This window comes from Leisingera sp. ABM4_103, from assembly GCF_056158685.1.
Window position 1 is genome coordinate 961297 of sequence record NZ_JBSWTU010000005.1, and the last position, 112353, is coordinate 1073649.

Genomic DNA, 112353 nt, shown 5'->3' on the forward strand with positions numbered 1-112353 from the left:
GGCCTTCTCGCCGGCTTCGGTGTTGATGTCGAAGACCAGCCGCTTGTCGCGGATTGCCAGCCCCAGGTGGTAGGGGCCGTCCGGCAGATCGCGGTCCTCGCGGGACGGCAGGGTAAAGCTGTTATCTTCGATCAGGTCATAGATCGCCACCTTGCGCTCCTGCTCGATCTCAGGTGTCGGAGGCGGCAGGTTGCGGTCGTCCAGTTCAATGTGGCTGATGCGGCTCATGGGTCTTTGTCTCTATATGCGCTAAGGCGTCCGGCCATGAGTATCGCACCGGCGCGGCTGGGGCAATGCAGCAGCAGGCGTCACGGCACAGGCGGTTTGCGGCAGCGCTTGACAGACAACGCCCTCCTGCCCAGCCTGTCCCGGGCAGGAGGCAGGATGATGACAGGGCTGGAACAGTTTTCCCTCGCAGGACAGCGCGCGCTGGTGACCGGATCCACGGACGGGCTGGGGTTCGCCGCCGCCCGGCTGCTGGCTGAGGCCGGGGCCGAGGTCTGGATCAACGGCCGCAGCGAAGCGCGGGTGACGGAGGCTGTGGCCCGAATGCCGGGAACCGCCCGGCCCTTGGTTCTGGATGTGGCAAATGAAGAGGCTTGCGTTGCGGCGATGGAGGAGATCGCGGCAGCAGGCGGGCTGGACATTCTGGTCAACAACGTTGGGCAGCGCGACCGCCGCAGCCTGCCGGAATTTTCCCGCGCCGATCTGCAGGCGCTGTGGGAGGTCGATCTGGTCTCCCCCTTCCGCCTGAGCCAGCTGGCGGCGGCGCAAATGGCGGCCAAGGGCAATGGCCGCATTATCAATATCTCCTCAATCGCGGGCCTAATCGCGCAGGCGGGCGACGCCGCCTATACCACTGCCAAGGCCGGCATCAACGGCATGACCAGGGCGCTGGCGGCAGAGCTTGGCCCCAAGGGCATTACCGTGAATGCAATCGCCCCAGGGTTCTTCAAGACCGCGCCCAACATGGCTGCTGCCGCGGATCCGGCGATTGCGGAGAAGCTCAAAGCTGCCACCTCCCTCGGCCGCTGGGGCGAGCCTGAGGAGCTGGCACCGGCCATCCTGTTCCTCGCCTCCCCAGCCGCGTCCTACATCACCGGGCAGGTGCTGGCGGTGGATGGCGGCTATACCGCGCACTATTGAGTGCTGCGTCATTTTTCCGGGAAAAATGACTTGCGGCCTCCGGCGGGGATATTTGGAGCCAGATGAAGCAACGGATCATTAACCAAACCTGGCCACCCTCGTCCCGCGGTACAGGCGGGGACGCCGATGACCGCGCCAGGTGAAGCGCCCCGGCAGGCCCGGGGCGCGGATTCCCTTTCATCTGGCTGAAAATATCCCGGGGTGAATGCGCGCCCCGCGCGCAGAGGGGCAGAGCCCCTCCGCCGCTTACTTGTTCAGCGCATCCAGCCGCGCCGTGACGGACAGCCCGTGAGCTTCCAGGCTTTCGCTTTCCGCCAGCACCTCCGCCGCCGGGCCAATGGCGCGCAGCGCATCCGGTGTCATCTGGCTGAGCGTCGTGCGCTTGAGGAAATCCATCACCGACAGGCCGGAGGAGAACCGGGCCGAGCGCGCGGTCGGCAGCACATGGTTCGGGCCGCCGACATAGTCGCCAATGGCTTCGGGCGTGTACTGCCCCAGGAAAATGGCACCCGCGTGAACTGTCTGTTCGCTGAGCGCCGCCGGATCGGCGACACACAGCTCAAGGTGTTCCGGCGCGATGCGGTTGGACAGAGCCGCGGCCTCATCCAGATCGCGCACGGTGATCACGGCGCCGAAATCGCGCCAGGAGGCGCCAGCAATGGCGCGGCGCTCCAGCGTTTCCAGGCGTTTGTCCACCGCCTCCGCCACCGCGCGGCCAAAACCCTCGTCGTCAGTGATCAGGATCGACTGGGCGCTTTCGTCGTGTTCTGCCTGGCTCATCAGGTCCAGCGCGATCCAGTCCGGGTTATTGTCCTTGTCGGCGATCACCAGGATTTCGGACGGGCCCGCAATCATGTCGATGCCGACCTTGCCGAACACCCGCCGCTTGGCTGCGGCGACAAAGGCGTTTCCGGGGCCGGTGATCTTGTCCACCGGCGCGATGGTTTCGGTTCCATAGGCCAGTGCCGCCACCGCCTGCGCGCCGCCGACCCGGTAGATTTCGTCGACCCCGGCAATCCGCGCCGCCAGCAGCACCAGCGGGTTGATCTGCCCGTCCGGCGTCGGAACTGTGACCGCCAGCCGCCCGACCCCTGCAACCTTGGCCGGGATCGCGTTCATCAGCACCGACGAAGGATAAGAGGCCAGGCCGCCCGGCACATAAAGACCGGCAGCCGAGACCGCCGACCAGCGCCAGCCCAGCGTTGCGCCGGCCTCATCCGTCCACTGCGCATCCTCCGGCATCTGGCGGGCGTGGTAGGCGCGGATCCGTTCCGCTGCCAGCTCCAGTGCGGCGCGTTCTTCGGCGGAGACATCGGCGATGGCCGCATCCACCTCCGCATCGTTGATGCGCAGCTGCGCAGGCGTCAGCTCCAGCCGGTCGAATTTGGCAGTCAGCTCCACCAGCGCCGCGTCGCCGCGGGCGCGGACGTCAGCAATGATCCCGGCCACGATGGCGTCCACGTCCGGGCTGTCCTCTCGTTTGGCACCCAAGAGCGCCGTGAAGGATTGCTCGAAATCGGAATCGGCGGTGTTCAGAAACTGCGGCATCGGGATCTCCTTTGGCCTCCGCATAACCGCATGGGGAGACAGCCTCAAGATTTATGCGGCAAGCGGAGCAATTGGACGCAACAGCAGCGGTGTGATTTCAGCCGGCCTGTGCCGCCCCCGTCAGGCCAGCGGCTTGCGCATCGGGATGCAAGGAAAACCGCAGCAGGCCGCTGGAGCCTTTTCCTGCCGCCAGCCGTGTTTCCGGTAGAAGCCCAGCGCGGTGCGGGTTGCGTTCAAACGCCCCTCGCCATGGCCAGCGCTGCGCAGCTCCGTCTCTAGATGCGTCAGCATTGCGGTGCCTGTGCCCTGCCCTGAAGCGCTGGGGGCCGCATAGAGCAATGTCACCGTACCATCCGGATGCAGCCCGCCCACAGCCTCGGCCCGGCCGCTGCGCTCGGCCAGCCAGTAGCGCCCGGCGTCTCCGAACCAGGCCCGGATTTGCCCGGGCGACTTACCGGCGATCCAGGCGGCAATCCGCTGCGGATCGCCGCCGTGATCGGCGTGACACAGATCGCGGATCGAATCCGTGAGAACCCGGCTCATGGCAAATACGTCAAAAACAGACGCGGGACGGATCTCCAGGCGGCCGGATGAGCGGGCAAAAGCCTGAGAGATACCGCGCTTGTTCTGCAAGATCAGGCGCCGTGGTCGGGCGCTTTGCCCGACGGAGCGCGGTACGGGCGGGTCACATCGCGCAAGGACACCTCCAGCGCTTCGACCGACAGGCGGATGGCACCATCGCCCGCCAGGGTCAGCAGCACATGGCCGGTGCCGTCCTCACCGGGCTCGAAATCGACGGCCAGCAGGGACAGCACAAGATCCTTATCCTTGCGGTCCACCCCTTGCGAAGCCACACGCAGCACATTGTCCACCACCAGCAGCGACCGCACCCGCTCGTAATCACGGCCGCGGCGCTCGGCAGCGTCGCGGTCTTCCCAGCGGAAACGGTTCAGCAGCAAGGCAAAGCGGCGCTCGGATGCGCGCCAGCTCATTTCGGTTGCCGGGAACACAGCATCCTGGACCAGGGAGGAGATGACCTTGAGGTCCTCCTCCTCCAGTGCGCCCAGGTTCAGCGGAACCTCGCGGCCATCTTCGAAACTTGCATCCGCCATCACTGCTCCTTGATCCGCTCGATTCTGGCGCCGACACCGGACAGTTTGCGCACCACATGCTCGTAGCCGCGGTCCAGGTGGTAGACCCGGCTCACTTTGGTTTCACCTTCCGCCGCCATACCGGCCAGAATCAGCGAGACCGAGGCACGCAGGTCGGTGGCCATGACGGGGGCGCCTTTCAGCTTTTCGACGCCTGTCACCGTCGCATGGCCGCCGTGCACCTCGATCTGCGCGCCCATCCGCACCAGCTCCGGCGCGTGCATGAAGCGGTTTTCAAAGATCTTCTCTTCCAGCACCGAGGTGCCTTCGGCGGTGCACATCAGCGCCATCATCTGCGCCTGCAGGTCGGTCGGGAAGCCCGGGAAGGGTTCGGTCACCACATCCACAGCCCGCACACGGCCGTTCTTGCGGCTGACGGTCAGGCTGTTTTCGTTTTCGGTAATCTCAATGCCCGCCGCTTCCAGCTTGCCGCAGAAGCTTTCCAGCAGGCTGCGGCGCCCGCCCAGCAGTTCCACTTCGCCGCCGCAGATGGCCGGGGCCAGCATATAGGTGCCAAGTTCGATCCGGTCGGTGACCACCTGGTGAGTCGCGCCATGCAAACGGTCAACGCCCTGGATAGTAATGTCCGGGCTGCCGTCGCCCTCGATCTGGGCGCCCATCTTGCGCAGGCAGTCCGCCAGGTCGACAATCTCAGGCTCGCGCGCGGCGTTCTTGATGACGGTGGTGCCTTTGGCGAGCGTTGCCGCCATCATGATGTTCTCGGTCGCCCCGACCGAAGCAAAGCTCAGCTCCACCACGGCACCTTTCAGGCCCTTGGGGGCCTTGGCGTGAAGATAGCCGTCTTTCAGCTCAATCTCGGCGCCCAGCGCCTCAAGACCATGGATGTGCAGATCCATCGGCCGCGCGCCGATGGCGCAGCCGCCCGGCAGCGACACCACCGCCTGGCCCAGGCGGGCCAGCATCGGACCCAGCACCAGGTTGGAGGCGCGCATCTTGCGCACGATGTCATAGTCGGCAACGTGGCTGGTGAGGTCATGGCTGGACATTGCCAGCACCTGGCCATCCTGCAGGCTGGAGACCTCGGCACCCAGCGACTGCAGCAGCAGCGTCATCGTCTTGATGTCGCTGAGCCGCGGCGCATTGGTGAGCGTTAGCGGCTCTTCGCTCAGGAGCGTCGCCGGCATCAGCGTCAGGCAGGCGTTCTTGGCGCCGGCGATCGGGATCTGCCCGTGCAGCGGGCCATTGCCCGTAACCAGAATCGAATCCATCTGCTCTTACTCTCCGCTTTTGCCCGTATCCTGGTCCTGCTTGTCCGCCCGCGCCTTGGCCTGCGCCTTGCGCCGGGCCATGTTAGCCTTGAGCGCAGCCTTCAGCCGGTCTTCGCGGGAGGCCGCAGATCCGTCGTTTTTCGGTGTTTTCTTCTCTGCCATAGAACTTCTGTAACTTAGTGCGAAAAAACCGTCCAGAATGCTCTTGCGCCCCCCCGCGTTTATGCCTAAAAGCCCCCTCACCGGCGCTGCTGTAGCTCAGAGGTAGAGCACTCCCTTGGTAAGGGAGAGGTCGAGAGTTCAATTCTCTCCAGCAGCACCATCTTCCAAAACATCACTGTTTTCAGAGGCTTGGCTAACTGCGTCGCGCCGTTGGTGCAGCTTTGCGAGGCTGACTGCCGCTGCAGGCAGGCAATATCTGCAAAGAATAAGAGGTTTTCGCGCTGCTATCGGCATTGGCGGCCTGCCGCTCGCTTTCCGGCCGGAACTGTCCCGTCAGCGGAACGGTGCGCCCGCTCCAACAAATTCGCAGGCGCCGGAACGCCTGACGGCGGAAATTGGCTCAGCACCGGCAATTCGCCGCATTCGCGCAGGCCGCATATAACTATAAATCGGTATTTTTGCGGCTTATCACCCGCCAGCCGCCGCAAATCGGGGGCATTGAAGCAGAAGTTAACGCTGCGGAAATGAATCCCCCTGAGTGTTCTTCCATCAAGCGCCACCCGGCTGGCACAGCCCGCCGCCGCACCTAGGCGGCCGGGCAGACCGAAATGTTGATGGGAACCACGCTCAAATGACCCGACTGTCCAAATTCTGGGGCAATATGCGGCTGGGCCGCAAGCTGCCGCTGTCCATCGCCGCTCCAACAATCCTGCTGACCCTCGCCTCAGGCTTCTTTTTTGCCTGGGAGGCCGGGCAGGCGCTGAAGGCCAACCGCGAAGCCGCTTATGCGACGCTGCTGGAGGAACGGAAGGAAGCGCTCGAATCCTGGGTGGCGGATCTGCGCTCGCAGACCCGGACCCTAGTTGCCAGCAAGGCTGTCGAAACTGCGTTGCGGGATTTCTCCAACGGTTTTTATTCGCTTGGCGATGATCCCGCCGGACATCTGCGCGCCGCGTACGCCGACGGCAACCCGAATCCCGCCGGTGAGCGTTACAAATTGCTGGACGCCAAGGACAAGTCCGCCTGGTCCATCCGCCACAAGATGAACCACGCCGGCTTTGTCACCTTTCTGGAGGAGCAGGGTTTCCTGGATGCCTATCTTTTGGATGTGCAGGGCAACATGGTCTACTCGGTCCAGAAGAACGACGATTTCGCGCTGAATTATCTGGACGGACCGTATAAGGACAGCGGGCTGGGCCAGGCATTCCGGACCGCGCTGGAGCTGGAGCAGGGCGATGTGTTCTTGTCGCAGATGGCCGCCTATGACGCGGGCGGCGGGGCCGCGGCCATGTTCATTTCCTCGCCGGTCTTCAAAAAAGGCGCGCTCATGGGGGCGCTGGTCCTGCGCGTGCCCGTGGGGGAGATCGCCGGGATCCTGTCACACTCCGCGCTGCTGGGGGAGACGGGCCAGGCCTATCTGGTACGCGGTGATGGCGTTGCTCTGACCGCATCGAGCCGTGAGGGCGGCCACCGGATCCTGTCGCAGCTGCCGCAACTGCAGCAGATCGATGCCGCGATCAGCGGCGAGGAAAGCACGTTCTCCGGCACCCCGGGCCTGTCGGGTCAGCCGGTTGAGGCGATGGCCGGGCGCGTCGGACTGGACGACCGGACCTGGGGCATCGTGCTGGAAGTCGACAGCGCCGAGGCGCTGGCCGCGCAGAAGAGCCTGGTCAATGCTGCCATGCTGCAGGCGGTTGGCGTTGCGCTTGCGGTGGCGCTGCTGTCCTGGGTGGCCGCCCGCAGCATCGCCCGCAAGGTGTCAGCGCTGTCCGACAGCGTCGAGCATATTGCGGCCAAGGATTACGGCCATCCGGTTGCGGGCAACGGAACCGGCGACGAATTTGGCAACATCGCCGGCATTCTCGAAGGGTTCAAAACCGATCTTCAAAATGCCCAAACCGCCGAGGAGGAACGGGCAGAACTGCAGCGCCAGCAGGACCACGTGGTCAGCGAGCTGCGCAGCGGCCTGAAGCATCTGGCGGCCGGTGACTTCTCCAGCACGATCACCGAGCCTTTCCCCGAAGCCTATCAAGGCCTGCGAACCGACTTCAACCAGACGGTCGACACGCTCAATGCAACGGTGCGCGAAGTGGTTGAAGCCACCACCAGCATCCGCAGCGGCACGCATGAGATCAGCCAGGCATCAGACGACCTGTCGCAGCGCACCGAAAGCCAGGCGGCCACGCTTGAACAGACCGCGGCGGCGCTGGACCAGATGACCGCCAGCGTCAAGGCGGCTGCCGACGGCGCCCGCGGGGTGGAAAACGCGATGAACAACGCCCGGGACGAGGCGGAGACCAGCGGCCAGGTGGTCCAGAACGCGGTGGCCGCTATGACAGAGATCGAGCAGTCCTCGGCCCATATCTCGCAGATCATCACCGTGATCGACGACATCGCCTTTCAGACCAACCTGCTGGCGCTGAACGCCGGTGTCGAGGCCGCGCGGGCGGGCGAAGCCGGGCGCGGGTTCGCGGTTGTCGCCTCCGAAGTGCGGGCGCTGGCGCAGCGGTCTTCGGATGCGGCGATGGAGATCAAGGCGCTGATTTCCAACTCCGGCGAACAGGTGGCCAAGGGCGTCGACCTGGTCGGCAAGGCCGGTGAGGCGCTGAACAGCATCGTCTCGCAGGTCACCCATATTTCAGGGCTGGTGTCCGGCATTGCAGAAGGTGCTGCAGAGCAATCTACCGGTATCGGCGAGATCAACACTGGCGTGATGCAGCTGGATCAGGTGACCCAGCAGAATGCCGCTATGGTGGAGGAGATGACCGCAGCCGGTCAGCTGCTCAACGGCGACGCCTCCAAGCTGGCGGGGCTGGTGGCCAGATTCGATGTCGGGCTTGAAATGCCGCCGCCGCGCCAGCCTGCCGAACCGGCCCTGCCCTCGGCACATGGGTCCGGCTGGGACGATCTGCCGGACAGCCTGGCTTCAGCGCCAGCCGCAGATGGCTCTGCTGCCTTGGCGAAATGGCAGGATTTCTGAAACCGCGGGCTGCGTGCCCGCAAAACCGGAAAGGGTCATCTGCTGCGGACACGGATCGGCGCGCAGCCAGGCTGTTACGGCCTGGCTGCGCGCTGTGCCGCAACACGACCGGCCCGCGCCAGTCAAGGCCGGCGCAGCTTCGCCGCTGCAAGAGCCGGTGTTGTGCAAACCTGATTTTCAGACTTTAAGGAGATGTTGAAGCAGAACCGGACACCTGATGAGCAGAGCCCTGGCGGCTGTCAGAGGAGATTCGCGCAAATGCAAAAGGTGGCTAGATGGCCCTGAAAAAGACGTCCCCAGGCTGGCTGCGCGTGCTCAGCAACCGAACCTATCTTCCTGCCCTGCTGGCCTTGGCGGTTGTTTGCGCCGCCGGGTATTTTGCCGAGCGTCAGAACGATACGATCCACCATCAGTCCGAGCGCGCCAGGATCCAGCAGCAGGCCGGGCTGATCAAGTCCCGACTGGAAGGCCAGCTGAACGGCGACTATCAGCGGCTGCGCGGGCTCGCCGCCATGCTGGCAACAGAGCCGGACATGCCGCAAGAGCGGTTCAGCCAGATTGCAGAGCAGGTTCTGATGGGACAGACCGCGATCCGGCATATCGGCGGCGCCCCGGGTCTCGTGGTCTCGCTGATGCACCCGCTAGAGGGCAACGAATCGGCGATCGGGCTCGATTACACCAAAAATGCTGCCCAGCGGGCGGCGGCGCACCGGGTGCGCGACAGCGGCCAGATGGTGCTGGCCGGGCCGGTGAACCTGGTGCAAGGCGGCACCGGCTTTATCTACCGGCTGCCCATCTTTACAGGCCCGGAAGACCAGCAGCAGTTCTGGGGAATCCTGTCCGCCGTGGTTGAAACCGGGAAACTTTATGCGGAAACCGGCGTTACCGGCGGGGACACGGGGCTGGAAATTGCCCTTGCCGGCAAGGACGGCACCGGCGCAGGCGGCCAGCAGTTCTTCGGCTCTGCAGATGTTCTCGCCGGCGATCCGGTCGTGATGGAAATCAACCTGCCGAACGGCTCCTGGCAGCTGACAGCCCGGCCTGAGGGCGGCTGGCAAAGCCGGCCGGGCAATCTGTGGCAATTGCGGCTGGTGCTGCTGGCGGCCGGGACCCTGATTGTGTTTCCGACTTTCCTGGCCGGCAGGCTGTCTGCCGCGCGGCAAACTGTGATCGGCCAATTGCGGCGCCGGGAAGCAGAGCTGGAAGCGGTTTCACGGCGGCTGGAGATTGCGGTCAAGACCTCCCGGGTTGGCATCTGGGAATGCGATGCCGAAAACAAGCGTGTCAGCTGGGACAGCCGGATGCATGAACTGTACGGTGTTCCCCGGGAAGACGGGCCGCTGGCGGGCAGCGCCTGGAACGCCAGGCTGCACCCGCAGGACAGGGACCGGGTTGTCAGATCCCTGGAGGCGTCCGAGCACGCCAAGACGAACTTTGCGTCAGAGTTCCGCATCGTGCTGGATGATGGCACAGTCAAGCATATCCGCGCCTTGGCCAGCCCGTTCACAGATGCGCAGGGCCGCGACTGGATGATCGGCGTCAACTGGAATGTGTCCGAAGACGTGCGCCTGCGCGAGGAGCTGATTCATGCCAACCAGGCCCTGTCCGAACGGAATACCGAGCTGAAAGAAGGCAAGCGGGCGCTGGAAGACGCCCATGCCGAGCTGCAGAAACAGCAGGCGGAACTGCACCGGCTGTCGCTGGTCGCCAAACACGCCTCCGACAGTATCATCCTGACAGATGCCAGCCGTAATATCCTTTGGGTCAACGACGCCTTTTCGCGGGCCACCGGTTACACCGCTGCCGAAGCGGTTGGCCGGACTCCCTCCGATCTGCTGGACGGGCCCAAAACCGACATAGAAGTGATCCGGGAAATGAACCGCCACAAGGAGCGCGGGGTCCGGTACCACAACGAGATTCTCAACTACACCAAGGACGGCGAGGAGGTTTGGTTCGACACCAACATCGTGCCCGTGACCGGAGCCGATGGCGAGGTTGACCTGATCATCGGCATTGAGCGGGACATCACCCGCAGCAAGCAGCGCGAACGGGAACTGGCCGAAGCAAAGCTGGCAGCCGAGCACGCGGACCGGGCCAAGTCGGAGTTCCTGGCCAACATGAGCCACGAAATCCGCACCCCGATGAATGGGATCATCGGCATGGCAGACCTTTTGGCGGAGGCTGACCTGACGGCCGACGATGAGCAGAACGTGGAGACAATCCGCAGCTCGGCGCAGGCGCTACTGAAAATCATCAACGACATCCTCGACCTGTCGCGGCTGGAAGCCGGGAAATTCGCAATTACCAAAGAGGATTTCAATCTTCGGGACTGCGTCAATGGCGCTGCCGACCTGTTCCGCCCGAAAGCGCTGGAAAAAGGCCTGGCGATGCGGGTCAGCTATGCGGATGGCCTGCCGGAATGGCTGCACGGGGATGACGGGCGGTTGCGCCAGATCCTGGTCAATCTGATTGGCAATGCGGTGAAATTCACATCGGACGGCAAGATCGCGGTGCGGGTCTTTCATGCGGACGGCGATCCCTGCCGCCTTGTGGTTGAGGTTGAGGACAGCGGCATCGGGATCTCCGGCACCCAGGCCAGCCACATCTTTGACCGTTTCACCCAGGCCGATGCCGCGACCACCAAGGTCTTTGGCGGCACTGGGCTGGGGCTGACAATTTCCAGCATGCTGGCCAAGCGGATGGGCGGCGGCATATCGGTGCAATCGAAGCTGGGCAAAGGCTCCTGCTTCCGGCTGGAGCTGCAAATGGCGCCGGCCCGCCAGGCGCTGAGCCCGGCGGCGGCGCCGCTGCCGGACGCACCGCCGCAGCTTGCTCCTTGCCGGGTTCTGCTGGCCGAGGACAATCAGACCAACAGGCTGCTGATCCGCAAATTCCTGCGCGGGCAGCCGGCTGAACTGGCAGAGGCCGGGAACGGCCGCGCTGCGGTTGAGATGTGCAAGGAGCTGCAACCCGACATCATCCTGATGGACATGTCGATGCCGGAACTCGATGGCATCGCCGCCACGCGGGAAATCCGCAGCCTGCCCATTCCGCAGCCGATCATTGTGGCCCTCACGGCCAATGCCTTCTCCAGCGACCGGCAGGCCTGCCTGGACGCCGGCATGGATCACTTTCTGGCCAAGCCGGTGAAAAAGGCGGTGCTGCTGCATACTCTCGCCGCCGCTCTGGCCGAAGCGAAAGATGCTCAGCAACGGCCCCGCGCCAGCGCCTGACGCCCGCAAGGCGGCTCTCGCAGGCAATGCGCGGCCGCGGGGCGCCGGCGCTAGACGGCTGTTCCGATCAGCGACACGCCTGCGGCCATCAGCACCGCTGCTCCCAGGCGCCGGATCCAATTGCCTTCCTTGAGAAAGACAAAGCCGATGAGTGCCGCAAAGATCACCGAGGTTTCCCGCAGCGCGGATACCGCTCCCAGCGGGGCGAAGTTTTTCGCATATAGCACCAGACCGTAGGCTGTCATCGACACCAGCCCGCCAGCGATGCCCAAGGCCCAGGTCCGTACCGGCAGACCCGCCAGGGTGTTGCGCTTGCGCACGGCGACAAAGCCCGCGATGAAGATATGCAGGAACGCCCCCCAAGCCCAATAGCTGAGCGTGTTGCCAGATAGGCGCACCCCTATGCCGTCGACCAGAGAATAGACGGAAATGCAAAAACCGGTCCCCGCGGCAAATCCCAGCGCGGCACGCCCCACGCCGGAGCGCAGCGCTTTCCAGCTGCTGAGCTGGATGCCCAAGGCAATCACACCAATCCCGATCCAGGCCTGCAGCGGCAGCACCTCCCCGGCAAAGATCATCGCCCAGATGCCCACCAGCGCCGGGACGATCCCGCGGGCGATCGGGTAGACAACGCTGAGGTCGCCATGCTGATAGGCCCGCCCCAGCATGTAGTAGTACCCGAAATGCACGGCCGTGGAGAGCAGGATGTAGACAAAGCTTTCTGCCGACGGCAACGGCAGCACCGCGATCATCACGGACGCGGGGATGACATGGCCAAAGGCAACCAGCCCCAGCGTGGTGGTGCGGTCGGCAGCGGTTTTCACGATGGCGTTCCAAACCGCGTGCAGCAGCGCCGCCGACAAAATGATCGCAATAATTACGGGTGTCATGTTGAATACAGGTCTTTAAATCAGGGGCCGGATTATGCCTTAGTCGGCTTCTTCCGGCCTCATTTCCTCAATCAGCCGGGTCTCCAGCAACTGGCCGTTGCGGTAGAGCACTGGATAGGCCACCGCCGCGATGTGGCTGTTGAATTCGCGTAACGCTCTTAACGTCTCCAAGTGGATGTCCGACGTGTCAAAGCTGTCGCGGGCGCCGTTCTGCAACCGCCGCAGGTGGCGTTTACGGCTGTCGCGCTCCATCCGTTTCAGCTCGGTCTTTTCCAGGCTCAACAGCCGCGCGCTTTCCAGATCATCGGAAATCAGCACGTTGGAGGCCAGCTGCATATTGGCCAGGATCGCCTCATGCATACGGGTGATCTCCAGCCAGCCATCGCGGGAGAACCGCAGATCCTTTTTACGCATCTCGCCGGCCAGCACCGTCAGGCGGCGGGCCACCACGTCGCCGGCGGTCTCCAGGCGGATGGCGTATTCCATCAGGCTGCGGGCCGTCTTCAGCTGCTCCTCGCTGAACGCCTCCTCCGGGACCGCGGCCACATACTGGCGGATGCCCGAAAGGCAGGTGTTGACCTCAACGTCCATCTGCTGCACCGCGCGGATCTGCTCCTTGGTGCCTGCCTGATACAGCTCCAGCACCGGGCGGAACATGGCGTTGACCTGGTCGGACATCCGCAACAGTTCACGCGTGAGGTTGGCCACGGCTTGCGCCGGCGAGCCGTAGCTGCCCTGCTCCAGCGCGCTGACCGGCCGGCCCGGCGGCTGCGTCTGAGGCGCCGCCGGATCCGGGAACAGCCGGGTAAAGACGCCGCCAAGCGGCGTGCAGGCCGGCAGCGCCAGCAGCAGCAGTGCCGCGTTGAACAGAAGGTGCGCGCTGACCAGCATCTGGCCGCCCTGCGGATCGCCAAGCCAGCCCTGGCGCAGCGCCAGGTTGGCGCCGAACAGGCAGATCACCGCCCAGGTTCCGCGCAGGGCGAGATTGGCATAGGGAATGCGCCGTGCCTTCAGATCCATACCCCGGCTAAGCCAGACCGGGATGAAGGCGGAGCCGAAATTCGCCCCCAGCACCAGCGACAGCCCCGCGGCAAAGGGGATGGCACCAATCTGCACCAGCGTCACGCACATCAGGATCGCCGCGACGGAGGAATGCATCACAAAGGCCAGCGCGCCACCGACCAGGAAGGCGGTGATATAGTCGCGTGCCAGGTAGCCTGCGATAGCGGGCAAGAAGGCGCTGTCGCGGATCGGATCCATCGCCTCGCGCAGAAACCTGAGCGATATCAGGATGAAAGCCACCCCCATCAGGATCCGTCCCAGCTGGCGGGCCTTCTTGGCCTCAGTCTTGACGAACAGGTAGCCGCCGACAGCCAGCAGCACCGGCACCAGCCAGTCGAGCTTGAACGACAGGATCTGAATGATCAGCGCCGACCCCAGATCACCGCCCAGCACGATCGCGAGCCCGGTCGGAAAGGCCAGATAGCCGCTGGCGGCAAAACCGGACGTGAGCAGCGCCACTGCCGCCGAGCTTTGCAGCACAATTGCCAGGATCAGCCCCATCAGGCCCGCCTGCAGGTGGCTCTGCCGCCCGGTCAGCAGCCGCTGGAATGAGGCGCCATAGCTGCGCTCGATGCCCGTCCGCACCATACGCACCGCATACAGCAGCAGCATCGTGGCGCCCGCGAGGCTCAGAAGGAAGGTCAGTATCGCCATATCAGGCTCCGGTTACCCCTCCCGGCAAGGAGGTGTTGTTCGTATGATAATTGACGCTGTATCAGCACAGCCGGTCAGCAGGGGCAACCGGGGAGAGGCAAAGCCTCGGGATACGGCCTCCGCAGCAGCCAGTTCGCTCACCCGCTTTTTCCGGGCGCGATCTCGGTCTTCACCCCCCAGCCGGACAGCGCAGCAGCCAGCTTCTTGCCCGGCGCCCGGTCGGTGAACAGAAAGTCGATCCGGCGCGGCGACGGGCCGCAATGCGGCGCGGTTTCGTCGAACTTGGGGTGGGCGATGACGACGGCAAGCTGTTCGGTGCACTCCGCGACAACTCGCGCAAGCTGCGCCTCAGCTGCGCTGTGGTAAAGGATCCCCTGCTTTGCGGAGAAGCCGTCCGCCGACAGGATAGCCAGATCCAGCGCGAAGCGGCGCACCTGCTGTTCGGTGACAAAGCCAAAGGTGCCGCGCTCATTGCTTTGCAGTTCGCCGCCCAGAAAATGCACCCGGTTGCCATTGTGGTTTGCCAGCGTCTGCGCCGCCCCGATGGAATTGGTCACAACGGTCAGGCTGGATTTCTGCCGCAGCTCCTCGGCGGCGAAGGCGGTGGTGGACCCAACATCCAGAAACAGCGCCATGCCATCGCGGACATGCGCGGCGACCCGGGCTGCAATCTGTGCCTTTTCCTTCTGGTGTTCGGAGATGCGCCGGGCGAAGCTTGTGGCGCTTTGCGGCCCCGCCAGGAAGGCGCCGCCATGCACACGCTGCACCGCGCCCGACTTGTCCAGCGCCTTTATGGTGCGGCGCACGGTTTCTTCAGAGACATCGAGCATTCTGGCAAGTTCCGCACTGCGGGCTGAACCGCCCAGGCGGCGCAATGCGTCGACAAGCTCCAGTTCGCGGTGGGAAAGGGAAAGAGAGTCCGGCAAGAGGGAACCTGTTTGCAACTGCGATCTTGATGCGATTAGGCATCGCTTGGCGCCGAATTACAACATAAACCCACAGTTTCCCACAAATTTTTGGACTTTCTGGCCATTTCGCTGAGATTTCACCTAAGCAAGTCTGACGCCCGCCCAGCCGTCAGACGCTCCCGCCCCTTCCCGGCCTGCCTGCGGCCGTCCCGAAAGCGTTGGGCCTGGCGCCGTGCTTGCCGCACGGCGCGGGCAGCGCCCCTGCAAGGGGCGCTGCCGGGCCCAAGGCCCGTGCCGGTGCATCCGGGATGCCCGGCAGGGCATCCGGAATGCTCCGGCGGGGCGCGGGAGAACTTCCTTTGATGCCAACAGAAAACCGCCGCGGCTGCCGGGCCGCGGCGGTTCGGTCTGTCAGTCCCCAAAAGGGCTTACAGGTTCGGGTACAGCGGGAACCTGGCGCAGAGGTCCGCGACCTTGGCGCGCACCGAGGCTTCCACATCGGCGTTGCCTTCCTCACCGTTGGCCGCCAGCCCGTCGATCACCTCGATGATCAGGTCGGCGATCTGGCGGAACTCCGCTTCGCCGAAGCCGCGGGTGGTGCCGGCCGGGGTCCCGAGGCGCAGGCCGGAGGTCACAGTGGGTTTCTCGGGGTCGAACGGGATGCCGTTCTTGTTGGTGGTGATGTGGGCGCGCCCCAGCGCCTTGTCGGCGATGTTGCCGGTGACGCCCTTGGGGCGCAGGTCGACCAGCATCACGTGGGTGTCGGTGCCGCCGGTCACGATGTCCAGCCCGCCCTGGATCAGCTGATCCGCCAGCGCCGCCGCGTTGGCGCGCACCTGCTTCTGGTAGGCCTTGAACTCCGGCTTCAGCGCCTCGCCGAAGGCCGCTGCCTTGCCTGCGATCACATGCATCAGCGGGCCGCCCTGGATGCCGGGGAAGATCGCCGAGTTCACCTTCTTGGCGATGGCCTCGTCGTTGGTCACGATCATGCCGCCGCGCGGCCCGCGCAGGGTCTTGTGGGTGGTGGTGGTGGCCACATGCGCGTGCGGGAACGGCGAGGGGTGCTCACCGGCCGCGATCAGGCCCGCGATATGGGCCATGTCGACCATGAAATAGGCGCCGACGCTGTCCGCGATTTCCCGGAATTTGGCAAAGTCGATCTGGCGCGGGATGGCGGAGCCGCCGGCGATGATCAGCTTGGGGCTATGCTCGGTCGCGAGCGCCTGGATCTGGTCGTAGTCGATCAGGTTGTCGCTTTGGCGCACGCCGTAATGCACCGCGTTGAACCACTTGCCCGACTGGTTCGGCGCCGCGCCATGGGTCAGGTGGCCGCCGGAGGCCAGATCCATGCCGAGGATGGTGTCGCCGGGCTTCAGCAGCGCCTGGAACACGCCCTGGTTGGCCTGGGAGCCGGAGTTCGGCTGCACGTTGGCGAACTCACAGCCAAAGAGCTGCTTGGCGCGGTCGATGGCCAGGTTTTCGGCGACGTCGACATACTGGCAGCCGCCGTAGTAGCGGCGCCCCGGGTAGCCTTCCGCGTATTTGTTGGTCAGCACCGAGCCCTGCGCTTCCATCACTGCGGCGGAGACGATGTTCTCCGAGGCGATCAGCTCGATCTCGTCGCGCTGGCGGCCCAGTTCCGCGGTGATCGAGGCAAAAAGCTCAGGATCGCGCTCGGCGAGGGATTGGGTGAAAAAGAGATCTTTGGACATTCCGGGGCTCCTGTCTATCCTGTCCAGCCGAGGCCCGCCGCGACGCAGTTCATCGACTGCATCAGCGGGACCGGCACTGTAGTGGATTTCCGGGCGCGCTCTTCCCGCAGGAGGCGCACCTGGGTTTTGTGGATTTCGCGCAGCATGGTCTCGACCCGGCCGAAGCGGGTGCGCAGGCGCGGAAAACGGCTGGCGAGGCTGCTGTCTCCGGTCAGGAACAGGATGGCCTCGCGGGCCAGCTGGTATTCCTTGCGGATGGCGTCAAAGATGCGCTCGCGGATTTCCGCGTCCTGCACCAGCGTCGCATAGTTGGCAGCGATCTCCATATCGCTTTGCAGCAGGGTCTTTTCCACCTCATCCACCACCAGGCGGAACAGCGGCGAGTTGCTGAACATGTCCTGCAGCACCGCCTCGCCGCGGTCGCCGCGGAACTTGCGGAAGCTGGCGACCGCAGAACCGAAACCGTACCAGCCGGTGATCATGTGGCGGTTCTGCGACCAGGCAAAAACCCAGGGGATCGCGCGCAGATCGTCCAGCGAGCCGGCACCGAAGCGGCGGGCGGGACGCGAGCCGATCTTGAGCATTGCCAGTTCTTCCACTGGGCTGGCCTGCTGGAAATAGTCCAGGAATCCCGGCGCGTTCAGCAAGTTGGAATAGGCCGCCTGGGACATGCCCGCGAGCGCCTCGAAGGCATCGTCGTGCTCCGGATTTACCGGCGGGGTGTCTTCCTGCAGCGAATGGCGCAGCACGGAGGAGGCCATCAGCTCCAGCTGGTGCAGCGCGGTGCCGCGGTTGGCGTATTTGGAGCTGACCACCTCGCCCTGCTCGGTGATCCGCATCCGGCCTGCGATGGTGCCTGCAGGCTGGGCGGCAATGGCGCGCTCAGCCGGGGCGCCGCCGCGGGAGACCGAACCGCCGCGGCCGTGGAAGAACACGGGCTTCATCCGGTGGGCTGCCAAAGTGCGGGTAATCAGGCGCTGCGCTTTCTCCAGTTCCCAGGTGGAGCAGAGGAAGCCGCCGTCCTTGTTGCTGTCGGAATAACCCAGCATCACCTCGATCCGGTTGTCGCCGGATTTCAGCGAGCGGCGGGCAAAGGGCACGTCCAGCAGGCCGTTCAGGATGCTGGGTGCAGCCCGCAGGTCGCCGATGGTTTCAAACAGCGGCACAACTTTCAAAGCCGCTTTTTCTGCGCCGAAGCCTGCGTAGCGCGCCAGCAGGTAGACGCCCAGCAGATCATCGGTTGAGCGTGTCATCGACAGGATGAAGGGGCCCATCGCCTGCGGATCTTCCCCGGCGCCGGCGTCGCGCATCAGACGCAGGAGCTTCAGCAGCTCGCCGCTTTGCGGGCTCAGCTCATCCGGTGTCATATAAGGAAGCGAGGCGCTGCCCAGCTCCTTGCGCAGACGCGCCGACCAGTCCGGGCTGCCGAACTCCGGCACCTCGCCCGAGCGCGCCCAGATTTCGGTCAGCGTTTCGGTGGTCACGGTGGAGTTCTGACGGACGTCCAGCGTCACCGTGCGGAAGCCGAAGACATCGGCCTGCCAGCGGATCGGGCGCACATAGCGGGCCGCCAGCCGGTGCGCGCCGATTTCCTCAAGCGCCTCTTCCACATCTGTCAGGTCGGTGACGAAATCACCCAAGTGCTTATAGGCGCCGGTTTCCTCGGCAGCCGTGGCCTTGATCCGCACCAGGATTGCGGTCAGCGCCTGGCGGAAGACCTCGCCGGGGTTGCGGGCAGACAGCGCCGCAGTACCGGGGGCCGCGGCAATGACCTTTGCCAGCCGGGCAGAGGCACTGTCAGGCAAGGCAAACACCGCTGCCGAAATCGAAATCCGCTCCGCCGCGGTGGTCAGCGCCTTCTGGTAGCGTTTCAGGATCGCCGCACGGTTTGCGGTCAGCGCCGCCGCCGTGGCCTCTACCGTCACATTCGGGTTGCCGTCGCGGTCACCGCCAATCCAGGAATGGAACTTGAGACAGGGCGCATCAGCACTGTTGCCCAGCCGCGGCTCCGCGGCGGCGATGTAGCGTTCAAACAGTTGCGGCACAGCTTCGTACAGGCTGTCGCGGAAGAATTGCAGGCCCCATTGGATTTCGTCCTGCAAGCTGGGACGGTCGCGGCGGAGCTCACCGGTCATCCACAGAAGGTCGATTTCCGAGCGCAGGTCCTCCAGCAGACCCGCACGCTCGCGCGGGGTCCAGCGCTTGGCCTCCAGCGACACCAGTCCGCGGTAGATGCGGCGGTGGATTTCCAGGATAGTGACGCGCTTGGCCTCTGTCGGGTGCGCGGTCAGGGTCGGGCCGATGGAAAACTGGCTGGCGACCTCCTGCAGCCGCTCCGGTGTGGCCAGTTCCCCTGCCAGGTCGAGGGCGCGGGCAAAGCTGCCTTCGACCACTTCCGGGCCATCCTGCGTCTCGGCCATGCGGCGGTCGCGCATGGCAGCGTTTTCCTCGACGATCTTCAGCAGCTGGAACCAGATGTTGAAGGCCTGAAGATAGGGGGTCGCCGGCTGATCGCCGGGCAGGTCCCAGGCGGACTCGCCAATGGCCTTTTCTGCAACTTCCGGCGCGCGCTGGCGCAGAACATCCAGCCAAAGCGCGTGAAGCTCATTGCGAAGTTCAGCGGCATAGCCGGTGTCTTCGACCCCCGCATGGGTGTTTTCGGCAGGGTCCCCCATCACATCACCCGGTCGCGCGGCTCGCGCCCTGCGAAAAAGTCGGTCAGATTGTCGAGCACCCGGAAGCCCATCGCCTCGCGCGCCTCGCGGGTGGCGCTGCCCAGGTGCGGCAGCATCACCAGGTTGTCGCAGTCCATCAGGTCCGGATTGATGCGCGGCTCGCCGTCGAACACATCCAGCCCGGCGCCGCCGATTGTTTCGAACCACAGGGCGCGGGACAGGGCCAGCTCGTCGATCACTTCGCCGCGGGCCGTATTAATAAGGAATGCGTCCGGCTTCATCAGGTTGAGCATCCGGGTGTTGATCAGATGCCGGTTGGCGGCGCCGCCCGGGCAGTGCAGCGAGACGAAGTCGCATTGGGGCATCAGGTCTTCCAGGCTGTCCACCTGCGTGGCGTTGTAACGGGCCAGCAAATCCGGGGACACGCGGGAGCGGTTCTGCACCACGATCTTCATGCCAAAGCCGTGGTGGGCGCGGCGGGCCATTTCCTGGCCAATGCGGCCAAAGCCGACAATGCCCAGCGTCTTGCCGGAGACCTTGGTGCCGACCAGATGGGTCGGCCGCCAGCCGGTCCACTCACCGGCGCGCAGCTCGCGCTCTCCCTCGCTGGCGCGGCGGGCCACCATCAGAAGCAGCGTCATGGCAATGTCAGCGGTGCATTCGCTCAGCACATCCGGGGTGTTGGTCACCGTCATGCCGTGACCTGCGGCGCTGTGCATATCAATATGGGAGTAGCCGACACCGTAGTTAGCAAGGATGCGGGCCTGGGGTTTGGCAATGTCGAATGCCTCAGCCGAAATCTTGTCGGTCACAGTCGGCAGCACCGCATCAAAGGACTTCATCGCCTCGCGCAGCTCGCACTCGCTCAGCGGTTTGTCACCTGTGTTCAGCACGGCATCGAAGGCTTCGGAAAGCTGCGCCTCAACTGCGGCCGGCCAGCGGCGGGTCACCAGAACCTTGGGCTTTGCCATGATTTCATCTCCCTGACGTGCTTCTTAGTAATGCGCTCCACCCCCTGCCATTGCCCCGGGCCAAGGGTGGAGCGTTGCGCCTGTTTCGTTACCGGATCAGGCGGCGTTCTTTTTCATCACGCTTGCGATGGTTTCGCCGATCACGGCGGGGTTTTCGGCAACGGTCACGCCGGCCGCCGACAGGATCTCAACCTTCTCGGAGGCGCTCTCGCCGAAGGCCGAGATGATCGCGCCCGCGTGGCCCATGGTGCGGCCCTTGGGGGCGGTCAGACCCGCGACATAGGCTACAACCGGCTTGGTCACGTGGTTCTTGATGTAATCCGCCGCTTCCGCTTCCTGCGGGCCGCCGATTTCACCGATCATCGCGATGACCTCGGTTTCCGGATCCTTCTCGAACCACTCCAGGATGTCCTTGAAGGAGGAACCGTTGATCGGGTCGCCGCCGATGCCGACCGAGGTCGAGACACCAAGGCCCAGCTCTTTCAGCTGTGCCGCAGCCTCATAGCCGAGGGTGCCCGAACGGCCGATGATGCCCACGGTGCCCGGCAGGTAGATGTGCCCCGGCATGATGCCCAAGAGCGCCTTGCCCGGCGAGATGGTGCCTGCACAGTTCGGGCCTGTCAGGATCATCCGCTTATCCTTGGGGTAGCGGTACATGTAGCGCTTCACGCGGATCATGTCCTGGGCCGGGATGCCGTCGGTGATGCAGACGCAGTAGTGGATGCCCGCATCCGCCGCTTCCATAATGGAGTCGGCAGCAAACGGCGGCGGAACGAACACCAGCGAGGCATTGGCGCCGGTGGCCTCAACCGCTTCTTTCACGGTGTTGAAGACCGGCACGCCCTCGACGGTCTCGCCGCCCTTGCCCGGCACCACGCCGCCGACGACGTTGGTTCCGTATTCGATCATGTCCTTGGTGTGGAACCGGGCGATCTTGCCGGTGATGCCCTGGACGATGACACGGCTTTCGCGATCAAGAAGGATGCTCATTTGACGGCCCTCACACGAGTGTTTTGATCAAGGTCGTTTTTCCACGCGCCGACGGCCCGTTCAGCGGCTTCCATCAGCGAGGTTGCACGGATCAGCGGCAGGCCGGACTGGGCCAGGATCTTCTGGCCTTCCTCGACGTTGGTGCCGGCAAGACGGACCACCACGGGCACGTCGACCTGCACTTCCTTCAGCGCCTGCACCACGCCTTCGGCAACCCAGTCGCAACGGTTGATGCCGGCAAAGATGTTGACCAGAACCGCCTGCACATTGCTGTCGGACATCACCAGGCGGAACGCCTTGGCGACCCGTTCCGGGGTTGCGCCGCCGCCGATGTCCAGGAAGTTGGCGGGCTCGCCCCCGGCCAGCTTGATGGTGTCCATGGTGGCCATCGCCAGGCCTGCGCCGTTCACGATGCAGCCGATGTTGCCCTCAAGCCCGACATAAGACAGGCCGCGGTCGGCGGCGCGGGCTTCGCGCGGGTCTTCCTGGCTCTTGTCGCGCAGCTCAGCGATCTGCGGATGCCGGAACAGGGCGTTGTCGTCAAAGGTCATCTTGGCGTCCAGCGCGATGACCCGGTTGTCCGAAGTGACCACCAGCGGGTTGATCTCAACCATGGTGGCGTCCAGTTCCGAGAACGCCTGGTAGCAGCCCTTGAGCGTGCGCACCATTTGCTGCGTCATCGCCGGTTCGATGCCCAGGGCAAAGGCGATCTCGCGCGCCTGGAAGTCCTGCAGGCCGACGGCCGGCTCAACGGTCGAGCGCACGATCGACTCGGGCCGCTCGGCAGAGATCTCCTCAATCTCCATGCCGCCTTCGGACGAGGCAACGATCATCACCCTCTGGCTGGAGCGGTCCAGCACAAAGCCCAGGTAGATCTCGCGGGCAATCGGCACCGCACCTTCGACGTAGACACGGTAAATGCCTTTGCCCTCAGGGCCTGTCTGGTGGGTCACCAGCTTCTTGCCGAACAGGTTCTCGGTCGCCTCATAAATCTCGGCTTCGGAATTGCACAGCTTGACGCCGCCCGCCTTGCCGCGGCCGCCTGCGTGAACCTGGGCCTTCACGATCCATTTGTCGCCTCCCAGTTCCCGCGCGCGGTAGGCCGCCTGCTCGGGGCTGTAGGCCAGCGCGCCCGGGGGAACGGTCACGCCGAAGTTGCTCAGAACTTCCTTGGCCTGATACTCGTGGATATCCATGGTCCTCTCCTTCTCATGGATGCCGGAATTCTATTACTCAGCCGGTTCCAGTTCCGGTGCGTAATGCTTGTCGAGCAGAGCGTTGATCGCCCCCATGTCGACCTTGGCGCCCATGTCGTTCATCGCTTTGCCGAAGCGGTTTACGATGTCGGTGATGGCCGCCGGTGTGATCTGGTTCAGGATGCCGATGCGGACCTGGACCGGCTCCGACAGGGTCGGCCAGATGCCGAAACCAACCGCGCGGCAGTTGCCCACCAATTCCTTTTCGCGGCCAGCCAGATCGCCGGGCAGGTTCAGAACCACCAGGCTGGTCATGTTGCTGGTCACGTCGCAGCCCATTGCGGTCACGGCATCGCGCAGCGCTTTCTCGTGGAAGGCATAATCGCGGGCCTTCTGGGCACGGCCGTGCTGTAGGGTGATGCGCAGCGCTTCGTGGAAGGCAGCAACGGCATAGCCGGAATGGGTGCGGTGGTAGGTGCCGGCAGCCACGTCCTGGCCGTCCACGATGCCCCAGTGGCGGGCTTCCAGGATCGGGTTGTGGACATATGAATGGCAGCCGTTTTCACGCACGGTCTGGATGTAGGTGTCGGTGAACGAGACCGGCGCGTAGGTCAACGGCAGGCACAGCACGCCTTTCTGCGGACAGGACGCCCACCCGGCAACGCCCGGGTAATCGTCGATCGAGAAATCCTCGATGCCCAGCGACGACACCGCGTCGATCAGGCCCATCACGCCGTGCTTTTCACACGCGTCGGAAAAGCCCTTGAGGTCGTTGATGCGGCCCGATCCGGTTTCCCAATGCGCCATGAACGCCCACTTGGGCTTCTTCTCGGCCAGCACCTGCTCCACCAGTTTACCTGACACCGACTCGCCGTGCGGCACATCGACCACGGTTACGGAGGCGGGCTGCGGGTTCATCGCGTCGGCGGCCAGCTCCTCACGGGTGGCGGCTTTCATGCGGATGGTCATCGCGTCGATACCCGAGAAGGTGCCGTTCTGGAAGGCCACCACGGTGTCGCCCGGCAGGATTGCGTTCAGCATGCAGTCAAGGCCGGAGAAGCCGGTGCCGCCAACGCCGTAGGTGTAGGTGTTGGTGGTGCCCCACAGGTCGCGCAGCATCTGCTTGCACTCGATCATGCCGCGCAGCACGTCCGCCTGCATGTGGTCGGCCAGACCGGTGTTGGCAAAGGCCTGCAGCACGCGGGGGTCGGTGTTGCCCGGGCCTGGGCCGGCGGCCAGGGTTTCCGGGATTTCCAGGCTGGGGAAGATCGTGGGTTCTGTCATCGGGTCAAACCTCTTTGGTGTCCGTTGCCGATGCGCCGGAGGTCACGGGCCTTCTTCGCTGCGGGAAGGTTTGTTTCCTGTCGGTCAACATCTGTTAACCTAAGGAAAACCCAGGTCGACAAAACCCGCAACATTCCTATATCCTGCTTTTGGGTATCTATATGGATGGCAAAAAACCTACCCAAAGCGGTAAAAATACCGTTGTATACCAAATACGAGCCTACCTATTAGGGTGGTTTTTAACAAAAGGGCACCAAATGGCTCCGATAAGCGACAAAGTTTCCCCGATTTCGGTCATGCTTGCTGACGCAAATCCGCTGGTGCTGTCAGCCATGTCCGAGATCTTCGAGAAGGACCCGCGATTCTCGCTGGTCGCCACCTCCGCCACCGCCGAAGGCTTCCTCGGAACGGTGATGCGGGTGCCGGTTCAGGTCGGGATCATCGACTGGAACCTGCCCGCGCTCGGCGGCGCCAAGCTGATCGAGGTGCTGCGCGACCAGGCCAACGCGCCGCGGCTGGTGGTCTATGCCGACGACAGCGGCGACGTTCCGCGCAAGGCGATGAGCGTAGGCGCGGCCGGCTTTGCGCCGCGCTCCAGCGCCGTCGATGGGCTGCTGGACACTTGCCTGGCCGTGGCGGCGGGCAAGATGGTTTTCCCCTTCCTCGACGTCCGCGGCCTGCAGACCGATCCGATCGAGCAGCTGTCGCGCCGTGAGCGCACGATGCTCGAGGCGCTGTCCAAGGGGCTCACCAACAAGGAGCTCAGCAAGGAGCTGGAGATTTCGACCAACACGGTGAAATTCCACCTGTCGAACCTCTACGAAAAACTCTCGGTCAAGAACCGCGCCCAGGCGATTGCGTTCTACTACGCCAACCGTGCCGCCAAGGGCGATTTCAGCCTGGAGGAATGACCCCGGTTTGCCGCCCCGCGCCTCGCGTGCGTGCGCGTGTACGCGCACGCACGCGGGAGCGCGACGCGCAGGCGCGCACCCGCGCAAATGTATTTAAATGAAAACTTTTTTCTTGACAGGAAACACCCTCATGGGGAATGCCTAGGAAGGAGAGGACGAAACCCCATTGCGAATGAGGAGCGCACCCATGTCGTTTCATACCGTCGAACAGGCCCCCGGCCGCCTGAACCGCAGCGAGCTGGCAATCCCCGGCTCTCAACCCCAAATGTTTGAAAAAGCAGCGAAATCTGATGTTGACGTGATCTTCTTGGATCTCGAAGACGCGGTTGCGCCGGACGAAAAAGACCAGGCCCGCAAGAACATCATCAAGGCCCTGAACGAAATCGATTGGGGCAACAAATCCATGTCGGTGCAAATCAACGGCCTCGACACCCACTACATGTACCGCGATGTCGTCGATGTGGTTGAACAGGCAGGCGAACGCCTCGACCTGATCATGGTCCCCAAGGTGGGCACTGCGGCCGACGTATACGCCGTCGACATGCTGGTCACCCAGATCGAAGACGCGAAGGGTCTGAAGAAGCGGATCGGCTTTGAGCACATCATCGAGACCGCGCTTGGCATGCAGAACGTGAGTGAAATTGCCGCAGCCTCCAAGCGCAATGAATCGCTGCATTTCGGCGTCGCCGACTACGCCGCCTCGACCCGCGCCCGCACCACCATCATCGGTGGTGTGAACCCGGATTACTCGGTGCTGACCGACCCGGCCGCGGACGGATCGCGCGACGTGCACTGGGGCGACATGTGGCACTACGCCCTGGCCCGCATGGTGGTTGCCGCCCGCGCCAACGGCCTGCGTCCGATCGACGGCCCGTTCGGCGATTTCCAGGACAAGGAAGGCTACAAGGCTGCCGCCAAACGTGCCGCGGTTCTGGGCTGTGAGGGCAAATGGGCCATCCACCCCAGCCAGATCGAACTGGCCAACGAGGTGATGTCGCCGTCGGACGCGGAAATTACCAAGGCGCACCGCATCCTGGAAGCCATGGCCGAGGCTGAAGCGGCCGGCAAGGGCGCGGTGTCGCTGGACGGCCGCCTGATTGACTACGCCTCGATCCGTCAGGCAGAAGTGCTGGTGGAAAAAGCCAAGCAGATCGCCGGCAACTAAGCCGCCGTTCGGTTTCAAGACCTTACGCCGTCCCGGTTTCGGCTGGGGCGGCTAAGCGCCGCTATGCCAGGGAGATGCAGATGACCGGATTGCTGACCACCGCCAAGGCCCTGTTTAAGGCCGCTGTCGACCGGGCAGACCCTGCCAAGGCCCTGCGTGCACAGCTGGCGTCCGCCCCGCTCTCCCCGCTGCCCGAAGGCGGCAAAAACGTGCTGCTGGCCGTGGGTAAAGCAGCCGTCCCGATGATGCGGGAGGCACTAACACTGATCCCGGACGCTTCCCAAGCGCTGGTCATCACAAACCCCGAGAACTATGCGGAAATTCCCGGCGCCACGGTGATCTGCGGCGCCCATCCGGTGCCGGATGAGACCAGTGCCGCCGCGGGCCGGGCAGCCATTGAACTGGCGCGCTCCCTTGGCCCGGATGACCGGCTGATCGCGCTGATTTCCGGCGGCGGCTCTGCCCTGATGGTGGCCCCTGCCCCCAGCCTGACACTGGCGGACAAGGCCGCGGTGAACAAGCTGCTGCTCGCCTCAGGGCTTGAGATCAACGAAATGAACCTGATCCGTCAGCAGCTATCGGACATCAAGGGCGGCGGATTGCTGCGCCATGCCGCCCCCGCTCAGGTTCAGGCCTTCATCCTTTCAGACGTAATCGGCGACGACCTGCGCGCCATTGCCTCCGGCCCCACCGTGACGCCCATCGGCACCCGTGCTCAGGCGCGGGAGATCCTGCAGCGTGCAGGTATCTGGGAAAGTGCCCCGGAAGCGGTCAAGACCCTTCTCAACACCACTGAAGACGTCCGGGAAATCCAGCACCCGGCCACCAACACTTTGATCGGTTCAAATCGCCACAGCCTCAAGGCGATGATGGCCGCAGCGGCAGAGGACTGGACCTGTAAGCTGGTCTCCCACCGGCTGGTTGGCGACGTGTCAAAGGCCGCGGAAACTGTTGTTTCGGCCGCGTCAGCCGCCCCGCAAGACAAACCCGTCGCGCTGATTTTCGGCGGCGAGACCACGGTCCAGCTTACCGGCACCGGCCTTGGCGGCCGCAATCAGGAACTGGCCCTGCGTGTCGCCAAACTGGGTGCGGAACGCCTTAGCGGCGACTGGCTGTTTCTCTCCGGCGGCACTGACGGGCGCGATGGCCCCACGGATGCAGCAGGCGGCATCGCCACCCCCGCAACCTGGGAGGCTATCAAGGCTGCGGGCCACGACCCGGATGCACTGCTCGCCAACAATGACAGTTATGCAGCTCTCAAGGCCGCAGACGCGCTGCTGATCACCGGTGGCACTGGCACCAACGTGGCCGACGTGCAGGTCCTCCTCAGGCGCCCCAGCTAACACCCAGGCCGCTCCAGCTTTTCATCTTTCCTGAAATACTCCCGCCGGAGGCGACCTCGGCCGCCACGGTCGCCGCGCTCAGGCAGGCACGCGCTTCTCGCCCCATTCGGCCAGGTCGTTCACCAGCATCAACGCCACCCGCCGGAACACCTGGCGCAACCGCTCCACATGCGGCCCCTCCAGCTTGAGCTCGGCCAGCGCCTGGTCCATGCACTTGAGCCAGTTCTCGGCATCTTCTTCGGTGATTGGCACATGGGCGTGCATCAATTTCACGTCCATATGCCCGTGCTTTTCCTCGTAGTAGCGGCGCCCGCCCATGAAGCCGGACAGGAAGTTAAACTGTTCAATCCGGGCATGGTCCATGCCATGCCCCCGCTTGTGCAGCTTGACAATCTGCGCGCCGGTCTCTGTTTCCTCGACTATGTCGTAGAACCGTTCGACCAGCGCACGCAGCGCGTCTTCGCCGCCGATCTGCTCTATCAGCTTCTGAACCATTTAACCTCCCTGCCCCAGAGCGGCCGGCCTCAGGATTGAGGCCGGGTCTTCTTGGGGTCGTAATGCGCAAAGGGTACAATCTTGGCCGGCAGCCGTTTTTGATGCCCGTCAAGTTTGCCGATTTCCACTTCGGTCCCAACTTCCGCACAGGACACATCCACACGTGCCAGAGCAATGTTCTTGCCCAGAAGCGGCGAACGCATCGACGAGGTCACCTCGCCGATCTGCGCGCGCCCAATGTGCACGCAGTCGCCGTGGCCCACGTCGATGGCCGAGTCGATATCCAGCCCCACCAGATTGCGCGCAGGCGTCGTCTTGCGCCGGATCAGCGCGTCGCGGCCGATGAAATCATCCTCTTTGGACTTCAGCGGAACGGTGAACCCGATGCCGGCTTCAAACGGGTCGGTCTGGTCAGAGAAGTCATAGCCCGCGAAGATCAGCCCGGCCTCGATCCGCACCATATCCAGCGCCTCCAGCCCCATCGGTCGGATGCCGTGATCCTGACCAGCCTCCCAGACCGCATCAAAGACTTCGCTGGCATGTTTCGGGTGGCAGAAAATTTCATACCCCAGTTCGCCGGTATAGCCAGTGCGCGATACCACCACGGGCACACCATGTTCGCCGCCGATCCGCGCAGGGGTGAAGCGGAACCACCCCAGTTCCTCCAGCTCGGGGTTATGCGGCATCGTCCAGACGATCTTCTTCAGCTGATCCCGGCTTTCGGGACCTTGCACCGCGATATTGTGCTGCATGTCGGTGGAAGACCGGATCAGCACGTTCAGCCCCAGCTTCTCGGCCTGCTCGCGGATCCATTCCCCGCCGTAATCCGAGCCGCCGATCCAGCGGAAGTTGTCCTTGCCCAGGCGGAACACGGTGCCGTCGTCGATCATGCCGCCATGCGGGTAGCACATCGCGGTGTAGACCACCTGCCCCACTGCCAGTTTTTTGATATTGCGGGTAAAGATATACTGGCACAGCGCCTCGGCATCCGGCCCGGTGATCTCGAACTTGCGCAAGGCGGACAGGTCCAGCACCACGCATTTCTCGCGGCAGGCCCAGTATTCCTCCAGCGGGCCGGACTCGGCATAGCAGTTAGCCAGCCAAAACCCGTTATATTCGACGAAATTGCGGGTCAGCTTGCTGAGGCGGTCGTGGAAACCGGTTTCCTTGGTCATCTTGGGCTCCAATTCAGGGGTCGCGCGGAACGCGATCGCCCGCTTGAAGGTCTCTTGCCCGCTGTAGGTGCGGACGTGAATGTCAGTGGGGTTCCAGCCATTGGCGGCGCTGGTGTCATCCGGGCAGGCCGAGCTGACGCACACCAGATCGGTCAGCGCCCGCAGCAGCACGTAATCGCCGGGCCGGGTCCAGGGCTCATCGGCGTACATCACGCCGTGATCATCGAGCCCGGTGTTGAAGAAGAAGTTGATCGCCATCCAGCCCGCACGCGGTGTCACCCCATGCTGGGCCAGTGTCGCATTGAAGTTGTCCGAGCAGTTCACATGGCCAGGATAGCCGATGTCGTCGTAGTATTTCGCCGCACAGGCCAAGGCAAAGGCATCATGCCGGCCCACGGTGTCCTGCACCACCTCGACCAGCGGCAGCATGTCCTGATCATAGTACTTCGCATGCAGCCCCGGCATCGGATAGGCATGGCCCATCAGCGTCCGCGTGGTTGTCACGTCCAGGGCGTGCTCGATCCCCTTGTCCAGCTTGCGGGCGGCAAAACACTGGAAATCGGTGCACTGGCGCCCGTCCACGTCAATGATCTGGATGTAGTCGCCCGCCTTCACGAAATAGCTCTCCGCAGTGGCGCTGTGCACCCGCACTTCGCTGACAGGATCGGCCAGGGGATCCGGCAGCTCGAACCGCGCCACCTGCTTGATCACTGCCCGCTTGACCATGACGGTCAGGGACGTTGCAGTGTCCTGCTTCTCAAAATCCATGATCCCGCCTGGCGCCGCGATGATCACCACCCCGTCGCGCTGCGCGGTAAAGCTTTCTTCCGTCTTGGCAGGCGTTGTGCCGTCAAAGAACCGCACCGCCCCCCCCTGCGCCAGATCGATGCCGCGCGCCTCCATCCCCATGCGCAACCCGCGCAAGGACTGGTCGGCGGAGGTCAGCAGCGCCTTCAGCCCGCTTGCATCGCTATTGGGGGCCGCGCCAATGATGCCGGGATCAATGCGGCCCTTGTCCTCTGCCGCAACGATCTCGCAGGGCTGCCCGCCCTCGTCATTGATCACCGTCACCCGGTCGCCTGTTTCCACGCGGATCAGGATCGCGCCGCAGCCCTCGACCACGTATCGCTCAGTTCCCTTGGGCAGCGAAAACACCGACGGCTGATACAGCCCAGAGGGCTTTGGCGGCCCTTTGACAACCTCAGGGAAGCTCATGTCATTCATCGCGCATCTCCTGTTGGACTCCGGCCGAAAATTGCATGGTCGGAATATTTATTTATTGAAAAGAATATTGCCTTCCTCCACTCTAATCAACAAACATGTTGATTTTCTGCGGAAAAACGGCAAATGCCCGGGATGCGGCATTTTCCTGGGGGTGAATGCCGCAAACGAAAGGATAACCGCCATGCACTCGCTGCTTCTTGGCCTCGCGGCAGCCCTTGCCTGGGGGATCCACGACCTGTGCGTCCGGTTTGTCTCGCAGCGGACCGGCATTCTGCCGGCCATGCTGACAGTGTTTGCAACGGGTGCGATTCTGATGGCTGCTGCAGGCCTGGCACTGGCGGACTGGCCGGCGATGACCTTGCCGGCAGCCAAACTCGCCGGGCTCTCCGGCGCCATCTATGCGCTTGGGTCTTACGCGCTGTACCGTGCTTTTGCACTTGGACCGGTCAAGCTGGCAGCGCCGCTGATCGGCGCCTATCCGGTGCTGTCGCTTGGCTTGGCAATGCTGCATGGGCAGCCGGTCGGGCCAGGTCACTGGCTGGCAGTTGCCGCCGTGGTTGGCGGTGTGGGATGCATAGCGGTCTTTTCAGCAGAAGACGAGGGCGGCACGTTCAATCCGAAGACTGCAGGATGGGGCCTGATGGCGGCAATCGGCTTTGCGCTGACCTTTGCAACAGGCCAGGCCGCGACCCAGGCCGGAGCAGAGCTGCCGGTCCTGATCGTCACCCGCGCGGCCGCAATCCTGCTGGCGGCGGCCCTCGCAATCCTGTTGCGCACGCTGCAGCTCCCGCCCCGCCAGGTCCTCCCGCTCCTCTGCGTGATGGGCGTGCTGGATGCCGCAGCACTTGGCTTGGTGATCTATTCAGGCACCCTTCCCCGGCCCGAGTTCGCCTCCGTCAGCGCCTCGCTGTTCGGCCTTGTCACCGTGGTTCTGGCCTGGCTGGTGCTGCGCGAAAGCATGACCCGCGCACAATGGATCAGCGTCGCTGTCACCTTCGGCGGCATCGCCTACCTGGGTGTCTGAGGCCCCTTCGCGGGCGACACGCTGCTTACTCATCTTTCCCCAAAATACTCCCGCCGGAGGCGTCCGGCGGGAGCATCACTTTCAGTGCTGTTCTGCGCTTCAGGCGGTCAGGCCTTCCGGCTCGGCCAGGTTGTTGGCGCGGCAGGCGGCGGTCACGGTGTTCGCCAGCAAACACGCGATGGTCATCGGGCCGACGCCGCCCGGCACCGGCGTGATCGCGCCTGCGCGCTCAGCCGCCGAGGCGTAGTCCACATCGCCCACCAGACGGGTCTTACCCTCGCCCTTCTCCGGCGCGTCGATGCGGTTGATGCCGACGTCGATCACCGTGGCGCCTTCCTTGATCCAGTCGCCCGGCACCATCTCCGGACGGCCCACCGCCGCCACCACGATGTCGGCGCGGCGCACCACGTCAGGCAGATCCTTGGTGCGCGAATGCGCGATGGTCACGGTGCAGCTGTCGCCCAGCAGCAATTGCGCCATCGGCTTGCCGACGATGTTGGAGCGGCCGATCACCACCGCGTCCAGGCCCGAGAGGCTCCCATGGTGCTCGCGCAGCATCATCAGGCAGCCCAGCGGCGTGCAGGGCACCATCGACTTCTGGCCGGTGCCCAGCAGGCCGACGTTGGAGATGTGGAAGCCGTCCACGTCCTTCTCCGGCGCGATCGAGTTGATCACCAGATCCTCGTCCAGATGCCCCGGCAGCGGCAGCTGCACCAGGATGCCATGCACGGACGCGTCGTTGTTCAGCTGATCGATCAGCGCCAGCAGATCAGCCTCGGAGGTGCCCGCGTCCAGCTTGTGCTCGAACGAGTTCATGCCCACCTCGACGGTGCTCTTGCCCTTGGAGCGGACATAGACCTGGGAGGCCGGGTCCTCGCCCACCAGCACCACCGCCAGGCCGGGGGTGATGCCATGCTCCTCTTTCAGCCGCGCCACGTGCTCCGCCACCTGGCCGCGCACCTTGGCCGCAAAGGCCTTGCCGTCAATCACTGTTGCTGCCATTGCTCTCTTCCTTTCCGCCGGGGGCGCCGCCCCGGATCCGGTCCCGTCATCTCAAAGCTTCAGCGGCCCGGGGACACCCGGGCCGCTGCATTCCGTTTGCGGTGCCTTAGAACAGGCCTTCGATCTGGCCGTCCGCATTCAGGCAGATGGTTTCCGCCGCCGGTTTGCGCGGCAGGCCCGGCATCGTCATGATCTCGCCGCAGACCACCACGATGAAGCCGGCACCGGCGCTGAGGCGCACTTCGCGCACCGGCACCGAGTGGCCCACCGGCGCCCCGCGCAGGGACGGGTCGGTGGAGAAGGAGTACTGGGTCTTGGCCATGCAGACCGGCAGGTTGCCGTAGCCCGCGTCTTCCCATTCCTTCAGCTGGTTGCGGATCTTGTTGTCCGCCAGCACCTCGTCGGCGCGGTAGATGCGCTTGGCGATGGTCTCGATCTTCTCGAACAGCGGCATCTCGTCCGGGTAGATCGGCGAGAAGTTGGCGGAGCCTGCGTCGACGATCTCGACAACCTTCTCGGCCAGCGGCGCGGAGCCTTCCGAGCCCAGCTCCCAGTGGCGCGACAGCACCGCTTCGACGCCGTGGGAGGCGCAGTAGGCTTTGACGGCGTCCACTTCCGCATCGGTGTCGGTCACGAAGTGGTTGATCGCAACCACAACCGGCACGCCGAAGGATTTGACGTTCTCGATGTGGCGGCCGAGGTTGGCGCAGCCGGAGTTCACCGCCTCGACGTTCTCGGCGCCCAGATCCGCCTTGGCAACGCCGCCGTTCATCTTCATCGCGCGCACGGTGGCGACCAGCACAACCGCGGACGGCGCGATGCCTGCCTTGCGGCACTTGATGTTCATGAACTTCTCGGCGCCCAGGTCCGCGCCAAAGCCCGCCTCGGTCACCACGTAGTCAGCGACTTTCAGCGCGGTCTTGGTGGCAATGACCGAGTTGCAGCCGTGCGCGATGTTGGCGAAGGGGCCGCCGTGCACGAAGGCCGGGTTGTTTTCCAGGGTCTGCACCAGGTTGGGCTGCATCGCGTCCTTCAGCAGAACGGTCATCGCGCCTTCGGCCTTGATGTCGCGGCAGTAGACCGGGGTCTTGTCGCGGCGGTAGGCCACGATGATGTCGCCCAGGCGCTTTTCCAGGTCCTTGAGGTCGGTCGCAAGGCACAGGATCGCCATCACTTCCGAGGCCACGGTGATGTCAAAGCCGGTTTCGCGCGGGAAGCCGTTGGACACGCCGCCCAGGGACGCGGTGATCTGGCGCAGGGCGCGGTCGTTCATGTCGACCACACGGCGCCAGGCGACGCGGCGCACGTCGATCTCGCACTCGTTGCCCCAGTAGATGTGGTTGTCGATCATCGCGCTGAGCAGCGAGTGGGCCGAGGTGATGGCGTGGAAGTCGCCGGTGAAATGGAGGTTCATCTCCTCCATCGGCACCACTTGCGCGTAACCGCCGCCTGCAGCGCCGCCCTTCATGCCGAAGTTCGGGCCGAGCGAGGCTTCACGGATACAGATCATCGCGTTTTTGCCGATCCGGTTCAGCCCGTCGCCCAGGCCCACGGTGGTGGTGGTCTTGCCTTCGCCCGCCGGGGTCGGGTTGATCGCGGTCACCAGGATCAGCTTGCCGTCTTCCTTGGACTGCACCGAGTCGATGAACGCCTGGCTCACCTTCGCCTTGTCGTGGCCGTAGGGGAGCAGATCATCGCTGGAAATCCCGATCTTAGCACCAATCTCCTGGATCGGCTTCTTCTGCGCCTCACGCGCGATCTCAATGTCACTCTTGTAGCTCATGGCAAGGTTCCTGCTGCCATCCGTTCCGGTTCACGCCCCGCAGCAGAAGTTGATTGCGAGGCAAGATATATTCCTATTACTCAATTTATTTTCCTAGGCGTCAACACCTTCCTGAGCCGGTTTCCCTGAAAAACAGGAGGTTTCCGGCGATTCCGCCGCCAATCGGAAACAGGCGGAATTTCACCCCGGGTGAAAGCGGCGCATATGCGGCAGGCGCTGCCGCAAATAAAAAGGGCCCGGGCAGAACCCGGGCCGCAGATGTCCGGCCAATAGGCCAGAGCGGGGAATCAGATGTCCAGCGTGTTGTCCTTCTCCCAGCGGGAGAAGTGATTGACGAAGGAGTTCCACTCCTGCTCTTTCATCTTCAGGTAAGCGGCCGAGAACTCTTCGCCCATCATTGCCTTCAGACCGTCGTCCTTGTCGTAGAAGCGCAGCGCATCCAGCATGTTGAGCGGCAGCTTCGGCGCGTCGGTGATGGTGTGGCCTTCGGCGTACATGTCGATATCGTGGCGCGGGCCGGGGTCGGCCTTGGACCGGATGCCGGAAAGGCCGGCTGCAATGATCACCGCCTGCAGCAGGTAGGGGTTCACCGCGCCATCGGGCAGGCGCAGTTCAAACCGGCCCGGGCCGGGCACGCGCACCATGTGAGTGCGGTTGTTGCCGGTCCAGGTCACGGTATTCGGCGCCCAAGTCGCGCCCGACATGGTGCGCGGCGCGTTGATGCGCTTGTAGGAGTTCACCGTCGGGTTGGTGATCGCCGCCAGCGCCGAGGCGTGCTTCATGATGCCGCCCAGGAACCAGCCGCCCTGCTCCGACAGACCCAGTTCGGCAATCTGGCCTTCTCCCTTGTCGGCGGCAAAGACGTTGGTGCGGGAATCCTTGCCGGGCGCGTCCCAGACTGAGATGTGTGCGTGGCAACCGTTGCCGGTGAGGCCTTCGACCGGTTTCGGCATGAAGGTCGCGCGGTAGCCGTGCTTCTCCGCCACCGACTTGGTCATGAACTTGAAGAAGCTGTGCTTGTCGGCAGTCGACAGCGCGTCGTCGAACTCCCAGTTCATTTCGAACTGCCCGTTGGCGTCCTCGTGGTCGTTCTGGTACGGGCCCCAGCCCAGGTCCAGCATGTAGTCGCAGATCTCGCGCACCACGTCATAGCGGCGCATCACCGCCTGCTGGTCATAGCAGGGCTTTTCAGCGGTATCGAAGGGGTCGGAGATCTCGTCGCCTTCCGGGGTCAGCAGGAAGAACTCGGCCTCGATGCCGGTCTTCACGTGCAGGCCCTCGCTTGCTGCCTCCTTGATCAGGCGGCGCAGCACGTTGCGCGGCGCCTGGGCCACGTCCTCGCCTTCCATGACGCAGTCAGCCGCCACCCAGGCGACCTCCGGTTTCCACGGCAGCTGGATCACCGAGGACGGATCCGGCACCGCAAGCATGTCCGGGTGCGCCGGGGTGAGGTCAAGCCAGGTGGCAAAACCGGCAAAGCCGGCCCCGTCTTCCTGCATGTCCGCGATCGCCTGCGCCGGCACCAGTTTGGCGCGCTGGCCACCGAACAAATCGGTGAAGGAGATCATGAAGTATTTGACGCCTTTTTCTTTTGCGAAAGCAGCCAGATCTGTCGTCATGGTCCTACTTCCTTTCCCTGTTGAACGTATTTCAGAAATGGGGCGCAGACTGTTGCCAGCCGCGCCCCGCCAATTATCAGAACCCAGCTTTGCCCGGGTACCAGTCGGTGCCCGCCAGCGGCACCCGCGCCATGGCGGCGGCCTCCATGGTCAGGGCGCACAGGTCCTCGGGTTCGAGGTTGTGCAGGTGGTTGTGGCCGCAGGCGCGGGCGATGGTCTGCGCTTCCAGCGTCATCACCTTGAGGTAGTTGCGCAGGCGGCGGCCCGCGTCGACCGGATCCAGGCGTTTCATCAGCTCTGGGTCCTGGGTGGTGATGCCGGCCGGGTCGCGGCCCTCGTGCCAGTCGTCATAGGCGCCGGTGGTGGTGCCCAGCTTCTGATACTCGTTTTCCCATTTCGGATCGTTGTCGCCCAGCGCCACCAGCGCCGCGGTGCCGATCGCGACCGCATCTGCGCCCAGCGCCATCGCCTTGGCCACGTCCGCGCCGGTGCGGATGCCGCCGGAAACCACCAGCTGCACTTCGCGGTGAACGCCCAGGTCCTGCAGCGCCTGCACGGCAGGGCGGATACAGGCGAGCGTCGGCAGACCGACATGTTCGATGAACACATCCTGGGTGGCGGCGGTGCCGCCCTGCATGCCGTCCAGAACCACAACGTCCGCGCCGGCCTTCACCGCCAGAGCAGTGTCGTAGTAGGGGCGGGTGCCGCCGACCTTGATGTAGATCGGCACCTGCCAGTCGGTGATCTCGCGCAGTTCAAGGATCTTGATTTCCAGGTCATCCGGGCCGGTCCAGTCCGGGTGGCGGCACGCGGAGCGCTGGTCGATGCCTTTCGGCAGGGTGCGCATTTCCGCAACCCGGTCCGAGATCTTCTGGCCCAGCAGCATACCGCCGCCGCCGGGCTTGGCGCCCTGGCCGACCACAACCTCGATCGCGTCCGCCTTGCGCAGGTCATCCGGGTTCATGCCGTAACGGGACGGCAGATACTGGTAGACCAGCTTGGAGGAATGGCCTCGCTCCTCCGGGGTCATGCCGCCGTCACCGGTGGTGGTCGAGGTGCCTGCAGCGGATGCGCCGCGGCCCAGGGCCTCTTTGGCGGGACCAGACAGAGCGCCAAAGCTCATGCCGGCGATGGTGATCGGGATATCCAGCTCAATCGGCTTCTTGGCGAAGCGGGTGCCCAGCGTCACCTTGGTCTCGCATTTCTCCCGGTAGCCTTCCAGCGGGTAGCGCGAGATCGAGGCGCCGAGGAACAGAAGGTCATCGAAATGCGGCACCTTCCGCTTGGCTCCGCCGCCGCGGATGTCGTAGATCCCGGTGGCTGCCGCGCGGCGGATCTCCGCATTGATCGGGTTGGAAAAAGTCGCCGACTGGATCGGGACCGTACGGGGGATGTTATTGCTATCCATGTCTGTTTGATCCCTGTCCTTAGTACGCTTGCGCGTTGTCGACGTCGAAGTTGTAGAGCTTGCGGGCGGAGCCGTAGCGCTTGAACTCTTCCGGCTTGGCATCTGCGCCGGCGCGGGCCAGCAGATCCTTGAGGATCTCGATGTGCTCGGGGCGCATTTCCTTCTCAACGCAGTCGGCGCCGAGGCTCTTGACGCTGCCGCGCACAAAGAATCGCGCCTCATAGCAGCTGTCGCCCAGCGCATCGCCGGCATCGCCCAGCACAACCAGGTTGCCCGCTTGCGCCATGAAGGCGCACATATGGCCGATGTTGCCGTGCACGACGATGTCGATGCCCTTCATCGAAATACCGCAGCGCGAAGAGGCATTGCCCTTGATCACCAGGAGGCCGCCATGGCCGGTGGCGCCGGCGTACTGGCTGGCGTCGCCCTCGACGATCACGGTACCGGACATCATGTTCTCCGCCACGCCGGGGCCGACGGAGCCCTCGACCTTGACGGTCGCCTGCTGGTTCATGCCGGCGCAGTAGTAGCCGGTGGAGCCCTTGACGGTGACTTCGATGGGCGAGTTCAGACCCACGGCAATCGCATGGCTGCCCTTGGGGTTGACGATTTCCCAGGCAGTCTTGTTGGAGCTGCCATTGAGTTCCTGCAGGGCCGAGTTCAGACCGCGCAGGCCATTTGCTTCAAGATCATATGTCTGCATCTTAGTGGTTCCAGAAGTAAACGGTTGCGGGTTCGGGCTCCCAGACGCGGGCCTCTTCGATGCCCGGCAGGTTCACCAATGCGCGGTATTCGGACCCGAACGCCACATACTGGTCGGTCTCTGCCATTACGGCCGGCTTACAGGCGATCGGGTCGCGGACCACGCCAAAGCCGTCCTTGGTGCCGACCACAAAGGTGAAGAAACCATCCAGGTCCTCCAGGCTGCTTTCCAGCGCCTCGCCCAGCGATGCGCCGTTCTGCATCTTCCAGGTCAGATAGGCGGCGCCCACCTCGGTGTCGTTCTGGCTTTCGATCCGCACACCCTCGCGGCGCAGCTTGCGGCGCAGCGAATTGTGGTTGGACAGCGAGCCGTTGTGCACCAGGCACTGGTCCGAGCCGGTGGAGAACGGGTGTGCGCCCTCGGTGGTCACGGCGGATTCAGTGGCCATGCGGGTGTGGCCGATGCCGTGGCTGCCGCTCATGCCGCGCACGTCGAAACGCTCGGCCACTTTCTCCGGCAGACCCACTTCCTTGTAGATCTCAATGGTGTCGCCTGCGCTCATGACGCGCATGCCGGGGCGCAGTTCGGCCAGCGCGCTGCGCGCCTCCTCCTCCTTGCCCGCGGGCAAGTCAAGGACCGCATGGGTGTCGATCACCCGGATCGACACATCGGCGCTCAGCGCTTCGGCCAGCGCGCCGTCCAGGCCGTCAAAGGCCTCGTCCGGTGCATCGGACTGAACGGTGAGCTTGGCCCGCCCATCGGCGTCCGCGCCATAGATTGCAATGCCCGCACTGTCGGGACCGCGGTCCGTCATGGTGATGAGCATATCGGTGAGCATATCGCCCAGTTTCGGCTCTAGTGATTTGTCTTTCAGAAAAAGACCGACAATCCCGCACATGGGTGTGCCTCCTGCTTTTCATCTCGAATCAAAGCTAGCAGTTTGCGATCCACCGTTCAACTCTTATGAAACTTATTTTCCTTAGAAGGAAAGAAAGGCGCGCCGGACTGGCGCGCCTCTGACCGGATCAGGTCAATACTTTTCAAGCAGATTGTGGATTTTTTCCGTATCTCCCATCCGCTTGGCCTTATCCAAATGCGCGCCTTCGCGGACAAACTGGATCCTGTGCCAGGCAATCCAGAAGACCACGCCCAAGACCACCATCAGCCCCTCTGATCCCTGGAAGGGGTAGACTGCCCCAACCTCTGCCAGATCCACTGCCCAGCTGTCGTAACCGATCGTAGACATTTCAATTCTCCTTATTCAGCCGGAACGCCGCCACCATTCAGAGCAGCCTTGTCGGCTGCAATGATTTCGGCTTTGGCGTCTTCGTAGGCATGGTGTTCGGCGTAATCGAGGCCTTGCAGCTCGACCTCTTCGGGGATGCGCAGGACGCCGGCAGCTGCCTGCATCTTTGCGATCACAAAGCCCGGCAGCCAGCCCAGCACACCGAACATGATCACCGCGCCGATGGTCTGGCCGACCGGGTTCACGGTGGCGAAACCTTCATACGGAGAACTCGGTGCGCCCCACAGCAGGAAGCCTGCGATGATCAGGCCAACGATGCCGGAGTAGCCATGCACGGCAACGGCGCCCACCGCATCGTCGATCTTGAAGGTGCGCTCGACCCAGTAGTGCAGCTTGTAAACAATCACGACACCAACCGCGCCGACCAGCATCGCCTGGATCGGGTGATACAGATCGTTGCCCGCGGAGGCCGTGATGATACCGGCCAGACCGCCGGAGAAGGTCCAGAACGCATCGCCCTTGGACACCACATAGGCCGCCATCAGGCCGCCGGACAGCGACATCAGGAAGTTGAAGGTGATCGCGGACAGCGAGGTCGGCGCCAAGTAGATATTGGTGGCCGTCCAGGTCTCGCCGGTCAGCAGCCCGCCAATACCGTCAGGGGAGATCACCGGAATGTTGCAGGCGGCATAGAAGCCCCAGAAACCGGAGTAGATCAGGAAGATCCCGATGGTCAGCATCCAGGGGTTATGCGGCGGGATATCGCGCGGTGTGCCATCGGCGGCAAACTTGCCCAGCCGCGGTCCCAGAACCATGATCACGCCCAGCGCGTAGCCGCCGGCAATCGCATGGATCACGCCGGACGCATAGGCATCGTGGTAGCCCAAGTATTTGACCATCCAGCCTTCGGCGTGCCAGCCCCAGGCGGCGTCGATGATCCAGAACACAGAGCCGATCATCACCGCGTGTACCCACAGGGCGGAGGAGCGGATCCGTTCGATCACTGCCCCCGACACGATCGAGGCGGCGGTCCAGGAAAACAGCAGGAACGCTGCCCAGAACACGCCGGTGATCCGGTCGGACAGGTTGGTGCCCATGTTCTGCGACCAGGGCAGGTTTGCAGCACCCGCGTCATGGTTCAGCCCGCCGAAGAACGGGAAGCTGGGAAAGGCCCAGTAGATCCACCATCCGAAAAAGAAGAATGTCACCGTGACCAGCGGAATGATCATGATGTTCTTCATCAGTGTGTGCATGTGGTTGCGGTGGCGGCTGGCGCCGACCTCATACATGCAGAACCCCACGTGAATGAGGAACATGAAGACAACCGTCACCCAGTAATAGAACTCGGTGAACACGGTTGTTAACGCGTTCAGATTACCATCCAATGTTTTGCCCTCCTGTTGGCAGTGCTCCCGGGCATTTTTGCCTCTTGGGAATATTATTTTCCTTTATTCTGGGTCTCGGGATGCGAATCTGTCAATAATCATGTGAAAGTTTATTCACTCGCAGGCAATCCGGCCCGCTCCAACGCGTTATCCGGCCTCCCTCTCCACCCGCCTTAGCTCCGCGTCTCCAACGGCTTAGCGTGGCCAGCCCGTGCCCGGCAGCCGGCCCCATTCCGGCCCGAAACAGCGGCCAAAACCCTATGAGAACCGCTTGTTTGCGGCAGAATCACGCGATTCTCCGGCGCGGGAATCACCCGATTCTCACTTTGAGCGGGTCAATTGGCAGCGCCCGCAACCTCAAGCCTGCTCATAAAAAGACCATTTCAGGCCAGTCTGTGCCGCAAAGCCGTGAGGAATCGGCCTTTTAGGCAAAATCTTTTTCCTGGCAGGAATATTCATTGACACAGAGCCCCCCCTTTTGGCTAACTGGACCAGACCAAAGGAACCAAATCAAGAATTTTGGTCCGCACCAATAGGGAGACACGCGAAATGGCCATTATCTGGCGGACTTCAGCACTGGCACAGCGCCACAAGGAAATCGGCGGCGAGCTGGAAGATTGGAACGGCATGGGAACCGCCTGGTTCTACGACCACACTCCGGAGCGCGCCAAAGCAGACTATGAGGCGATCCGCACCAAGGCGGGCCTCATGGATGTGTCCGGCCTGAAAAAAGTCCACGTCGTGGGTGAACACGCAGCCCAGGTCATCGACCGGGTCACCACCCGCAACGTCGAAAAGATCATGCCGGGCCGTTCCACCTATGCCTCGATCCTGAACGACCAAGGCAAATTCGTGGACGACTGCATCATCTATCGCCTGTCGGTGAACAGCTGGCTGGTGGTGCACGGCACCGGCACCGGCATGGAGCAGCTGAACACGGTTGCGGCCGGCAAGAACTGCTCGGTGATCTTCGACGACAACCTGCACGACATGTCGCTGCAGGGACCCGTTGCGGTGGACTTCCTGGCCGAATACGTGCCCGGCATCCGCGATCTGGCCTACTTCGGCATCATCCAGACCAAGCTGTTCGGCTGCCCGGTGATGATCTCGCGCACCGGCTACACCGGCGAGCGCGGCTATGAGATCTTCTGCCAGGCCAAGGACGCCGTCCGCCTGTGGGACAGCATCCTGGACAAGGGTAAGGACATGGGCATCGTTCCCGTCCAGTTCTCCACCCTCGACCTGCTGCGCACCGAAAGCTACCTGCTGTTCTATCCGGGCGACAACTCCGAGACCTATCCGTTCGACAACGAGACCTGCGGCGACACGCTGTGGGAGCTGGGCCTCGAATTCACCGTCTCCCCCGGCAAGACCGGCTTCATCGGCGCCGAAAACCACTATGCCGCCGAAGGCAAGGAACGCTTCAAGATCTATGGCGTCATGCTGGAGGGCAAGATCCCCGCAGACGAAGGCGCGGACCTCTTGCAGAACGGCGAAAAGGTCGGCGTGGTCACCTACGGCATGTACTCGGAGGTGAACAACCACAACGTGGGCATCGCGCGGATGCCGGTAGCCTGCGCCAAGCCGGGCACCAAGCTGACCGTCCGCAATGGCGACGGCACCGAGATTGCCGCCACCGCTGAAGAGATGCCCTTCTACGACAAGGACAAATCGATCCGCACCGCAAAGGGCTGATCCGGATCCCGGGCGTCCCCATCCCGGGGGCGCCCGCTTTCGTTCACCCGGACTGCAGGAAAAGCGACCCACATGTCTAAGACCGAATTCCCTCCTTCAATCACCAGCCGCCCGGTATACGGCGAGCTTGAGGCCCGCGCTGGCAGCGGCCACCTGATGATCGCCGATGCCGAAGGCGCCGAGGCGATCCTTGATCTGGCGAAATCCGCGGACAAGGACTTCTGGGCCAAGGCCCACATCATTTACATCCCCAAGAATACCGGCACCAAATACAGCAGCCAGCTGGAAGAGCTGGGCGCTGGCCAATACTACGCAGGCCCCTCCTATGAGGCTGCGCAAGGCCGCATCCGCCGCGCCCTGCTAGACTGCCACATGGGCACCCAGGTGTACCTGACCGGCACCGAAAGCCTGATGGGCCAGGCCGCAGCAGAAGCCGCCGCGGCAGGTATTCCGCACACCGCGATTCAGACCGAGCACCGCGGCTCCACCGCACGCCGCATGCAATGCGTGCACTGCAAGGGCATCACGGAAGACGTCACCACCGATCCCTTCGAATGCAGCCACTGCGGCCTCAGCCTGTTCGTGCGCGATCACTATTCGCGCCGCCTCGCCGCCTTCCAGGGCGTGCGGGTGGATGCCGAAGACCCGGGCAACATCCCCGAGAAAGTGGAGCTGTTCAAATGAGTGCTGGCACCGCAAAACTGAATGTCACCGTGGCCGAGGTCAAACCGGTCAACGACCTGGTCACCCGTTTCAAATTCGTTCGCACCGGCGGCGGCGACCTGCCGACCTTCTCGGGCGGCGCCCATACCGTGGTCGAGATGCAGGACGGCGATATCACCCGCTTGAACGCCTACTCCCTGATGTCCAATCCGGCCGACCGCGGCGCCTATACCATCTCGGTGCGCCGCGACGACCAGGGCCGCGGCGGCTCCAAATTCATGCACAGCAAGGTCAAAGAGGGCATGGAGATGGTGATCTCCAATCCGGTCAACCTGTTCTCGCTGGACCTGCGGGCAGGCAAGCACCTCATGCTGGCAGGCGGCATCGGCATCACACCCTTCATGGCACAGATGCATCAGCTGACCATGATGGGCGGGAACTTCGAGCTGCACTACGCGGTCCGCACCGCCTCGCTCGGCACCTACGCCAAGGAGCTGTCCGAGCGCTACCCGGGCAAGGTGCATGTCTACCATGACGACCAGAAAGAGGCGATCGACCTCAAGACCCTGCTCGCCAACCAGCCGTTGGGCACCCACGTCTACGTCTGCGGCCCCAAGGGCATGATCGAATGGGTGCATGGCACCGCAGAGGAAATGGGCTGGCCGCGCGAGGCCGTGCATTCCGAGGAATTCCTCGCCCCCGCCTCCGGCAAACCGTTCGAGGTGAAATGCGCCGTGTCGAACAAGGTGGTTCAGGTCGGCGAGCATCAGTCTTTGCTGGAAGCACTGGAGGCAGCCGGAATCGACGCCCCCTACCTCTGCCGCGGCGGCGCCTGCGGCCAGTGCGAGACCAATGTCATCGGCTATGACGGCAAATTCCTGCACTACGACCACTGGCTGACCGACGAGCAAAAGGCCGGCGGCAAGCACATCATGCCCTGCGTGTCGCGCTTTGAAGGCAAGACCCTGGTTCTGGATCGCTGAGGAAAGAAAAATGACTATCCAATTCAACGACGAAACCTTCTACGGCGACTTCACCTTCAAGAACTCGGACTGGGCAATCAAACGCTTCCCCTTCCCGTTCCACGAAGACAGCTACATGTACTCAGTCAACATGGAGCCGCACAAATCCTACCGGCCCGGTTCGGTATTTGAGCGCACCTTCGACGTGGACGAGCACTACGTCTCGGAAATGAAGGACCGCGCCCGGGTCCTGGCCAATGACCCCCTGCGCTGCCAGTCGCTGCCGCATATGACACTGGCAGGCTGGGATCTGGTCGAGCTGATCATGGAGGCCAAGGCGGCCGAATACCCGGACTTGTTTGAGCTGCACAAGGACGGCAACCGCTGGCGCTGGATCAACAAGCCGCTGGGCATCGACGACACTTTCACCTTCCTGGATGAAAGCACCCTTCCCTACGGTCCGATGGAGTACATCACCCGCCAGACCCAGGGCGACTTTGCGGTGCTGGATCAGCGCGACGACAACCTGTGGATGGACGCCGGCATGGTAACCACCCAGGCCGACTGGTCGCTGGACTTCGACATCGGCATGAACTTCTTTGAATGGCACGCTCCGGTGCCGAAGGCGCATGAGATGGGCATCTTCGTGCGGGCGCTGAAGTTCCTCTTGAACATCCAGCAGGGCCAGCCCGCGCGCCGCCTGAACTGGACGATGACAGTCAACCCGCTGCTCGACACCTCGCCCGAGAACTACCACAAATGGGGTGTGATGAAGCAGGGGCTGACGATGGACAACATCGGCGAGAAACAGCACCTGCGGGTCGAGCTGCAGACCTTCTTCCGCCTGCCCCGCTCCAACGCGCTGGTGTTCCCGATCCGCTGCTACCTGATCAGCTTCAATGATCTGGTAACAGTGCCGAAGTGGGCCCGCCGCCTGCACCGGGTGATCCGCGACCTGCCGGAGGAGCTGGCGACCTACAAGGGCTTCATCGACAACCGCCCGCTGATGGTGGAATGGCTCTCGCAGTATGACGATGGCAGCCCGACCTCGGACGGTATCTGGCCCGACGACGATTGATCCCGAGCGGACCTGGCGGGCCGTCCCTACCCCCTGTCACTTAGGCCCGCCTCACTGACTGCCGTTGCCCCTGGCTCCGGCAGTTTCTTTTTGTCCCGCTGTGGAGAAACGGCGCCCTCCCGCCCCCGCATCAGACGGCAGGCTGCGCCTGCCCCCTGCGCGTCGTTGGGCTAGGCAGCGCGCTTCGCACGCTGCGGGCGGCATCCGCAAGGCTTGCCCCAAAACGCAACCGCGCCGCGCAACGCGCGGCGCCAGGCCCAACTGTGCAGAGGCATCTTCAGATGCCGCGAAGCAGGCGGGAGCGCCCCGCCGCGCCTCAGCTCGACTGCGGGTAGGAAATGATCGACAGGTAGCGCGCGGGCAGTTTGACCAGGCTCTCCGGTCCGTGCGGCGCATCGGCGTCGAAAAACAGCGTATCGCCGGGCTTCAGCGGAAACACCTTGTCGCCGTGCCGGTAATCCACCTCACCTTCCAGCATATACAGCATCTCGATACCGTCATGCTGGAAGGTCGGGAAGACATCCAACTCCTCAGTCAGCGTGATCATGTAGGGCTCCACCATCACGCCCGAGGCATTGGCGCCAAGATGGCCCAGCAGCTGATACTGATGCCCGGCCCTTGTCCCGGCCCTCTCGGTCTCCACACCCGCGCCCGACTTGGTGTGCACCGCCTCGCGGGTTTCCTCGAAACGGCGGAAGAAAGATGTGATCGGCACGCTCAGCGCATTGGCCAGCAGCTGCAGCGTGGTCAGCGACGGCGAGGTGTTGCCGTTCTCGATCTTCGACAGCATCCCGATCGACAGGCCGGTCAGATTGGCCAGATCCGCCACCGTGATACCCTGCTGCCGCCGGAACGATCGCACTTCGCGGCCGATCGCCACTTCCAGGACTTTTTCCGAGCCCTCTCGGACACGATGCGGATCTTGAGAAAGGTTATTTGCCACTGCGTCGGTATCGTCTTTAGGTTTAGCCACTGTGTTATCTTCCTTATTGACGGCCTCTGACAAGCGCGCAGCGGCGCGATACGCAAAAACTTTTCAAAGCGCAAGAAACCACGCGAAAATTATTTTACTGCCATTACCATTTTTTCCCAACCCCCTACCGCTTGGGGAAAGAAATTAGTTGCCCCGCAGCACCGGCCCGCAAGGGTGCAAGCAGAAAACCCGGGCCAGCCAGCCCGGGTTCCACCGCGTCTCCGCAAAACATGCCGGTTTACGCGTCCAGCAGCAGCAGGCAGGCCCCCAAAACCTTGCGGGTGCTGTCAAACACCATGGGCTTCTCCCCGCGCCAGCGGCTGGCGTGCCGGTGCAGTGCCGCCCTGCCAGAGGTCAGGTTGCGCAACGTCTCACCGGTTTCAACCGCAATCAAGCCAACCCGGGTTTTCAGATTGGCGTGAAACGTATCGCGGTGCAGCGCTTCCATCCGCAGATGAAACAGCGACGACCGGCTGCGGGGCGCGATCTGCATTTCCTCTACCTGCGCTGCCGCTCCGGCCCAGATGCGCAGGGCGCGGGCCTGCAACTGCTCCGCCTCCCCCCGCGCGCCGCGCCGGAATTGCAGCACCGCCAGATTGGCAGGTGCCGCGGCCCGGCGCAAATCCGCGGCTGGAAACGCCACCCGCGCCAGCAGATCCGCCAGCCGGAACAAAAGCATTGCCTGACGCCCGCGCCCATCGCCGGCCTGTGCCAGCGCCCGCTCCATCAGCCGCTCCCAGGCCAGATCGGCACGCGACCAGCCCGCCTCGCGCGCCACCCGCATCTCCGCGTCCCGCTTAAAGCCCCAGATACGCGGCGCGGACGTGTTCGTTCCCGTGAAGCTCATCTGCAGGACCCTCCATTGCTGCATTTCCGGTTTCCAGAACATAGGCGTAATCGGCCAGCTCCAGCGCCAGTTCGGCGTTCTGCTCGACCAGCACCACCGACAACCCCTTGGCGTTGATTTCTTCAACGATCTGAGCAATTTCCTCGACGATCACCGGTGCCAGCCCCATCGAGGGCTCATCCATCAGCAACAGCCGCGGCTTGGACATCAGCGCCCGCCCGATGGCCAGCATCTGCTGCTCGCCGCCCGACATGGTCTTGGCCATCTGGGTGCGCCGCTCGCGCAGCCGCGGAAAGCGGGTGAAGACATCCTCCAGATCCTCTTCCACCGCATCAGCGTCCTTGCGCAGAAATGCCCCGGTCCGCAGGTTCTCCTCCACTGTCATGTCCGGGAAGATCCGCCGCCCCTCCGGCACATGGGCGATGCCGTTCGCCACAACCTTATGGGCTGGCAGATGGTCGATCCGCTTGCCCTCAAAAGTGATCTCACCGGCGGTGATCGGCAGCATTCCCGACATCGCCCGCAGCGTGGTGGTCTTGCCTGCGCCGTTGCCGCCGATGATGGTGACGATCTTGCCCTCCGGCACCGCAACCGAGATGTTCCGGATCGCGTTGATCTTGCCGTAATTCACGGCGATGTTCTTCATCTCAAGCAACATGGCGCGCCCCTCCCAGATAGGCCTCGATCACCGCCGGATGGTTGCGGATCTCCTGCGGGCCGCCCTCGGCCAGGAACTTGCCGAAGCTCATGCAGGTGATGGTGTCGCACAGCCCCATGATCGCCTGCATGTCATGCTCGACGATCAGGATGGTGATCCCGTCGGCCTTGAGCCGCTCCATCAGGTCCATCATCTGCCGGGTCTCTTCCGGGTTCATGCCGGTAAAGGGCTCGTCCAGCAGGATCACATCCGGGTGGCTGGCATAGGCCACCGCCATGCCCAGCGCCCGCTGATGGCCGTGGGACAGATCCCCGGCGCGTTCCCGCATCACATGATCGAGGCCGAAGAACTCCAGCGCCTCCTTCGCACGCGCCTCAGCGCCGCTGCGGTCTTCCTTGTCCCAGCCGATGATTGCGGCAAAGATATTGGGGCGGAATGGCATATGGGTGCCGACCAACGCATTCTCCAAGACGGTCAGCTCGGCAAACAGCGTCGAGTGCTGGAAGGTCCGCACCACCCCGCGCCGGGCCACCTCATGCATCTGCAAGCCGGAGATATCTTCGCCCCGCAGCAGCACCTGCCCCTCGGTCGGCTTGTAAAAGCCTGAGATCATGTTGAACGTCGTAGTCTTGCCTGCCCCGTTGGGCCCAATCAGACCGTGGATCGAGCCGTGCGCCACCTTGAACGACAGGCTGTCCACCGCCGTCAGGCCGCCAAACCGCATGGTCAGGTCTTTGACTTCCAGAAAATCGGTCATTCTGCCGGGCTCCGTTCCGGCGCGCTGTTCGCAGCGCGTCTTTTGGTGAGTTTCTGCACGATGCTTTCCAGCCCGTTGGGCAGGAACAGGATCGACAGGATCATGATGGCGCCATAGACTAGCGGCCGCATCTGCTCGAGCCCAAGCTCCCGCAGAACGATCTCATTCAGCACCGTCAGCACCACGCAGCCCAGGATCGGGCCATAGAAGGTGGCGGTGCCGCCGACAATCGCCCAGGTCAGCACAAAGACCATCAAGTCGATATCAAAGGCATTGGGATTGATGGTGCCCACATAGTGCGCCAGCAGCGCGCCCGAGATGCCGGCAAAGCCCGAGGCGATGGCAAAGGCCAGTGTCCGGTAGGCCCGCACATTCACGCCCGAGGCCTGCGCCAGCTTGTCCTGCCAATGCACCGCATGGAAGGTAAGGCCGACCGGCGACTTCTCAATCCGCCACAGGATCCACAGGCAGAAGGCGACGATGACGCCGGCGAAGTAGTAATATGACGTCGGCTCAAAGAAATCGAACTGGTAGAAGCCGATGGAGAAATCCGGCATCGGGTCGATCCCCTTGATCCCCTTGGCACCGCCAAAGGGGTCCCGGAACCGCTTCCACAGCAGGCGGATGATTTCACCGGCGGCAAACGATCCGATCAGGAAGTAGAACCCCTTCATCCGGAACAGCGGGAACGACAGCAGCACCGCGATCAGCGCCGCAATGACCCCGCCCAGCAGCATCGAAACCGGCACATAAACCCCCAGCTTCTTGGTCAGAAGCGCCGAGGAATAGGCCCCCACCCCCATGATCACCACATGCGCCAGCGACCATTCACCGGTCAGCGTCAGCAGCCGGTAGCTGGCCACCAGCAGCACATTGATGGTCAGGAACACCAGGATTTCCTGCTGCGAGAAGCTGAGGCCATGCGGCAGGGCAATCAGCGCGGCAAGGACCGCGATCCAGATCAGGAACTTAGGCACGGTCCGCACTCCCAAACAACCCGGTCGGCTTGACGATCAGCACCACCAGCATCAGCGACAGACCCACGATGTCGGCCAGGACACCGTCCCAGAACGTGGTCACAAAGGTATGCACCAGCGCATAGGCGACCGAGGCCACGATGGCGCCCTCCAATGAGCCGACCCCGCCGACGATGATGACAATGAACGCGGTGACGATCACCGAATGCCCCATATGCGGGTTGACCGAGACCAGCGGTGCCGTCAGTGCGCCGGCAATCCCCGCCAGCCCTGCGCCGATGAACATGGCGATGCGCGCGGTCTGGGTGATTGAAATCCCCTGCAAGGCGGCTGCTTCCGGATCCTGCGCAGAGGCCCGCAACGCCCAGCCGAACCTGGTGCGCTTCAGGAAATACCAAAGCGCCGACAGCAGCACGATTGCCGCGATGATAACGTAAAGCCGCGCCACCGGCAGCCGCACCTTGTCACTGAAGGCAATGACCTCCTGCGTGACCGGCGGGATATGCACCATCCGCACACCGAACCCCATCACCGCCAGCGCCTGCAGGATCATCAGAAACCCGATCGAGGCGACCAGCCCGCCCAAGGGATTATCCTTCAAGGGACGGAACAGTGCCCTTTCCATCAAGAGGCCCAGACAGCCCACAAACAGCAGGCCGACCGCCACAGCCAGAAAGAACGGCACGTTCAGACCGGCATAGAGCGCCACAATCGCATAGGCACCCGCCATGAACAGTTCACCATGGGCAAAATTGATCACGCCCATGACACCGAAAATCAGCACAAGCCCCACAGCAACAAGGGAAATATAGCTCGCAGCATACACGGCGTTGAGGCCGGTCTGCGCCAAAAGGTCCAGCATCGGATTGTCTCTTTTCTCAGTGGCTTTTGCGGTGCGGGGACAGGTCCCGCACCGCCTGATAGCCTGGCTTGCAGGTCAGCTGCGCTGATCCCACATCTGGTCATAGGCCTTCATATGCTTGACCAGCAGATCGCCGTGCCTCGCGTACCAGTCGGGAATGGAGCGGAAGTCCTTGATCCGGGCTTTGCCCTTTTCAATCGCCACCACCGGCCAGTCGCCGACCAGCGCGTTGTCGATGCCAAACAGCTCAGTGCCCCACCAGTCCGCGTCGCCAAAGGCGTGCTTTCCCTTGCCCTCTTTCATTGCGGCCGCCACCGCGTCCGGGCTGGCCGACCCGGCCTTTTCCGCCGCAGCTTTCCACAGATCCATGATCGAGGCATATTCCCAGCTCACCGCGCCCCACTGGCCCGGGTGGCGGGTGTTGAACTCGGCATAAAACCCGTTCGGGTCGGTGAAGTTGATATTATCGCCATTCAATGCCGGGTCATCGAAATCCGGGAACTGGAAGACAAAGCCCTCCATGAACTCTTCCGAGGTCTTGGCGATCATCTGGTCATAGAAATCCGCGGTGCAGGAAATGATCTGCCCCTTGAACCCCTGCTGGAACAGCTGCTCGGCAATCGGATGCACATAGTCGCTGTAGCAGGTGTCGAGGCAGACAATATCCGGGTTCTTGCTGATCAGCCGGGTCACCACCGGGGCAAAGTCGGTGGTGGCCGGGTCAAACAGCAGCGGCTCGTCCAGCATCTCGATGCCCGCCGCCTCAAACGCCGCCAGGTAGGTCGCAACCGACGGCAGACCCAGCGCGTCATCCTGGGCGCACATCACCGCGGTTTTCAGCTCCGGCCTGTTCTCGGCCAGCCACTCCACCCCGGTCACGTTGTAGATCGGATGCACCTCGGCCGGCGCAATCAGCGTATTGGTATCCGGCGACAGGTCCGACGGAAGCAGAGTGGAAAACAGCATCCCCGTCTTGTCGGCGACCGGCTGCACACCGGGCCAGGTATCGCCGCCCAGCATCATGATGAAGCTGACGCCGTCCTCGCGGATCAGCTTGGTGGCGCCGGTGCGTGCCTTCGCCGGATCGTATTCGTTGTCATAGGAGACGAATTCGACGTTGTAGCTGCCGTCACCCAGCTTGATGCCGCCTGCGGCGTTGACCCGCTCGGCCCAGATCTGGCAGCCGTCCAGCCCCGGTTTGCCCCAGGCCGCCACCGCGCCGGTCAGCGGCGCCAGGAAACCGATCTTGATGGTATTGCCCGCCGCCAGCGACGCGCCCGGCAGGCCGGCGCTCATCGCGGTGACCGCCGTCGACTTGAGGAACGTCCGCCGGGTCAGCCCCGATTTCACGATCTTGGAAATCATCTTCTTCTCCCATGTTGGACCCGCCTGTTTTTTGCGGCGGTGTGTTCTGCGGGACGGGCCTTGTATCGCGGAACCCTGATGCCAGCTAAACATCACTGAACCAGTTTGCGTAAATTGGACCCATCCTGGACCAAGGCTAGCAGCGAGATGGTTCACCTCCAAGAAATTTTCTTTCACTTTACGCACCAAAAAGGCACCAAAATAGTACCAAAGGCACTAATTTGCGGCAAAGTTGATGTCAAAAACGGCATCAAAACATGACCTTACGGCTTACCTTCAGAATCCTGACCGGAAACCAATTTCAGAACCAATTTTGCCTGATTTCTTGCCGTCCGGCGCAGAAACCGCTAGGCTGACGGCAACTCACAGCTGTGTCAGACGGTTGCGCACCGGCCGCCAAAACCGGTATTTGCACCCTTGGCACAGTGATCAGGAGCAGGGGATTCTCCCGCTCGTCCGGCCCGGAAAACAGATATGAGCTCAGCGGAAGAGACGACCTCGCAAATCCTGACCACGCATTCGGTAGGCGCCACCGTACAGGTGGTGATCGACACGCTGTTTGCCCGCATCAAGGCAGGCACCTACCCGGTCGACACCCGCCTGCCGTCCGAACGGACGCTGGCCTCGGAACTGGGGGTGGCCCGCAACACGGTGCGCGAAGCGCTGGATGTTCTGGCCAGCCAGAACGTGATCCACCGCCGCCCCGGTTCCGGCAGCTTTGTCAAATTCCGCTCCGACCCCAAGCCCGAGGCTTCCTATTCCTCGCTGGCCAAGGAAGTGTCGCCGCTCGACCACCTGGTGGTGCGCGGCATCCTGGAGCCGGAACTGATCCGTCTGGCGGTGATCAACATGACTCCGCGCCAGATCGAGGAGCTGGACGAGATTCTGTCCCGCGTCGAAGCCGTGCGCACCGATCCGGGTGAGTTCATCGAAGCGGAAGAGGATCTGTACCGCAAGATCGCCGAGGGCAGCGGCAACCCGCTGCTGCATTCCTGCTACGAGCTGACGATCGAAGCCTGCCGCCTGTCCTACCGCACCGCCCTGCGCCGCCGCCACCTGACGCCGCAGCGCATTCAGGACTATCAGAAACGCTATAACACGCTGTTCAACGCCATCGCCTCACGCGATGTGGAATCCGCGGTGGAATTCATCAAGCTGCACCTGATCGACGAGCAGAAACTGCTGCTGCAGGAGATCTGAGCCTGCCCAAGCCCTGTGCGCGGTCAGCCTTGCACGGCGCGTGACCCGACCTGGCTGCCCGGCGCGCCGCTTTCCAGCCGCTGGTGCCATAGCTGCCCCAGCGCTTCCATCTCTGCTTTCAGCAGATTGGAGTGCTGCGCCAGCCAAGCGGGTATCGACCTGAACGCGGCGATCCGCGCCTTGCCGTCCTGAATGGTAACCACCGGCCAATCGCCAACCAAAGCATTGGAAATACCGAAAATATCCTCGCCCCACCATTCCGCGTGACCGAAGGCGTGGGTAACATGCCCCAGCTGCTTCATCGCCGCCAGCACCGACGGCGGCGCAACCGAACCCGCCTTCTCCACCGCGCTGTGCCAGATATCCAGGATCGCCACATACTCCCAGCTCACCGCCGACCAGCTGCCCGGGAAGCGGCGGTTGTACTCCTCGTAGAACACATGCGGACGGTTAAAGAAAAACGCCTTCTCCCGCAGCATCGGGTCGTCGAAGTCCGGGAACTGGAACACCATCCCTTCCATGAACTCGGCGGAGGTCTTCTCCACTAGCTGGTCATAGCCATCCAGGGTGCAGCTGATGATCTGCCCCTTGAAGCCCTTGGCATAAGCATATTCCGTCATCGCATGCACCATCGGCGCATAGGACGAGCACCAGCACAGGATATCGGCGCCGCTTTCCAGCATCGGATCCACCACTGGCGCCGGGTCGCTGGCGCCCGGATCATACTGCACTTCCCGCAGGATCTGCTTGTCCGCGGCCTTGAACGCCGCCCTATAGACCGCCTGCGCAGGAAGCCCCAGCAGATCGGCCTGGCTGCACAGGGCCACGGTTTTCAGCTCCGGCCGGTTTTCCGCCAGCCACGCCACCCCGGTCACGTTCTGTATCGGATGCGCCTCGCTCGGCGCGATCAGATAGGGCGTGTCCGGCGACAGGTCGGTCGGCAGCAGCGTCGATGTCAGCACCTTGTTGCGCATCAGGAAATCGCGCACCGGTGCAAACGAGTCCCCGCCCAGCATCAGCATCAGCTTGACGTTGTGCTTCTGCACCAGCTCCATCGCGCCCTCGAGCGAGCGTTCGGGGTCATGACCGCAATCATAGGAGTGAATGCGGATCGGGTAGCGGCGGCCGCCGATCAGCAGCCCGCCGGCCTTGTTCAGACCGTCCTCCCAGATCCGGCAGCCGTTCAATCCGGGCAGCCCCCAGCTTTCGACCCGGCCCGAAAGCGGGCCCAGAAAGCCGATATTCACTGATTCTGTCATCCCCACCGACAGCCGGGGCAGCGCCGCGCGGGCGGCCAGCTGGTGCGCAAAACTCGTCGTCTTCATGGCCTGAATCCTAACAATAATTCTCTGCCCCGCCAGTCCAATCCGGGAAAAATCATATTCCTTCCGTGAAAATATGTTGACTCGGCGGTGCAATTTTGGACCTTATTGGATCAGACCAAAAGAACCAAACAGACATATTGGTCTATACCAATGGGAGAGCCACATGACCAAGAAGCGAATTGCCATCATCGGCGCCGGCCCCTCCGGCCTGGCCCAGCTGCGCGCATTCCAGTCCGCCGCCAACAAGGGCGAAGAAATTCCGGAGATCGTCTGCTTTGAAAAGCAGGACAACTGGGGCGGCCTGTGGAACTACACCTGGCGCACCGGCCTGGATGAGAACGGCGAGCCGGTGCACTGCTCGATGTACCGCTACCTGTGGTCAAACGGCCCCAAGGAAGGCCTCGAATTCGCCGACTATTCCTTTGAGGAGCACTTCGGCAAGCAAATCGCCTCCTACCCGCCGCGCGCCGTTCTGTTCGACTATATCGAAGGCCGGGTGAAGAAAGCCGACGTGCGCAAGTGGATCCGCTTCAACTCCGCCATCCGCTGGGTCGAATACAACGAGGACCAGGGCAACTTCACCGTCACCGTGCATGACCACACCAAGGACAGCACCTACAAGGAAGACTTCGACCACGTAATCTGCGCCTCCGGCCATTTCTCGACCCCGAACGTGCCGTTCTACCCCGGGTTCGACACCTTCAACGGCCGCGTGCTGCATGCCCACGACTTCCGCGACGCCCGCGAGTTCAAGGACAAGGACATCCTGATCCTCGGTGCCTCCTACTCCGCCGAAGACATCGGCTCGCAGTGCTGGAAGTACGGCTGCAAGTCCATCACCTCCTCCTACCGCTCGGCGCCGATGGGCTTCAAATGGCCGGACAACTGGGAAGAAAAACCGGCGCTGGAATCCGTCAGCGGCAACACCGCCACTTTCGTCGACGGCACCCAGAAAGAGATCGACGCGATCATCCTCTGCACCGGCTACAAGCACTACTTCAACTTCCTGCCGGACGATCTGCGCCTGAAGACCGCCAACCGCCTGGCCGCCGCCGACCTCTATAAAGGCGTGGTCTATGTGCATAACCCCAAGATGTTCTATCTGGGCATGCAGGATCAGTGGTTCACCTTCAACATGTTCGACGCCCAGGCCTGGTGGGTCCGCGACGCGATCATGGGCAAGATCGAGATCCCGGCGGACAAGGAAACCCTGCTGGCCGACGTGAAAGAACGTGAAGAGCGCGAAGAAGCCTCTGACGACGTCAAATACGCGATCAAGTACCAGGGCGACTATGTGCTGGAGCTGATCGAAGAGACCGACTACCCGACCTTCGACGTGGCCGGCGCCTGCCAGGCCTTCTATGAATGGAAGGGGCACAAGGCCAAGGACATCATGGCCTTCCGCAACAACTCCTACAAATCGGTCATCACCGGCACCATGGCGCCCGTGCACCACACCCCGTGGAAAGACGCCCTGGACGACTCGCTGGAATTGTATCTGCAAAACTAAGCAGATCCGCCCGCGCCGTTTTCCCCTTCCTGTACGGCGCGGGCACCCTTTCGCTGCTGTGCGAATCCCCTTTCGCAAGCTAATATCAACCCCATGCAGCGCGACAACACCATGACTCTCGGCTTCCTGATTTTCCCCGGCTTTCCAATGGCCTGCCTGACTTCGGCCATCGAACCCCTGCGGGCGGCAAACGAAATTGCCGGCACCGAAACCTTCCGATGGAAACTGATCTCCGAGACCGGCGCCAGCGTGAACGCCTCCGCCAATGTGGCCTTCCAGCCCGACTGTTCCCTCGACCAGACTGAGGACATCGACACCCTGTTCCTGCTGTCCGGCCCGCAAGGCAAATTTGACGACCCCAAGGCCTCCAACGGCAAGCTGCGCCACCTGGCCCGCCACGGCACCAAGATGGGCGCCGTCTCCGGCGGGGTTTTCCCGCTGGCCCGCTCCGGCCTGCTGGACGGGCACAGCTGCTCGGTGCACTGGTGCTACAAGGCCGCCTTCACCGCCGAATTCCCGTCCCTCGCCACTGTCGACGACGTGATTGTCCTCGACCGCCGCCGTTTCACCGCCAGCGGCGCCGCGGCGATGTTCGACCTCTCGCTGAAACTCATCGAACAGACCCTGGGCGACGCGGTGATGACCGAGGTCGCTTGCTGGTTCCAGCACCCGATGGTCCGGGCCGAGGGCGTGCGCCAGAAGATCCCCGCCTTCAAGACCGACAGCACCGCCGACAGCCTTCCGCCGCCGGTGGCCAAGGCCGTCGAGCTCTTTGCCGACAACCTGGAGCACCCGGTGTCGATCCGCGATGCAGCCAGCCAGATCGGGGTGTCCCCGCGCCAGCTGGAGCGCAGCTTCAAATCCGCCACCGGCCAAAGCCCGGCCATCTACTACCGCACCCTGCGGATGAACGCGGCGCGGCAGCTGGTGATGTACTCCCGCGACTCGATCACCTCGATCGCCAATGCGGTGGGATACGCCACCTCCTCGACCCTGTCGCAGCACTACCGCGAGAGCTTCGGCGTCACCCCGCAGGAGGAACGCCGCAAGGTGAACCTGTTCCGGGTCCAGGACAACCGCCCGATCCCCTCGGTCTGACCCCGCCGCTTTCTTCAGAAAAACCTTTGGCAGCCGCAGGTATGACCACGGCTGCCGTTCCTCTTGCCAAAAATATCCCCGCCGGAGGCATCCGCCCTTTCCGCGCAGGCCAGCCAATTCCTTTGACATGCTTCGGTTGCCATAAGCAAAACGCCCGGCCTGCTGGCCGGGCGCTGTTTGTCTTCGCTCGCTTCTCTCTTAGATAACCGATTTCGCCGCTGCAACCAGCGCGTGATGCAGCGACCCGGCTGACGACCGCGGGCCGATGATCGAATATCCTTGGCCGGGTGTCTGGCACAGCAGGAAGACGCCCAGATGCTCCATCGAAGTCCGGGTGGCATCGCCGCGTTTGCCTGCACGGACATTGGCATTGCACAGCCGCTCCAGCACATCAAAGCAGCGCGGGCCCTCCATGTCGAAACGGCACCAGCCGTCGGTCTGCTCCACCACGGAGCCTGCCTCGCCGACCGCCTGCTTCAGCTCGCCCGCCATCAGCTCGTGACTGTCATGCGACGCAGACACCATCCACAGGTCCGGCCCCATCCACCAGGCGGAGAAGACGCCGGTCTCATTCCAGCTGGCAGGCTCAGGCAGAGCGCCGCCCAGGAACCCTTTAGCAGCGGACTTCATTGCCCCCTCCTGCCCTTGACGCGCGCCCAGCGAGGCCAGTGCCCGATCAGTGATTTCACGGATCAGCAGACCGGTGAAGGCGTCCACCTGCGGTTCATGCCCGCCCAGCGGGGAAATGGCCTTCAGACCATGATTATCGAACTTACCCACGGAGACGCTCCCCTTCCGGATCCACAAAATGCGCGCTGACAACTTCGACCTGGTTTTCCTTGCCCTCCAGCGGGTTGACCGCGCGGATCACCTCACCCTTGCGCACATCGCCGCTTTTCAGAAACCCGATCCCGATCGAGCATCCCAGCACCGGCGAATAGGCGGCTGAGGTGATATAACCCTGATCGGTGGCCGCGCTGACCTCGCCATCGGCGTTCATCAGATGCGCCCCGGCCTGCACCGGATCTGCGGCATTCACCGGCTTGAAGCCAACCAGTTTCAGCGCATCGTCCTGGTTCATGCCTTCACGCTCGCTCAGCACGTTCCCGATGCAGTCCTTCTTCTTGCTGACCATCCGGCCCATGCCAAGGTTCAGCGCCGACGTGGTGCCGTTCAGCTCATTACCCGCGGCATGGCCCTTCTCGATCCGCATGACGCCCAGCGCCTCGGTGCCGTAAGGCACTGCGCCAAACTCCTCGCCCGCTTCCATCAGCTTGCGGATCATCGCATCGCCATAGCGGGTCGGAACCGCGATCTCATAGGCCAGCTCGCCCGAGAAGGAGATCCTGAACAGCCGCGCCCGGCAGCCGCCCGCCACGGTGATCTCACCGCAGCCCATGAACGGAAACGCCTCGTTCGAGATGTCGAACTCAGGGTCCACGACCTTCTGCAGCAGCTTGCGGGCATTCGGACCCGCCACCGCGAACTGTGCCCAGGCCTCGGTGGTCGAGATCAGCTGCACATCCATGTCAGGGAACAGGCACTGGCGCGCAAATTCCATGTTGCGGTAGACCAGAACTGCGTTGGCGGTGGTGGTGGTCACCACGAAATGATCCTCGGCAAAACGCGCCGCGGTGCCGTCGTCATAGGCAATGCCGTCCTCGCGCAGCATGAGGCCATAGCGGACCTTGCCCACCGGCAGCTTGGCAAAGGCGTTGGCGTACATCTTGTTCAGGAACTCGGCGGCATCTTTGCCCTGCACGTCGATCTTGCCCAGCGTGGTCACGTCGCAGATGCCGACGGAATTACGGGTTTGCAGCACCTCGCGGTCCACCGACTGGCGCCAATGGGTTTCGCCTGCCTTGGGGAACCATTGGGCGCGCAGCCACTGGCCCACCTCGACAAACACCGCACCCTGCTCCTCGGCCCATTTGTGGCTGGGGGTCTTGCGGGTGGGGCGGAACTCTTCGCCGATCGAGCGGCCTGCCATCACACCGAACGAAACCGGCGTATAGGGCGGGCGGAACATGGTGGTGCCGACTTCGGGGATCTGCTTGCCCGCCAGCTCCGCCATGATCGCCAGACCGCCCATGTTGGAGGTCTTGCCCTGATCGGTCGCCATGCCAAGGGTGGTGTAGCGCTTCAGGTGCTCGACTGAGCGGAAGTTCTCCTGATGCGCCAGCTTCACGTCCTTGACGGTGACGTCGTTCTGCTGATCCAGCCAGGCGCGGCCCTTGCCTTCCTTCACATACCAGAAGGGGGTCACGTTGACAGGCGCATCCTCGGCCTCGGGAAGATCGCCTGCCTTGGCCTCGATCCCCAGCTCCGACAGCGCAGCCACGGCGCCGTCGGCACCTGCGCGCAGCGCGGCAGCGGTGGAGAAATCGCCGTTGGCGGCACCGGCCACAGACATGTTTTGCGGCAGTGTCCCCGCGGGGACAAAGGCGGCAATATCCTCGCGCCAGGCCGGGCGGCCGCGCTGGTGGCAGGTCAGATGCACGTTCGGGTTCCAGCCGCCCGACACCGCCAGCGCACCGCAAGGCACGTCGCGAGTGCTGCCATTGGCCAGACGCACCCGCGCCCACTCCAGCCCCAGCCGGCCTTTGGTGTCGATCACCTGAGCCCCGGCAAACAGCTCGGCGCCTTCGACCTTAGGCGCATCAGCGCGGGTGTCGATCACCGCCGTCACCTTCACGCCCTTGGCGATCAGGTCCGCAGCTGTGCGGTGGCCGTCGTCATTGTTGGTGAACACCGCAACCGTCTGATCCGGCGTCACCGCCCAGCGGTTGGCATATGCCCGTACGGCACCCGCCAGCATCACGCCGGGACGGTCGTTGTTCTCAAACGCGATGGGCCGTTCGGTGGCACCCGCCGCCAGCATTGCCCGCTTGGAATAGATCCGCCACAGGATCTGCCGCGGCTTGCCCGCTTCCGGCGCCAGCACGTGGTCAGACACACGCTCCACCGCGCCATAGATGCCGTGATCATAGGCCCCGATGATGGTGGTGCGCGGCATCACCCGCACGTTCGGCATTGCGGCCAGCTCTGCCTGCACCTGCGCAACCCAGGCCGCACCGGTCAGATCGCCGATGCCAAAGGTCTCGGCATTGAGGCGCCCGCCCAGCAGGAAGTCCTCATCGGCAAGGATCACCTGCGCCCCGGCCCGGCCAGCGGTCAGCGCCGCCATCAGGCCGGTGGGGCCAGCGCCGATCACCAGCAGGTCGCAATGCAGGAAACCCTTGTCATAGGCATCCGGATCGGCCTCAAAGCTGATGCTGCCGAGGCCTGCCGCCTTGCGGATGATGGGTTCGTACAGTTTCTCCCAGAACGCGGCCGGCCACATGAAGGTCTTGTAGTAGAAGCCCGCGGTCAGGAAGTTTGAGAACCGGTCATTGACCGCCATGAAGTCATGCTTCAGGGACGGCCAGCGGTTCTGCGAATTCGCCTCCAGCCCCTCATACAGCTCTGCCACGGTGGCGCGGGTGTTCGGCTCCTGCCGCCCGCCGCTGCGCAGCTCGACCAGTGCATTCGGCTCTTCCGAACCGGAGGTCAGAGGCCCGCGCGGACGGTGGTACTTGAACGAACGGCCCATCAGCCGCACGCCGTTTGCCAGCAGGGCCGAGGCCAGCGTATCGCCCTCAAATCCCTTGTAACGCTTGCCGTCAAAGGTGAAGCTCAGCGCCTTGCTGCCCTTAATCAGCCCGCCATCCAGGCGGTTGACCTGCACGCCCTTGCGGGCGCCCGTGCTGCCGTCGGCCTGAAAGGCCACGCGGCCGGCATTCATCACTGCGTCAGTCATTTGCTGCGCCCCCTTGCCCGGGCCACATCACGGGCCAGTTCGACATTCAGGATTTCATGGGTCACGGTGTTGCGGGTCACCACCAGCCAGGACCGGTCGCCCTGCTCGTGGAACCACAGCTCGCGGTGCTCGCCCGCCGGGTTGTCGCGCAGGTACAGGTAGTCGTGGAACTGATCCGCCGCATTTTCGGCCTGCCAGTCGGGACGGTCGATCAAGGCTGCATCGCCCAGATAGGTGAACTCCTGGCTGTCCCGCGGCCCGAGGATCGGATGGTTGATAATCATCGCTGCTGTCCTTTCCTCAGTGCAGGTTCGGCTGGGCGCCCTGGCCCTTTTCGTCGATCATGCAGCCGCGGCGGAACCGGTCGAGCCGGTAGGCCGTGGCCACCTTGTGCGGGGTATCGGTCGCCAGCAGATGCGCGTAGCACCAGCCCGAGGCCGGGGTCGCCTTGAACCCGCCGTAGCACCAGCCGCCGTTGAAATAGAGGCCGTCGATATGGGTCCTGTCGATGAAGGGGGAGCCGTCCATCGACATGTCCATGATGCCGCCCCAGCTGCGCAGCATCCGCACCCGGCCCAGCGCTGGGATCAGTGCCATGCCGCCTTCCATCACGTCCTCGACCACCGGCAGGTTGCCGCGCTGCGCATAGGAATTGTACATGTCCAGATCGCCGCCAAAGACCAGCCCGCCCTTGTCCGACTGGCTGCAATAGAAATGGCCCGCGCCAAAGGTGATGACCCCGTCCAGAACCGGCTTCAGCCCCTCGGACACAAAGGCCTGCAGCACGTGGCTCTCGATCGGCAGGCGCATCCCCGCCTTCTCCATCACCCGGCTGGAGGAGCCGGCCACGCAGCTCGCCACCTTGTTCGCACCGATAAAGCCCTTGGTGGTTTCCACCCCCAGGCACTTGCCGTTCTCGATCCGGAAGCCGGTGACTTCGCAGTTCTGAATGATGTCCACCCCGCGCAGGTCGGCGCCGCGAGCATAGCCCCAGGCCACCGCGTCATGGCGCACAGTGCCGCCGCGGCGATGCAGCAGCCCGCCCTTGATCGGGAAGCGCGCGTCATTGAAATTCAGGAACGGATACATCGCGCGGACGCCCTCGGTGTCCAGCAGCTCCGCGTCCGACCCGTTCAGGATCATCGCATTGCCCCGGCGCCGCGCCGCATCGCGCTGCGCGTCCGTATGCACCAGGTTCAGAATGCCGCGCTGGCTGACCATGGCGTTGTAGTTGAAGTCCTGCTCCAGCCCTTCCCACAGCTTCAGCGACAGCTCGTAGAACGGCTCGTTGCCGTCCAGCAGGTAGTTCGAGCGGATGATGGTGGTGTTGCGGCCCACGTTGCCGCCGCCGATCCAGCCCTTCTCGATCACAGCGACATTGGTGATGCCATGGTTCTTGGCCAGGTAATAGGCCGTCGCCAGCCCGTGCCCGCCACCGCCGATGATCACCACATCGTAGCTTTTCTTGGGTTCCGGATCGCGCCAGGTCGGGCGCCATCCCTTATGGCCCGTCAGGGCCTCCTTGATCACTTTCAGGCCGGAGTACCGCATGATGTCCTCATCAACTGTCCCCATAACAGTTGTTGAGAAACGCCAGTCTTCACAGAGCGATTTCGGACACCGGCCGCGCCATTTGCGTCACCAGCAGCAATTTGCCAATGCAGGTGCGGCAGCCTCTCCGTAACGCCCGCCGCAGTGCTTTTCGGTTAAATTACCGATTTTAAAGAAAAAAATCAACTACCGCTGTGAAATCACCGGCACAGGCGACGAAGCCCGGTTTGCGTCACCCGCCCCCGCATCCGCGCCAAATGCGGCAGAAACGACTCACTCCGTCAGGTCGATCTGATCCAGTTCGTTGAGCAGATCCAAAAGCGCCTCATACCGGTCCGCACCCATCTTGGCCCGGGTCCGGTTCATCAGCTCCAGACTCGCCTCAATGTTGTCGGCAATCACCTTCTCGCCCGCAGGCGCGATCCGCACCACCTGGCGGCGGCGGTCCTCCTTGTCGCGCTGGCGGCTAATCAGCTGCTTTTCCTCCAGCTTTTGCAGGATTCGCGTCAGGCTTGGCAGCAGCAGGCAGGCCTTGTCGGCAATCTGGGTCGGGTCAATCGGCCCGTCCTCCTGCACCACCCGCAGCACCCGCCACTGCTGCTCGGTCAGACCGGCACCGCTCAGCAGTGCCCGGATCGGACCCATCACACGTTCCCGCGCCCGGAGCAGAGCAATTGGCAGCGAACGGTCGGTGGTCGGCATCATCTTGGTCATACCCGAGTATCACCCCGCTTCAGGCTAAACGCAATTGCTGCTTGGATTTCTTCTGCTTGACCGGCGGTCGCCTTTTTGCTAAACATGTTAAGCAATTCAGGAGGACGCTGGAGATGCCGCATATCACGCTGGACTACTCCCCAAACATGGAGGACCGCACCGATATTGCCGCGCTCTGCCGGTGCCTGCGCCAGGCCGCTGCGGCCACCGGCGTGTTCCCGCTGGCGGGCATCCGGGTGCGTGCTTTTGCGGCCAGCCATGCCTCCATTGCCGACGGCGATCCGCAGCACGGATATATCGACATTTCCATCCGGTTGCGCGCGGGCCGTGACCTGGACACCCGCAAACGCGCCGCCCAGGCCGTGTTCCAGGCAGCCCAGTCTTTCCTGGAGCCGGCCCTGCAGGAGCACTCCATCGCACTCTCGCTTGAGATGCGCGACATCGACCCGGAGCTTTCCCCGAAATGCGGCACCATCCGCGACCACATGCAAAAGGCGGACCCGTCATGAGCGATCTGGCCACCAATACCGAAACGCTGAACCGCCACCTGGCCCGCTTCCGCACGGACGGCATACTGAACCTGATCAACGGCGAAAGCCGCCCGGCCTCCTCCGGCGCCACGTTTGAGACAACCTCGCCGGTGGATGAAAGCGTGATCTGCTCCGTCGCCAAGGGCGGAACAGAGGACATCAACGCCGCCGCCCTGGCTGCCAAGGCGGCCTTCCCCGCCTGGCGCGACATGCCTGCCTTGGAGCGCAAGAAAATCCTGCACCGCATCGCCGATCTGATCGTCGAACGCGCCGAAGAAATCGCGCTGTGCGAATGCTGGGACACCGGGCAAGCCCTTCGTTTCATGTCAAAGGCGGCGCTTCGCGGCGCCGAAAACTTCCGCTTCTTCGCGGACAAGGCCGCCGCGGCCCGCGACGGCCAGCAGCTGCAATCCCCGACGCTGATGAACGTGACCACCCGGGTGCCGATCGGCCCGGTCGGCGTCATCACTCCGTGGAACACCCCCTTCATGCTGTCCACATGGAAAATCGCGCCCGCGCTGGCGGCCGGCTGCACCGTGGTCCACAAACCAGCCGAATTCTCCCCCCTCACCGCCCGCATCCTGGCCGAAATCGCCCATGAGGCCGGCCTTCCGCCGGGCGTCTGGAATCTGGTGAACGGCCTAGGCGAGGAGGCAGGCAAGGCCCTCACCGAACACAAGGACATCAAGGCCATCGCCTTTGTCGGCGAGAGCAAGACCGGCTCGATGATCATGAAACAGGGCGCAGACACCCTGAAGCGGGTGCATTTCGAACTGGGCGGCAAGAACCCGGTGGTGGTCTTCGACGACGCCGACCTCGACCGCGCGCTCGATGCCGCGGTCTTCATGATCTACTCGCTCAACGGCGAGCGCTGCACCTCCTCCTCGCGCCTCTTGGTGCAGGAGAGCATCGCGGAGGACTTCGAGGCCAAGCTCATCGAGCGCGTCAACAGCATCAAGGTCGGCCACCCGCTGGACCCGGCCACCGAGGTCGGCCCGCTGATCCACAAGGTGCATTTCGAAAAGGTCACATCCTACTTCGAGACCGCCAAACAGGACGGCGCCACCATCGCCGCCGGCGGCATCCGCGCAGGCGATCAGGGCTGGTTCGTCCGCCCGACGCTGTTCACCAATGCCACCAACGATATGACCATCGCGCAGGAGGAAATCTTCGGCCCGGTCCTCACCGCCATCCGCTTCAAGGACGAAGATGAGGCTCTGACGTTGGCCAATGACACCCAGTACGGCCTAACTGGATACGTCTGGACCAATGACCTCACCCGCGCCCTGCGCTTCACCAACCAGCTTGAGGCCGGAATGATCTGGGTGAATTCCGAAAACGTCCGCCACCTGCCGACCCCCTTCGGGGGCGTCAAGTCCAGCGGCATCGGCCGCGACGGCGGCGACTGGTCGTTCGAGTTCTACATGGAGCAGAAACACATCGGCTTTGCCACCGGCCATCACAAGATCCCGCGCCTCGGCGCCTGATCATTTCCTCTTGCTAAAAATATCCCGGGGAGCGCGAGGGGCCGGCCCCTCGCTCCCGCACCCGGCCACAAGTGAAAGGTTCAAACCATGCCCGTCCCCGCCCCGAACCTCTACCCGCCCTTCAACATCGTGCGGCTCAGCCACGTGGAATACCACGTCACCGACCTCGCCGCCTCACGCGCCTTCTATGTGGACACGCTGGGCCTGCAAGTGACGCAGGAAGACGGCAACCGTATCTATCTCCGCGCAATGGAGGAACGCGGCCACCACTGTATCGTTCTGGCCAAGGCAAGCACTGCCTCCGTTGGCGTTCTCGGCTTCAAGCTTTATGACGAGCCCGACCTGGACAAGGCCGCAGACTTCTTCGCCTCCAAAGGCCTGCCAGTGGAGTGGATCGACCGCCCCCACCTGGGCAAAACCTTACGCACCCGCGACCCTTGGGGCATCCCGCTCGAGTTCTACGTCAAGATGGAGCGGCTGGAGCCGATTCACCAGAAATACAGGCTCTACAACGGGGTAAAACCGCTGCGCATCGACCATTTCAACATGTTCAGCGCGGATGTGGACGCCTCGGTCGCCTTCTACAACGAGATGGGCTTCCGCGTAACCGAATTCACTGAGGATGACGACAGTGGCAAGATCTGGGCCGCCTGGATGCACCGCAAGGGCGGCGTGCACGACGTGGCCTTTACGAATGGCCTCGGGCCCCGCCTGCACCACACCGCCTTCTGGGTGCCGAACCCGCTCAACATCATTGACCTTCTCGATCTGATGTCCACCACCGGCTATGTCGATAACATCGAGCGCGGCCCCGGCCGCCACGGCATCTCCAACGCGTTTTTCCTCTATGTGCGCGATCCGGACGGCCACCGGATCGAGATCTACTGCTCCGACTATCAGACCGTCGATCCGGATCTGGAGCCGATCAAATGGTCGCTCACCGACCCGCAGCGCCAGACCCTCTGGGGGGCACCTGCGCCGCGCAGCTGGTTTGAGGAAGGTTCCGTCTTTGAAGGCGCCACTCCGAAACCCAGCGCCTTGAACGCTCAGCCGATTATTGCACCCTGACACTGTCCGTGCCGATGGCACGGACAAAAGGAATACGAGATGAAATGGAATGAATTCTCCGACTGGGGCCGCAGGGTCGCGGACTGGACGCAGGACTACCACCTGACCGTCGGCGACCGCCCGGTGCGCGCCAGAACCGAACCGGGCCAAGTGCTGAACGCCCTGCCCCAAACCCCTCCCGAAGATGGCGAGGGGATGGAGGCAATCTTCCGCGACTTCGAAGACATCGTGATGCCCGGCATCACCCATTGGCAGCATCCCCGCTTCTTTGCCTATTTCACCTCCAACGCCGCCGCGCCCTCGGTGCTGGCGGAATTCCTCGCCTCCGCCATCGCGCCGCAATGCATGCTGTGGCAGACCTCGCCCGCAGCGACCGAGATGGAAACCAGGATGATGGACTGGCTGCGCCAGGCGCTGGACCTGCCGGACGAGTTCCAGGGCGTGATCCAGGACTCCGCCTCCTCAGCCACCCTCGCCGCGGTGCTGACCATGCGGGAGAAGGCGCTGAACTGGCAGGGCAACAGCCAGGGCCTGTTCGGCCAGAAAGCCCTGCGCATCTATTGCTCCTCCGAGGTCCACACCTCCATCGACCGCGCCATCTGGGTCGCAGGCATCGGCCAGCAGAACCTGATCCGCGTGCCCATCAAGGGCGATTGGCGCGGCATGGACCCAGAGGCTCTGGAGGCGGCAATCCAGGCCGACCTCGCCGCAGGCCACCAGCCTGCTGGCGTCATCCTCTGCGTTGGCGGCACCGGTGTCGGCGCCACCGACCCGGTGGACCGGGTGCTGGATGTAGCCGAAAAATACGGCCTCTATACCCATGTGGACGCCGCCTGGGCCGGCTCCGCGATGATCTGCCCGGAATACCGCCACTACTGGCCCGGCGTCGAACGCGCCGACAGCATCGTCTTCAATCCGCACAAATGGCTGGGCGTGCAGTTCGACTGCTCCGCCCATTTCCTGAAGAACCCGGACGACCTCGTCCAGACCCTCGCCATCAGCCCGGAATACCTAAAAACCCACGGCCACGACGGCATCATCAACTATTCCGAATGGTCGGTGCCGCTAGGCCGCCGCTTCCGCGCGCTCAAGATCTGGTTCCTGATCCGTACCTACGGGCTGGAGGGCCTGCGCCAGCGGCTGCGCAACCACATCAACTGGTCCAACCAGCTGCACGAAAAGCTCAAGTCAGAGCCTGATTTCCAGATTACGAGCGCGCCCATGTGGTCGCTCTGGTCGTTCCGCTATGCACCCGAGGGCGCCACAAATCTGGACGACCTGAACCTTCGGCTGGTCAATGCGATCAACGACGATGGACGCATCTACCTGACCCAGAACCGCCTCGACGGCGACCTGGTGATCCGCTTCCAGGCCGGCCAGTTTGAGACCACCGAGGCAGACGTGATGATGGCCTTCGACGTCATCACCGAAATCGCAAGGAGCCTGGCCTGATGCGTTTTGCCACCTACACTGCCGACGGCGAAAATTTCTATGGAGCAGTAAAAGACGCCGGCATGATCGCCCTGTCGCCGCAGTTCCCGGACTGGCCCACCCTGCGCGACGTGATCGCGGCGGACGGCCTGCCCGCCCTGGCACAGTCCGCCGAGGGCAAACCCGTCACCCACACGGATTTCACGTTTGAGATCCCAATCCCCAACCCGGAAAAGATCATCTGCGTCGGCGTCAACTTCCCGGACCGCAACGCGGAGTACAAGGACGGCTCTGCCCAGCCCAAGCACATGTCCCTGTTCCCCCGCTTCCCGCGCTCCTTCACTGGGGCCGAACGCCCGCTGATCCGCCCGCCGGAAAACCACACGCTGGATTACGAGGGCGAGGTCGCCGTGGTGATCGGCAAGGCAGGCCGCCGGATCAAACCGGAGGACGCTTACGATCATATCGCGGCACTAACACTGGCGAATGAGGGCACCATCCGTGACTGGGTCCGCCACGCCAAGTTCAACGTCACGCAAGGCAAGAACTGGGACGACTCCGGCGCCATCGGCCCCTGGCTGGTGCCCTTCACCGATGCCGCCCAACTGGATGAGGCCCGCATCGTCACCCGCGTGAATGGAGAGGTCCGCCAGGATGATACCCTGGCCCGCATGATGTTCCCGATCCGCGAGGAGATCGCCTATATCTCCACCTTCACCACCCTGCAGCCGGGCGACGTGATCATCACCGGCACGCCCACCGGCGCAGGCGCGCGGTTCGACCCGCCGAAATACCTGGCCCCCGGCGACGTGGTCGAGGTGGAGGTGGAAGGCATCGGCATCCTGCGCAACACGGTTGAGGATGAGACATGACCCCGGAGCAGCACCACGAAGCCGCCGAAACCCTGCTGAAAGCCGAGCAAACCGGCCAGCAATGCGGCCTGCTCTCCCTCGCTTATCCCGGCATGACACTGGATGATGCCTATGCGGTGCAAAAGGCTCTAATACAGCTAAAACTAGCCTCCGGGGGCAAGAAAATCGGCTGGAAGATCGGCCTCACCAGCCGCGCCATGCAGCAGGCGTTGAACATCACCACCCCCGACAGCGGCGTGCTGCTGGACGACATGGCGTTCGAAAACGGCAGCACCGTCCCCGCAGGCCGCTTCATCCAGCCGCGGGTGGAGGCCGAGATCGCTTTTGTTATGAAATCCCCGCTCGCAGGCGCTGACTGCACCCGCGAAGACGTGCTGGCTGCCACTGCCTATGTTGCCCCCTCACTGGAAATCCTCGACACCCGCATCCTGCGGGCTGATCCGGCAACCGGCCAGGCCCGCATCATCACCGACACCATCAGCGACAACGCCGCCAATGCAGGCGTAGTGCTGGGCGCGGAGCGCCACGCTGTTGACGCACACGACCTGCGTTGGACCGGCGCTATCGTGGCCCGGGGCGGCACGGTGGAGGAAACCGGCCTCGGCGCGGGCGTCTTGAATGACCCCGTCACCTCTGTCCTGTGGCTGGCCCGGCGGATGGCGGAATATGGACAACAGATCGAGGCCGGGGATATCGTGCTCTCAGGCTCTTTCATCCGCCCCATCGAATGCCCGCCGCGCACGGAGATCGCCGCTGATTTCGGCCCCTTCGGATCCGTATCCATCAACTTCGCCTGACAGGAGGCTCTGCCCATGCCCGCGCCCAAGAACAGCTTCAAACAGGCTCTATCACAGGGCAAACGCCAGATCGGCTGCTGGATGAGCTTTGCCGACGGCCAGATTGCCGAGATCATGGGCACCTGCGGTTTTGACTGGCTGGTGATCGACGGTGAGCATGCGCCCAATGACATCCGCTCGATCCGCGACCAGCTGATCGCGCTGGCGGCCTCCCCCAGCCATCCGGTGGTGCGGGTGCCGGTGGGCGAGACCTGGATTATCAAGCAAGTGCTTGATGCAGGCGCCCAGACGGTGCTGGTGCCGATCGTGGAAAGCGCCGAACAGGCCCGCGAGCTGGTCCGCGCCTGCCACTACCCGCCCAAGGGCGTGCGCGGCGTCGGCGCCACGGCGGCACGCGCCACCATGTTCGGCTCGGTCTCTGAGTACATCCAGACCGCCGATCAGGAGGTCTGCCTGCTGGTGCAGGTGGAAAACCGCGCCGGGATGGCCGCGCTGGACGAAATCCTGCAGGTCGAAGGCATCGACGGCGTTTTCATTGGCCCGGCGGATCTCTCCACCGACATGGGCCATCAGGGCAACTCCGCCCACCCCGATGTGCGCGCAGCAATTGCCGATGCCATCACCCGCATCAAGGCGGCAGGCATCGCCCCCGGCATCCTCGGCACGACGGAAGAAGCGACGCAGGCCTACGCAGACATGGGCGCGCAATTCCTGGCGGTCGGAATTGACGTCATGGTGCTGGCCAAGAATGCCCGCGATCTCGCCGCCAAGTGGAAGACAGACTAGACCCCAGGCGCTAATCGCAAAAGGAAACCCTCCCGCGCCCGGCCGCAGCCCTGGCTGACGCCAGAGCAGCGGCAGCGGCCTTGGGCGTGGCACCGCGCCTTGCGCGGTGCCACGCCCAACGGGAGGAAGGTATTTTCAATACCTGACGACGGGCGGGAGCATCCCCGCAACGCCCGTGCGCAACGCCGGCGTCAGCGCAGCACCATGCCCTCGGGCCAGCTGAGCGTGGTGTCCAGCCGGATCGTCCGGGTTCCGCCTGCCTCGATCTCCAGATCCCAGGCCAGGATGCCGCGCTGTTTTCCCACGTCCTCCTCAGCGGGCCGCGGCCTGGCTGTCCAACTGATCTCCAGATCGTCCTGCTGCGAATAAGGCACCCGGTCCAGAACCCGCAGGGGCCAATCCTCGCCGGTCAGGTTCTCCACCTCGATCTCCACCGTTTGCACCTGTTCGCTGCTGCGCGAGATCAGGCCCTGGCCGCCTTCGCTCTGATCCAGCACGTCGCGGCTGAGCTGCAACCCTTCTATCGGGCCGAACCCGGCCTCCATCTCCGCACCCGGTGCCAGACCCGGAAAGTCTTCCACTGCGATCAGTTTGCCATCCGCAAAGCGCGGCACCCCGGCCGAGGCCAGCAGCTGCTCGCCAAAGCTGTTGGTGAATGACGCGACGCGGTAGGCAGTCTCATCCCGCGACGGCACCGCCACCGCCCTCAGCTCAGCCGCGGCGGTGAGGGCATCCATCTCCAGCCGCAGCAAATCAGCGCCAGAGGCCACAGAAACAGGCGCGCTGAAGCGGTAAGTGACAGCGGCACCGCTGCGATCCGCGCTCCACCCAAGCGCCTCCTCCGCAAAGATGGGAGCCTCTGCCGCCGGCTCCGCCAGCGAGCCCATTTCAGAATCGAAATTTTGCAGCCGCTTTTGCGTGCGCGGCAGTTCAGGCGCTTCAACCCGGCGCAGCCAAGGGCGCAGCACCGACGGGCTGCCCTGCCCGGAGGGCTTGGCCGTCGACAGCGTCAGCGCCACATCCTGCCAGTTCTCTCCGGTGTCCTGCGCCAGCCGCACCGCCCGCTTCAGGGTGATTTCAGCCTCACCCGCAGCGCTGTCCTCAGTGTTCAGGTGCATTTCATAGGACGGCTGCCAGCCGATGTTTCCCGCACCTTCCGTAAGATAGCGGACCGTCACCGCCCCCTCGCCCGCCTGCTCAGCCACAATATCCACCGCGATGAACAACCGGTCCTCGTCTTCCAGCGTGATCGCCGCCAGCGCCGCGCGGGCCTCTGCCAGATCGTCCTCCAGATCCTCAAGCTGCAACTCGATCCGCCGCGCCTCGGCCTCGGCAGCAACAGCCGCCCGGCTGGCGCCGGCGGCCTCCTCGGAAATCATCCGGGCAATGGCGCTGAGGGATGCGGCATCGGCCTGAGCCAGCCCCTCATTCGCACCAAGCTGGCGCAGGAACCCGATCGAGGCCTCCGCCGCCCGCACGCCGGCCCGGGCCCGTTCCGCCTCATCACGGACCGCAGCAATGCGGGCCTCAGCCGCGCGGACCAGCGCCTCAGCGGCTTCGATTTCCGGATCATCGGCATTGCGCGGCGGACGGTAATCCTCGCGCAGCAGGGTTCTGGTACGGCGCGCACCGGAAACGTCCACCTGAAGGGTCTCCAGCAGCGCAGAATGCGGCACGTTTTGCAGGACCAGCCGGTGGCTCCCTTCGGTCAGGGTGAGGGCAGCATTACGGGTAACTTCGGCCAGCCCCGGATAGAGGGTCACTTCGGACACCCGGCTGCTGACAGGGATATCGGCCGCCGCGGCGGCGCCGGCAGCCAGGGAAATCGCGGAACAGGCAATGGCCCTAAAGGAAATTCGCATTGGCATCTCTCAATCAGGAAACGGGGCGGCTAAAACCGCCCGCCTGATGCCAAGCCTATCTGTCCCTCTGCACCCTGGCCAGCGCGCTCAGGCCGCCTTGGCAACGGGCTGCTGCGCCTGCGGCTTGCGCCGGGGCTGCGCCAGTGTCTGCGGCTCCGGCCGCGGCTGCTGCGAGAGGCCAAAGCGCAGTTCCAGCTCCTCCGGGTCAATCCCCAGATCCTCGCAGGAACAGACCGGACGAAGGCGTGCGGCATCGAACAGCCACAGATCCTCCCCGCGCATCCGCAGGCAGAACCCCTTGCGGCGCAGCCCGCGGCAAAGAGTGAACCAATCCTTGGCCGCGGCGAAGTCGCCGGCAAGATACCGTTTCAGTTCGGCCGCGGTGCCACACTTCAGCACGGGCTTGCGCTGAGGCGCAGAATGCGAAGCGGTCCTGGATCTTTTCTGCAGCTCCAGAGGGGCGAACGACGGCAGCATCTGCGAAACGGGGGCGGCGGTGCTGAAGTCCTGCAGTGCAATCATGGCGTTCTTTCCTTTGTCTCTGCTTTTCGTCTGTCCCTCTGAAAGTACCGGACCCTGCTGCCCCCCGGCAGCCGTGCAAAAGAAAAGGGGCCGCCTCTTTCGAAGCGGCCCCCTCACCAAAAGGATATAAGGCTTAGCCTTTTTTCAGGACCTCACGGCCCAGAAGCTCGGCAATCTGCACCGCGTTCAGCGCCGCGCCCTTGCGCAGGTTATCGCTGACGCACCACAGGTTCAGGCCGTTTTCGATGGTCGAGTCCTGGCGGATGCGGCTGATGAAGGTGGCGAAATCGCCAACGCATTCAATCGGGGTCACGTAGCCGCCTGCTTCGCGCTTGTCGATCACCATGATGCCGGGCGCCTCGCGCAGGATGTCGCGGGCCTCGTCCTCGTCCAGGAAGTCCTCGAACTCGATGTTGATGGATTCCGAGTGGCCAACGAACACCGGAACCCGGACGCAGGTCGCGGTGACCTTGATCGACGGGTCGACGATCTTCTTGGTCTCGGCAACCATCTTCCACTCTTCCTTGGTCGATCCGTCGTCCAGGAAAACGTCGATATGCGGGATGACGTTGAAGGCGATCTGCTTGGGGTAGACCTTCGGCGGCACGTCCTGGGTCGGGTTATAGACCGCCTTGGTCTGATCCCACAGCTCATCAATCGCGTCCTTGCCGGAGCCGGACACCGACTGGTAGGTCGACACCACAACGCGCTTGATCCTGGCGCGGTCATGCAGCGGCTTCAGCGCGACAACCATCTGCGCGGTGGAGCAGTTGGGGTTGGCGATGATGTTCTTGTTCTTGTACTCGTGGACCGCCTGCGGGTTCACTTCCGGCACGATCAGCGGGATTTCCGGGTCGTAGCGGTAGAGCGACGAGTTGTCGATCACCACGCAGCCGGCCTCAGCCGCCTTGGGCGCGTATTTCTTGGTCGCGTCCGAGCCGATGGCGAACAGCGCCATGTCCCAGCCGGCAAAATCGAAGGTGTCCAGATCCTTGGTAGTGAGTGTCTTATCGCCAAAGCTGACTTCAGTGCCGAGAGATTTGCGGCTTGCCAGCGCAGCGATCTCATCCACAGGGAACTGGCGCTCGGCCAGGATGTTCAGCATTTCGCGGCCCACGTTGCCCGTGGCGCCGACAACGGCGATGCGGTAACCCATTTGTCTGTTTCTCCAGTATTGCCCGGCCCCATGGCCGGCGCGGGAGTGATAATGCCTCCGGGCAAAAGTTTAAAGGGGCGGATCAGTCCATGCTGTCGCGGCTAAGCAGATAAATTGCGCATCCCGCCGCCAGGCACACCAGAAAGAAGCCGAAAATGCCGGTGTAGGGCAAGGATGGGTCCGCTCCGGCCATACCCGCGTGGATGCGGCCCGTCGCAAACTGCATGATTCCCACCCCGCCAATGCCGAACAGGTTCAAGAGGGTCACCCCGCGTCCGGCCAGATGCGGCGGCACAAAGGCCCGGCCATGCGCCATGATCACCGGGAAGGAGGCGCCGAAGAACCCGACCGCCGCCATCATCGCCACCGGCAGCCAGACCGGCGCGCCCGCTGCCAGGATCAGACCGCCCAGGGCGGCGCAAGCCAGCAGGTTGCCGCCCAGGATCACCCATTTGCGGGTGCCCAGCATCCGGTCCAGCGGCCCATAGGCAAAGGTGCCTGCAATCATCGCCGCGCCCATCACCAGGGTCGCCAATCCCACCTGCTGGGTGCTGAGCCCGTAGAGATCGCTCAGGTACGGGCCGATCCACAGCCCCCTCAGCGCGCCAGAGGGCGCATAGGCCACCAGCATCAGCGGAAAGATCGCCCACATCACCGGCATCTTCAGCAGATCCAGCACCGATCCCTTGTGCTCGCCATCGGGCTTGTCCGGATCAGAGACGGTCACAAAGATCCCCGCCGCCACTGCAACCGACACCACCGCCAGCCCCGCCAGCGTGCCGCGCCAGCCGAACAGATCCACCGCCAGCGCGGTGGGATAAGAGGCGACCAGGTTGCCGGCCGAACCCACGCCCAGCATCAGCGCCGCCAAGGTGGCAAAGCGGGCGGGCGGGTACTGGCGGGCAAAGATATAGTATGAGGCCATCAGCACCGGCGAGCAGCCGATGCCGATCAGGAACATCGCAATGCTCACATGCAGGGGCGCCGTGGCCGCGGCAAACAACGCCGCCCCGCCGCCGCCGCCCAAAAGCAGCAGCACCGCCGCGGTCCTGCGCGGGCCTGCATGGTCCAGCGCCCAGCCCACCGGCAGCTGCATCGCCGCAAACGACAGGAACCACATGCCCGAGGCAAAGGCGAGATCATCCGGCGCAGCGCCGATATCCTGCCCCAGCACCCCCGACAGCACCGCAAGGAAGGCCCGGAAAAACTGGCTCAGCACATAGGCCAGGCACAATAAGATCAACCCTGCCTGCATTATCCGCCCCCTCAGGTCTGCTCAGCTTATCGTTACTGCCGCACAGCTTGCATGTTTGGCCACAGCACACAATTCGTTTAGGTAGAAACGGCAGGTCACGGGACTGCGGCAGGGGGCTGAAACTGATGACGACGGACACTTTCTATGCCGGCCTCCCCAAGGTCCGCAGCTTTGCAAGCCTGTCCGCGCCTGAGGCTTTTGCCGCGCTGCCGCCGGACTGGCACCTGTGCTGCACCGATATCGTCAATTCCACCGGGCTGGTGAAGGCGGGCCGCTACAAGACCGTCAACATGATCGGCGCCGCGGTGATCGCCGCCATGCGCAACGCGCTGGAGGGCGAGGCCTTCCCCTATGTCTTTGGCGGCGACGGCGCGTCCTTCGCGGTGCCGCCCCGTCACCGCGCCGCGGCTCAGCGCGTTCTGGCTGGCCTGCGCAGCTGGACCGAGGGCGAATACGGCGTCTCCCTGCGTGCCGCCATGCTGCCGCTCGGCTCGATCCGGACCGAAGGGCTGGACGTCAAAATCGCCCGCTATGCTGTGTCCGACCATGCCGATTTCGCCATGTTCAGCGGCGGCGGCCTGGCCTGGGCCGAGGCGCAGATGAAGGCTGGCGCCTTTGAAGTGCCAGCTGACCCGCAGGCCGGGCTGCCCGATCTCTCCGGCCTCTCCTGCCGCTGGAGCAACACGCCCGCCCGCAACGGCATCATCCTGTCGGTGGTCGCGCAGCCTGCTCCGGGCGCGGACCCGCAGGCCTTTGCCCGGTTCTCCTCCCGCCTGCTGGATCTGGCGGGCGAATTGAAGGACAGCGGCCACCCGGTGCCCGAAACCGGGCCCAAGCTGGGCTTTCCGCCGGCCGGGCTGCATCTGGAGGCGCAGTCGTCCCGCGGCAAATCCCCTCTGATTTTACGGAAGCTTTATCTTCTGGCCCACAGCGCCCTCGCTGGGCTGATCTTCCTCAGCAAACGGCCCGCCGGCGGATTCGACCCCGTGCATTACCTGTCCGTGCTCAAGGCGCATTCGGATTTCCGCAAGTTCGACGACGGGCTGAAGATGACGCTGGATTGCACGCCGGAGATTCGCGACCGGATCCGCCAGCATTTGGAGGCGGCGGCAGAGGCTGGGCTGGTGCATTTCGGGTTGCATGAACAGGACGCCGCCCTGGTCACCTGCATTGTGCCTTCGCCGGTCGAGGACGGCCACGTCCACTTCGTTGACGGGGCGGCAGGCGGCTATACGCAAGCAGCCGCCAATCTGGCGGCTGCATTCGGGAATGGCAAAGAAGGGGCCGGACCTCAGACCGGCTGAAAGGTCCCCGTCTTGGGGTCATAACATTCCAGCCCGCCCTCGCCGATATCGGTCCACAGCCCGTGCAGGCTCAGCTCGCCCGCCTTGACCGCCGATTCGATGAACGGGAAGGTCATCAGGTTTTCCATAGACGCGACAACGGCCTGGCGCTCAAACTGCCGCGCCTGCTGCACCGGATCCTCGATATCCGCCACGCCATCGAACTTGGGTTTCAGGATCTCCATCCAGCGGCCGACAAAGCTGGTTTTCTCTTCCAGCTGCGGCGCCTGGCCCTTGCACATGTCGATGCAGCCCTGCACGCCGCCGCACTGCGAATGGCCCAGCACGATCAGATGCGCTACCTTCAGCGCGGTCACTGCATATTCCACCGCCGCAGATGTGCCGTGATGGTCGCCATCGGGCGCATAAGGCGGCACCAGGTTGGCGATATTGCGGTGGATAAAGAACTCGCCCTGGTCGGCCCCGAAGATCGAGGTCACATGCACACGGCTGTCGCAGCAGGAGATCACCATGGCCCGCGGCCGCTGGCCTTCGGTTGCCAGGCGGCGGTACCAGCCCTGATTCTCCTCATAGGATGTGGCTTTCCACCCGTGGTAGCGGGTCACCAGATAACTGGGCAGGGGTTTGGCAAATTCCATTGTCATGTCCTGTCAACATTCGTGTTGCCGGGCTTGATAGCCTGCATTGTCCCTAAATTCGAGAGATTTGAACACCCGGGCGGAAACCTTTTGAAAACCTGTGGGGCGCACATTGGCAGGCGTGCCGTGGGGGCATAATGAATTTGGGTGAAAGTGGTGGCCAATATACTAACAGTAATGCACTCGGAAACAGTGCGTCTCGATCCAGACAAACTCACCGCGCTCTATGAGCAGCTTGGCGAAACCGGCGCCGAAGACGTCGTGTGCCGTGCGGTGGAAGAAATGGCCGTGCGCCTGACGCATTGCGAGCGTCTGTGGCGGCAGAATGAAATGGCGAGCCTGCGCAAAAGCGCCCGGTCGCTGATCGCGATTGCCGATCAGATCGGCATGACAGCGCTGGCGTCCATTGCCAGTGACGTGACCGCAGCCATCGACGCAGAGGATGCGCCGGCAGTTGCCGCGATTCTGTTCCGTCTGATGCGGGTGGGCGAACGTTCCCTGACCGCGGTCTGGGACCAGCAGGACATGACGATCTGACAGCTCTGCAGCCCGCAGGGCTTGCAGGCCGCGCGGCGGCGGCTACTCTGGCGCATCAGAAATGATTGCAACCGGAGTATTTCGATGCCGCCAGTCTTTGCCGCACCCGGCCCTGACGCCTGCCCTGTGCATGTTATCGCAAGCGATGCTTTCGACAGCTGGCTCTCCAGCCAGCCGCAGCGCGTTCAAGCCTGGGCAAAGGCGCATGGGTTCACCGGCGCCTGCGGCCAGGCTCTGGCGGTGCCGGGCGCCGATGGCGCGATTGAAATGGCCCTGGCCGGATACGGCAGCGCCGACCAGCGCGCGCGCCGCCGTTTCGTGCTGGCGGAAGCGGCGCAGAAACTGCCCGCGGGCAGCTACCGGATTGCCTCCGGCCTGCCGGCTGAGGCCGCCGCGGCCGAGTCTCTGGGCTGGCTCCTGACGGCCTACCGCTTTGACCGCTACAAGGAAGCCAAGGGCGAGGCAGCCTCCCTGGAGGCTCCCGAAGGGGTGGATGCTGCCGCCATCGAATCGCTGGCCGCCGCCGAATGCCTGACCCGCGACCTGATCAACACTCCTGCCTCCGACATGGGACCTGAGCAGCTGGAAGCCGCCGCCACCGCCCTGGCAGAGGAGTTTGGCGCGGATACCTCCACTATCCTGGGCGAGGACCTGCTGGCGCAGAACTTCCCGCTGATCCACACGGTGGGCCGCGCCTCGGACCGTGCGCCGCGGCTGATCGACCTGCGCTGGGGCAGCAGCGGCCCCAGGCTCACCCTGGTGGGCAAGGGTGTCTGTTTCGACACCGGCGGGCTGAACCTGAAACCCGGCAACAGCATGGCGCTGATGAAAAAGGACATGGGCGGCGCGGCCAACGTCCTGGGGCTGGCGCGGATGATCATGGCTGCCGGGCTGAAGCTGCAACTCAGGGTGCTGATTCCTGCGGTGGAGAACTCCGTCTCCGGCTCCGCCTTCCGCCCCGGCGACGTGCTGATGTCGCGCAAGGGGCTGACGGTCGAGAACAACAACACCGACGCCGAGGGCCGTCTGGTGCTGGCCGACGCACTGGCCCTCGCCGCCGAGGAGACGCCGGACCTGCTAATCTCCATGGCGACCCTCACCGGCGCGGCCCGCGTGGCGGTCGGTCCGGACCTGTCTCCCTTTTATACCGATCACGATGGCGACGCCGCAGCCTTGTCCGCCAGTGCCGCACGCCACGCCGACCCGGTCTGGCGGATGCCCTTCCACAACCCCTACGAGAGCATGATCGAACCGGGCATCGCCGATCTCGACAACGCGCCCTCCGGCGGCTTTGCGGGCTCCATCACCGCCGCGCTGTTCCTGCGCCGCTTCGCCGGAGAGACCCGCTACATGCATTTCGACATCTACGGCTGGACCCCCAGCGCCGCGCCGGGCCTGCCCAAGGGCGGCGCCCTGCAAGGCGCCCGCGCGCTGTTTGCCGCGCTGCCGGACTTGCTGGAGCTGTGAGCGGAATGGCAGACCGCCGCCGCACACCGGTGAACGACCGCGTCGCCGCGGCCCATCTGAGCGATGCGCCACAGGGGCTGCTGCGCGTTGAGGGAACCGCTGCCCGCATCGGCGTTCCGGTTGCGGATCTTCTCCGCGCGCCGGACGGCCCCCGCGACCGCCAGCTGGTCTATGGCGAGCCGGTCACGGTCTACGAGGACCGCGGCGGCTGGTCCTTCCTTCAGGCCGCCAAGGACGCTTACGTGGGCTATGTGCCCAGCGCCAGCCGGACCACCCCTTTCGAGGCGACCCACTGGGTCAGCGCCCCGGCCACCCATGCCTATTCGGCGGATGACTTTAAATCCCCCGAAACACTCTCCCTCAGCCACGGCAGCCGGGTGCAGGTTCTTGGCGGCTCTGGGCGGTTCGTGGAAACCTCCCTTGGCTTCATCCCCGCCCGCCACCTCTCGCCGCTGGGCGCCCACACCGGCGACCCGGTCACGGTGGCGGAGCTTTTCCTCGGCACACCCTACCTCTGGGGCGGCAACAGCCGTTTCGGCATCGACTGTTCCGGCCTGGTGCAGGCGGCGCTCCTGGCCTGCGGCACCCCCTGCCCCGGCGACAGCGACATGCAGGAGGCCGAGCTGGGCAGCCCGGCGCCATCCGGGGACTACCAGCGCGGCGATCTGCTGTTCTGGAAGGGCCATGTTGCGATGGTACGGGACGCAAAGACCCTGATCCACGCCAATGCCCATGACATGGCGGTGGCCGTTGAGCCCATCGCCGCGGCAATCGAGCGGATCGAAGCCCAGGGCGACGGTCCGCTCACCGCGCACAAAAGGCTGGGGTAGTCTCTGCCCGCCGCCGCAGGCGGCAAAAATCTTTCGAAGATTTTTGGCCGGAAAATTCAAATTTTCCGGTCTCCGCTCCGCCGCAATCGCTGCGGCTACTCCACGGAGCGGATCAGCTTGCGCTCCAGCACCCTCAGCACGGTCTTCAGATCCGCCCCGCGCTTCAGGATATGCCCGTCCATGCCGACCACCGAATACTGCCCTTGCCGCAACCGCAGCTTGGGGCGCTTTTCGATCCGGTAGAGCGGATGCTCTGCCGTGCGCCGGAAGACGGAGAAAACTGCCAGATCACGCAAGGAAGAAATCCCGTAATCGCGCCATTCGCCCGCGGCGACCATCCGCCCGTACAAGGAAAGAATGACCGACAGTTCCCGCCGGTCAAACGCGACTTGCTGAGGTATGGGAGATCCGGGAAAAGGCTGCACCTGATCAAAGCTCATACTTAAAAGGTTGCGCCTTTCCCCCCGCAAATCAAGGTTTTTAACGTTCGATTTTTCGTGTGATGCAGCAGGCGCACAGGTGCAATGCACCTGTTTTATCCCATGTTTGAGCCCATATCACAGCCTGTTTCAGGCCCTCTCAGGCCTCCGCCAGCGCGCCGCATTTCAGGCCCAGAATCTGTTCCAGCGCCACCCGCCCGGGGGCGGTCAGCATCAGCCCGCGCTTGTGCCGGTGCCGCTTGACCCAACCGCTGTCCAGCGCGTGATCCAGGATCTGCCGCCCCATCGGACCGGCCACATGCAGCTTGCGCTCGGTCCAGTCCAGGCAGGGCCGCACGAAGGGCTGGCGGGAGGGCCGATCCGGCAGCACAACACCCAGTTTCAGCCATTCCCCGGCGGGCACAGCGCGAAAGGCGCCGTGCTCCTCCGCCAGCATCCCGCGGTCCAGAAAGGCCCGGGTCATCGCCACCGCGAGCGGGCCTGCCAGATGGTCATAACAGCTGCGCAGCTGCGCCAGCCCGCCCGCCTTGCGCTGCTGGGCGCGGTGCAGGCTGTCGGCAGGCGCAATCGCCGCCAGCTGCTCCAGCGCATGGGCCACCTCTGCGCCTGCCAGCCGGTGATAGACGCAGCGCCCGCGCTTTTCCGCCACCACCAGGCCTGCATCCTGCAGCAACCGCAAATGCGCCGAGGCCGTCTGCGGCGTCACGCCTGCAGCCGCCGCCAGCTCCTTGTTGGTATAGGCGCGCCCCTCCATCAGCTCGCACAGCATCTGCGTGCGGCTGGCGTCGCTGATGGCCTGGCCCAGAATGTCAAAGCGTGGTGTGATCATCCCCTTACCCTATGCGGTTTGCGCAAGGACACCCAAGCAAAACCCTTCGCCGCGCAGCGAACTGTCCGCTGCCGGGCGTTCAGGCAAACGACCCATGGCAGAACCAGCCCGGCGACAGCGCACCGCCATGGGCAAAGAACAGCCACAGCCGCGCGCCGCAAGCCGTTACCACCACCCAGTAATCGCGCACCCCGCTGCGCCAGTTGGGGTCCTCCAGCCACCACTCAGGGGCAATCCGCTCCGGCCCTTCGGCCTCTGCCAGCTCCCAGTCGCGGCCGCGCCAGCGGAAACGCTCCGGCACCTCAGGCCGCTCCGGCGCATGGACCAGCTCGGGCTGCCAGATCAGCAGCGGGCGCGGGCGCGGCGGCAAGGGCCAGTCCCCGGCCGCAGGCTCTGACCAGGCGGCGGCCTGCACGGAGAAGGTCTTTTCCGGAATATGGCTCTGTGCCGGATGGTAGCGGGTGATTGCCTCCAGCCCCAGCCGCGCGCCGATACGGCCGATCAGATCCTCCAGCGCCGCGCCATCCTCCTGCCGGGCCCGCGCCGCCGCGCCCGCTTCGGCATGGCCCGCAGGCGTGCGGGCGTGAATCGCTTCCGCCTGCAGCACCTCCAGCCGCAGCATGTCGATGCCGTAACCTGCATCAATCTGCTCCAGCTTCATCTCCAGCAAGGGCCGGATGCGGGCGGGGTCACGGCTGGCACGGGCCAGGCCGATGGTCACCGCCTCCATCTCCTGATCGCAGCGGTGCGCCTCCAGCCGCAGGCTGCGCGCGCCCTTGCCGCGCGCCTCCAGCCGGGCGCACAGCCGCGGCAGCATCCGGTCGATCCCGGCCAGCAGATCCTCCATCAGCCCGATCGGCTCCGGCAGGGTCAGCCGCACCGCAAAATGATCCGGGCTGCGCGCGGGCGAGACCGGCTCCGGCGCGCTGCCCATCGCCTGATCCAGCCGCAAGACCAGCCCGCGCCCGAACCGGCGCGCCAGGCTGGCCCGCGGCTGCCCCAGCAGATCGCCGATCCGCCTGAGGCCAAGCCGGTTCAGCTGCGCCACCGTGGCGCTGTCCAGCCGCAAGGCCGCCACCGGCAGGGGGGAAAGCGCGCCATGGGCCTGCCCGGGTCCGGCAATCCGCCCCATCTGCGGCGGCGGTGCCTGCAACTGCGGCGCAGCACCCCCACGGGTCCAGTGGCGGCGCTTGACGCTCTGGCGCTTCTGCGCCCGGGCGCGGGTGGCGCGGGCCTCCTGGTCGATGGCGTCGCCGCTGCGGTCCGGCGCCGCCTCCTCGCCCGCGTAACGCGCCAGCGCCCAGGCCGCGCCCAGGGTATCGGCCAGCCCCATCTGCACGCTCAGCCCCATTTCCGCGCAATCGCGCCCCGCCGTCTCCATCAGCGCCGCCTCGCTGCCGAACAGATGCGCGCAGCCGGTGAGGTCGATGGTCAGCCCGTCGCGCTCCGCCTCTGCCACCCAGGGGCTGAACTTGCCCGCCCAGCGCCTCAGCGCGGCCAGAAACGCCGCCTCCGCCGCCGGGTTGCGCGGCCGCACCGTCAGGCCTGCGCACATCGCATGGGCATCGCGCAACGGCTGGCCGGGCTGCAGCCCCTCCGCCAAAGCGGCGGCGTTTAACGCGGAAATAACCTGAGTGTTGGAGACTTCCTCCGCAACGGCCAGCGGCCCGTCGATGCCGCCGCGCTCTGCGCGCAGGATGCGCTCCGCCCCAAGGCGCGGAAACCAAAGCGAAAGAATGCGGCGGTGGGGCATGGCAACAGACGCAGAAAGCAGGGCGGGGCAGCGGGCAGGCAAGGGGCAGCAGGGGCCGGAAGGCCCCCGCAGAACGGGAGGCACACACGGCATGTTCTTATTTTGTTCTCATTCTTCGATTCGGTCAATCCGCCCGGAGGCATCGTGACATCTTTCCGCCTGCACAAAGCCGCCGCCCTGGTTGCGGTGATCATCGCCCTGGCCATCGGCAGCACCGCCCCGGTGACCGCCCGGGACAGTACCAGCAAGCATGTGACCAAGCGGATCGCGCTGATGATCTCGCAAAAGGCCGCCATGGACGTTCTCACCGGCATGATGGCGGGGCGCAGCACGTTCGACCGCGGCAAGGCGCGCACGGCCCGCAAGCAGCTGATCAGATCCACCGGCAGCATCCGCAAGCACTTCCGGAAACCGCGGCTGGATCCGCGCTCCAACGCGCGGCCGCAGATCTGGCACGCTTGGAAGGATTTCAAAGCCCGCGCCGAAACCGCCGAAGCCGCAGCCCGGAACCTCAACACCCGCTCCCTGCCCGGTCTGCGCCGCACCCTGCCCGGCCTGATGCAAAGCTGCCTGAGCTGCCACGAAACCTATCGCAACACGCCCAACAGCTTCATCACGCACTGACCGGCCGCGACGGGCCTCTGCCGGTTAGGCCGGCGGCTCAGGCTCCGAACCGTGCCAAAAAGGTGTCGATCGCGCCGCTGATCACCCGTTCGCGCTCGGCCTCGGAAAACTCGGTGTCGATCTTGAACAGGAAGCGCAGGAACACATCAGCCTTGCACAGCTCAATGAACTGGGCAGCGGCCAGATCGGCATCCTTGATTTTCAGCTCGCCCCGCGCCGCCGCGGCCTCGATATAATCCCGGATCTCCCCGTGCAGCACCATCGGGCCGCTTTCGTAAAACATCGGCCCCAGCTCCGGGAACCGGTCGGCCTCGGCCACGAAAATGCGGAACAGCTGCAGGCTGAAGCCGCCCAGCAGCACCCCGTGCACCCGCTCCGCCGCCGCCCGCAGAACCTCCCGCGGCCCGCGGCTGCCCGGCGCCAGCTCCAGCGACGCATCCGCCTGCTGCACGCAGGCTGACCGCACCACCTCCATGAACAGAACCCGCTTGTCGGGAAAGTAGCTGTACAGCGTTGCCTTGGACACGCCCGCCGCCTTGGCGATGTTGTCGACGCTGGCGCCTTCAAACCCATCCGCCAGGAACACCTCGCGCGCGCCCTCCAGAACCTGGTCGAATTTGCGGCCTGTGCGCAGGACGCTGGCTTGCTGGTTCATGAGGGCTCCTCAGGATACGGGCTGCAGGGTGCAGGGCCTGCCTCTAATGTAATCCGGGCCGCCGCTTTGCAACAAGGCTGACGCGCCATCTTGCGGTGCCACGGGGACTCGCTATGTTTAGAATAATTCTAAACTAGAGGGCAGATGATGCGGTTTTTCACTCAGCGCAAACAGTTTGCGGACCTGACCGGGCAGGAGGTTCTTGCCCTGGCAATTGCATCCGAGGAGGACGATGCGCGTATCTACCGCAGCTATGCGGAGCGGCTGCGGGCGGATTATCCGGCAACCGCGGCGATGTTCGACGGCATGGCGGCGGAAGAGGACGAGCACCGCGCCCGGCTGATTGCCCTGCATGAGGCGCGGTTCGGCCCCGCCATCCCGCTGATCCGGCGCGAGCATGTGGCAGGCTACTATGCCCGCCGCCCCATCTGGCTGATGGAGAACCTCAGCCTGGACCGCATCCGCGACGAGGCCCGCGCAATGGAGCGCGACGCCGAACGCTTCTACACCGCCGCCGCCGCCCGCACCCGGGACGCTGCGACCCGCAAGCTGCTGGGCGACTTGGCCGCGGCTGAGGCCGGGCACCAGGCCCGCGCCGGTGAGTTGCAAGAGGCGCATCTGGACGACGGCACCCGCGCAGACGAGGACCGCGCCGCCCACCGCCAGTTTGTCCTCACCTGGGTGCAGCCGGGGCTGGCCGGGCTGATGGACGGTTCGGTCTCCACCCTGGCGCCGATCTTTGCCACCGCCTTTGCCACCCAGGACACCTGGACTACCTTCCTGGTCGGCATGGCGGCCTCGGTCGGGGCGGGCATCTCGATGGGCTTCACGGAAGCCGCCTCGGATGATGGAGAACTTTCGGGCCGCGGCTCTCCCATCAAACGCGGGCTGGCCTCCGGCATCATGACCACCGTCGGCGGCCTGGGCCACGCGCTGCCCTACCTGATCCCGGAGTTCTGGACCGCCACCACGCTGGCGCTGCTGATTGTGTTTGTGGAGCTTTGGGCCATCGCCTGGATCCAGAACAAGTTCATGCAAACCCCCTTCTGGCGCGCCACGATGCAGGTTGTCCTTGGCGGCGCGCTGGTGCTGGGCGCCGGCGCCCTGATCGGCAGCGGCTAGAGCCAATGGAAGCTCTCCCGCCCGCTCCGGAACAGCCAAAGACTGCCCCTCCCCGGTTGGGCCTGGCAGCGCTGACGCGCTGCGGGCCGCTTTTCTTGGCCAAGACAGGGTCAAGGGCGGCAAAGCCGCCGCGCGGCAGCGCGGTTCACCCTTGAGGCTGTCTTGGACGATCCCACAATCGGCATGGCGCTCTCAGGGCACACCTGCCCTTAGAGCGCGTCTCAGCAGAAAGCCCTGCCCTGTGCGCAGCACAGGGCCACCCCCAACTGTGAAGGACATTCTTAGAATGACCTGAACAGGCGGGAGCACGCCCCTGGCCATTCAACGCCTGCCCAAAAAACAGCCTTTGCCAATTGGTCAGCACTTGTTACCAATTCCCCATGGCCGAAATCTTCTTCCGCACCCTGCCCTTCTTCGCAATCATCGGCCTTGGCTACTGGGCCGGGCGCAGCCGGTTCTTCACCGAGGAAGCCACCGCCTATCTCACCCGCTTCGTGTTCTACTTCCCGCTGTCGGCGATGATCTTCGGCTTTGCCGCCAACCTGTCCTTTGCCGAGGTCTTCGACCCCACGCTGATCCTCGGCTACCTGGCCGGCACCCTGGCGGTCTATCTGCTGGTGACGGCAGTAGCGATGGTGCGCGGACTGGACGTGCCCACCGCCGCGGTGGAGGCGCAGTGCGCGGCAATCGGCAATGTCGGCTTCCTCGGCCTGCCGATGATGGCGATCCTGTTCGGACCGGCCTCCGCGGCACCGATGATGGTGGTGCTCAGCGTCGATCTGGTGGTGTTCTCCTCGCTGATCGTCATCCTGATCAACGCAGGCCGCGGCCAGGGGCTTGGGCTGGCGACCCTGAAACTGGTGGGGCTGGGCCTGCTGAAAAACCCGATGATCCTGTCCATCGTCGCGGGCCTTGCCTGGTCGGCCTCAGCACTGCCGATCCCGGAGCCCGCCAATGATTTCCTCACCATCCTCGGCGGTGCCGCCACCCCCGGGGCGCTGTTTGCCATCGGCGCCTCGCTCGCCTCGAAATCCGCCGAGCGTGTGCAGGTCGCCGGCTGGCTCAGCTTTGCCAAGCTGGTGCTGCACCCGGCCTGCGTTGCCGTCGCGGTGCTGTGGCTGATCCCGGCCGCGCCATTCTCCGCCTCCGTCGCCATCGCCGCCGCGTCGCTGCCGGTGGCAGGCAATGTCTACATGCTGGCGCAGCACTACGGCGTGGCCCCGCACCGGGCTTCCGCCGCAATCTTCATCTCCACTGTGGTGTCGATCATCACCGTACCCGCGGTGATCGCCTGGGTCTCCGGCCCCTAAAGCCGGATCACGTAATCCTTGCGGGTGGTCTCAATCACCTCCCAGGTGCCGCGGAACCCGGGCCGCAGGATGAAACTGTCGCCCGCCGCCAGCGGATATTCGGTGCCGTCCTCGCCGGTGATCACCGAGCGCCCCTCCAGGATCCGGCAGTATTCCCACTCATCATAGGCAATCCGCCACTTCCCCGGCGTCGCCTGCCAGATGCCGCAATAGAGCCCGTCGGCCTCTTCCGCATTCCAGGTGGTGAAAACCGGATCGCCTGCGATCACCTTGGCCGGGTCCGGGCGCTCTGTCTCCGGCTCCGCGGCGCTGGTGGTCACTCTCAGAAACTTGCTCATGGCCTGCTCTCCCTGCTGCTCCGGCTGAAGACTGTCGCGGCTTTGGGCGCAGCTGTCCAGCTTCTCCTTTGCACCGGCGCTGCCTGACATCTTCTGCCAGAAATCCGCCCCCTGCCCCCGCGAAGTTTGCAGTTTCGCAAGCCTTCTGCCGCAAAAACCGGAATTGCCGCCGCCCTCCCGCTGGACGCTGCGGCAATCTGGCGATAGCGATAGGGCTAACAGATTTGAGGAGCCTCACCATGGAAACCGTTTCCGAGAACCGTGCCTTTGGCGGCACCCAGGGCGTCTACAAGCACGCCAGCAGCGCCACCGGCGGCGACATGACATTCGGCCTGTTCCTGCCGGAAGAGGCCAAGGACGGCCCGGTGCCGGTGCTGTGGTACCTTTCAGGCCTCACCTGCACCCATGAAAACGCGATGACCAAGGCAGGCGCCCAGGCCTGGTGCGCCGAGCAGGGCATCGCCATCGTCTTCCCCGACACCTCGCCCCGCGGCGAAGGCGTGGCCGATGACGAGGCCTATGATCTGGGCCAGGGCGCGGGCTTCTACGTGAACGCCACCCAGGACCCCTGGGCGCCGCATTTCCGCATGTGGGACTATGTGGCCGAGGAGCTGCCCGCACTGCTGGGCGAGAAGTTCGCCATCGACCTGGAGCGCCAGTCGATCACCGGCCATTCTATGGGCGGCCACGGCGCGCTGACGCTGGCGATGAACCTGCCGGGCCGCTACAAATCGGTCTCCGCCTTCGCGCCGATCTCCAACCCGACCCAGTCCGACTGGGGCCGCAAGCAGCTGAGCGCCTACCTGGGCGACGACGAGGCCGCCTGGGCCAAGCACGACGCCACCCTCTTGATGCGGGAAAGGGGCTTTGACGGCCCGATCCTGATCGACACCGGCACCTCCGACCAGTTCATCGACCTGCTGAAGCCCGAGGCGCTGGCGCACGCGGTTGCCGAACGCCGCCAGCAGGCCACCCTGCGGATGCAGCCGGGCTATGACCACAGCTATTTCTTCGTGACGACCTTCATGGAGGAGCATGTCTCCTTCCACGCCGACGCGCTGTACCAGAACTGAAAAGACAAGGAACGCGGCCATGAGTGACGAATTTGATTATGACCTGATCATCATCGGTTCCGGCCCCTCGGGCCGCGCCGCTGCCATCCAGGCGGGCAAGCTGCACCGCCGGGTGCTGGTGATCGACCGCAAGGACCGGCTCGGCGGGGTCTCGGTGCACACCGGCACCATCCCGTCGAAGACCCTGCGCGAAACCGTGCTGAACCTCTCGGGCTGGCGCGAACGATCGTTCTATGGCCGCTCCTACCGGGTGAAGGACCAGATCGAAGCAAACGACCTCAAGGCACGCCTGCACATGACCCTCGATTACGAGGTCGACGTGCTGGAGCACCAGTTCAACCGCAACCACGTGGACACGCTGAACGGGCTGGCGAAATTCATCGGCCCGAACGAGGTCGAGGTCGCGACCGAAGCCGGCGAAACCACCCGGATGACGGCGGAGAAATTCCTGATCGCCACCGGCACCCGCACCTACCGCCCGGATTACGTCCCGTTCAACGGCAAGACCGTCGTGGACGGCGACGAGTTCCTGGAGATGGCCGAGATCCCGCGCTCGCTGGTGGTCATTGGCGCCGGGGTGATCGGGGTGGAATATGCCACCATGTTCTCCGCGCTCGATGTGCGCGTCACCCTGATCGAGCCGCGCGAGACCTTCCTCGACTTCATCGACAAGACCCTGATCCAGGACTTCACCCACCAGATCCGCGAGAACGGCGTCGACCTGCGGCTCGGATCCGCGGTGGAGAGCATCGAGGACGCAGGCGAGCATATCGAGGTGTCGCTGGCCAACGGCCGCCACGTGCGCGGTGAAATGCTGCTGTTCGCGGCCGGCCGCATGGGCGCCACCGCGGCGCTGAACCTGGACGCCGTCGGCCTCAAGACCGACCACCGCGGCCGCCTGTCCGTGGACCGCAAGACCTACCAGACCGAGGTGCCGCACATCTATGCCACCGGCGATGTGATCGGCCACCCGTCGCTGGCCTCCACCTCGCTGCAGCAGGGCCGCGTCGCCGCTTGCCACGCGCTGGAAACCCCGACCCTGCCGGAAAGCCCCTGGTATCCCTATGGCATCTACTCGGTGCCGGAAATGTCCACCTGCGGCATGTCCGAGGAAGAGCTGAAAGAGCGCGGCATCCCTTACGAGGTCGGCGTCGCCCGCTTCCGCGAAACCTCCCGCGGCCACATCATGGGGCTGGAGCACGGCATGCTGAAAATGCTGTTCTCGCTGAAAACCCGCCGGGTGCTGGGCGTGCAGATCGTCGGCGAAGGCGCGACCGAGCTCATTCACATCGCCCAGGCGGTGCTGAACCTCAAGGGCACGGTGGACTACTTCGTGCAGAACACCTTCAACTACCCGACCCTGGCCGAGGCCTATAAGATCGCCGGTCTCGACGCCTTCAACCGGATGCCGATCCCGGAAGAGTTCAAGGTCAAGAAACCCGCCCGCAAGGCCAAACCGGTCTCCAAGGCAGAAGCAAAGGCAGACCCCAAACCCGTGGCTGACAAAAAGGCGGCCGAGTGACCGCCCTCTACATCGACGCCGACGCCTGCCCCGTGAAGCAGGAGGCCGAGCGGGTCGCCACCCGCCACGGCCTGCGCATGTTCGTGGTCTCCAACGGCGGTCTGCGGCCTTCGCAGAACCCGCTGGTGGAAACCGTGATCGTGGCCGAGGGCGCCGATGTGGCCGACATGTGGATCGCAGAGCGCTGCGGGCCGGGCGATGTGGTGGTGACGGGCGACATCCCGCTGGCCGCCAAATGCATCGAGGCCGGCGCCCGCGTGCTGCGCCACAATGGCGAACGGTTCACCCAAGCCAACATCGGCCAACAGCTGGCGATGCGCGACCTGATGGCGGATCTCCGCGCCGCCAACCCGCTGGGGATGCAGGGCGGCGGCAAGGGCTTCACCAAGGCCGACCGCTCCCGCTTCCTCGACGCGCTGGAGCGCGAACTGCGCGCCGCCAAACAGGCCTGATACCGGGTCAAGGCTCCGCGCAGCGGACCGCGCGCAAGCGCGGCCTGGCCTTGACGCGGGATCAGGCCGGCAAACACTCGGGCAGGCGCGTTCAGGGCAGACCTGACCCTGAACCGCTTCTCAGCAAGAAATCAAACCCCTCCCCGAGCCCCGAACCCCACGTTCTGCGGCCTAAAATTCCGGGCCGGAATTTTGCCCGGAAAAATTGCATTTTTCCGTCCCCCGCCCCATTGCCCGGCCACGCCAAATCCGCCACTGATCAAACTCAGGGAACGGGAGGCGGCACAGATGAGCGCAGAGGTCAAAATCAGCGTCCCCGGCCTGTTCGCCGCGGCCGGCGCGGGTATTGCCTTCTCCGTCATCGACATGGTCTTCAAGTTCCTCTCGGGCGATTACCCTCTGTACGAGATCGTCCTGTTCCGCTCCGTCATAGCAGTGGCCGTCATGCTCGCCATCATCGTGCCGCTGGAGGGCGGCTACCACCTGCTGCGCACCCACCAGCCCAAGCTGCACCTCGCGCGCTGCCTGGTGGTGTTCTTCGCCAATATCTTCTTCTTTACCGGTGTCGCCATCCTGCCGCTGGCCGAAGCTGTGGCCATCGCCTTTGCCACACCGCTGATCGTCACCGCCCTGTCAGCGCTATTCCTGGGCGAGCGCCCCGGCCCCTGGCGCTGGGGCGCGGTGTTTGCGGGCTTCCTGGGCGTTCTGATCATCATGCGCCCCGGCCCCGGCACCTTCCAGCCCGCCGCCCTCCTGCCGCTGCTGGGCGCCTGCGGCTATGCCACCCTGCACGTGCTGACCCGCCGCGCAGGCGGGACAGAGGCCGGCGCCACGCTCGCCTTCTACCCGATGATGGGCTTCCTGATCCTCAGCGCCCTGGCCGGCCTGATCTTCGGCGACGGCCGCTTTGCCAGCGGCGGCAGCCCCGCCTTCGACTTCCTCCTGCGCGCCTGGATCTGGCCCGCACCGCAGGACTGGCCCTACCTGATCGGCGTCGGCCTCGCCGGGTCGATCGGCGGCTATCTGGTCAGCCAGGCCTACCGCATGAACGAGGCCGCCCTGGCCGCCCCGTTTGAATACATCGCCATGCCGATGTCGGTCCTGTGGGGCGTGCTGATTTTCAACGAATGGCCCGATGCGGCGGTCTGGGCCGGCAGCGCCTTGATCATCGCCTCCGGCCTGGTCTCCGTCTGGCGCGAGACCCGCCGCAGCCGCCCCGCCCCGCGGCCCCGCCCGCGCGCAGAAGGATGACCCTAGATGCCCATTGATGCCGTCGTCTTCGACATCGGCCGCGTGCTGATCGAATGGGAGCCGGAACGCTTCTACGACAGCCGCATCGGCCCGGCCCGCCGCAAGCAGCTCTTCGCTGAGGTCCCCCTGCACGAAATGAACCTGAACGTCGACCGCGGCCACCCCTTCCGCGAAAGCGTCTTTGCTCTGGCACAGCAGCACCCGGAGTGGGCTGAGGAAATCCGCTGGTGGCACGACTGCTGGCTGCACATGGCGCCGCGCGAAATCCCCCGCACCGTCCGCCTGATGCAGGCGCTGCAAGCCAGGAACGTCCCGGTCTTCGCCCTCAGCAACTTCGGTGCCGAGACGTTCGAGCTCGCCTGCGAAACCTACCCCGCCTTACGTGGCTTTGACCGCACATTTGTCTCCGCGCATCTGAAATGCATCAAGCCAGAGCCGGAAATCTATGCCATTCTCGAACGCGAAACCGGGGTTGCGCCGGACCGGCTGCTGTTCACCGACGACCGCCCCGAAAACATCGAAGCCGCCCGCGCGCGCGGCTGGCAGACTCATCTGTTCACCGCGCCCGGCCCCTTTGCCGCACGGCTGGTGCAGGCAGGGCTGCTGACAGAACAAGAGGCCGCATAAGGCGGCACGCACAGGAAGGACGACAGGCACATGAGCATCCCATTCATCACCTTTGAAGAGGGCGAGGCGCTGCTGGACTGGGTCAGCTTTGCTGACGCGCTGGCCGCCAGCCACGATCTGCCCAAGGCCGAGATCGGCGACACCTTCCTCTACCGCGATCCCGACACGCTGCTCAGCCGCTCCGCCTGGATCGACGGGCTGGGCATCGCGGTGAAAACCGCCAATATCTTCCCGCGCAACCCGGATGCGGGCAAGCCGATGATCAACGGCTCAGTGTGCCTCTACTCCGACACAGACGGCACGCCTGAGGCGCTGGTGGATTTCCACCTGGTGACCAAGTGGAAGACCGCGGGCGACAGCCTGCTGGGCGCCCTGCGGCTGGCCAACCCGGAGGCAAAAGAGGTGCTGATCGTCGGCGCGGGCACCGTCGGCGCCTCCCTGATCGAAGCTTTCGGCGCAGGCTTCCCGCAGGCGCAGATCCGGGTCTGGAACCGCACCGCCTCCAAGGCAGAAGACCTCTGCGCCCAATACCCCGGCACCAAACACGCACCCGACCTGGAACCGGCGGTGCGCGCGGCGGATATCATCGTCACCTGCACCATGTCCTCGGACCCGGTGATCAAGGGCGCATGGCTGCGCCCCGGCCAGCACCTCAACATGATCGGCGCCTACCGCCCCGACATGCGCGAAGCCGACGATGAGGCACTCAAACGCGCGCAGATCTACTGCGACAGCTTCGACACCACCCTGGACCATATCGGCGAGTTCAAAATCCCGCTGGCTGCAGGCACCATCCAGCGCAGCGATGTGCTGGCGGACTGCTACAGCCTTGACCGGTTCCCCGCCTTCGATCCCGCACAGATCACCCTGTTCAAGAACGGCGGCGGCGCCCATCTGGACCTGATGACCAGCCACCACATCCTGCAGAAGTGGAAAGCAAAAGCATGATCTGGCTGCTGGCCCTTGCCGTTCTGGCAGTTGCACTTGCGCCCTTCCTGCGCGAGCGTCTGCGCAAGCCGATGAACGCCAAGGCCCGGCAGACCGCCCCCGGCGCGCTGGCGCAGCTGCCCGGCGGCTGCACCCATTACCGCTGGACCGGCCCCCTGCGCGGGCCCGTCGCGGTCTGCGTCCACGGCCTCACCACACCGTCTTTCGTCTGGAACGGCATCGCCAAGGGCCTGGGCGCCCTGGGCTACCGGGTGCTGACCTATGACCTCTACGGGCGCGGCTATTCGGACCGCCCCGCAGGCCCGCAGAACAGCGCATTCTTCCTCACCCAGCTGGAGGAGCTGCTGGCAGATCAGGAGGTGGGCGATGATGTCACCCTGATCGGCTATTCCATGGGCGGCGCCATTGCCACCGCCTTTGCGGCGGCCCACCCCACCCGCCTGCGCGAGCTGATCCTGCTGGCCCCTGCCGGTTTCGGCCGCAGCGGCGGCCGCTTGATACACATTATCCGCAATGTGCCGGTCTTTGGCAGCTGGCTGATGCACGCCATCTACCCCGCCCTGCACACCCGCAGCACTCAGGCAGAGCGCAGCCTGACCTCCTCCGTCCCCGGCATCATCGACCTGCAGCAGCAGGAGCTGGGCTACCGGGGCTTTGTTCCCGCCGTGCTCGCTTCCCTGCGCGGCGTCCTGAACGAGGATTTCACCGAAGAGCTCCGCAGCCTGCACAGCAAGGGCGTTCCGGCCCTGGCCATCTGGGGACAAGAGGATGCGGTGATACCTCCGAGCTCGCCCGGCCGCCTGGCCGAACGCGCCCGATCCGTCCGGCAGGAGGAAATCCCCGGCGCAGGCCACGGCCTGCCTTATACCCACACGGACCAGGTGCTCGAGATCATCGCCCAAAACCACCGCCGCGGCCTGATGTAAACGCCGCCCGCGCTTTTCATCTTTCCCTAAATACTCCGGGGTCCGGGGCTGGCCCCGGCTCCTCGGCCCGCCACGCAGCACACCGCAGGCGTCACGCCGCGACCGCAGCCGGGGCGGCCCGCAGCGGCCGCTCCTTCACCGGCAGATGCACAATCGCACTGAACGCCCCGACACCGACGCCGATCCACCAGACCAGGGTGTAATCGCCATAGGCGTCATACATCCGCCCGCCCAGCCAGACGCCCAGGAAACTGCCCAGCTGGTGGCTGAAGAACACGATGCCATAGAGCGTTCCCATGTAGCGCAGCCCATAGATATGCGCGACCAGGCCCGAAGTCAGCGGCACCGTCGCCAGCCACAGCGAGCCCATGGCAACCGAGAAGATGATCACCGACAGCGGTGTGATCGGGAATATGATGAAGGCCGCCGCCGCAATCGTCCGCCCGGTATAGATCGCCGCCAGCAGGTATTTCTTGGAATACCGCTTGCCCAGATAGCCCGCCAGCAGCGTGCCGCCCACATTGGCCGCCCCGATCAGCGAAATCGCCGCCGCCCCCAGCGCGGAGGTGGTGGTGATCCCGATCGAATGCAGCGCGCCGCCCGGCAGGATCGGCCCGCACATCTCAGTCACAAAGGCCGGGAAATGCGCGGTGACAAAGGCCAGCTGATAGCCGCAGCTGAAAAAGCCCAAGAAGATCAGCGTGTAGGACGGATCCTTGAACGCCTTCATCAGGATCGCCCCCATGCTCTCTTCCAGCTCCAGCCTGGAGGCCGCCTCCGGCGCCCGCATCAGCGGCAAGAACGCAATCAGCGCCAGCACCACGCCCGCAAACAGCAGGAAAATCGTCTGCCAGGGCAGGAACCCCAGCATCCACTCTGCCGTTGGCGCGCCAAAGATCTGCCCGGCAGACCCGGCCGCGGTGACAATCGCCAAGGACATCGAGCGGTTCTCGTCGGAACTGGCGCGGCCCACAACCGCCAGAACCACGCCAAACCCGGTGCCCGCGATGCCAAAGCCCACCAGCCACTCATAGGCCTGCATCTCAAACGGCGTCGTTGACCAGGCGCTCAGCACCAGCCCCGCGGCATAGACAATCGCCCCCATGACGATCGCTTTACGGTCGCCTATCTTCTCGGCAATGGCGCCGAATACCGGCTGCCCGATGCCCCAGGCCAGGTTCTGGATCGCAATCGCCAGCGAGAACTCCGCGCGCAGCCAGCCGAACTCCTCGGCAATCGGGATCTGAAAGACGCCAAAGGAGGCGCGCACCGCAAAGCTCACCATGATGATGATGCAGCCCACGATCAGAACGGGGGTAAACAGCGGCGCGGAACGGTCCATAGCGTCTCTCCTGGCAAGCTGCGGAACTCTCAGGGAAATCTGGCGGCCGGTCAAATCAGGAATTTTGCGCGCATGGTTAAGGAAAATTGATGTGACAGGCTTCTTAGGTCCTGGCCGGGTCAGAAAAGCTGATCCGGCCTGCCTCACGCAATACACTCCTTGGCACCGCGAGCGCACGAGGAACTTCCCATCCCCCGCGCCCCGCGCTATCCCTGTCCCCATGACCCATTTGAGTGCGCTTTACCGGCAGAAGATCGACGCGGGCGAATTGAAGCCCGACCCGGCCCAGGAAGCCGTGCTTCCCCATTTCGACCGCATCGCAGAAGGATTGAAGGCGCCGCCGGTGAAACGCGGCTTCTTCCGCAAGGCGGAATACCAGACGGTCAAGGGGCTCTACCTTTGGGGCGGCGTGGGCCGCGGCAAGTCGATGCTGATGGACCTGTTTGTCGACAGCCTGGACGGCATCCCCTCGCGCCGGGTGCATTTCCACGCCTTCATGCAGGAAATCCACACGCAGATGCATGAGGCCCGCCAGAACGGGGTCGAGGACGCGCTGGCGCCGGTGGCGGCAGACGTGGCAGACTCGGTGCGGCTCCTGGCCTTTGACGAGATGCAGATCACCGACATCACCGACGCGATGATCGTCGGGCGCCTGTTCGAGGCGCTGTTTGCCGCCGGGGTCACCGTGATCACCACCTCCAACCGGGTGCCGGACGACCTTTATAAGAACGGGCTGAACCGGCAGCTGTTCCTGCCCTTCATCGACCTGATCAAGGCGCAGATGGACGTGCATGAGATGGTCAGCGCCACCGATTACCGCCAGGACCGGCTGACCGGTGCGCAGGTCTATTTCGCGCCCGTCGACGCTGAGGCCCGCGCCCAGATCCGCGCGATCTGGGAGGATCTTTCAGGCGGCCCGGCACAGCCGCTGACGCTGGAGGTGAAAGGCCGCGAGGTTACCCTGCCCGCCTTCCGCAACGGGGTGGCGCGGGCCACTTTCTATGACCTCTGCGGCAAGATGCTGGGGCCGGGCGACTATCTGGCCATCGCCGAGGAAGTGAAGGTCCTGGTGATGGAGGACATCCCCCGCCTCAGCCGCAACAACTTCAACGAGGCCAAACGTTTCGTCACCCTGATCGACGCCCTCTATGAGGCGCGGGTGCGGCTGATCTGCTCCGCCGCGGCGCAGCCCGAAATGCTCTATGTCGAGGGTGAGGGCACTTTTGAGTTCGAACGCACCGCCTCGCGCTTGCGCGAGATGCAGGACAAGGACTGGGGCACCGCGGCGCCATGATCGTCCGCGATACGCCCAGCCGCTGGGAGATCTTCCTGATCCTGAACGGGTCCGTGGTGCCGCAGATCCTGCCCAACATCATCGGCGCCGCGCTCTGGGCGCTCCTGGTGCTGGTGCTGGACCGCTACGTCGTAGCGATGCCGGAAATCTCGATCGGCGCGATGGGAGTGTTCGGCCTGTCGCTGTCGCTGTTCCTCAGCTTCCGCAACAACGCCGCTTATGAGCGCTGGTGGGAGGCGCGGCGGATCTGGGGCCGCATGGTCTCCGACGTGCGCAGCCTGGCGCAGGAGCTGCGGATATTCGCCGGGAAAGGCCCCGATGAGGATTACATCCTGACCCGCATCCTGGCTTTCCACCACCTGCACCGCGCCCAGCTGCGCGGCGATGAGGTGGCGGAGACGGTCCGCCGCTGGGCCGGGCCGGAAGCGGCGGAGGCGCTGCTGAAGAACACCAACGCCCCGAATGCCGCCCTGCAGGACATCGCGACCCGGCTGCGCGAGATGGCAGAGGACGGCCGCATCGACGGTTTCGGCCAGCGCGCCCTGGCAGAACGGCTTGCCGCTTTCCCGGCCGCGCAGGCCGGCAACGAGCGGCTGCTGACCACCCCCCTGCCCTTTGTTTATTCCCTGCTGGTCTGGCGCACGACCTATCTCTACTGCCTGCTCTTGCCCTTTGCCCTCTTGGACAGCGCCGGCTGGTTCGAGCCGCTGGTGGCGGCGGTGGCGGCTTATGTCTTCTTCGGCCTGGCCCAGGTGACGCATGAATTGGAGCACCCGTTCCGCAAACAGGCCAATTCCGTCCCGCTCAGTGCCATGTGCCGGGTGATGGAGATCTCTGTCTGCAACGCCCTGGGCCGTGAGGTGCCGCCGCGGCTGGAGCCCGTGAACTACGTTCTGGACTAGGGGCAGGAAGGGTCAGGGGGCGCTGCCCCCTCGGCCTCACGGCCTCACCCCCGGAGTACTTCCGGAAAGATGAAAAGCGGCCGCGCCGCGCCAGCGGCGCCCGGCCCAACGGGATGAGACCGGCAGGTCGAAGCCGGGCGGGAGAGCCTCCCCCACCGCCGCAAATCTCAGCCGTTTTCGCGCAGGATATGGCCTGCCAGGTACAGCGAGCCGCAAATCAGCACCCGCGCCTGCGGGTCCTTGGCGATGATCGCCTGCAGCGCCGCCATGGTGCTCTCCGCGGTGCCCGCGGCGATGCCCACGGATTTGGCTGCGGCTTCGGTCTCCTCGGCGCTCAGTGTGTTGATCTCATCCGGGATCGAAATGGCGGTGAGGCTTGCAACATGCGGTGCCAGCGGCGCCATGTAGCCGCTCACATCCTTGGTGTTCAGCATACCGCAGATGAGGTGCGTGGGTCGTTCGGGCAGTTTTGCCAGCACATCGGCCAGCGCCACGCCGGCCGCGGCGTTGTGGCCGCCGTCCAGCCACAGCTCGGCCTCCGGAGCGGCCTCCACCAGCGGGCCGGTTTTCAGCTTCTGCATCCGCGCAGGCCATTCGGCATTCAGCATCGCGGCTTCGCAAGCCGCCTCATCCGCCCCCAGATGGCGCAGCGCCGCCAGCGCCGCACCGGCGTTCTGGATCTGATGCGCGCCCAGCAGGGCCGGCAGCGGCAGGTCCAGCAGGCCGTTTTCGTCCTGGAACACCAGCCGCCCCCGCTCCTCGTAGACGTGCCAGTGCTGGCCATAGGCGATCAGCGGCGCGCCAAGACGGGCGGCGGTGGCCTCAATAACCTCCATCGCCTCCTCGGGCTGCGGGCCGACCACAACCGGCACGCCGCGCTTGATGATCCCCGCCTTCTCCGCAGCGATCTTGGCCAGCGTGTTGCCCAGGAACTGCTCGTGGTCGATGGAGATGGGGGTGATGACCGACAGCTCCGGCGTAATCACATTGGTGGCGTCCAGGCGCCCGCCCAGACCGACCTCCAGCAGTGTGTAATCCGCAGGCGTACGCGAAAACGCCAAGAGCCCCGCCACTGTGGTGATTTCGAAATAGGTGATGTTCCCGCCATTGTTCGCTGCATAGCACTCATCCAGCACCTCGGTCAGATGCGGCTCGGAGATCAGTTCGCCCGCCAGCCGGATCCGCTCATGAAAGCGCGCCAGATGCGGCGAGGTATAGGCGTGAACGCTCTTGCCCATGCCCTCAAGACCCGCCCGGATCATCGCCTGGGTCGAACCCTTGCCATTGGTGCCCGCCAGGTGGATCACCGGCGGCAGTTTTTCCTGCGGATTGTCCAGCGCCTCCAGCAGGCGCCAGACCCGGTCCAGCGTCAGGTCGATGATCTTTGGGTGCAGCGCCATCATGCGGGCGAGGATCGCGTCGGAGGTCTGGGTCATCAGCCTGGTCCTGTCAGGTCGGAGTGTCTTAGGTCGCAAAGAACAGCGCCCGCCCAGGAAGGGACGGGCGCTGACCGGCCTTATAGGCCATGCGTATCTGTTTAAACCGGATTACTCGGCAGCTTCTTCGCTGGGAGCGCCATCGGCCGGCGCATTTGCGGCCTGGGGAGTCTCTTCCTTCTCCGGCACCGGCAGATCGCCCACCACCTGCGGCGGCAGGTCCATCAGCATGCGGATGATGGTGATCAGCTCTTCGCGCATCTCGGTGCGCGGGGTCACCCGGTCCAGCATGCCGTGGTCCAGCAGGTACTCAGCGCGCTGGAAGCCGTCGGGCAGCTTCTCGCGGATGGTCTGCTCGATCACCCGGGGACCGGCAAAGCAGATCAGCGCGTTGGGTTCGGCGATATGCACATCGCCCAGCATCGCATAGGAGGCGGTGACGCCGCCGGTGGTCGGATGGGTCAGCACCACGATATAGGGCAGGCCCGCCTCTTTCAGCATTTCGACCGCAACGGTGGTGCGCGGCATCTGCATCAGCGACAGGATCCCCTCCTGCATCCGGGCGCCGCCAGCGGCCGAGAACAGCACCAGCGGGCGGCCCAGCTTCACCGCTTCCTCAGCCGCGGCGATGATGGCGTTGCCCACATACATGCCCATGGAGCCGCCCATGTAGGAGAAGTCCTGCGCAGCAGCGATAATGGGCGTGCGGCCGATCTCGCCCGCGGCCACCAGCATCGCGTCTTTCTCGCCGGTCTTCTTCTGCGCCGCCTTGATCCGCTCTGGATATTTCTTCTGATCCTTGAACTTCAAGGGATCGGTCAGCGGCTCCGGCACCGCGACCTCGGTGAAGACACCGCCGTCAAACAGCGCGGTGAACCGGTCGCGCGGCGTGATGTTCATATGATGGCCGCAGCTGGTGCAGACGTTCTGATTGTCGCTCAGCTCGCGGTGAAACAGCATGGTGCCGCATTCATCGCATTTCTGCCAAAGGTTCTCGGGCACTTCGCGGCGCGAAAAGATCGAGTTGATCTTGGGCCGGACGTAGTTGGTGATCCAGTTCATATTGCTTGCCTCTCCGGGGGCGCGGTTTGCCCCCCAGATAAGGCGCATTTGCCGCAATTGCAATCAGCGGCGTATGGCAAGCCGCGCTGTCAGCCAGCTCACCAGCATCAGCGCAAAGTCGACGGCCATCCACGGGCGCAGGTTGCCGGTGTCGGCCATATCAAAGGGGATCAGGTACAGCGCCAGCCCATTGAGGCTGGTGGGCGAGGCAAACAGCAACAGCGCGGCGGCGTTGTTGAAAAAGTGCACCGCCATCGCAGGACCCAGGGTCCCGGCCCGTGCGGTCAGGTCCGCCATCAAGAGCCCGAACAGCCCGGCCCAGGCGGTGATCAGCAGCGCGTTTTCCCCGGCATCAACCGGCAGGTAATGGCCCAGCGCGAACAGCGCCGAGGGCACCAGCAGCCAGACCGCGGGGCTGCGGAAGCGGGCTGCCAGCGCCTGCTGGATATAACCGCGGAACAGGATCTCTTCCGAGCCGGTCTGCACCAGCACCGCGGCAACCGAGAAGGGCAGGATGCCCAGCCAGGTCCAGAACGGCAGATTCGGGGTCATCGGCGGCCCCATGCTGTAGGGCGGCAGGGCCATCAGCACTGCACTCAGCCCCAGCAGAAACAGGCTGACGCGGCCGAACTGCCAGACCAAGGGCCGCAAATGCCCGGTCACGGTGGCAAAGCTGCGCTGGTGAAACAGCCGGGCGGCCACCGCCACCCCCAGCGACAGGAAGGCAAAGCTGCCCAAGAGCACCAGCATCGCACCCGGGTTGCTGCCATCGGCCAGCCCCTGCAGCCAGGCTCCGGGAAACAGCTCCGCGACGGTCACCTGCAGCGCTGCTGTCATCGCAAAGCTGACCGCCGCCACCAGCACCAGCCCCAGCAGCAGACGCCACAGCTGCGGCTGCGCCCGGGCAAACCGCACCATGGCCTCATGCGCCCTGTAGCCCTGCCTGTGCCGCATGGATGCTCCCTTCCGGCCAACCGCCAAATGCCGGCAACGTTATGCATTGCTGCAACGCCATGGCAAGGCATCGGCACCGCGGGGCTGTTCGCTCTTGCCCGGCGGCGGGCCTGACCGTTATGAAATTGGCAAAAAACAACACCGGCAGGGGCAGCAGTGACTAAAATAACCAGCGGAAAACCCGCGTCTTTTCCGCCCGCCGGCGGAAAGGCGCCCACCCTTGCGCCATTGGCCAAGGCGGCTGCGGCGGTGCTGACCGGCGCGTTTATGACCGCTTGCTCCTCTGCCCCCCAAAGCCTCTCCTTTGCGGCCCGTGACGCCGGCCAGTCCCCCCTGCAAGGGGGCCAGATAATGTCCTTTGCCAACGGCGAGGTGCTGCTGGCCGCGCCGGAAAGCTATTGTTTCGACCAGCGCAGCAGCGCCGCGGACGGCAGCGGCGGCTTTGCCCTGATCGCCCATTGCAGCCGCCTGGAGGGGCGCGGCTGGTTCGGCGCCCGCAAGGCGGCGGTGCTGACCGCCTCCATCGGCCCGGCCAAACAGGACGCGCTGGCACCGCAGGCCACCGACATCGCCGCCATGTTCCCCGGCGCCCGGCTGCTGGAAAGCCGCGAGGATCAGCTGCTGCCGCTGGTGCGGCTGGAGTTTCCCGAAGCCGTGGCCAAGGGCGCCAGCCCGGTGCACTGGCGCGGCGCCTTTGTGCTCGACCGCCACCTGGTCGCGCTGGCGCTTTATGCGCCCGACGGCAGCCGCGCCCTGGGCAGCCACGGTGCGGCCCTGCTGAACGAGGTGACTCACCGCACGCTGGAGGCCTCCACCCTGCCGGAGCTGGAGGAGGCGCAGGCCGCACAACCGCCGGCAGCCGCCGCAGCGCTGCGGCCCCGGCCGCGGCCTGCGGGCCCGGCGGCAGACGGCGGCGCCCCCGAAGCCCGCAAAAAACGCGGGCTGCGCCAGCGGATTGCCGGTTTATTTCATTAGCCGCGCTCGGTTACACTGCCGCCAGCCCCCGCGGCCGGCCGCGCCGGGGCCGGACAGGCCAGCAAGACCTCAACTAGGCAAGAGAGAGCACGATGGGCAGGATCATGGACCGGCTGATGCACCTGCGCAGCCTGCGCCGCTGGCGCGCCGCGGCAGAGGAATCCTCCCGCGCGCCCTTGTCCGAACTGCGCCGCCAGCGCAACCACGCCCGCCAGCTGCGCACCCATCTGGACCGGCTGATCCACACCGCCGACGGCCGCCTGGCGCTGCCGCAGATCGGCTCTTCCTTCTTTCCCCGCCCGCACGGCACCGACTGGTCCTGGCGCCCGGAGATGTGGCGCGGCCCCTTGCCGGAGCGCGGGTTGTCCTCAGTCCCGGCCAAGGCCCGGCTGGGGGATGAGGTGCAGCTGTTTCACGACTGCGCCTTCTCGGAACTCACCCTGCGCCAGCTGCGCAATACCCGCGAGGAGGATCTCGCCCCCTTCGGCCTGCGCATGGATGTCTTCAAATTCGACGGCTCCTTCCTGTCGCTGGTGGTCGACCTGCCGCCCGCCGCCGCCGAGGGGATGACCCGCCAGCATCTGTTGCGGGTGGACAGCATCATCGAATCGGAAAAGCCGATCGAGATCTTCGCCCGGCTCAACATCCAGCACGGACCCAACACTGAGCAGATCGTGCGCGAGCTGCCGATGGAGGAGAAGAATATCGTGGTGGAATTCGACCTGGCCTATTCCCGGCTGAACGAGAAGCGGATCGAGAAGATCTGGCTCGACCTGATTTTCGAAGCGCCCGACATGAACCAGGTTGTCCTGCGCGACCTGACCTTCTCGCGCCACCGCCGCGCGGCGATCTGAGGAACCCTGCCCCATGAGCACCCGGACATGAGCACCCTGACACTGACCAAAATCCGCTTCCGCAATGGCGTATGGGAGGGCCAGATCGGCAACGCCCCCGCCAGCGGCGCCAAGCCGGACATCACCGTGATGTTCCAGGATCAGCCGGTTCAGGACGTCCAGCTGACCGAGGGCCAAAGGGGCGGTGAATGGACCATCTCGGTGCCCATCCCGGCAGAGGCCGTGGCTGACGGGGTGCAGACCTTCGTTATCTTCGACGCTGCCGGCAGCACCCGCCTGGGCGATTTCACCCTGATTGCGGGCGAAGCCGTCTCCGACGACCTGCGTGCCGAAGTCGAACTGCTGCGCGCCGAGCTGGACATGCTCAAGCGCGCGTTCCGCCGCCACTGCCTGGAGACGATGTAAGCCCGCTTACTCCAGCGACTGGAAATGCTCGCCCAGAACCTGCATCAGCCTGGCGTGCGGGATCGGCCCGTAGCTGGCCCGCGCCACACCGGCCTGCCGCGCGGTTTCCAGCGTGATGCCGCGCATCATCGTATTGACCGGCAGCGGGCTCGCCTCGCAGACCCGGGCCACCAGATCGGGATCGCTCAGCCCCGGGACAAAGAACCCGTTGGCGCCCGCTTCGGCATAGGCCTCGCCGCGCTCCAGCGCCTCCGACAGCAGCGCACCGTGCTTGGAGGCATCCTTTTCCTTCAGGAACAGGTCGGTGCGGGCATTGACGAAGATATCCGCATGGGCCGCCCGCACCGCGGTCACCCGGCGGGCCTGCTCAATGATCCCGTACAGCTCCGCGGTGCCGACAACCTGATCCTCGAAGTTGAGGCCCACCGCGCCGGTTTCGGCCAGCCGCGCCACATTGGCGGTCAGCTGCTCCGGCTCGCTGGCATAGCCGCCCTCGAAATCAATCGTCACCGGCAGGTCCGTGGCCGCAATGATCCGCTCCGCGTTGCCCAGCACAAACTCCAGCGGGATCTGTTCCCCGTCCGGGAACCCTTGCGCCGCCGCCACCGGGTAACTGCCGGTCGCCAGCGCCGATGCCCCTGCCCCGGCAACCGCCTTGGCGCTGCCCGCGTCCCAGATGTTGTAAAGCACCACCGGGTTGCCCGGCTGGTGCAGCGCCGCAAAAGCCGCGGCGCGCTCTGAATATGTCATGCTGAAATCCTCTGTTTATAGCCTGTTTCAATCTCGATCAGCCGCTGCTTGCGCCACAAGCCGCCGCCGTACCCCGTCAGCGATCCATCCGCCGACAGCACCCGGTGGCAGGGCACCACCAGCGCCAGTTGGTTGGCGCCATTGGCCCGCGCCACCGCCCGCGTGGCCGAGGCCCGCCCCAGCTCCCGCGCGATCTGCGAATAGCTGCGGGTCTCGCCCGCCGGGATGGTCAGCAGATAGCGCCAGACCTCGCGCTCGAACCCGGTGCCATGCAGCGACAGCGGGGTCCGGAAATCCGCGCCTTCGCCCGCAAAGAACCGGCGCAGCTCCTCCGCGATCTGTTCTGTGGGTGCCGGGCGGCCAAAGCCCAGCCCCCCGGGCTGCGCCTTCTGCAGCTTGGCCACCTCGCGCGGCAGCGCCTTGCGGTCGGCGAACTCCAGCAGATGCAGCTGATGGGCGCAGCTGATCGCAATCATCGCGCCCAGCGGCGTGTCGATCCAGTCGGCCAGCAAGAGCGCATCCTTGCGGAAGGCGCCGGGCGCGATCCCCACCAGCTTGGCAAAGGCTGCGCGGAAGGCGCTGGCGCTTTCGAACCCCGCATCAATCTGCGCCGCAATCACCGGCTCCCCCGCCTTCAGCGCGGTGAAGCCTTCGCGCAGCCGCCTCTGCCGCGCAATCTCCAGAAAGGTCATCCCGAAATGCCGCTTGAAGGCGCGCCGCACGGTGGAGGGATCCAACCCCAGCCGCACCAGATCGCCTTCGCCCCAGCGGTAGGCAGGCCGCGCCTCCAGCCGGGCCAGCAGGTCCTGCACCACCGGGTCATCGCCGGCCGCCGCGGCCAGCGGCTTGCAGCGCTTGCAAGCGCGGAACCCCGCTTCGATGCAGTCGCCGGGGGTGGCATGGAACCGGCAGTTCTCGAACTTCGGCTTGCGCGCCGGGCAGGTCAGCCGGCAGAAGATGCCGGTGGAGGTGACGCCAACATAGGCGCGCCCCTCGTATGCGGCGTCACGGTCTAGCAGCGCCTGGTAGAGCGTGCGGGAATCAGGCAGGTCAAACATCATGGCCGGAGCATAGACCAGCCCGCCCGCTCAGTACGCCGAAGATCGGGCGTTGATTTTCAAAACGTTGCGATAAAGCCGGGCGGGGCGGAGCATTCCGCAAGCCGTTGCGCCGCCGCCGTGCGCTGCCTTCACGCAATCCTCACGCCGCTGTGCCACACTCCCGGCTGATCGAGATCACCCGCCATGGCCCCGCGCAAGGGCCATGATACGAGGCGCAGGCATCTGTGAGGCTGCCTGCGCGACACCCGGAGACCGGCCCTGATAAAAAGGGGGTCGTTCAGGAAATCCTGTCCGAGCAGGCCCCGAGGGGTCTGTCCATTCTCTGTCCGGCGGCGCCGCCCCCCTTATCATCCGGCACCCCGAAACGACCCGGAACGACACCGCCGCTATCAGGCGGCAGACAAGAAAAAGGCCGCCCAACCGGACGGCCCCTTTGTGCTGCGTGTTTGCGGCAGACTCAGTTCGGGCCCAGCGCCACCAGCCCCTTCAGGATGTCGATGGCATAGGCCAGCTGGTAATCCTCCTCGCGCAGTTCGGCGGCTTTCTCGGCCTGCTCGCGCTCTTCCTCGATCTGGCGGATCTCATCCTCGCTCAGGGAATCGTTGTTGAGGCTGCCGCGCAAGTCGGCTTCCGAACGCGAGCGGCGTGTGGGACTGTCCTCGTCCTCAGCCGCGGCAGTGCGGCGGGGCTGTTGCACCACGATGTCGGGCGAGACGCCCAGCGCCTGGATCGAGCGGCCCGACGGCGTGTAATAGCGCGCGGTGGTCAGGCGCATGGCGCCGTCGCCCTTGAGCGGCATCACCGTCTGGACCGACCCCTTGCCAAAGGACTTGGTGCCCACAACAATTGCACGGCGGTGATCCTGCAGCGCGCCCGCCACGATTTCCGAGGCCGAGGCCGAGCCGCCGTTGATCAGCACCACAATCGGCTTGCCGTCGGCCAGATCGCCCGGGGTGGCGTTGAACCGTTCGCCGTCCTCGGGGTTGCGGCCGCGGGTGGAGACGATCTCACCGGATTCCAGGAAGCTGTCGGCCACCTTGATCGCCTGGGTCAAGAGGCCGCCCGGGTTGTTGCGCAGGTCCAGCACGATGCCGTTGACGTTTTCCATGCCGCCGGCTTCCTCGATCTGCTTCTTCAGGTTTTCCTCGAGGTTCGGCGTGGTCTGATCGTTGAAGGTGGTGATCCGCATCACCACGGTGTTGCCCTCGGTGCGGGCCCGCACCGCGGTCAGCTTGATGGTGTCGCGGATGATCGAGACATCGAACGGCTCCGCCTCGCCTTCGCGCACCACGGTGATCACGATCTCAGAGCCGACCGGCCCGCGCATCAGGTTGACCGCTTCATCCAGCGACAGGCCCAGCACGCTTTCGCCGTCCACATGGGTGATGAAATCGCCGGCTTCCATCCCGGCCTCATCCGCCGGGGTGCCGTCGATGGGCGACACGACTTTGACAAAGCCCTCTTCCTGGGTGACTTCGATGCCCAGGCCGCCGAACTCGCCGCGGGTCTGCACCCGCATCCGGCTGGCGTCATCGGGCGACAGGTAGCTGGAATGCGGATCCAGCGAGGTCAGCATCCCGCCGATGGCCGCCTCGATCAGCTCCTTCTCGTCGACCTCCTCGACATATTGCGCGCGGATGCGCTCGAAGATGTCGCCGAACAGGTCAAGCTGCTCATAGACATTGGCCTCGCGCGTGCCTTCCTGCGCCAGCAAGGGGCCTGCAACATAGGTCGTGGCGACAATCCCTGCCAGCGTGCCGCCAACGGCGGCCATCGCAAATTTTTTCATCAAGCCTTCATCCACCTTTTCCAGTGCGGAACCATGTTTCCGGGTCCACCGGGCTGTTGTCCATTCTCACTTCTATATAGAGCGTTTCTGTCCGGTCAGTTCCACCCCCTTCACCGCTTGTTGACAGAATTGCGTCCGGTCCCGGATTTTCGCCGCTCATCAGCCCGACGGGGGTGCCTTCGGGGATCACCTGCCCCGCCTCGCCGAACACTTCGGCCAGGCCAGAAAGGACAAAGAGGGTTTTCGGCTGCGGCTCCAGAATCACCACGTTGCCCAGATCCAGAAGCGGCCCGCGGTAGCGGATGGTGGCGGCAGTGGGCGCGGTGACCAGCGCCCGCGGGCGGGTGGCGACCAGCAGGCCCGGGCGGGCAATGCCTGCGGCATCGCGCTGGCCATAACCGCGCAGCACCAGCCCTTCGACCGGCAGCGCCAAGGTGCCGCGCAGATCGCTGATGTCAGCGCTGGATTCGGCGATTTCGCCGCCGGCGATCTCGGCCAGCCCGTCGGCAAAGCCCGACAGCGTCTCGGTGGAGGAAATCAGGATCGCGGTGCGCACCGGATCAGCGGTGAACCGCTTGGGCAGAGTGGTGCGGTCGGCAATCGCGGTCGACAGCTGCACCCGCGCGGACTGCACGCCCGCCAGCCCCTCCTCCAGCGTCCTGGCCGCATTCTGCTGCAACAGCCGCAGCGCCTGCACCTCGTCCAGATCCGTCTTCAGCGACTGCGCCTTGGCGTGCAGCGCCGGGGTCACCTCCGCCAGCATCATCGCCGAGCGCGCAGCCCCCAGAGGCCCTGAGGGGTGCACCATCAGCACCGGCGGCGGCGAGGTTTCGATGGTCTGGATGATCCCCAATAGGCCCGAGACCTCCTCCTGCCGCGCCGCCAGCTGCGCGCTCAGCTGCGCCTCGCGCCGCGCCACCCGGCGCAGGCCGTCGCGCATCGCCGCCAGTCCGGCTTCAAACGCCTGCACCGTGCCGGTCAGCGCCTTCACCCGGTCGCGGGAGCTGTCGGCCTCCTGCAATTGAACCGAGGCGGCCTCCAGCTGCGCCGCGGCCTCGCGCGCGGCGGCTGCCGGGTCCGCCGCCGCCGGCAGCGGTGCAGCCAGCAGCGCCAGCAGCATCAGGCCCGCGCGCCGGATCATGACAGCAGGCTCTCCCCGGTCATTTCCGCGGGCTTCTCCAGCCCCATCAGCTCCAGGATCGTCGGCGCCAGATCGGCCAGCCGTCCATCCCGCAGCTGAGCGCCCTCGGGCCCGCCCACCAGCGCCACCGGCACCAGGTTCAGCGTATGGGCGGTGTGGGCGCCGCCGGTCTCGGGGTCGATCATCACCTCGCAGTTGCCGTGGTCGGCGGTGACGATCATCGCGCCGCCCGCCTTCTCCAGCGCTTCCACAACCTGCGCCAGGCCGCGGTCCACCGCCTCGCAGGCCAGCATCGCCGCCTTGATGTCACCGGTGTGGCCGACCATGTCGGGGTTGGCATAGTTGGTGACAATGAGGTCATAGCCCGCCTCGATCGCCTCGACGAATTTCTCCGTCACCTCCGGTGCGCTCATCTCCGGCTGCAGGTCATAGGTCGCCACATTCGGCGACTTGGGCATATAGCGGTCCTCGCCCTCTTCCGGCTCTTCCTTGCCGCCGTTGAGGAAGAAGGTCACATGCGGGTATTTCTCGGTCTCGGCCAGGCGGAACTGGCGCTTGCCCTGCTTGGCCACCCATTCGCCCAGCGTGTTGACGATGGCCGCCTTGGGATAGCAGGTGGTCATGTAATCATTGTGGCCGTCGGAATATTCAACCATGCCCAAGAGGCCCGCCAGCTGGGGGCGTTCGCCGGTGTCGAATTCGGCAAAGCCCGGCTCACCGATGGCGCGCAAGATCTCCCGCGCCCGGTCGGCCCGGAAGTTCAGGCAGAAGAACCCGTCGCCGTCCTTCACTCCCTCATAGCCTTCCAGCACGGTGGCGCCGATGAACTCATCGGTTTCCGACTGGTTATAGGCATGGTCCACCGCGCCATGGGCTGTCTGCCCAGGCCGCCCCTTGGCATGGATCATCGCATCATAGGCCTCGCTGACGCGGCCCCAGCGGTTGTCGCGGTCCATCGCGAAATAGCGCCCGGTGACGGTGGCAATCCGCGCGCCTTCGGGCAGCTTCTCTTCCAGTTCGCGGAAATAGCCAAACGCCGATTTCGGCGCCACGTCGCGGCCGTCGGTGATCGCATGCAGCCAGACCGGCACCCCGGCGTCCGTGATCGCTTTCACCGCCGCCAGGATATGATTGATATGCCCGTGCACCCCGCCGTCCGAGACCAGCCCCATCAGATGCGCGGCCCCGCCGGTTTCTTTCAGCCGCGCGATAAACGCCTGCAGCGTCTCGTTTTCAAAGAAGCTGCCATCCTCGATCGCCAGGTCGATCTGGCCCAGGTCCATCGCCACCACCCGGCCCGCGCCGATATTGGTGTGGCCGACCTCGGAGTTGCCCATCTGCCCGGTCGGCAAGCCGACATCCGGCCCATGGGTGATCAGCTTCGCGCTCGGCCCCTTGGCCATGATCGCATCAAACGTGGGGGTCTGCGCCAGATAAGGCGCGTTGGCCTTGCCCGGCTCGCCGCTGCCCCAGCCATCGAGAATGCACAGGACAACGGGTTTGGGTGCGGTCATGGGTCAGGCTCCGGGGCAAGGAAAGGTTCGCAAGCCTTCTAACGCCTCGCCGCCCCGGGGTGAACCGCCATTCCTGCCGCAGTTGGCGTTATCAGGCGCAAGATCAGGCGCAGACCCGCCCTGCGCCTTTCATCTTTCCCCAAATACTCAAATCCCCGGCCCGCCCTGCGCGCTGCCGTCTCTGTCCTGCGGCGTCAGCAGATGCCGGATCAGCGCCACCGGATGCGCCCGCAAGCTCAGCCGCATGGCGACGTAATCCTCCACCACCTCCTCGCCCAGCCCCATCTGCGGCAGGCTGGCCTCCGGCTCATAAATCGCCTCGCCGTCCAGCTCGCGGGCAAACAGCGGCAGCGGCTTGCGGGCGGAGATCGCCTTGGCCGCCCATAAGGCTTCCCGCCGGTTCAGCCCCAGGGAGGCAAAAGCGTCCGCCTCCGCCAGGCGTTCGATCACCGGCGGCGCGATGCCTGCCTTGCGCCAGACGTCCTCCACCTCGTGATAGCCGTTGCCGCGCGCCGCGGTCAGCCAGGCGGCATCCTCGTCGCGCAGGCCTTTCACCTGCCGGAACCCCAGCCGCAGCGCCAGGCCGCCGTGGCCGTCGGGCTCCATCACGTTGTCCCAATAGGAATTGTTGATGCAGACCGGGCGCACCTCGACCCCATGCGCGCGGGCGTCGCGCACGATCTGGGCGGGCGCGTAGAACCCCATCGGCTGGGCGTTCAGCAGCGCGCAGGCAAAGATCCCCGGATGGTGGCACTTGATCCAGGCCGAGGCATAGACCAGCAGCGCGAAACTCGCCGCATGGCTTTCGGGAAACCCGTAGGAGCCGAACCCCTCGATCTGGGAGAAACAGCGTTCGGAGAACTCCGCATCATAGCCGTTCTTCGCCATGCCGCGCAGGAACAGGCTGCGGAATTCGCTGACGTTGCCGTGTTTCTTGAAGGTCGCCAAGGACCGCCGCAGCCGGTCGGCCTGCTCCGGCGAGAAGCCCGCGCCGACGATGGCGATCTGCATCGCCTGCTCCTGAAACAGCGGCACGCCGAGGGTCTTGCCCAGCACCTCGCCCAGCGCGTCGGAGGGGAAATGCACCGGCTCCTCGCCATTCCTGCGGCGGATATAGGGGTGCACCATGTCGCCCTGTATCGGGCCGGGGCGGACGATGGCGACCTCGATCACCAGGTCATAGAAACAGCGCGGCCGCATCCTGGGCAAAAAGTTCATCTGCGCCCGGCTTTCGACCTGGAAGACGCCGATACTGTCGGCCCGGCACAGCATGGTATAGACCGCCGGATCCTCCGGCGGCAGGGTGGCGAGGCTGTAATCCAGCTGGTGGTGCTGCTGCATCAGGTCGAACGCCTTGCGGATGCAGGTGAGCATCCCCAAGGACAGCACATCGACCTTGAGGATGCCGAGCGTGTCGATGTCATCCTTGTCCCAGCAGATGACCGTGCGGCCCTCCATGGTGGCGTTCTCGATCGGCACCAGCTCATCCAGCCTTCCTTGGGTGATGATGAAACCGCCCACATGCTGGCTCAGATGCCGGGGAAAGCCGATGATCTGCTCCACCAGCTGCATGGTCAGCTGCAGGCGGCGGCTGTTCGGGTCGAGGCCGATCTCGCGCATCCGTTCCGCCTCCACCCCCTTGGTGCTGAAAAAGCCCCAAAGCTGCGAGGACATGGCCGAGATGGTGTCCTCGGTCAGCCCCATGGCGCGGCCGACCTCGCGGATGGCGCGCTTGCCGCGGTAGTGGATCACCGTGGCGCAAAGCCCTGCGCGTTCCCGCCCATAACGCTCATAGATCCACTGGATCACCTCCTCGCGCCGCTCGTGCTCGAAATCGACGTCGATGTCTGGCGGCTCGTCGCGGGCCTCACTGACGAAGCGCTCGAACACCATGGTGCCCAGCTCCGGGCTGACGGAGGTGACGCCGAGGCAGTAGCACACCACCGAGTTCGCCGCCGAGCCGCGGCCCTGGCAGAGGATGCCGCGGGAGCGGGCAAAGGCGACGATGTCGCGCACCGTCAGGAAATAGGGGTCGTATTTCAGCTTGGCGATCAGGGCCAGCTCATGCTCCAGCAGCGCGCGCACCTTGTCCGGGGCGCCGCCGGGGTAGCGCCAGCGCAGGCCCTCTTCGGCCAGCCGCCTGAGCCTTTGCGGCGGGGTTTCCTGTTCGCTGCCTTCATCCGGGTAGTCATAGCGCAGCTCATCCAGCGAGAAGCTGAGCTGGTCCGCCAGCCGGGCGGCATTGTCCACCGCGTCCTCATGGCCGCGGAACAGGCGGCGCATCTCGGCCTCGGACCGCAAGCGCTGCTCGCCATTGGCCATGGCGGCGCGGCCCAGGGCTTCGACCTTGCAGCGCAGGCGGATGGCGCTCAGCACGTCGCCCAGGCGGCGGCGGCTGCCGTGGTGCATCCGCGGCGCGGCGCTGGCCAGCGGCGGCAGGTTGAGATGTTCCGCCAGCTCCGCCAGCGCGGCAAAGCGGGCCCGGTCGCCGCCGTCATAGGCCGGCGTCATCAGCAGGTGCATCCGCCCGGCAAAGCGGCGCGTCAGCGCGTCCATATGCGGCCCCCATCCGCCCGCGCCGCAGGGCAGATGTCCCGCCTGCGGCAGCAAGAGCAGGTGGAGGCCGTCTGCAAACTCCAAAAGGTCTGAGAGGTGGAGAATGCAGCTGCCTTTCTCTGCCCGCAGCCGGCCGGTGGAGATCAGCCGCGTCAGGCTGCCCCAGCCGGTGCGGTTCACCGGCAGCGCGATCACCTCCGGCGCATCGGTGAAGACCAGCCGCGCCGCCGGGATCAGCCGCACGGTTTCATAGACCGGGAAAGAGGCGGGCTGCGGAATTTCTGCGGGGCGCGGCGGGCCGATGGGGGTGTTGCGGCGGTCCCAGGCCTGCCGCTCGCGCACCCGGCGGGCGATGTCGCGGCACTCCGCATGGGCGCGCACGATGCCCGCCACCGAGTTTTCGTCGGCAATGGCAATGGCCGCGATCCCCAGCTCCAGCGCACGGGCCGCGTACTCCTCCGGGTGGGAGGCCCCGGTGAGGAAGGTGAAGTTGGAGAGGCAGGCGAACTCGGCAAACATGAGTCGTATGATATTCCCGTTTTGTTCTCATGTGGAGTCGCACCGCACGCACCTGCCGCGACGTGCCCCCGCGCCGCGCGCCAGCGCGGCGCCCGGCCCAACCGCCGCAGGGCATTTTCAATGCCCGCCCGGCGGGCGGGAGCGCCCCCGGCGGTCTGCCGGATGCGCAGGATCCGGGTCGATTGCGGCGGGGCGGTTCAGGCAGGGTGTTGTCAGCAAAGGAGAAACCCCATGACCAGAATCACCGCCCTGCCCACAGATATTGTCCGCGCGCTGCAGGATGGCGGGCCGGACGCCCATGGCCAGATGCCGGAGCGTACGGTGTCAGACGGCGGCGCCAACCCCTGCCGCCATTGCCTGCAATACATTCCCGCGGGCGCAGAGATGCTGATCCTGGCCCACTGCCCCTTTCCTGAGGCGCAGCCCTATGCCGAGACCGGGCCGGTCTTTCTGTGTGCGGATCACTGCAAGCGGCATGAGGGCGAGCAGGTGCCGGAGGTTCTGGAAGGCTCCCCTGATTACCTGATCAAGGGCTACAGCGCGGATCACCGGATCGTCTATGGCACTGGCATCGTGATCCCGCAGGCGGAGATGATGGCACAGGCCGGAAAGATCCTGGAGGATGAGCGGGTGGAGTACATCCACATCCGGTCGTCGCGCAATAATTGCTATCAGGCGCGGATTGACCGGGGGTGAAAACGTGATGCTGGCCTCAAAAAGTTGAGGGCAGCGCCCGTCCCGGCGGGGTGGAAGCGAAGCGCCCGCATCGTGCTGGAAGCGCGCCTCCGGCATGACGGGGGGCGGGACGGGCGCGGCCCGGCCTACCGGCCGGGCGGAACAGCCGTTAATTATGCCTGTGTTTTCGTCAGCGACAGGAAGACATCCTCTAGGTCCGCCTCTTCGGTTTTCACGTCGCGAATGCTGATCCCGGCGGCGCGGACCGCGGCCAGAACCTCTTCGGCACTGGTCGTGCGGCTGCGGTAGCGCAGCACCACGGCGCCGTCTTCGCGCAGGCCGGCCTCGATCCCCTCGCCCTGCGGCAGCGCCGCGGCAGGCTCTGCCGGCTGTACCACCATCGT

Annotated in this window: 100 protein-coding genes and 1 tRNA gene (2 of these 101 cut by a window edge); 42 read left to right on the forward strand and 59 right to left on the reverse strand. The window is 64.7% G+C overall.

Translation table 11 applies throughout. From position 1 onward, the window contains the following. A protein-coding gene (locus tag ACXAED_RS06240; protein ID WP_475047824.1) for a UPF0262 family protein crosses the window boundary here: on the reverse strand, nucleotides 1-228 show its start. Its footprint begins 252 nt before the window's first position; 228 of the gene's 480 nt are visible here — the first part of the coding sequence; it begins with the start codon at nucleotides 226-228; its stop codon lies beyond the left edge, outside the window. A gap of 159 nt (nucleotides 229-387) precedes the next feature. Here ACXAED_RS06240 and ACXAED_RS06245 point away from each other — a divergent pair, with 159 nt between their 5' ends. Next, nucleotides 388-1146: an SDR family oxidoreductase gene (locus tag ACXAED_RS06245; protein ID WP_475047826.1), complete on the forward strand. Its 759-nt coding sequence runs from the start codon at nucleotides 388-390 to the stop codon at nucleotides 1144-1146. Nucleotides 1147-1392: 246 nt separating this feature from the next. Here the strand turns inward: ACXAED_RS06245 and hisD are convergent, their stop codons facing one another. The 5 genes from hisD to ACXAED_RS06270 form a co-directional block, all read right to left on the reverse strand. Further along, nucleotides 1393-2694, reverse strand: a complete 1302-nt coding sequence (gene hisD / locus ACXAED_RS06250) for a histidinol dehydrogenase (protein ID WP_475047828.1) — start codon at nucleotides 2692-2694, stop codon at nucleotides 1393-1395. 120 nt (nucleotides 2695-2814) lie between these two features. Continuing rightward, a complete protein-coding gene (locus ACXAED_RS06255) occupies nucleotides 2815-3237 on the reverse strand; it encodes a GNAT family N-acetyltransferase (RefSeq protein ID WP_475047831.1) in 423 nt (140 codons plus the stop codon). A 92-nt stretch (nucleotides 3238-3329) separates the two neighbouring features. Further along, nucleotides 3330-3806 carry a DUF2948 family protein gene (locus tag ACXAED_RS06260; protein WP_475047833.1) on the reverse strand — a complete coding sequence of 159 codons (477 nt, stop codon included), beginning with the start codon at nucleotides 3804-3806 and terminating at the stop codon, nucleotides 3330-3332. After that, the gene (gene murA, locus ACXAED_RS06265; RefSeq protein WP_475047836.1) at nucleotides 3806-5074 is read right to left on the reverse strand and encodes a UDP-N-acetylglucosamine 1-carboxyvinyltransferase; all 1269 of its coding nucleotides are present in this window, start codon (nucleotides 5072-5074) and stop codon (nucleotides 3806-3808) included. The genes ACXAED_RS06260 and murA overlap by 1 nt, the downstream gene beginning before the upstream one ends. Before the next feature lie 6 nt (nucleotides 5075-5080). Further along, the gene (locus tag ACXAED_RS06270; RefSeq protein WP_008556790.1) at nucleotides 5081-5236 is read right to left on the reverse strand and encodes a hypothetical protein; all 156 of its coding nucleotides are present in this window, start codon (nucleotides 5234-5236) and stop codon (nucleotides 5081-5083) included. Nucleotides 5237-5321: 85 nt separating this feature from the next. Here ACXAED_RS06270 and ACXAED_RS06275 point away from each other — a divergent pair. The 3 genes from ACXAED_RS06275 (at nucleotide 5322) to ACXAED_RS06285 (ending at nucleotide 11449) form a co-directional block, all read left to right on the forward strand. Beyond that, nucleotides 5322-5396 (forward strand) — tRNA-Thr (locus ACXAED_RS06275). Nucleotides 5397-5867: 471 nt separating this feature from the next. Next, a complete protein-coding gene (locus tag ACXAED_RS06280) occupies nucleotides 5868-8216 on the forward strand; it encodes a methyl-accepting chemotaxis protein (RefSeq protein WP_475047840.1) in 2349 nt (782 codons plus the stop codon). 275 nt (nucleotides 8217-8491) lie between these two features. Continuing rightward, nucleotides 8492-11449, forward strand: a complete 2958-nt coding sequence (locus ACXAED_RS06285) for a PAS domain S-box protein (RefSeq protein ID WP_475047843.1) — start codon at nucleotides 8492-8494, stop codon at nucleotides 11447-11449. Between the two features lie 50 nt (nucleotides 11450-11499). Here ACXAED_RS06285 and ACXAED_RS06290 read toward each other — a convergent pair whose 3' ends face one another. The 9 genes from ACXAED_RS06290 to ACXAED_RS06330 all read right to left on the reverse strand — a co-directional run bounded on the left by ACXAED_RS06290 (nucleotide 11500) and on the right by ACXAED_RS06330 (nucleotide 23791). Continuing rightward, nucleotides 11500-12339: an EamA family transporter gene (locus ACXAED_RS06290; protein ID WP_475047845.1), complete on the reverse strand. Its 840-nt coding sequence runs from the start codon at nucleotides 12337-12339 to the stop codon at nucleotides 11500-11502. A gap of 39 nt (nucleotides 12340-12378) precedes the next feature. Next, on the reverse strand, nucleotides 12379-14055 hold the full coding sequence (locus ACXAED_RS06295; protein ID WP_475047848.1) for a Na/Pi cotransporter family protein: 1677 nt from the start codon (nucleotides 14053-14055) through the stop codon (nucleotides 12379-12381). Between the two features lie 137 nt (nucleotides 14056-14192). Beyond that, on the reverse strand, nucleotides 14193-14981 hold the full coding sequence (locus ACXAED_RS06300) for a DeoR/GlpR family DNA-binding transcription regulator (RefSeq protein WP_475047851.1): 789 nt from the start codon (nucleotides 14979-14981) through the stop codon (nucleotides 14193-14195). Between the two features lie 410 nt (nucleotides 14982-15391). After that, complete coding sequence (gene glyA / locus ACXAED_RS06305; protein WP_475047853.1) at nucleotides 15392-16675, reverse strand: serine hydroxymethyltransferase; 1284 nt, start codon at nucleotides 16673-16675, stop codon at nucleotides 15392-15394. A 14-nt stretch (nucleotides 16676-16689) separates the two neighbouring features. Continuing rightward, nucleotides 16690-19350, reverse strand: a complete 2661-nt coding sequence (locus tag ACXAED_RS06310; protein WP_475047855.1) for a phosphoenolpyruvate carboxylase — start codon at nucleotides 19348-19350, stop codon at nucleotides 16690-16692. After that, nucleotides 19350-20321, reverse strand: a complete 972-nt coding sequence (locus tag ACXAED_RS06315; protein WP_475047858.1) for a 2-hydroxyacid dehydrogenase — start codon at nucleotides 20319-20321, stop codon at nucleotides 19350-19352. Before ACXAED_RS06315 ends, ACXAED_RS06310 begins: the two co-directional genes overlap by 1 nt. A 96-nt stretch (nucleotides 20322-20417) precedes the next feature. Beyond that, the gene (gene sucD / locus ACXAED_RS06320) at nucleotides 20418-21311 is read right to left on the reverse strand and encodes a succinate--CoA ligase subunit alpha (protein WP_475047860.1); all 894 of its coding nucleotides are present in this window, start codon (nucleotides 21309-21311) and stop codon (nucleotides 20418-20420) included. Further along, nucleotides 21308-22507, reverse strand: coding sequence for a malate--CoA ligase subunit beta (locus ACXAED_RS06325; protein WP_271908951.1), 1200 nt, complete (start codon nucleotides 22505-22507; stop codon nucleotides 21308-21310). The genes sucD and ACXAED_RS06325 overlap by 4 nt, the downstream gene beginning before the upstream one ends. 33 nt (nucleotides 22508-22540) lie before the next feature. Continuing rightward, nucleotides 22541-23791 (reverse strand): pyridoxal-phosphate-dependent aminotransferase family protein, encoded by a 1251-nt coding sequence (locus ACXAED_RS06330; RefSeq protein WP_475047863.1) that lies wholly within the window; start codon nucleotides 23789-23791, stop codon nucleotides 22541-22543. Nucleotides 23792-24087: 296 nt separating this feature from the next. On the opposite strand from ACXAED_RS06330, the gene ACXAED_RS06335 reads away from it, so the two are divergent. From ACXAED_RS06335 to ACXAED_RS06345, 3 genes are all read left to right on the forward strand, one after another. Further along, on the forward strand, nucleotides 24088-24702 hold the full coding sequence (locus tag ACXAED_RS06335) for a LuxR C-terminal-related transcriptional regulator (RefSeq protein WP_475053029.1): 615 nt from the start codon (nucleotides 24088-24090) through the stop codon (nucleotides 24700-24702). A gap of 187 nt (nucleotides 24703-24889) precedes the next feature. Further along, a complete protein-coding gene (locus tag ACXAED_RS06340; RefSeq protein ID WP_475047866.1) occupies nucleotides 24890-25867 on the forward strand; it encodes an HpcH/HpaI aldolase/citrate lyase family protein in 978 nt (325 codons plus the stop codon). Nucleotides 25868-25947: 80 nt separating this feature from the next. Continuing rightward, complete coding sequence (locus ACXAED_RS06345; RefSeq protein WP_475047868.1) at nucleotides 25948-27210, forward strand: glycerate kinase type-2 family protein; 1263 nt, start codon at nucleotides 25948-25950, stop codon at nucleotides 27208-27210. A 78-nt stretch (nucleotides 27211-27288) separates the two neighbouring features. On the opposite strand, the gene ACXAED_RS06350 is transcribed toward ACXAED_RS06345, so the two are convergent. Then, nucleotides 27289-27705: a group II truncated hemoglobin gene (locus ACXAED_RS06350; RefSeq protein WP_475047871.1), complete on the reverse strand. Its 417-nt coding sequence runs from the start codon at nucleotides 27703-27705 to the stop codon at nucleotides 27289-27291. 29 nt (nucleotides 27706-27734) lie between these two features. After that, nucleotides 27735-30104, reverse strand: a complete 2370-nt coding sequence (tdm, locus tag ACXAED_RS06355; RefSeq protein ID WP_475047873.1) for a trimethylamine-oxide aldolase Tdm — start codon at nucleotides 30102-30104, stop codon at nucleotides 27735-27737. A 181-nt stretch (nucleotides 30105-30285) separates the two neighbouring features. Between tdm and ACXAED_RS06360 the strand changes: the two genes are divergently transcribed. Then, nucleotides 30286-31128 (forward strand): EamA family transporter, encoded by an 843-nt coding sequence (locus tag ACXAED_RS06360; protein ID WP_475047876.1) that lies wholly within the window; start codon nucleotides 30286-30288, stop codon nucleotides 31126-31128. Between the two features lie 99 nt (nucleotides 31129-31227). On the opposite strand, the gene folD is transcribed toward ACXAED_RS06360, so the two are convergent. The 8 genes from folD to ACXAED_RS06400 all read right to left on the reverse strand — a co-directional run bounded on the left by folD (nucleotide 31228) and on the right by ACXAED_RS06400 (nucleotide 40274). Then, nucleotides 31228-32130: a bifunctional methylenetetrahydrofolate dehydrogenase/methenyltetrahydrofolate cyclohydrolase FolD gene (folD, locus tag ACXAED_RS06365; RefSeq protein WP_475046925.1), complete on the reverse strand. Its 903-nt coding sequence runs from the start codon at nucleotides 32128-32130 to the stop codon at nucleotides 31228-31230. Nucleotides 32131-32236: 106 nt separating this feature from the next. Then, complete coding sequence (locus ACXAED_RS06370) at nucleotides 32237-33913, reverse strand: formate--tetrahydrofolate ligase (RefSeq protein WP_475047878.1); 1677 nt, start codon at nucleotides 33911-33913, stop codon at nucleotides 32237-32239. A 287-nt stretch (nucleotides 33914-34200) separates the two neighbouring features. Further along, complete coding sequence (gene glnT / locus ACXAED_RS06375) at nucleotides 34201-35532, reverse strand: type III glutamate--ammonia ligase (RefSeq protein WP_475047880.1); 1332 nt, start codon at nucleotides 35530-35532, stop codon at nucleotides 34201-34203. A 76-nt stretch (nucleotides 35533-35608) separates the two neighbouring features. After that, entirely contained in the window at nucleotides 35609-36940 is a 1332-nt protein-coding gene (locus ACXAED_RS06380) for an FMN-binding glutamate synthase family protein (RefSeq protein WP_027236195.1), read from the reverse strand. Nucleotides 36941-36959: 19 nt separating this feature from the next. Continuing rightward, nucleotides 36960-37643 (reverse strand): protein GlxC, encoded by a 684-nt coding sequence (locus tag ACXAED_RS06385; protein ID WP_475047884.1) that lies wholly within the window; start codon nucleotides 37641-37643, stop codon nucleotides 36960-36962. Nucleotide 37644: 1 nt separating this feature from the next. Continuing rightward, nucleotides 37645-38541: a class II glutamine amidotransferase gene (locus tag ACXAED_RS06390; protein ID WP_475047886.1), complete on the reverse strand. Its 897-nt coding sequence runs from the start codon at nucleotides 38539-38541 to the stop codon at nucleotides 37645-37647. A gap of 132 nt (nucleotides 38542-38673) precedes the next feature. After that, nucleotides 38674-38889 (reverse strand): hypothetical protein, encoded by a 216-nt coding sequence (locus ACXAED_RS06395; protein WP_475047889.1) that lies wholly within the window; start codon nucleotides 38887-38889, stop codon nucleotides 38674-38676. Nucleotides 38890-38900: 11 nt separating this feature from the next. Beyond that, the gene (locus ACXAED_RS06400) at nucleotides 38901-40274 is read right to left on the reverse strand and encodes an ammonium transporter (protein ID WP_475047891.1); all 1374 of its coding nucleotides are present in this window, start codon (nucleotides 40272-40274) and stop codon (nucleotides 38901-38903) included. Between the two features lie 549 nt (nucleotides 40275-40823). On the opposite strand from ACXAED_RS06400, the gene ACXAED_RS06405 reads away from it, so the two are divergent. The 4 genes from ACXAED_RS06405 to ACXAED_RS06420 all read left to right on the forward strand — a co-directional run bounded on the left by ACXAED_RS06405 (nucleotide 40824) and on the right by ACXAED_RS06420 (nucleotide 44672). Further along, nucleotides 40824-41969, forward strand: a complete 1146-nt coding sequence (locus ACXAED_RS06405) for an aminomethyl transferase family protein (RefSeq protein WP_475047894.1) — start codon at nucleotides 40824-40826, stop codon at nucleotides 41967-41969. Between the two features lie 72 nt (nucleotides 41970-42041). Further along, the gene (locus ACXAED_RS06410; RefSeq protein ID WP_475047896.1) at nucleotides 42042-42653 is read left to right on the forward strand and encodes a dimethylamine monooxygenase subunit DmmA family protein; all 612 of its coding nucleotides are present in this window, start codon (nucleotides 42042-42044) and stop codon (nucleotides 42651-42653) included. Then, entirely contained in the window at nucleotides 42650-43615 is a 966-nt protein-coding gene (locus ACXAED_RS06415) for a PDR/VanB family oxidoreductase (RefSeq protein WP_475047899.1), read from the forward strand. The genes ACXAED_RS06410 and ACXAED_RS06415 overlap by 4 nt, the downstream gene beginning before the upstream one ends. Before the next feature lie 10 nt (nucleotides 43616-43625). Next, the gene (locus ACXAED_RS06420; protein ID WP_475047901.1) at nucleotides 43626-44672 is read left to right on the forward strand and encodes a heme-dependent oxidative N-demethylase family protein; all 1047 of its coding nucleotides are present in this window, start codon (nucleotides 43626-43628) and stop codon (nucleotides 44670-44672) included. A 316-nt stretch (nucleotides 44673-44988) separates the two neighbouring features. Here ACXAED_RS06420 and ACXAED_RS06425 read toward each other — a convergent pair whose 3' ends face one another. From ACXAED_RS06425 to ACXAED_RS06455, 7 genes are all read right to left on the reverse strand, one after another. Continuing rightward, nucleotides 44989-45645: a helix-turn-helix domain-containing protein gene (locus tag ACXAED_RS06425; RefSeq protein WP_475047903.1), complete on the reverse strand. Its 657-nt coding sequence runs from the start codon at nucleotides 45643-45645 to the stop codon at nucleotides 44989-44991. A 238-nt stretch (nucleotides 45646-45883) separates the two neighbouring features. Continuing rightward, entirely contained in the window at nucleotides 45884-46492 is a 609-nt protein-coding gene (locus ACXAED_RS06430; protein WP_475047905.1) for a tetratricopeptide repeat protein, read from the reverse strand. Beyond that, nucleotides 46443-47150, reverse strand: a complete 708-nt coding sequence (locus ACXAED_RS06435) for an ABC transporter ATP-binding protein (RefSeq protein ID WP_058285446.1) — start codon at nucleotides 47148-47150, stop codon at nucleotides 46443-46445. The genes ACXAED_RS06430 and ACXAED_RS06435 overlap by 50 nt, the downstream gene beginning before the upstream one ends. Beyond that, nucleotides 47140-47907, reverse strand: coding sequence for an ABC transporter ATP-binding protein (locus ACXAED_RS06440; protein ID WP_475047909.1), 768 nt, complete (start codon nucleotides 47905-47907; stop codon nucleotides 47140-47142). The genes ACXAED_RS06435 and ACXAED_RS06440 overlap by 11 nt, the downstream gene beginning before the upstream one ends. Beyond that, a complete protein-coding gene (locus ACXAED_RS06445) occupies nucleotides 47904-48884 on the reverse strand; it encodes a branched-chain amino acid ABC transporter permease (RefSeq protein ID WP_475047911.1) in 981 nt (326 codons plus the stop codon). The genes ACXAED_RS06440 and ACXAED_RS06445 overlap by 4 nt, the downstream gene beginning before the upstream one ends. Further along, complete coding sequence (locus ACXAED_RS06450; protein ID WP_058285443.1) at nucleotides 48877-49746, reverse strand: branched-chain amino acid ABC transporter permease; 870 nt, start codon at nucleotides 49744-49746, stop codon at nucleotides 48877-48879. Before ACXAED_RS06450 ends, ACXAED_RS06445 begins: the two co-directional genes overlap by 8 nt. 75 nt (nucleotides 49747-49821) lie before the next feature. Then, nucleotides 49822-51111, reverse strand: coding sequence for an ABC transporter substrate-binding protein (locus ACXAED_RS06455; protein WP_475047913.1), 1290 nt, complete (start codon nucleotides 51109-51111; stop codon nucleotides 49822-49824). Nucleotides 51112-51585: 474 nt separating this feature from the next. On the opposite strand from ACXAED_RS06455, the gene ACXAED_RS06460 reads away from it, so the two are divergent. Further along, complete coding sequence (locus tag ACXAED_RS06460) at nucleotides 51586-52311, forward strand: FadR/GntR family transcriptional regulator (protein WP_475047916.1); 726 nt, start codon at nucleotides 51586-51588, stop codon at nucleotides 52309-52311. 23 nt (nucleotides 52312-52334) lie between these two features. Here ACXAED_RS06460 and ACXAED_RS06465 read toward each other — a convergent pair whose 3' ends face one another. After that, nucleotides 52335-53636, reverse strand: coding sequence for an ABC transporter substrate-binding protein (locus tag ACXAED_RS06465; RefSeq protein WP_475047919.1), 1302 nt, complete (start codon nucleotides 53634-53636; stop codon nucleotides 52335-52337). 163 nt (nucleotides 53637-53799) lie between these two features. On the opposite strand from ACXAED_RS06465, the gene ACXAED_RS06470 reads away from it, so the two are divergent. Both ACXAED_RS06470 and ACXAED_RS06475 read left to right on the forward strand, forming a co-directional pair. Beyond that, nucleotides 53800-55146, forward strand: a complete 1347-nt coding sequence (locus ACXAED_RS06470; protein ID WP_475047922.1) for an NAD(P)-binding domain-containing protein — start codon at nucleotides 53800-53802, stop codon at nucleotides 55144-55146. Between the two features lie 93 nt (nucleotides 55147-55239). Next, complete coding sequence (locus ACXAED_RS06475) at nucleotides 55240-56244, forward strand: GlxA family transcriptional regulator (RefSeq protein WP_475047924.1); 1005 nt, start codon at nucleotides 55240-55242, stop codon at nucleotides 56242-56244. Nucleotides 56245-56442: 198 nt separating this feature from the next. Here ACXAED_RS06475 and ACXAED_RS06480 read toward each other — a convergent pair whose 3' ends face one another. From ACXAED_RS06480 to hpaR, 5 genes are all read right to left on the reverse strand, one after another. Further along, nucleotides 56443-57024, reverse strand: coding sequence for a sarcosine oxidase subunit gamma (locus ACXAED_RS06480; protein ID WP_475047926.1), 582 nt, complete (start codon nucleotides 57022-57024; stop codon nucleotides 56443-56445). Continuing rightward, complete coding sequence (locus ACXAED_RS06485; RefSeq protein ID WP_475053031.1) at nucleotides 57017-60028, reverse strand: sarcosine oxidase subunit alpha family protein; 3012 nt, start codon at nucleotides 60026-60028, stop codon at nucleotides 57017-57019. The genes ACXAED_RS06480 and ACXAED_RS06485 overlap by 8 nt, the downstream gene beginning before the upstream one ends. An 11-nt stretch (nucleotides 60029-60039) precedes the next feature. Continuing rightward, complete coding sequence (locus tag ACXAED_RS06490) at nucleotides 60040-60327, reverse strand: sarcosine oxidase subunit delta (RefSeq protein WP_222504639.1); 288 nt, start codon at nucleotides 60325-60327, stop codon at nucleotides 60040-60042. Nucleotides 60328-60343: 16 nt separating this feature from the next. Continuing rightward, nucleotides 60344-61594 carry a sarcosine oxidase subunit beta family protein gene (locus tag ACXAED_RS06495; protein WP_475047929.1) on the reverse strand — a complete coding sequence of 417 codons (1251 nt, stop codon included), beginning with the start codon at nucleotides 61592-61594 and terminating at the stop codon, nucleotides 60344-60346. Nucleotides 61595-61867: 273 nt separating this feature from the next. Further along, on the reverse strand, nucleotides 61868-62308 hold the full coding sequence (gene hpaR / locus ACXAED_RS06500; protein ID WP_475047932.1) for a homoprotocatechuate degradation operon regulator HpaR: 441 nt from the start codon (nucleotides 62306-62308) through the stop codon (nucleotides 61868-61870). 113 nt (nucleotides 62309-62421) lie between these two features. Between hpaR and ACXAED_RS06505 the strand changes: the two genes are divergently transcribed. The 7 genes from ACXAED_RS06505 to ACXAED_RS06535 all read left to right on the forward strand — a co-directional run bounded on the left by ACXAED_RS06505 (nucleotide 62422) and on the right by ACXAED_RS06535 (nucleotide 69279). Next, nucleotides 62422-62817, forward strand: coding sequence for a 5-carboxymethyl-2-hydroxymuconate Delta-isomerase (locus ACXAED_RS06505; protein ID WP_475047935.1), 396 nt, complete (start codon nucleotides 62422-62424; stop codon nucleotides 62815-62817). After that, the gene (hpaE, locus tag ACXAED_RS06510; protein ID WP_475047938.1) at nucleotides 62814-64325 is read left to right on the forward strand and encodes a 5-carboxymethyl-2-hydroxymuconate semialdehyde dehydrogenase; all 1512 of its coding nucleotides are present in this window, start codon (nucleotides 62814-62816) and stop codon (nucleotides 64323-64325) included. The genes ACXAED_RS06505 and hpaE overlap by 4 nt, the downstream gene beginning before the upstream one ends. Nucleotides 64326-64412: 87 nt before the next feature. After that, nucleotides 64413-65393, forward strand: coding sequence for a 3,4-dihydroxyphenylacetate 2,3-dioxygenase (gene hpaD, locus ACXAED_RS06515; RefSeq protein ID WP_475047941.1), 981 nt, complete (start codon nucleotides 64413-64415; stop codon nucleotides 65391-65393). Nucleotides 65394-65432: 39 nt separating this feature from the next. Further along, nucleotides 65433-66845 carry a pyridoxal phosphate-dependent decarboxylase family protein gene (locus tag ACXAED_RS06520; protein WP_475047944.1) on the forward strand — a complete coding sequence of 471 codons (1413 nt, stop codon included), beginning with the start codon at nucleotides 65433-65435 and terminating at the stop codon, nucleotides 66843-66845. Next, nucleotides 66845-67696: a fumarylacetoacetate hydrolase family protein gene (locus ACXAED_RS06525; RefSeq protein WP_475047947.1), complete on the forward strand. Its 852-nt coding sequence runs from the start codon at nucleotides 66845-66847 to the stop codon at nucleotides 67694-67696. Before ACXAED_RS06520 ends, ACXAED_RS06525 begins: the two co-directional genes overlap by 1 nt. After that, the gene (gene hpaH / locus ACXAED_RS06530) at nucleotides 67693-68493 is read left to right on the forward strand and encodes a 2-oxo-hept-4-ene-1,7-dioate hydratase (protein ID WP_475047949.1); all 801 of its coding nucleotides are present in this window, start codon (nucleotides 67693-67695) and stop codon (nucleotides 68491-68493) included. Before ACXAED_RS06525 ends, hpaH begins: the two co-directional genes overlap by 4 nt. A gap of 15 nt (nucleotides 68494-68508) precedes the next feature. Continuing rightward, entirely contained in the window at nucleotides 68509-69279 is a 771-nt protein-coding gene (locus ACXAED_RS06535; protein WP_475047952.1) for an aldolase/citrate lyase family protein, read from the forward strand. Between the two features lie 191 nt (nucleotides 69280-69470). On the opposite strand, the gene ACXAED_RS06540 is transcribed toward ACXAED_RS06535, so the two are convergent. The 4 genes from ACXAED_RS06540 to ACXAED_RS06555 all read right to left on the reverse strand — a co-directional run bounded on the left by ACXAED_RS06540 (nucleotide 69471) and on the right by ACXAED_RS06555 (nucleotide 74074). Further along, a complete protein-coding gene (locus tag ACXAED_RS06540; protein WP_475047955.1) occupies nucleotides 69471-71141 on the reverse strand; it encodes a DUF4139 domain-containing protein in 1671 nt (556 codons plus the stop codon). An 87-nt stretch (nucleotides 71142-71228) separates the two neighbouring features. Then, complete coding sequence (locus tag ACXAED_RS06545; RefSeq protein ID WP_475047958.1) at nucleotides 71229-71663, reverse strand: hypothetical protein; 435 nt, start codon at nucleotides 71661-71663, stop codon at nucleotides 71229-71231. Nucleotides 71664-71796: 133 nt separating this feature from the next. After that, the gene (locus tag ACXAED_RS06550; protein ID WP_475047960.1) at nucleotides 71797-72819 is read right to left on the reverse strand and encodes an aspartate-semialdehyde dehydrogenase; all 1023 of its coding nucleotides are present in this window, start codon (nucleotides 72817-72819) and stop codon (nucleotides 71797-71799) included. 82 nt (nucleotides 72820-72901) lie between these two features. Continuing rightward, a complete protein-coding gene (locus ACXAED_RS06555; protein ID WP_475047963.1) occupies nucleotides 72902-74074 on the reverse strand; it encodes an MFS transporter in 1173 nt (390 codons plus the stop codon). 125 nt (nucleotides 74075-74199) lie between these two features. Between ACXAED_RS06555 and ACXAED_RS06560 the strand changes: the two genes are divergently transcribed. Then, nucleotides 74200-75378 (forward strand): DUF3095 domain-containing protein, encoded by a 1179-nt coding sequence (locus ACXAED_RS06560; protein WP_475047965.1) that lies wholly within the window; start codon nucleotides 74200-74202, stop codon nucleotides 75376-75378. Here ACXAED_RS06560 and ACXAED_RS06565 read toward each other — a convergent pair. Beyond that, on the reverse strand, nucleotides 75366-76016 hold the full coding sequence (locus tag ACXAED_RS06565; RefSeq protein ID WP_475047968.1) for a carbonic anhydrase: 651 nt from the start codon (nucleotides 76014-76016) through the stop codon (nucleotides 75366-75368). The two genes, ACXAED_RS06560 and ACXAED_RS06565, sit on opposite strands and share 13 nt — an antisense overlap. Nucleotides 76017-76193: 177 nt before the next feature. Here ACXAED_RS06565 and ACXAED_RS06570 point away from each other — a divergent pair, with 177 nt between their 5' ends. The 3 genes from ACXAED_RS06570 (at nucleotide 76194) to ACXAED_RS06580 (ending at nucleotide 78850) form a co-directional block, all read left to right on the forward strand. Beyond that, nucleotides 76194-76553 carry a hypothetical protein gene (locus ACXAED_RS06570; RefSeq protein WP_141891893.1) on the forward strand — a complete coding sequence of 120 codons (360 nt, stop codon included), beginning with the start codon at nucleotides 76194-76196 and terminating at the stop codon, nucleotides 76551-76553. Nucleotides 76554-76637: 84 nt separating this feature from the next. Further along, nucleotides 76638-78020: a leucyl aminopeptidase family protein gene (locus ACXAED_RS06575; protein ID WP_475047971.1), complete on the forward strand. Its 1383-nt coding sequence runs from the start codon at nucleotides 76638-76640 to the stop codon at nucleotides 78018-78020. Nucleotides 78021-78025: 5 nt separating this feature from the next. Beyond that, complete coding sequence (locus tag ACXAED_RS06580) at nucleotides 78026-78850, forward strand: C40 family peptidase (RefSeq protein ID WP_475047974.1); 825 nt, start codon at nucleotides 78026-78028, stop codon at nucleotides 78848-78850. Between the two features lie 95 nt (nucleotides 78851-78945). On the opposite strand, the gene ACXAED_RS06585 is transcribed toward ACXAED_RS06580, so the two are convergent. The 3 genes from ACXAED_RS06585 to ACXAED_RS06595 form a co-directional block, all read right to left on the reverse strand. After that, nucleotides 78946-79290, reverse strand: a complete 345-nt coding sequence (locus ACXAED_RS06585) for a DUF2794 domain-containing protein (RefSeq protein WP_475047977.1) — start codon at nucleotides 79288-79290, stop codon at nucleotides 78946-78948. 139 nt (nucleotides 79291-79429) lie between these two features. Further along, a complete protein-coding gene (locus ACXAED_RS06590) occupies nucleotides 79430-80119 on the reverse strand; it encodes an ArsR/SmtB family transcription factor (RefSeq protein WP_475047980.1) in 690 nt (229 codons plus the stop codon). A gap of 79 nt (nucleotides 80120-80198) precedes the next feature. Further along, nucleotides 80199-81872 carry a Y-family DNA polymerase gene (locus ACXAED_RS06595; RefSeq protein ID WP_475047983.1) on the reverse strand — a complete coding sequence of 558 codons (1674 nt, stop codon included), beginning with the start codon at nucleotides 81870-81872 and terminating at the stop codon, nucleotides 80199-80201. Between the two features lie 144 nt (nucleotides 81873-82016). Between ACXAED_RS06595 and ACXAED_RS06600 the strand changes: the two genes are divergently transcribed. Beyond that, on the forward strand, nucleotides 82017-82496 hold the full coding sequence (locus tag ACXAED_RS06600; protein ID WP_475047986.1) for a c-type cytochrome: 480 nt from the start codon (nucleotides 82017-82019) through the stop codon (nucleotides 82494-82496). Nucleotides 82497-82533: 37 nt separating this feature from the next. Here the strand turns inward: ACXAED_RS06600 and ACXAED_RS06605 are convergent, their stop codons facing one another. Beyond that, nucleotides 82534-83151, reverse strand: a complete 618-nt coding sequence (locus ACXAED_RS06605; protein ID WP_475047988.1) for a TetR/AcrR family transcriptional regulator — start codon at nucleotides 83149-83151, stop codon at nucleotides 82534-82536. A 147-nt stretch (nucleotides 83152-83298) separates the two neighbouring features. Here ACXAED_RS06605 and mbfA point away from each other — a divergent pair, with 147 nt between their 5' ends. Continuing rightward, nucleotides 83299-84273 carry an iron exporter MbfA gene (mbfA, locus tag ACXAED_RS06610; RefSeq protein WP_475053034.1) on the forward strand — a complete coding sequence of 325 codons (975 nt, stop codon included), beginning with the start codon at nucleotides 83299-83301 and terminating at the stop codon, nucleotides 84271-84273. A gap of 380 nt (nucleotides 84274-84653) precedes the next feature. After that, nucleotides 84654-85583, forward strand: a complete 930-nt coding sequence (locus ACXAED_RS06615) for an AEC family transporter (protein WP_475047990.1) — start codon at nucleotides 84654-84656, stop codon at nucleotides 85581-85583. Here ACXAED_RS06615 and ACXAED_RS06620 read toward each other — a convergent pair. Continuing rightward, complete coding sequence (locus ACXAED_RS06620; RefSeq protein WP_475047993.1) at nucleotides 85580-85921, reverse strand: cupin domain-containing protein; 342 nt, start codon at nucleotides 85919-85921, stop codon at nucleotides 85580-85582. The genes ACXAED_RS06615 and ACXAED_RS06620 overlap by 4 nt on opposite strands. A gap of 239 nt (nucleotides 85922-86160) precedes the next feature. On the opposite strand from ACXAED_RS06620, the gene fghA reads away from it, so the two are divergent. The 7 genes from fghA (at nucleotide 86161) to ACXAED_RS06655 (ending at nucleotide 92720) form a co-directional block, all read left to right on the forward strand. Beyond that, the gene (gene fghA, locus ACXAED_RS06625; protein WP_475047996.1) at nucleotides 86161-86994 is read left to right on the forward strand and encodes an S-formylglutathione hydrolase; all 834 of its coding nucleotides are present in this window, start codon (nucleotides 86161-86163) and stop codon (nucleotides 86992-86994) included. Nucleotides 86995-87013: 19 nt separating this feature from the next. Continuing rightward, a complete protein-coding gene (sthA, locus tag ACXAED_RS06630; protein ID WP_475047998.1) occupies nucleotides 87014-88516 on the forward strand; it encodes a Si-specific NAD(P)(+) transhydrogenase in 1503 nt (500 codons plus the stop codon). Further along, entirely contained in the window at nucleotides 88513-88968 is a 456-nt protein-coding gene (locus tag ACXAED_RS06635) for a YaiI/YqxD family protein (protein WP_475048000.1), read from the forward strand. Before sthA ends, ACXAED_RS06635 begins: the two co-directional genes overlap by 4 nt. A 288-nt stretch (nucleotides 88969-89256) precedes the next feature. Next, nucleotides 89257-90219: a DMT family transporter gene (locus tag ACXAED_RS06640; protein WP_475048002.1), complete on the forward strand. Its 963-nt coding sequence runs from the start codon at nucleotides 89257-89259 to the stop codon at nucleotides 90217-90219. 6 nt (nucleotides 90220-90225) lie between these two features. After that, nucleotides 90226-90846, forward strand: coding sequence for an HAD family hydrolase (locus ACXAED_RS06645; RefSeq protein ID WP_475048005.1), 621 nt, complete (start codon nucleotides 90226-90228; stop codon nucleotides 90844-90846). Nucleotides 90847-90876: 30 nt separating this feature from the next. Further along, nucleotides 90877-91794, forward strand: coding sequence for an ornithine cyclodeaminase family protein (locus ACXAED_RS06650; RefSeq protein ID WP_475048008.1), 918 nt, complete (start codon nucleotides 90877-90879; stop codon nucleotides 91792-91794). Then, nucleotides 91791-92720, forward strand: coding sequence for an alpha/beta fold hydrolase (locus ACXAED_RS06655; RefSeq protein WP_475048010.1), 930 nt, complete (start codon nucleotides 91791-91793; stop codon nucleotides 92718-92720). Before ACXAED_RS06650 ends, ACXAED_RS06655 begins: the two co-directional genes overlap by 4 nt. Before the next feature lie 91 nt (nucleotides 92721-92811). Here ACXAED_RS06655 and ACXAED_RS06660 read toward each other — a convergent pair whose 3' ends face one another. Continuing rightward, nucleotides 92812-94062 carry an MFS transporter gene (locus ACXAED_RS06660; protein ID WP_475048013.1) on the reverse strand — a complete coding sequence of 417 codons (1251 nt, stop codon included), beginning with the start codon at nucleotides 94060-94062 and terminating at the stop codon, nucleotides 92812-92814. Nucleotides 94063-94282: 220 nt separating this feature from the next. Here ACXAED_RS06660 and zapE point away from each other — a divergent pair, with 220 nt between their 5' ends. After that, nucleotides 94283-95356: a cell division protein ZapE gene (gene zapE, locus ACXAED_RS06665; protein ID WP_475048016.1), complete on the forward strand. Its 1074-nt coding sequence runs from the start codon at nucleotides 94283-94285 to the stop codon at nucleotides 95354-95356. Continuing rightward, a complete protein-coding gene (locus tag ACXAED_RS06670) occupies nucleotides 95353-96258 on the forward strand; it encodes a bestrophin family protein (protein ID WP_475048019.1) in 906 nt (301 codons plus the stop codon). Before zapE ends, ACXAED_RS06670 begins: the two co-directional genes overlap by 4 nt. A gap of 167 nt (nucleotides 96259-96425) precedes the next feature. On the opposite strand, the gene ACXAED_RS06675 is transcribed toward ACXAED_RS06670, so the two are convergent. The 3 genes from ACXAED_RS06675 to ACXAED_RS06685 all read right to left on the reverse strand — a co-directional run bounded on the left by ACXAED_RS06675 (nucleotide 96426) and on the right by ACXAED_RS06685 (nucleotide 99710). Beyond that, the gene (locus ACXAED_RS06675) at nucleotides 96426-97694 is read right to left on the reverse strand and encodes a bifunctional folylpolyglutamate synthase/dihydrofolate synthase (RefSeq protein WP_475048021.1); all 1269 of its coding nucleotides are present in this window, start codon (nucleotides 97692-97694) and stop codon (nucleotides 96426-96428) included. A gap of 111 nt (nucleotides 97695-97805) precedes the next feature. After that, nucleotides 97806-98756 (reverse strand): acetyl-CoA carboxylase, carboxyltransferase subunit beta, encoded by a 951-nt coding sequence (gene accD, locus ACXAED_RS06680; protein ID WP_475048024.1) that lies wholly within the window; start codon nucleotides 98754-98756, stop codon nucleotides 97806-97808. A gap of 63 nt (nucleotides 98757-98819) precedes the next feature. After that, nucleotides 98820-99710 carry a lysostaphin resistance A-like protein gene (locus tag ACXAED_RS06685; protein ID WP_475048027.1) on the reverse strand — a complete coding sequence of 297 codons (891 nt, stop codon included), beginning with the start codon at nucleotides 99708-99710 and terminating at the stop codon, nucleotides 98820-98822. 351 nt (nucleotides 99711-100061) lie between these two features. Here ACXAED_RS06685 and ACXAED_RS06690 point away from each other — a divergent pair, with 351 nt between their 5' ends. The 3 genes from ACXAED_RS06690 to ACXAED_RS06700 all read left to right on the forward strand — a co-directional run bounded on the left by ACXAED_RS06690 (nucleotide 100062) and on the right by ACXAED_RS06700 (nucleotide 101944). Further along, nucleotides 100062-100685 carry a hypothetical protein gene (locus ACXAED_RS06690; protein WP_475048030.1) on the forward strand — a complete coding sequence of 208 codons (624 nt, stop codon included), beginning with the start codon at nucleotides 100062-100064 and terminating at the stop codon, nucleotides 100683-100685. Between the two features lie 92 nt (nucleotides 100686-100777). Beyond that, a complete protein-coding gene (locus ACXAED_RS06695) occupies nucleotides 100778-101539 on the forward strand; it encodes a DUF6478 family protein (protein ID WP_475048033.1) in 762 nt (253 codons plus the stop codon). Between the two features lie 27 nt (nucleotides 101540-101566). Continuing rightward, entirely contained in the window at nucleotides 101567-101944 is a 378-nt protein-coding gene (locus ACXAED_RS06700) for a hypothetical protein (RefSeq protein ID WP_475048035.1), read from the forward strand. 6 nt (nucleotides 101945-101950) lie between these two features. Here the strand turns inward: ACXAED_RS06700 and ACXAED_RS06705 are convergent, their stop codons facing one another. The 6 genes from ACXAED_RS06705 to ACXAED_RS06730 form a co-directional block, all read right to left on the reverse strand. Further along, nucleotides 101951-102694, reverse strand: coding sequence for an isocitrate lyase/PEP mutase family protein (locus ACXAED_RS06705; protein ID WP_475048038.1), 744 nt, complete (start codon nucleotides 102692-102694; stop codon nucleotides 101951-101953). Beyond that, nucleotides 102691-103755, reverse strand: a complete 1065-nt coding sequence (locus ACXAED_RS06710; protein WP_475048041.1) for a bifunctional transcriptional activator/DNA repair enzyme AdaA — start codon at nucleotides 103753-103755, stop codon at nucleotides 102691-102693. The genes ACXAED_RS06705 and ACXAED_RS06710 overlap by 4 nt, the downstream gene beginning before the upstream one ends. A 457-nt stretch (nucleotides 103756-104212) precedes the next feature. Further along, nucleotides 104213-105544, reverse strand: a complete 1332-nt coding sequence (locus ACXAED_RS06715; protein WP_475048044.1) for a S41 family peptidase — start codon at nucleotides 105542-105544, stop codon at nucleotides 104213-104215. A 7-nt stretch (nucleotides 105545-105551) separates the two neighbouring features. Then, the gene (locus tag ACXAED_RS06720) at nucleotides 105552-106685 is read right to left on the reverse strand and encodes a murein hydrolase activator EnvC family protein (protein WP_475048046.1); all 1134 of its coding nucleotides are present in this window, start codon (nucleotides 106683-106685) and stop codon (nucleotides 105552-105554) included. Next, on the reverse strand, nucleotides 106682-108199 hold the full coding sequence (gene gpmI / locus ACXAED_RS06725; protein WP_475048049.1) for a 2,3-bisphosphoglycerate-independent phosphoglycerate mutase: 1518 nt from the start codon (nucleotides 108197-108199) through the stop codon (nucleotides 106682-106684). Before gpmI ends, ACXAED_RS06720 begins: the two co-directional genes overlap by 4 nt. A 147-nt stretch (nucleotides 108200-108346) precedes the next feature. Further along, complete coding sequence (locus ACXAED_RS06730; protein WP_475048052.1) at nucleotides 108347-111274, reverse strand: error-prone DNA polymerase; 2928 nt, start codon at nucleotides 111272-111274, stop codon at nucleotides 108347-108349. A gap of 231 nt (nucleotides 111275-111505) precedes the next feature. Here ACXAED_RS06730 and ACXAED_RS06735 point away from each other — a divergent pair, with 231 nt between their 5' ends. After that, the gene (locus ACXAED_RS06735) at nucleotides 111506-111970 is read left to right on the forward strand and encodes a DUF1203 domain-containing protein (protein WP_475048055.1); all 465 of its coding nucleotides are present in this window, start codon (nucleotides 111506-111508) and stop codon (nucleotides 111968-111970) included. Between the two features lie 152 nt (nucleotides 111971-112122). On the opposite strand, the gene ACXAED_RS06740 is transcribed toward ACXAED_RS06735, so the two are convergent. Continuing rightward, nucleotides 112123-112353, reverse strand: the 3' portion of a protein-coding gene (locus ACXAED_RS06740) for an ABC transporter ATP-binding protein (protein ID WP_475048058.1). The gene runs 702 nt beyond the window's last position; the window shows 231 of its 933 coding nt (coding positions 703-933); the start codon falls outside the window, past its right edge; the stop codon is at nucleotides 112123-112125.

Excerpts from the sequence above, each read along its gene's own strand:
- ACXAED_RS06245 (WP_475047826.1), top strand. The coding sequence starts at position 388 with ATGACAGGGCTGGAACAGTTTTCCCTCGCAGGACAGCGCGCGCTGGTG.
- hisD (WP_475047828.1), bottom strand. The coding sequence starts at position 2,694 with ATGCCGCAGTTTCTGAACACCGCCGATTCCGATTTCGAGCAATCCTTC.
- ACXAED_RS06255 (WP_475047831.1), bottom strand. The coding sequence starts at position 3,237 with ATGAGCCGGGTTCTCACGGATTCGATCCGCGATCTGTGTCACGCCGAT.
- ACXAED_RS06260 (WP_475047833.1), bottom strand. The coding sequence starts at position 3,806 with ATGGCGGATGCAAGTTTCGAAGATGGCCGCGAGGTTCCGCTGAACCTG.
- murA (WP_475047836.1), bottom strand. The coding sequence starts at position 5,074 with ATGGATTCGATTCTGGTTACGGGCAATGGCCCGCTGCACGGGCAGATC.
- ACXAED_RS06270 (WP_008556790.1), bottom strand. The coding sequence starts at position 5,236 with ATGGCAGAGAAGAAAACACCGAAAAACGACGGATCTGCGGCCTCCCGC.
- ACXAED_RS06280 (WP_475047840.1), top strand. The coding sequence starts at position 5,868 with ATGACCCGACTGTCCAAATTCTGGGGCAATATGCGGCTGGGCCGCAAG.
- ACXAED_RS06285 (WP_475047843.1), top strand. The coding sequence starts at position 8,492 with ATGGCCCTGAAAAAGACGTCCCCAGGCTGGCTGCGCGTGCTCAGCAAC.
- ACXAED_RS06290 (WP_475047845.1), bottom strand. The coding sequence starts at position 12,339 with ATGACACCCGTAATTATTGCGATCATTTTGTCGGCGGCGCTGCTGCAC.
- ACXAED_RS06295 (WP_475047848.1), bottom strand. The coding sequence starts at position 14,055 with ATGGCGATACTGACCTTCCTTCTGAGCCTCGCGGGCGCCACGATGCTG.
- glyA (WP_475047853.1), bottom strand. The coding sequence starts at position 16,675 with ATGTCCAAAGATCTCTTTTTCACCCAATCCCTCGCCGAGCGCGATCCT.
- ACXAED_RS06310 (WP_475047855.1), bottom strand. The coding sequence starts at position 19,350 with ATGGGGGACCCTGCCGAAAACACCCATGCGGGGGTCGAAGACACCGGC.
- ACXAED_RS06315 (WP_475047858.1), bottom strand. The coding sequence starts at position 20,321 with ATGGCAAAGCCCAAGGTTCTGGTGACCCGCCGCTGGCCGGCCGCAGTT.
- sucD (WP_475047860.1), bottom strand. The coding sequence starts at position 21,311 with ATGAGCATCCTTCTTGATCGCGAAAGCCGTGTCATCGTCCAGGGCATC.
- ACXAED_RS06325 (WP_271908951.1), bottom strand. The coding sequence starts at position 22,507 with ATGGATATCCACGAGTATCAGGCCAAGGAAGTTCTGAGCAACTTCGGC.
- ACXAED_RS06330 (WP_475047863.1), bottom strand. The coding sequence starts at position 23,791 with ATGACAGAACCCACGATCTTCCCCAGCCTGGAAATCCCGGAAACCCTG.
- ACXAED_RS06335 (WP_475053029.1), top strand. The coding sequence starts at position 24,088 with ATGCTTGCTGACGCAAATCCGCTGGTGCTGTCAGCCATGTCCGAGATC.
- ACXAED_RS06340 (WP_475047866.1), top strand. The coding sequence starts at position 24,890 with ATGTCGTTTCATACCGTCGAACAGGCCCCCGGCCGCCTGAACCGCAGC.
- ACXAED_RS06345 (WP_475047868.1), top strand. The coding sequence starts at position 25,948 with ATGACCGGATTGCTGACCACCGCCAAGGCCCTGTTTAAGGCCGCTGTC.
- ACXAED_RS06350 (WP_475047871.1), bottom strand. The coding sequence starts at position 27,705 with ATGGTTCAGAAGCTGATAGAGCAGATCGGCGGCGAAGACGCGCTGCGT.
- tdm (WP_475047873.1), bottom strand. The coding sequence starts at position 30,104 with ATGAATGACATGAGCTTCCCTGAGGTTGTCAAAGGGCCGCCAAAGCCC.
- ACXAED_RS06360 (WP_475047876.1), top strand. The coding sequence starts at position 30,286 with ATGCACTCGCTGCTTCTTGGCCTCGCGGCAGCCCTTGCCTGGGGGATC.
- folD (WP_475046925.1), bottom strand. The coding sequence starts at position 32,130 with ATGGCAGCAACAGTGATTGACGGCAAGGCCTTTGCGGCCAAGGTGCGC.
- ACXAED_RS06370 (WP_475047878.1), bottom strand. The coding sequence starts at position 33,913 with ATGAGCTACAAGAGTGACATTGAGATCGCGCGTGAGGCGCAGAAGAAG.
- glnT (WP_475047880.1), bottom strand. The coding sequence starts at position 35,532 with ATGACGACAGATCTGGCTGCTTTCGCAAAAGAAAAAGGCGTCAAATAC.
- ACXAED_RS06380 (WP_027236195.1), bottom strand. The coding sequence starts at position 36,940 with ATGGATAGCAATAACATCCCCCGTACGGTCCCGATCCAGTCGGCGACT.
- ACXAED_RS06385 (WP_475047884.1), bottom strand. The coding sequence starts at position 37,643 with ATGCAGACATATGATCTTGAAGCAAATGGCCTGCGCGGTCTGAACTCG.
- ACXAED_RS06390 (WP_475047886.1), bottom strand. The coding sequence starts at position 38,541 with ATGTGCGGGATTGTCGGTCTTTTTCTGAAAGACAAATCACTAGAGCCG.
- ACXAED_RS06395 (WP_475047889.1), bottom strand. The coding sequence starts at position 38,889 with ATGTCTACGATCGGTTACGACAGCTGGGCAGTGGATCTGGCAGAGGTT.
- ACXAED_RS06405 (WP_475047894.1), top strand. The coding sequence starts at position 40,824 with ATGGCCATTATCTGGCGGACTTCAGCACTGGCACAGCGCCACAAGGAA.
- ACXAED_RS06410 (WP_475047896.1), top strand. The coding sequence starts at position 42,042 with ATGTCTAAGACCGAATTCCCTCCTTCAATCACCAGCCGCCCGGTATAC.
- ACXAED_RS06415 (WP_475047899.1), top strand. The coding sequence starts at position 42,650 with ATGAGTGCTGGCACCGCAAAACTGAATGTCACCGTGGCCGAGGTCAAA.
- ACXAED_RS06420 (WP_475047901.1), top strand. The coding sequence starts at position 43,626 with ATGACTATCCAATTCAACGACGAAACCTTCTACGGCGACTTCACCTTC.
- ACXAED_RS06430 (WP_475047905.1), bottom strand. The coding sequence starts at position 46,492 with ATGAGCTTCACGGGAACGAACACGTCCGCGCCGCGTATCTGGGGCTTT.
- ACXAED_RS06435 (WP_058285446.1), bottom strand. The coding sequence starts at position 47,150 with ATGTTGCTTGAGATGAAGAACATCGCCGTGAATTACGGCAAGATCAAC.
- ACXAED_RS06440 (WP_475047909.1), bottom strand. The coding sequence starts at position 47,907 with ATGACCGATTTTCTGGAAGTCAAAGACCTGACCATGCGGTTTGGCGGC.
- ACXAED_RS06450 (WP_058285443.1), bottom strand. The coding sequence starts at position 49,746 with ATGCTGGACCTTTTGGCGCAGACCGGCCTCAACGCCGTGTATGCTGCG.
- ACXAED_RS06455 (WP_475047913.1), bottom strand. The coding sequence starts at position 51,111 with ATGATTTCCAAGATCGTGAAATCGGGGCTGACCCGGCGGACGTTCCTC.
- ACXAED_RS06460 (WP_475047916.1), top strand. The coding sequence starts at position 51,586 with ATGAGCTCAGCGGAAGAGACGACCTCGCAAATCCTGACCACGCATTCG.
- ACXAED_RS06465 (WP_475047919.1), bottom strand. The coding sequence starts at position 53,636 with ATGAAGACGACGAGTTTTGCGCACCAGCTGGCCGCCCGCGCGGCGCTG.
- ACXAED_RS06470 (WP_475047922.1), top strand. The coding sequence starts at position 53,800 with ATGACCAAGAAGCGAATTGCCATCATCGGCGCCGGCCCCTCCGGCCTG.
- ACXAED_RS06475 (WP_475047924.1), top strand. The coding sequence starts at position 55,240 with ATGCAGCGCGACAACACCATGACTCTCGGCTTCCTGATTTTCCCCGGC.
- ACXAED_RS06485 (WP_475053031.1), bottom strand. The coding sequence starts at position 60,028 with ATGAATGCCGGCCGCGTGGCCTTTCAGGCCGACGGCAGCACGGGCGCC.
- ACXAED_RS06490 (WP_222504639.1), bottom strand. The coding sequence starts at position 60,327 with ATGATTATCAACCATCCGATCCTCGGGCCGCGGGACAGCCAGGAGTTC.
- ACXAED_RS06495 (WP_475047929.1), bottom strand. The coding sequence starts at position 61,594 with ATGCGGTACTCCGGCCTGAAAGTGATCAAGGAGGCCCTGACGGGCCAT.
- hpaR (WP_475047932.1), bottom strand. The coding sequence starts at position 62,308 with ATGACCAAGATGATGCCGACCACCGACCGTTCGCTGCCAATTGCTCTG.
- ACXAED_RS06505 (WP_475047935.1), top strand. The coding sequence starts at position 62,422 with ATGCCGCATATCACGCTGGACTACTCCCCAAACATGGAGGACCGCACC.
- hpaE (WP_475047938.1), top strand. The coding sequence starts at position 62,814 with ATGAGCGATCTGGCCACCAATACCGAAACGCTGAACCGCCACCTGGCC.
- hpaD (WP_475047941.1), top strand. The coding sequence starts at position 64,413 with ATGCCCGTCCCCGCCCCGAACCTCTACCCGCCCTTCAACATCGTGCGG.
- ACXAED_RS06520 (WP_475047944.1), top strand. The coding sequence starts at position 65,433 with ATGAAATGGAATGAATTCTCCGACTGGGGCCGCAGGGTCGCGGACTGG.
- ACXAED_RS06525 (WP_475047947.1), top strand. The coding sequence starts at position 66,845 with ATGCGTTTTGCCACCTACACTGCCGACGGCGAAAATTTCTATGGAGCA.
- hpaH (WP_475047949.1), top strand. The coding sequence starts at position 67,693 with ATGACCCCGGAGCAGCACCACGAAGCCGCCGAAACCCTGCTGAAAGCC.
- ACXAED_RS06535 (WP_475047952.1), top strand. The coding sequence starts at position 68,509 with ATGCCCGCGCCCAAGAACAGCTTCAAACAGGCTCTATCACAGGGCAAA.
- ACXAED_RS06540 (WP_475047955.1), bottom strand. The coding sequence starts at position 71,141 with ATGCGAATTTCCTTTAGGGCCATTGCCTGTTCCGCGATTTCCCTGGCT.
- ACXAED_RS06545 (WP_475047958.1), bottom strand. The coding sequence starts at position 71,663 with ATGATTGCACTGCAGGACTTCAGCACCGCCGCCCCCGTTTCGCAGATG.
- ACXAED_RS06550 (WP_475047960.1), bottom strand. The coding sequence starts at position 72,819 with ATGGGTTACCGCATCGCCGTTGTCGGCGCCACGGGCAACGTGGGCCGC.
- ACXAED_RS06555 (WP_475047963.1), bottom strand. The coding sequence starts at position 74,074 with ATGCAGGCAGGGTTGATCTTATTGTGCCTGGCCTATGTGCTGAGCCAG.
- ACXAED_RS06560 (WP_475047965.1), top strand. The coding sequence starts at position 74,200 with ATGACGACGGACACTTTCTATGCCGGCCTCCCCAAGGTCCGCAGCTTT.
- ACXAED_RS06565 (WP_475047968.1), bottom strand. The coding sequence starts at position 76,016 with ATGGAATTTGCCAAACCCCTGCCCAGTTATCTGGTGACCCGCTACCAC.
- ACXAED_RS06570 (WP_141891893.1), top strand. The coding sequence starts at position 76,194 with ATGCACTCGGAAACAGTGCGTCTCGATCCAGACAAACTCACCGCGCTC.
- ACXAED_RS06575 (WP_475047971.1), top strand. The coding sequence starts at position 76,638 with ATGCCGCCAGTCTTTGCCGCACCCGGCCCTGACGCCTGCCCTGTGCAT.
- ACXAED_RS06580 (WP_475047974.1), top strand. The coding sequence starts at position 78,026 with ATGGCAGACCGCCGCCGCACACCGGTGAACGACCGCGTCGCCGCGGCC.
- ACXAED_RS06585 (WP_475047977.1), bottom strand. The coding sequence starts at position 79,290 with ATGAGCTTTGATCAGGTGCAGCCTTTTCCCGGATCTCCCATACCTCAG.
- ACXAED_RS06590 (WP_475047980.1), bottom strand. The coding sequence starts at position 80,119 with ATGATCACACCACGCTTTGACATTCTGGGCCAGGCCATCAGCGACGCC.
- ACXAED_RS06595 (WP_475047983.1), bottom strand. The coding sequence starts at position 81,872 with ATGCCCCACCGCCGCATTCTTTCGCTTTGGTTTCCGCGCCTTGGGGCG.
- ACXAED_RS06605 (WP_475047988.1), bottom strand. The coding sequence starts at position 83,151 with ATGAACCAGCAAGCCAGCGTCCTGCGCACAGGCCGCAAATTCGACCAG.
- mbfA (WP_475053034.1), top strand. The coding sequence starts at position 83,299 with ATGCGGTTTTTCACTCAGCGCAAACAGTTTGCGGACCTGACCGGGCAG.
- ACXAED_RS06615 (WP_475047990.1), top strand. The coding sequence starts at position 84,654 with ATGGCCGAAATCTTCTTCCGCACCCTGCCCTTCTTCGCAATCATCGGC.
- ACXAED_RS06620 (WP_475047993.1), bottom strand. The coding sequence starts at position 85,921 with ATGAGCAAGTTTCTGAGAGTGACCACCAGCGCCGCGGAGCCGGAGACA.
- fghA (WP_475047996.1), top strand. The coding sequence starts at position 86,161 with ATGGAAACCGTTTCCGAGAACCGTGCCTTTGGCGGCACCCAGGGCGTC.
- sthA (WP_475047998.1), top strand. The coding sequence starts at position 87,014 with ATGAGTGACGAATTTGATTATGACCTGATCATCATCGGTTCCGGCCCC.
- ACXAED_RS06640 (WP_475048002.1), top strand. The coding sequence starts at position 89,257 with ATGAGCGCAGAGGTCAAAATCAGCGTCCCCGGCCTGTTCGCCGCGGCC.
- ACXAED_RS06645 (WP_475048005.1), top strand. The coding sequence starts at position 90,226 with ATGCCCATTGATGCCGTCGTCTTCGACATCGGCCGCGTGCTGATCGAA.
- ACXAED_RS06650 (WP_475048008.1), top strand. The coding sequence starts at position 90,877 with ATGAGCATCCCATTCATCACCTTTGAAGAGGGCGAGGCGCTGCTGGAC.
- ACXAED_RS06655 (WP_475048010.1), top strand. The coding sequence starts at position 91,791 with ATGATCTGGCTGCTGGCCCTTGCCGTTCTGGCAGTTGCACTTGCGCCC.
- ACXAED_RS06660 (WP_475048013.1), bottom strand. The coding sequence starts at position 94,062 with ATGGACCGTTCCGCGCCGCTGTTTACCCCCGTTCTGATCGTGGGCTGC.
- zapE (WP_475048016.1), top strand. The coding sequence starts at position 94,283 with ATGACCCATTTGAGTGCGCTTTACCGGCAGAAGATCGACGCGGGCGAA.
- ACXAED_RS06670 (WP_475048019.1), top strand. The coding sequence starts at position 95,353 with ATGATCGTCCGCGATACGCCCAGCCGCTGGGAGATCTTCCTGATCCTG.
- ACXAED_RS06675 (WP_475048021.1), bottom strand. The coding sequence starts at position 97,694 with ATGACCCAGACCTCCGACGCGATCCTCGCCCGCATGATGGCGCTGCAC.
- accD (WP_475048024.1), bottom strand. The coding sequence starts at position 98,756 with ATGAACTGGATCACCAACTACGTCCGGCCCAAGATCAACTCGATCTTT.
- ACXAED_RS06685 (WP_475048027.1), bottom strand. The coding sequence starts at position 99,710 with ATGCGGCACAGGCAGGGCTACAGGGCGCATGAGGCCATGGTGCGGTTT.
- ACXAED_RS06690 (WP_475048030.1), top strand. The coding sequence starts at position 100,062 with ATGTCCTTTGCCAACGGCGAGGTGCTGCTGGCCGCGCCGGAAAGCTAT.
- ACXAED_RS06695 (WP_475048033.1), top strand. The coding sequence starts at position 100,778 with ATGGGCAGGATCATGGACCGGCTGATGCACCTGCGCAGCCTGCGCCGC.
- ACXAED_RS06700 (WP_475048035.1), top strand. The coding sequence starts at position 101,567 with ATGAGCACCCTGACACTGACCAAAATCCGCTTCCGCAATGGCGTATGG.
- ACXAED_RS06705 (WP_475048038.1), bottom strand. The coding sequence starts at position 102,694 with ATGACATATTCAGAGCGCGCCGCGGCTTTTGCGGCGCTGCACCAGCCG.
- ACXAED_RS06710 (WP_475048041.1), bottom strand. The coding sequence starts at position 103,755 with ATGATGTTTGACCTGCCTGATTCCCGCACGCTCTACCAGGCGCTGCTA.
- ACXAED_RS06715 (WP_475048044.1), bottom strand. The coding sequence starts at position 105,544 with ATGAAAAAATTTGCGATGGCCGCCGTTGGCGGCACGCTGGCAGGGATT.
- ACXAED_RS06720 (WP_475048046.1), bottom strand. The coding sequence starts at position 106,685 with ATGATCCGGCGCGCGGGCCTGATGCTGCTGGCGCTGCTGGCTGCACCG.
- gpmI (WP_475048049.1), bottom strand. The coding sequence starts at position 108,199 with ATGACCGCACCCAAACCCGTTGTCCTGTGCATTCTCGATGGCTGGGGC.
- ACXAED_RS06730 (WP_475048052.1), bottom strand. The coding sequence starts at position 111,274 with ATGTTTGCCGAGTTCGCCTGCCTCTCCAACTTCACCTTCCTCACCGGG.
- ACXAED_RS06735 (WP_475048055.1), top strand. The coding sequence starts at position 111,506 with ATGACCAGAATCACCGCCCTGCCCACAGATATTGTCCGCGCGCTGCAG.